At 64.2% G+C, this 110523-nt stretch carries 114 protein-coding genes, 2 tRNA genes and 2 pseudogenes (2 of these 118 cut by a window edge); 57 read left to right on the top strand and 61 right to left on the bottom strand.

The window, feature by feature from the left end; translation table 11 throughout:
• From JQ587_RS27300 to JQ587_RS27285, 4 genes are all read right to left on the bottom strand, one after another.
• On the bottom strand, window positions 1-667 hold the 5' portion of the coding sequence (locus JQ587_RS27300) for a DUF3592 domain-containing protein (RefSeq protein ID WP_212427359.1). The gene continues 317 nt to the left of window position 1, outside the view; 667 of the gene's 984 nt are visible here — the first part of the coding sequence; its start codon is at window positions 665-667; its stop codon lies off the left edge, out of view.
• Window positions 668-741: 74 nt separating this feature from the next.
• Complete coding sequence (locus tag JQ587_RS27295; protein ID WP_212427374.1) at window positions 742-1359, bottom strand: LysE family translocator; 618 nt, start codon at window positions 1357-1359, stop codon at window positions 742-744.
• Window positions 1360-1409: 50 nt separating this feature from the next.
• Window positions 1410-1955: a hypothetical protein gene (locus tag JQ587_RS27290; RefSeq protein WP_212296959.1), complete on the bottom strand. Its 546-nt coding sequence runs from the start codon at window positions 1953-1955 to the stop codon at window positions 1410-1412.
• 2 nt (window positions 1956-1957) lie between these two features.
• On the bottom strand, window positions 1958-3403 hold the full coding sequence (locus tag JQ587_RS27285) for an LVIVD repeat-containing protein (RefSeq protein WP_212296960.1): 1446 nt from the start codon (window positions 3401-3403) through the stop codon (window positions 1958-1960).
• A 200-nt stretch (window positions 3404-3603) separates the two neighbouring features.
• On the opposite strand from JQ587_RS27285, the gene JQ587_RS27280 reads away from it, so the two are divergent.
• The 3 genes from JQ587_RS27280 to JQ587_RS27270 are packed head-to-tail and all read left to right on the top strand — an operon-like array spanning window position 3604 to window position 4890.
• Window positions 3604-3918, top strand: coding sequence for an ArsR/SmtB family transcription factor (locus tag JQ587_RS27280; RefSeq protein WP_212427373.1), 315 nt, complete (start codon window positions 3604-3606; stop codon window positions 3916-3918).
• On the top strand, window positions 3911-4381 hold the full coding sequence (locus JQ587_RS27275; RefSeq protein WP_212296962.1) for an SRPBCC family protein: 471 nt from the start codon (window positions 3911-3913) through the stop codon (window positions 4379-4381). Before JQ587_RS27280 ends, JQ587_RS27275 begins: the two co-directional genes overlap by 8 nt.
• On the top strand, window positions 4378-4890 hold the full coding sequence (locus JQ587_RS27270) for an SRPBCC family protein (protein WP_212427358.1): 513 nt from the start codon (window positions 4378-4380) through the stop codon (window positions 4888-4890). Before JQ587_RS27275 ends, JQ587_RS27270 begins: the two co-directional genes overlap by 4 nt.
• A gap of 148 nt (window positions 4891-5038) precedes the next feature.
• Here the strand turns inward: JQ587_RS27270 and JQ587_RS27265 are convergent, their stop codons facing one another.
• Window positions 5039-5812 carry a DUF2189 domain-containing protein gene (locus tag JQ587_RS27265; protein WP_212427357.1) on the bottom strand — a complete coding sequence of 258 codons (774 nt, stop codon included), beginning with the start codon at window positions 5810-5812 and terminating at the stop codon, window positions 5039-5041.
• Window positions 5813-6052: 240 nt separating this feature from the next.
• Here JQ587_RS27265 and JQ587_RS27260 point away from each other — a divergent pair, with 240 nt between their 5' ends.
• Window positions 6053-8281 carry an ATP-binding protein gene (locus tag JQ587_RS27260; RefSeq protein ID WP_212427356.1) on the top strand — a complete coding sequence of 743 codons (2229 nt, stop codon included), beginning with the start codon at window positions 6053-6055 and terminating at the stop codon, window positions 8279-8281.
• On the opposite strand, the gene JQ587_RS27255 is transcribed toward JQ587_RS27260, so the two are convergent.
• The 7 genes and pseudogenes from JQ587_RS27255 to JQ587_RS27225 all read right to left on the bottom strand — a co-directional run bounded on the left by JQ587_RS27255 (window position 8278) and on the right by JQ587_RS27225 (window position 13689).
• A complete protein-coding gene (locus JQ587_RS27255) occupies window positions 8278-8718 on the bottom strand; it encodes a hypothetical protein (RefSeq protein ID WP_212427355.1) in 441 nt (146 codons plus the stop codon). The genes JQ587_RS27260 and JQ587_RS27255 overlap by 4 nt on opposite strands.
• A gap of 2 nt (window positions 8719-8720) precedes the next feature.
• Complete coding sequence (locus tag JQ587_RS27250; RefSeq protein ID WP_212427354.1) at window positions 8721-9089, bottom strand: nuclear transport factor 2 family protein; 369 nt, start codon at window positions 9087-9089, stop codon at window positions 8721-8723.
• A 79-nt stretch (window positions 9090-9168) separates the two neighbouring features.
• Window positions 9169-9636: a MarR family transcriptional regulator gene (locus JQ587_RS27245; RefSeq protein ID WP_212427353.1), complete on the bottom strand. Its 468-nt coding sequence runs from the start codon at window positions 9634-9636 to the stop codon at window positions 9169-9171.
• A gap of 9 nt (window positions 9637-9645) precedes the next feature.
• A complete protein-coding gene (locus tag JQ587_RS27240) occupies window positions 9646-11256 on the bottom strand; it encodes an acyl-CoA synthetase (RefSeq protein ID WP_212427352.1) in 1611 nt (536 codons plus the stop codon).
• A gap of 3 nt (window positions 11257-11259) precedes the next feature.
• Window positions 11260-12395: pseudogene (locus JQ587_RS27235) on the bottom strand (epoxide hydrolase family protein).
• A gap of 76 nt (window positions 12396-12471) precedes the next feature.
• The gene (locus JQ587_RS27230) at window positions 12472-12927 is read right to left on the bottom strand and encodes a GatB/YqeY domain-containing protein (protein WP_212296971.1); all 456 of its coding nucleotides are present in this window, start codon (window positions 12925-12927) and stop codon (window positions 12472-12474) included.
• A 33-nt stretch (window positions 12928-12960) separates the two neighbouring features.
• Window positions 12961-13689: an alpha/beta fold hydrolase gene (locus JQ587_RS27225; protein WP_212427351.1), complete on the bottom strand. Its 729-nt coding sequence runs from the start codon at window positions 13687-13689 to the stop codon at window positions 12961-12963.
• A gap of 146 nt (window positions 13690-13835) precedes the next feature.
• On the opposite strand from JQ587_RS27225, the gene carA reads away from it, so the two are divergent.
• Window positions 13836-15026 carry a glutamine-hydrolyzing carbamoyl-phosphate synthase small subunit gene (gene carA, locus JQ587_RS27220; protein ID WP_212296973.1) on the top strand — a complete coding sequence of 397 codons (1191 nt, stop codon included), beginning with the start codon at window positions 13836-13838 and terminating at the stop codon, window positions 15024-15026.
• A 40-nt stretch (window positions 15027-15066) separates the two neighbouring features.
• Here the strand turns inward: carA and JQ587_RS27215 are convergent, their stop codons facing one another.
• Window positions 15067-15282 carry a hypothetical protein gene (locus tag JQ587_RS27215; protein WP_212296974.1) on the bottom strand — a complete coding sequence of 72 codons (216 nt, stop codon included), beginning with the start codon at window positions 15280-15282 and terminating at the stop codon, window positions 15067-15069.
• A gap of 141 nt (window positions 15283-15423) precedes the next feature.
• On the opposite strand from JQ587_RS27215, the gene JQ587_RS27210 reads away from it, so the two are divergent.
• Window positions 15424-15945, top strand: a complete 522-nt coding sequence (locus JQ587_RS27210) for a cupin domain-containing protein (RefSeq protein WP_212296975.1) — start codon at window positions 15424-15426, stop codon at window positions 15943-15945.
• 117 nt (window positions 15946-16062) lie between these two features.
• Here JQ587_RS27210 and JQ587_RS27205 read toward each other — a convergent pair whose 3' ends face one another.
• Window positions 16063-16587 (bottom strand): Dps family protein, encoded by a 525-nt coding sequence (locus tag JQ587_RS27205; RefSeq protein ID WP_212427350.1) that lies wholly within the window; start codon window positions 16585-16587, stop codon window positions 16063-16065.
• 105 nt (window positions 16588-16692) lie between these two features.
• On the opposite strand from JQ587_RS27205, the gene JQ587_RS27200 reads away from it, so the two are divergent.
• Together JQ587_RS27200 and JQ587_RS27195 are read left to right on the top strand one after the other, a co-directional pair.
• On the top strand, window positions 16693-17394 hold the full coding sequence (locus JQ587_RS27200) for a class I SAM-dependent methyltransferase (protein ID WP_212427349.1): 702 nt from the start codon (window positions 16693-16695) through the stop codon (window positions 17392-17394).
• 54 nt (window positions 17395-17448) lie between these two features.
• Window positions 17449-17524, top strand: a tRNA-Ala gene (locus tag JQ587_RS27195).
• A gap of 113 nt (window positions 17525-17637) precedes the next feature.
• Here the strand turns inward: JQ587_RS27195 and JQ587_RS27190 are convergent.
• Window positions 17638-18009 carry an ArsR/SmtB family transcription factor gene (locus tag JQ587_RS27190; protein WP_212427348.1) on the bottom strand — a complete coding sequence of 124 codons (372 nt, stop codon included), beginning with the start codon at window positions 18007-18009 and terminating at the stop codon, window positions 17638-17640.
• 114 nt (window positions 18010-18123) lie between these two features.
• On the opposite strand from JQ587_RS27190, the gene JQ587_RS27185 reads away from it, so the two are divergent.
• From JQ587_RS27185 to JQ587_RS27170, 4 genes are all read left to right on the top strand, one after another.
• Window positions 18124-19293, top strand: a complete 1170-nt coding sequence (locus JQ587_RS27185) for an MFS transporter (RefSeq protein WP_212427347.1) — start codon at window positions 18124-18126, stop codon at window positions 19291-19293.
• 142 nt (window positions 19294-19435) lie between these two features.
• On the top strand, window positions 19436-22900 hold the full coding sequence (carB, locus tag JQ587_RS27180) for a carbamoyl-phosphate synthase large subunit (RefSeq protein ID WP_212427346.1): 3465 nt from the start codon (window positions 19436-19438) through the stop codon (window positions 22898-22900).
• 207 nt (window positions 22901-23107) lie between these two features.
• Entirely contained in the window at window positions 23108-23581 is a 474-nt protein-coding gene (gene greA, locus JQ587_RS27175; RefSeq protein ID WP_212236205.1) for a transcription elongation factor GreA, read from the top strand.
• Window positions 23582-23718: 137 nt separating this feature from the next.
• Window positions 23719-24114, top strand: coding sequence for a DoxX family protein (locus JQ587_RS27170; protein WP_249149310.1), 396 nt, complete (start codon window positions 23719-23721; stop codon window positions 24112-24114).
• A 10-nt stretch (window positions 24115-24124) separates the two neighbouring features.
• Here JQ587_RS27170 and JQ587_RS27165 read toward each other — a convergent pair whose 3' ends face one another.
• A complete protein-coding gene (locus JQ587_RS27165) occupies window positions 24125-24604 on the bottom strand; it encodes an Lrp/AsnC family transcriptional regulator (RefSeq protein ID WP_027534298.1) in 480 nt (159 codons plus the stop codon).
• 267 nt (window positions 24605-24871) lie between these two features.
• On the opposite strand from JQ587_RS27165, the gene trxB reads away from it, so the two are divergent.
• From trxB to JQ587_RS27140, 5 genes are all read left to right on the top strand, one after another.
• On the top strand, window positions 24872-25837 hold the full coding sequence (gene trxB / locus JQ587_RS27160) for a thioredoxin-disulfide reductase (RefSeq protein ID WP_212427345.1): 966 nt from the start codon (window positions 24872-24874) through the stop codon (window positions 25835-25837).
• Between the two features lie 5 nt (window positions 25838-25842).
• The gene (locus JQ587_RS27155; protein ID WP_164938875.1) at window positions 25843-26766 is read left to right on the top strand and encodes a LysR family transcriptional regulator; all 924 of its coding nucleotides are present in this window, start codon (window positions 25843-25845) and stop codon (window positions 26764-26766) included.
• 446 nt (window positions 26767-27212) lie between these two features.
• A complete protein-coding gene (locus JQ587_RS27150; protein ID WP_212427344.1) occupies window positions 27213-28121 on the top strand; it encodes a 4-hydroxy-tetrahydrodipicolinate synthase family protein in 909 nt (302 codons plus the stop codon).
• A 167-nt stretch (window positions 28122-28288) separates the two neighbouring features.
• Window positions 28289-28438 (top strand): hypothetical protein, encoded by a 150-nt coding sequence (locus JQ587_RS27145; protein ID WP_212296983.1) that lies wholly within the window; start codon window positions 28289-28291, stop codon window positions 28436-28438.
• Between the two features lie 118 nt (window positions 28439-28556).
• The gene (locus tag JQ587_RS27140) at window positions 28557-28700 is read left to right on the top strand and encodes a hypothetical protein (RefSeq protein WP_212296984.1); all 144 of its coding nucleotides are present in this window, start codon (window positions 28557-28559) and stop codon (window positions 28698-28700) included.
• 78 nt (window positions 28701-28778) lie between these two features.
• Here JQ587_RS27140 and JQ587_RS27135 read toward each other — a convergent pair whose 3' ends face one another.
• Both JQ587_RS27135 and JQ587_RS27130 read right to left on the bottom strand, forming a co-directional pair.
• Window positions 28779-29456 carry a ParA family protein gene (locus tag JQ587_RS27135; RefSeq protein WP_025032179.1) on the bottom strand — a complete coding sequence of 226 codons (678 nt, stop codon included), beginning with the start codon at window positions 29454-29456 and terminating at the stop codon, window positions 28779-28781.
• 404 nt (window positions 29457-29860) lie between these two features.
• Entirely contained in the window at window positions 29861-30211 is a 351-nt protein-coding gene (locus JQ587_RS27130) for a hypothetical protein (protein WP_212427343.1), read from the bottom strand.
• A gap of 374 nt (window positions 30212-30585) precedes the next feature.
• Here JQ587_RS27130 and JQ587_RS27125 point away from each other — a divergent pair, with 374 nt between their 5' ends.
• Window positions 30586-31533, top strand: coding sequence for an AEC family transporter (locus tag JQ587_RS27125; RefSeq protein ID WP_212427342.1), 948 nt, complete (start codon window positions 30586-30588; stop codon window positions 31531-31533).
• A gap of 133 nt (window positions 31534-31666) precedes the next feature.
• A complete protein-coding gene (locus tag JQ587_RS27120; RefSeq protein ID WP_212427341.1) occupies window positions 31667-32002 on the top strand; it encodes a hypothetical protein in 336 nt (111 codons plus the stop codon).
• 102 nt (window positions 32003-32104) lie between these two features.
• On the opposite strand, the gene JQ587_RS27115 is transcribed toward JQ587_RS27120, so the two are convergent.
• Window positions 32105-33223 (bottom strand): helix-turn-helix transcriptional regulator, encoded by a 1119-nt coding sequence (locus JQ587_RS27115; RefSeq protein WP_212427340.1) that lies wholly within the window; start codon window positions 33221-33223, stop codon window positions 32105-32107.
• 453 nt (window positions 33224-33676) lie between these two features.
• Between JQ587_RS27115 and JQ587_RS27110 the strand changes: the two genes are divergently transcribed.
• On the top strand, window positions 33677-34180 hold the full coding sequence (locus tag JQ587_RS27110) for a hypothetical protein (protein WP_212427339.1): 504 nt from the start codon (window positions 33677-33679) through the stop codon (window positions 34178-34180).
• Between the two features lie 367 nt (window positions 34181-34547).
• Here JQ587_RS27110 and JQ587_RS27105 read toward each other — a convergent pair whose 3' ends face one another.
• From JQ587_RS27105 to JQ587_RS27095, 3 genes are all read right to left on the bottom strand, one after another.
• Window positions 34548-36314, bottom strand: a complete 1767-nt coding sequence (locus JQ587_RS27105) for an adenylate/guanylate cyclase domain-containing protein (RefSeq protein WP_212427338.1) — start codon at window positions 36312-36314, stop codon at window positions 34548-34550.
• A 296-nt stretch (window positions 36315-36610) separates the two neighbouring features.
• Window positions 36611-36687 (bottom strand) — tRNA-His (locus tag JQ587_RS27100).
• Window positions 36688-37004: 317 nt separating this feature from the next.
• Window positions 37005-37436: a phasin gene (locus JQ587_RS27095; protein ID WP_212427337.1), complete on the bottom strand. Its 432-nt coding sequence runs from the start codon at window positions 37434-37436 to the stop codon at window positions 37005-37007.
• Between the two features lie 642 nt (window positions 37437-38078).
• Here JQ587_RS27095 and JQ587_RS27090 point away from each other — a divergent pair.
• Window positions 38079-41555, top strand: a complete 3477-nt coding sequence (locus JQ587_RS27090; RefSeq protein WP_212427336.1) for a PAS domain-containing sensor histidine kinase — start codon at window positions 38079-38081, stop codon at window positions 41553-41555.
• A gap of 3 nt (window positions 41556-41558) precedes the next feature.
• On the opposite strand, the gene JQ587_RS27085 is transcribed toward JQ587_RS27090, so the two are convergent.
• From JQ587_RS27085 to JQ587_RS27070, 4 genes are all read right to left on the bottom strand, one after another.
• Window positions 41559-43532 carry a methyl-accepting chemotaxis protein gene (locus JQ587_RS27085; RefSeq protein WP_212427335.1) on the bottom strand — a complete coding sequence of 658 codons (1974 nt, stop codon included), beginning with the start codon at window positions 43530-43532 and terminating at the stop codon, window positions 41559-41561.
• A 135-nt stretch (window positions 43533-43667) separates the two neighbouring features.
• A complete protein-coding gene (locus JQ587_RS27080) occupies window positions 43668-45218 on the bottom strand; it encodes an FAD-dependent oxidoreductase (RefSeq protein ID WP_212427334.1) in 1551 nt (516 codons plus the stop codon).
• Window positions 45219-45496: 278 nt separating this feature from the next.
• Complete coding sequence (locus tag JQ587_RS27075; protein WP_212427333.1) at window positions 45497-46669, bottom strand: thiolase family protein; 1173 nt, start codon at window positions 46667-46669, stop codon at window positions 45497-45499.
• A gap of 118 nt (window positions 46670-46787) precedes the next feature.
• Complete coding sequence (locus JQ587_RS27070) at window positions 46788-47687, bottom strand: LysR family transcriptional regulator (RefSeq protein ID WP_212427332.1); 900 nt, start codon at window positions 47685-47687, stop codon at window positions 46788-46790.
• Between the two features lie 120 nt (window positions 47688-47807).
• On the opposite strand from JQ587_RS27070, the gene JQ587_RS27065 reads away from it, so the two are divergent.
• Genes JQ587_RS27065 through JQ587_RS27050 form a run of 4 tightly spaced genes read left to right on the top strand, consistent with a single transcriptional unit; the run spans window position 47808 to window position 52269 of the window.
• Window positions 47808-49181, top strand: coding sequence for a 2-hydroxycarboxylate transporter family protein (locus tag JQ587_RS27065; RefSeq protein ID WP_249154539.1), 1374 nt, complete (start codon window positions 47808-47810; stop codon window positions 49179-49181).
• Between the two features lie 14 nt (window positions 49182-49195).
• The gene (locus JQ587_RS27060; protein WP_249154538.1) at window positions 49196-50059 is read left to right on the top strand and encodes an HpcH/HpaI aldolase/citrate lyase family protein; all 864 of its coding nucleotides are present in this window, start codon (window positions 49196-49198) and stop codon (window positions 50057-50059) included.
• A complete protein-coding gene (locus JQ587_RS27055) occupies window positions 50056-51321 on the top strand; it encodes a CaiB/BaiF CoA transferase family protein (protein WP_212427331.1) in 1266 nt (421 codons plus the stop codon). Before JQ587_RS27060 ends, JQ587_RS27055 begins: the two co-directional genes overlap by 4 nt.
• A 12-nt stretch (window positions 51322-51333) precedes the next feature.
• Window positions 51334-52269: an amidohydrolase family protein gene (locus JQ587_RS27050; RefSeq protein ID WP_212427330.1), complete on the top strand. Its 936-nt coding sequence runs from the start codon at window positions 51334-51336 to the stop codon at window positions 52267-52269.
• 39 nt (window positions 52270-52308) lie between these two features.
• Here JQ587_RS27050 and serA read toward each other — a convergent pair whose 3' ends face one another.
• From serA to JQ587_RS27000, 10 genes are all read right to left on the bottom strand, one after another.
• Window positions 52309-53898, bottom strand: coding sequence for a phosphoglycerate dehydrogenase (gene serA, locus JQ587_RS27045; protein WP_212296998.1), 1590 nt, complete (start codon window positions 53896-53898; stop codon window positions 52309-52311).
• 222 nt (window positions 53899-54120) lie between these two features.
• Entirely contained in the window at window positions 54121-55293 is a 1173-nt protein-coding gene (locus tag JQ587_RS27040) for a phosphoserine transaminase (protein ID WP_212296999.1), read from the bottom strand.
• A gap of 79 nt (window positions 55294-55372) precedes the next feature.
• The gene (locus JQ587_RS27035) at window positions 55373-55579 is read right to left on the bottom strand and encodes a hypothetical protein (RefSeq protein WP_212297000.1); all 207 of its coding nucleotides are present in this window, start codon (window positions 55577-55579) and stop codon (window positions 55373-55375) included.
• A gap of 158 nt (window positions 55580-55737) precedes the next feature.
• Complete coding sequence (locus tag JQ587_RS27030; protein WP_212427329.1) at window positions 55738-56202, bottom strand: GNAT family N-acetyltransferase; 465 nt, start codon at window positions 56200-56202, stop codon at window positions 55738-55740.
• Between the two features lie 61 nt (window positions 56203-56263).
• The gene (locus tag JQ587_RS27025; RefSeq protein WP_212427328.1) at window positions 56264-56854 is read right to left on the bottom strand and encodes a glutathione S-transferase family protein; all 591 of its coding nucleotides are present in this window, start codon (window positions 56852-56854) and stop codon (window positions 56264-56266) included.
• Window positions 56855-56928: 74 nt separating this feature from the next.
• A complete protein-coding gene (locus JQ587_RS27020; protein ID WP_212427327.1) occupies window positions 56929-57750 on the bottom strand; it encodes an outer membrane protein in 822 nt (273 codons plus the stop codon).
• A gap of 169 nt (window positions 57751-57919) precedes the next feature.
• Entirely contained in the window at window positions 57920-58768 is an 849-nt protein-coding gene (locus tag JQ587_RS27015) for an outer membrane protein (protein ID WP_212297004.1), read from the bottom strand.
• Between the two features lie 229 nt (window positions 58769-58997).
• Window positions 58998-60248 carry an MFS transporter gene (locus JQ587_RS27010; protein ID WP_212427326.1) on the bottom strand — a complete coding sequence of 417 codons (1251 nt, stop codon included), beginning with the start codon at window positions 60246-60248 and terminating at the stop codon, window positions 58998-59000.
• Between the two features lie 261 nt (window positions 60249-60509).
• The gene (gene glmM / locus JQ587_RS27005; RefSeq protein ID WP_212297006.1) at window positions 60510-61853 is read right to left on the bottom strand and encodes a phosphoglucosamine mutase; all 1344 of its coding nucleotides are present in this window, start codon (window positions 61851-61853) and stop codon (window positions 60510-60512) included.
• Between the two features lie 219 nt (window positions 61854-62072).
• Window positions 62073-62240, bottom strand: a complete 168-nt coding sequence (locus JQ587_RS27000; RefSeq protein WP_212297007.1) for a hypothetical protein — start codon at window positions 62238-62240, stop codon at window positions 62073-62075.
• A 104-nt stretch (window positions 62241-62344) separates the two neighbouring features.
• On the opposite strand from JQ587_RS27000, the gene JQ587_RS26995 reads away from it, so the two are divergent.
• Complete coding sequence (locus tag JQ587_RS26995; protein WP_212297008.1) at window positions 62345-63487, top strand: alpha-hydroxy acid oxidase; 1143 nt, start codon at window positions 62345-62347, stop codon at window positions 63485-63487.
• Between the two features lie 219 nt (window positions 63488-63706).
• On the opposite strand, the gene JQ587_RS26990 is transcribed toward JQ587_RS26995, so the two are convergent.
• The 8 genes from JQ587_RS26990 to JQ587_RS26955 form a co-directional block, all read right to left on the bottom strand.
• Entirely contained in the window at window positions 63707-64312 is a 606-nt protein-coding gene (locus tag JQ587_RS26990) for a hypothetical protein (protein WP_212427370.1), read from the bottom strand.
• Between the two features lie 96 nt (window positions 64313-64408).
• Window positions 64409-65035 carry a hypothetical protein gene (locus JQ587_RS26985; protein ID WP_212297009.1) on the bottom strand — a complete coding sequence of 209 codons (627 nt, stop codon included), beginning with the start codon at window positions 65033-65035 and terminating at the stop codon, window positions 64409-64411.
• A gap of 56 nt (window positions 65036-65091) precedes the next feature.
• Window positions 65092-65931 (bottom strand): shikimate dehydrogenase, encoded by an 840-nt coding sequence (locus JQ587_RS26980; protein ID WP_212427325.1) that lies wholly within the window; start codon window positions 65929-65931, stop codon window positions 65092-65094.
• A gap of 68 nt (window positions 65932-65999) precedes the next feature.
• A complete protein-coding gene (locus JQ587_RS26975; RefSeq protein WP_212297011.1) occupies window positions 66000-67742 on the bottom strand; it encodes a SulP family inorganic anion transporter in 1743 nt (580 codons plus the stop codon).
• Window positions 67743-67855: 113 nt separating this feature from the next.
• The gene (locus JQ587_RS26970) at window positions 67856-68128 is read right to left on the bottom strand and encodes a helix-turn-helix domain-containing protein (RefSeq protein WP_026201995.1); all 273 of its coding nucleotides are present in this window, start codon (window positions 68126-68128) and stop codon (window positions 67856-67858) included.
• Window positions 68129-68537: 409 nt separating this feature from the next.
• Complete coding sequence (locus JQ587_RS26965) at window positions 68538-70586, bottom strand: elongation factor G (RefSeq protein ID WP_212427324.1); 2049 nt, start codon at window positions 70584-70586, stop codon at window positions 68538-68540.
• Window positions 70587-70753: 167 nt separating this feature from the next.
• Window positions 70754-71233 (bottom strand): DUF992 domain-containing protein, encoded by a 480-nt coding sequence (locus JQ587_RS26960; protein WP_212427323.1) that lies wholly within the window; start codon window positions 71231-71233, stop codon window positions 70754-70756.
• Window positions 71234-71668: 435 nt separating this feature from the next.
• Window positions 71669-72871 carry a pyridoxal phosphate-dependent aminotransferase gene (locus JQ587_RS26955; protein WP_212297014.1) on the bottom strand — a complete coding sequence of 401 codons (1203 nt, stop codon included), beginning with the start codon at window positions 72869-72871 and terminating at the stop codon, window positions 71669-71671.
• A gap of 646 nt (window positions 72872-73517) precedes the next feature.
• Between JQ587_RS26955 and JQ587_RS26950 the strand changes: the two genes are divergently transcribed.
• From JQ587_RS26950 to JQ587_RS26925, 6 genes are all read left to right on the top strand, one after another.
• Window positions 73518-74168: a glutathione S-transferase family protein gene (locus JQ587_RS26950; protein WP_212297015.1), complete on the top strand. Its 651-nt coding sequence runs from the start codon at window positions 73518-73520 to the stop codon at window positions 74166-74168.
• A gap of 154 nt (window positions 74169-74322) precedes the next feature.
• On the top strand, window positions 74323-74499 hold the full coding sequence (locus JQ587_RS26945) for a hypothetical protein (RefSeq protein WP_212427322.1): 177 nt from the start codon (window positions 74323-74325) through the stop codon (window positions 74497-74499).
• 70 nt (window positions 74500-74569) lie between these two features.
• Window positions 74570-74731 (top strand): hypothetical protein, encoded by a 162-nt coding sequence (locus tag JQ587_RS26940; RefSeq protein ID WP_212297441.1) that lies wholly within the window; start codon window positions 74570-74572, stop codon window positions 74729-74731.
• A 130-nt stretch (window positions 74732-74861) separates the two neighbouring features.
• Window positions 74862-75674, top strand: coding sequence for a PAS-domain containing protein (locus JQ587_RS26935; RefSeq protein WP_212297017.1), 813 nt, complete (start codon window positions 74862-74864; stop codon window positions 75672-75674).
• 75 nt (window positions 75675-75749) lie between these two features.
• Complete coding sequence (locus JQ587_RS26930) at window positions 75750-76205, top strand: GNAT family N-acetyltransferase (RefSeq protein WP_212297018.1); 456 nt, start codon at window positions 75750-75752, stop codon at window positions 76203-76205.
• Between the two features lie 258 nt (window positions 76206-76463).
• Window positions 76464-77405 (top strand): aldo/keto reductase, encoded by a 942-nt coding sequence (locus JQ587_RS26925; RefSeq protein WP_212427321.1) that lies wholly within the window; start codon window positions 76464-76466, stop codon window positions 77403-77405.
• 16 nt (window positions 77406-77421) lie between these two features.
• On the opposite strand, the gene hmuQ is transcribed toward JQ587_RS26925, so the two are convergent.
• From hmuQ to JQ587_RS26910, 3 genes are all read right to left on the bottom strand, one after another.
• Entirely contained in the window at window positions 77422-77745 is a 324-nt protein-coding gene (gene hmuQ, locus JQ587_RS26920) for a heme-degrading protein HmuQ (RefSeq protein ID WP_212427320.1), read from the bottom strand.
• Between the two features lie 242 nt (window positions 77746-77987).
• The gene (locus JQ587_RS26915; protein ID WP_212427369.1) at window positions 77988-79205 is read right to left on the bottom strand and encodes a DUF1501 domain-containing protein; all 1218 of its coding nucleotides are present in this window, start codon (window positions 79203-79205) and stop codon (window positions 77988-77990) included.
• Window positions 79206-79207: 2 nt separating this feature from the next.
• A complete protein-coding gene (locus JQ587_RS26910; protein WP_212427319.1) occupies window positions 79208-80785 on the bottom strand; it encodes a DUF1800 domain-containing protein in 1578 nt (525 codons plus the stop codon).
• Between the two features lie 114 nt (window positions 80786-80899).
• Here JQ587_RS26910 and JQ587_RS36775 point away from each other — a divergent pair, with 114 nt between their 5' ends.
• The 3 genes from JQ587_RS36775 to JQ587_RS26900 all read left to right on the top strand — a co-directional run bounded on the left by JQ587_RS36775 (window position 80900) and on the right by JQ587_RS26900 (window position 82355).
• Window positions 80900-81103 carry a hypothetical protein gene (locus JQ587_RS36775; protein WP_249154536.1) on the top strand — a complete coding sequence of 68 codons (204 nt, stop codon included), beginning with the start codon at window positions 80900-80902 and terminating at the stop codon, window positions 81101-81103.
• A 206-nt stretch (window positions 81104-81309) separates the two neighbouring features.
• A complete protein-coding gene (locus tag JQ587_RS26905) occupies window positions 81310-81879 on the top strand; it encodes a hypothetical protein (protein ID WP_249154535.1) in 570 nt (189 codons plus the stop codon).
• Complete coding sequence (locus JQ587_RS26900; RefSeq protein ID WP_212297022.1) at window positions 81876-82355, top strand: hypothetical protein; 480 nt, start codon at window positions 81876-81878, stop codon at window positions 82353-82355. The genes JQ587_RS26905 and JQ587_RS26900 overlap by 4 nt, the downstream gene beginning before the upstream one ends.
• A gap of 16 nt (window positions 82356-82371) precedes the next feature.
• Here the strand turns inward: JQ587_RS26900 and JQ587_RS26895 are convergent, their stop codons facing one another.
• The 3 genes from JQ587_RS26895 to JQ587_RS26885 form a co-directional block, all read right to left on the bottom strand.
• The gene (locus JQ587_RS26895) at window positions 82372-83070 is read right to left on the bottom strand and encodes a glutathione S-transferase family protein (protein ID WP_212427318.1); all 699 of its coding nucleotides are present in this window, start codon (window positions 83068-83070) and stop codon (window positions 82372-82374) included.
• 121 nt (window positions 83071-83191) lie between these two features.
• Window positions 83192-83422 carry a hypothetical protein gene (locus tag JQ587_RS26890; protein WP_212427317.1) on the bottom strand — a complete coding sequence of 77 codons (231 nt, stop codon included), beginning with the start codon at window positions 83420-83422 and terminating at the stop codon, window positions 83192-83194.
• Window positions 83419-84198 (bottom strand): TSUP family transporter, encoded by a 780-nt coding sequence (locus tag JQ587_RS26885; RefSeq protein WP_212297025.1) that lies wholly within the window; start codon window positions 84196-84198, stop codon window positions 83419-83421. Before JQ587_RS26885 ends, JQ587_RS26890 begins: the two co-directional genes overlap by 4 nt.
• A gap of 310 nt (window positions 84199-84508) precedes the next feature.
• On the opposite strand from JQ587_RS26885, the gene JQ587_RS26880 reads away from it, so the two are divergent.
• The 6 genes and pseudogenes from JQ587_RS26880 (at window position 84509) to JQ587_RS26855 (ending at window position 90277) form a co-directional block, all read left to right on the top strand.
• Window positions 84509-85423 (top strand): LysR substrate-binding domain-containing protein, encoded by a 915-nt coding sequence (locus JQ587_RS26880; protein ID WP_212297026.1) that lies wholly within the window; start codon window positions 84509-84511, stop codon window positions 85421-85423.
• Window positions 85424-85596: 173 nt separating this feature from the next.
• Entirely contained in the window at window positions 85597-85824 is a 228-nt protein-coding gene (locus tag JQ587_RS26875) for a hypothetical protein (protein WP_212297027.1), read from the top strand.
• Window positions 85825-85914: 90 nt separating this feature from the next.
• Window positions 85915-86145, top strand: coding sequence for a hypothetical protein (locus JQ587_RS26870; protein WP_212427316.1), 231 nt, complete (start codon window positions 85915-85917; stop codon window positions 86143-86145).
• 92 nt (window positions 86146-86237) lie between these two features.
• Window positions 86238-89177: an excinuclease ABC subunit UvrB gene (uvrB, locus tag JQ587_RS26865; RefSeq protein ID WP_212427315.1), complete on the top strand. Its 2940-nt coding sequence runs from the start codon at window positions 86238-86240 to the stop codon at window positions 89175-89177.
• Between the two features lie 42 nt (window positions 89178-89219).
• Window positions 89220-89987: pseudogene (locus JQ587_RS26860) on the top strand (DpnI domain-containing protein).
• 8 nt (window positions 89988-89995) lie between these two features.
• On the top strand, window positions 89996-90277 hold the full coding sequence (locus JQ587_RS26855) for a hypothetical protein (protein ID WP_212297031.1): 282 nt from the start codon (window positions 89996-89998) through the stop codon (window positions 90275-90277).
• 107 nt (window positions 90278-90384) lie between these two features.
• On the opposite strand, the gene JQ587_RS26850 is transcribed toward JQ587_RS26855, so the two are convergent.
• From JQ587_RS26850 to JQ587_RS26840, 3 genes are all read right to left on the bottom strand, one after another.
• Window positions 90385-90747 carry a hypothetical protein gene (locus tag JQ587_RS26850; RefSeq protein ID WP_212427314.1) on the bottom strand — a complete coding sequence of 121 codons (363 nt, stop codon included), beginning with the start codon at window positions 90745-90747 and terminating at the stop codon, window positions 90385-90387.
• Window positions 90748-90752: 5 nt separating this feature from the next.
• The gene (locus tag JQ587_RS26845; protein WP_212427313.1) at window positions 90753-91139 is read right to left on the bottom strand and encodes a hypothetical protein; all 387 of its coding nucleotides are present in this window, start codon (window positions 91137-91139) and stop codon (window positions 90753-90755) included.
• Window positions 91140-91417: 278 nt separating this feature from the next.
• Window positions 91418-91660, bottom strand: coding sequence for a hypothetical protein (locus JQ587_RS26840; RefSeq protein WP_212427312.1), 243 nt, complete (start codon window positions 91658-91660; stop codon window positions 91418-91420).
• A 184-nt stretch (window positions 91661-91844) separates the two neighbouring features.
• Here JQ587_RS26840 and JQ587_RS26835 point away from each other — a divergent pair, with 184 nt between their 5' ends.
• From JQ587_RS26835 to JQ587_RS26810, 6 genes are all read left to right on the top strand, one after another.
• On the top strand, window positions 91845-92294 hold the full coding sequence (locus JQ587_RS26835) for a nuclear transport factor 2 family protein (RefSeq protein WP_212427311.1): 450 nt from the start codon (window positions 91845-91847) through the stop codon (window positions 92292-92294).
• Window positions 92295-92429: 135 nt separating this feature from the next.
• The gene (locus JQ587_RS26830) at window positions 92430-92708 is read left to right on the top strand and encodes a hypothetical protein (RefSeq protein WP_212427310.1); all 279 of its coding nucleotides are present in this window, start codon (window positions 92430-92432) and stop codon (window positions 92706-92708) included.
• Window positions 92709-92895: 187 nt separating this feature from the next.
• Window positions 92896-93336 carry a nuclear transport factor 2 family protein gene (locus JQ587_RS26825; protein WP_212297037.1) on the top strand — a complete coding sequence of 147 codons (441 nt, stop codon included), beginning with the start codon at window positions 92896-92898 and terminating at the stop codon, window positions 93334-93336.
• A 223-nt stretch (window positions 93337-93559) separates the two neighbouring features.
• Window positions 93560-94486, top strand: coding sequence for a hypothetical protein (locus JQ587_RS26820; protein ID WP_212297038.1), 927 nt, complete (start codon window positions 93560-93562; stop codon window positions 94484-94486).
• A gap of 172 nt (window positions 94487-94658) precedes the next feature.
• Complete coding sequence (locus tag JQ587_RS26815) at window positions 94659-95087, top strand: hypothetical protein (RefSeq protein WP_212297039.1); 429 nt, start codon at window positions 94659-94661, stop codon at window positions 95085-95087.
• A 277-nt stretch (window positions 95088-95364) separates the two neighbouring features.
• Window positions 95365-95502, top strand: coding sequence for a hypothetical protein (locus tag JQ587_RS26810; RefSeq protein WP_212297040.1), 138 nt, complete (start codon window positions 95365-95367; stop codon window positions 95500-95502).
• Window positions 95503-95545: 43 nt separating this feature from the next.
• Here JQ587_RS26810 and JQ587_RS26805 read toward each other — a convergent pair whose 3' ends face one another.
• From JQ587_RS26805 to JQ587_RS26795, 3 genes are all read right to left on the bottom strand, one after another.
• On the bottom strand, window positions 95546-95692 hold the full coding sequence (locus JQ587_RS26805) for a hypothetical protein (RefSeq protein ID WP_167561217.1): 147 nt from the start codon (window positions 95690-95692) through the stop codon (window positions 95546-95548).
• Between the two features lie 200 nt (window positions 95693-95892).
• On the bottom strand, window positions 95893-96372 hold the full coding sequence (locus tag JQ587_RS26800; RefSeq protein WP_212427309.1) for a MaoC family dehydratase: 480 nt from the start codon (window positions 96370-96372) through the stop codon (window positions 95893-95895).
• On the bottom strand, window positions 96372-96824 hold the full coding sequence (locus JQ587_RS26795) for a MaoC family dehydratase (RefSeq protein WP_212297420.1): 453 nt from the start codon (window positions 96822-96824) through the stop codon (window positions 96372-96374). Before JQ587_RS26795 ends, JQ587_RS26800 begins: the two co-directional genes overlap by 1 nt.
• 159 nt (window positions 96825-96983) lie before the next feature.
• Between JQ587_RS26795 and JQ587_RS26790 the strand changes: the two genes are divergently transcribed.
• Together JQ587_RS26790 and JQ587_RS26785 are read left to right on the top strand one after the other, a co-directional pair.
• Complete coding sequence (locus JQ587_RS26790; RefSeq protein ID WP_092230128.1) at window positions 96984-97280, top strand: DUF4282 domain-containing protein; 297 nt, start codon at window positions 96984-96986, stop codon at window positions 97278-97280.
• Window positions 97281-97400: 120 nt separating this feature from the next.
• A complete protein-coding gene (locus tag JQ587_RS26785) occupies window positions 97401-97961 on the top strand; it encodes an acyltransferase (protein WP_349629535.1) in 561 nt (186 codons plus the stop codon).
• 31 nt (window positions 97962-97992) lie between these two features.
• Here the strand turns inward: JQ587_RS26785 and ychF are convergent, their stop codons facing one another.
• From ychF to JQ587_RS26765, 4 genes are all read right to left on the bottom strand, one after another.
• A complete protein-coding gene (gene ychF / locus JQ587_RS26780) occupies window positions 97993-99090 on the bottom strand; it encodes a redox-regulated ATPase YchF (protein WP_212297044.1) in 1098 nt (365 codons plus the stop codon).
• 5 nt (window positions 99091-99095) lie between these two features.
• Window positions 99096-99701, bottom strand: coding sequence for an aminoacyl-tRNA hydrolase (gene pth, locus JQ587_RS26775; RefSeq protein ID WP_212427307.1), 606 nt, complete (start codon window positions 99699-99701; stop codon window positions 99096-99098).
• Window positions 99702-99759: 58 nt separating this feature from the next.
• Complete coding sequence (locus JQ587_RS26770) at window positions 99760-100485, bottom strand: 50S ribosomal protein L25/general stress protein Ctc (protein WP_212297046.1); 726 nt, start codon at window positions 100483-100485, stop codon at window positions 99760-99762.
• A gap of 258 nt (window positions 100486-100743) precedes the next feature.
• Window positions 100744-100995 carry an accessory factor UbiK family protein gene (locus JQ587_RS26765; RefSeq protein WP_027534243.1) on the bottom strand — a complete coding sequence of 84 codons (252 nt, stop codon included), beginning with the start codon at window positions 100993-100995 and terminating at the stop codon, window positions 100744-100746.
• Window positions 100996-101190: 195 nt separating this feature from the next.
• On the opposite strand from JQ587_RS26765, the gene JQ587_RS26760 reads away from it, so the two are divergent.
• The 8 genes from JQ587_RS26760 (at window position 101191) to JQ587_RS26725 (ending at window position 109164) form a co-directional block, all read left to right on the top strand.
• The gene (locus tag JQ587_RS26760) at window positions 101191-101922 is read left to right on the top strand and encodes a dienelactone hydrolase family protein (protein ID WP_212427306.1); all 732 of its coding nucleotides are present in this window, start codon (window positions 101191-101193) and stop codon (window positions 101920-101922) included.
• Window positions 101923-102128: 206 nt separating this feature from the next.
• Entirely contained in the window at window positions 102129-102971 is an 843-nt protein-coding gene (gene lgt / locus JQ587_RS26755; protein ID WP_212297049.1) for a prolipoprotein diacylglyceryl transferase, read from the top strand.
• Between the two features lie 21 nt (window positions 102972-102992).
• On the top strand, window positions 102993-104111 hold the full coding sequence (locus JQ587_RS26750; RefSeq protein ID WP_212427305.1) for a class I SAM-dependent methyltransferase: 1119 nt from the start codon (window positions 102993-102995) through the stop codon (window positions 104109-104111).
• Window positions 104111-104878, top strand: a complete 768-nt coding sequence (gene pgeF / locus JQ587_RS26745) for a peptidoglycan editing factor PgeF (protein WP_212427304.1) — start codon at window positions 104111-104113, stop codon at window positions 104876-104878. Before JQ587_RS26750 ends, pgeF begins: the two co-directional genes overlap by 1 nt.
• 183 nt (window positions 104879-105061) lie before the next feature.
• Complete coding sequence (locus JQ587_RS26740; protein WP_212427303.1) at window positions 105062-105682, top strand: hypothetical protein; 621 nt, start codon at window positions 105062-105064, stop codon at window positions 105680-105682.
• A gap of 194 nt (window positions 105683-105876) precedes the next feature.
• Window positions 105877-106830 carry a ribose-phosphate pyrophosphokinase gene (locus JQ587_RS26735; RefSeq protein WP_212297053.1) on the top strand — a complete coding sequence of 318 codons (954 nt, stop codon included), beginning with the start codon at window positions 105877-105879 and terminating at the stop codon, window positions 106828-106830.
• A gap of 274 nt (window positions 106831-107104) precedes the next feature.
• Complete coding sequence (locus JQ587_RS26730) at window positions 107105-108133, top strand: putative zinc-binding metallopeptidase (protein ID WP_212297054.1); 1029 nt, start codon at window positions 107105-107107, stop codon at window positions 108131-108133.
• On the top strand, window positions 108130-109164 hold the full coding sequence (locus tag JQ587_RS26725; protein WP_212297055.1) for a D-alanine--D-alanine ligase family protein: 1035 nt from the start codon (window positions 108130-108132) through the stop codon (window positions 109162-109164). Before JQ587_RS26730 ends, JQ587_RS26725 begins: the two co-directional genes overlap by 4 nt.
• A gap of 49 nt (window positions 109165-109213) precedes the next feature.
• Here the strand turns inward: JQ587_RS26725 and JQ587_RS26720 are convergent, their stop codons facing one another.
• A protein-coding gene (locus tag JQ587_RS26720; protein ID WP_212297056.1) for a methyl-accepting chemotaxis protein crosses the window boundary here: on the bottom strand, window positions 109214-110523 show its 3' portion. The gene runs 160 nt beyond the window's last position; the window shows 1310 of its 1470 coding nt (coding positions 161-1470); the start codon falls outside the window, past its right edge; its stop codon occupies window positions 109214-109216.

Genomic DNA, 110523 nt, shown 5'->3' with positions numbered 1-110523 from the left:
CCTGATGATATTCCTCCATCTCCGACAGCTTGATCGTGCCCGGCACGACCGGCCAGCGCGTCGCCATCGAAGCCTGCCGCCGCACCGCCCATCCCATCAGTCCGATGACGAGACCGAACGCGCCGAAGGCGACGACCAGACCTGCGAGATCGGGCCGGCTGATGTGATGCGCGAGCCAGGCATAGCTCTGGTTGAGGCCGAACGCCGAACCGAAGATGATGGCGACCACAATGGCCGAGCCGATGCCGAGACAGCCCCACAGGCCCTTCGGCAGCTCGCGCTCCAGCACCGCCTGATCAGGATGGCGCGGATTGTAGTAGACCGTGACGATGCTGCCGGCAGGGTATTTCGCCAGCTTCTCGGCGACCTGGAAATTGCCGAGGTCCTCGCCGATCGAAATGCGGTTGCAGCTCAGTTTCCTGCCGCCGACGGAATATTCGTAAGTGACGTTGGCGAAGTTGCGGCTCTCCATGCGATAGCCGTCCTCGCGCTCGTCGTCGGACACCCTGACCTCGCGCAGCTCCGCAACGGATGCCACGACCTTGCCCGGCGCCTGCGGCCAGCTCCGTGCCTCGCGCGCCTGCCAGGTCTTCACGATGGCGGCAATCAGGATCAGCGCGAGCGGCGCAAGCAGCATCGCATAAACCAGCGGGGGCAAATGGGGCACAGCAAAATCCTTCGTCAGCGGCAATGCTTCCTTGGACGCACCGCCCGTGACGAAGGTTCAACTGGATTGTCGGCTCATTTGGCCCGGATCAACGCGAGCCAGATGCCGCCACCGATCATGAAGCCGCCTGATACGCGCGACACCATGCGCGTGCGGCGCGCCGAGAAAAAGCCGCGGACCTGACCGGCGAGCAGTGCGTAGATTCCGTCCGTCAGGCCGGCGAGCACCATGAAGGTGATTCCGAGCACCAGGACCTGCGACAGGTGATCCTTGCTCATGTCCATGAATTGGGGAATGAACGCGCCGAAGAACACCAATAGCTTCGGGTTCGACAACGCGACGACAAAGCCCTGTAGAAGGAAGCCACCACGAGGGGGAGGCGGTGGCGCGTCCGCGTCTACGCCCTCAACCGGAGAGCGGATCAGTTTGATGCCGAGCCAGACCAGATAGGCCGCGCCCGCAAAGCGCACCCAGTTGAACCAATAGCCCATCGTCGCCATCAGCGTGGTGAGGCCGACCGCAAGGATGCCGATCACGATCAACAGCCCCATCTGCACGCCGAGAATGTTGGTCAGCGCCGCGCGCGTGCCGTGGCGCAGGCCGTTGGCGATCACGAGCGTGACGATCGGCCCCGGCAGCAGCGCGAGCGCAATGCAGGCGGCGACGAAGGCGAGGTAAGCTTGCATGGACATCATGATGAGGACTCAGGCTCGGGGCGTCTGCGGGTATTAATGCATGGCACTTACGTCCCGTCCAGCGCCGCCGTCACCCACGTCTTCATCTCCCGCGTCTCCAGGAACACAAGCGCCGCACGCTGCATTGCGTTGGGGTCGCCCTGTCCGTGCGCCGCCGCAACGAAGAGGTCGCAGCGCCGTGAGAGCGCAACGCCGACCGCGGCGTGGCGCGCACCGTCATATAACGCGAGATCGTAGCGCCGCGCCCGCCCCTGCAGCTCGCCCACTTGCACCACCTCACCCGGCGCAGCCGCCACAAAGCGCGGCGTGATCAGATCGAGATCGGCGACGCGATCGACCTCGTCGTCATCGGCGACGCCGCTGTCGCAATTGCAAAAACCGCGCTTGGCGCGGACGTAGAGTTCGGCACCATCACAGGCATCGCCCTCGCAGCGAAACGCACGGCCCGCCGGCCAGCCGTCACGCGGGAACGGCCACGCGATCTCGCGCCAATGCGCTGACGTTGGCGCAGACTGCGGCGCGAGCTGATAGGCCCCGACGCCGGACGCGCCGAGCGCGATCACCGCCACCGCTATCGTCACCGTGCGCCGCATCGTCAGTTCTTCGGCAGGCCGGCGACGGCGCGTGCGGGCCCGGTCAGTTCGAGAATGTGCAGGCCGGTGTTGGCGCGATCGACGATGTAGATGTAGCCGCGGTCGTCGGTCTCGACGTTGTTGGTCTGGATCGCGACCTTGCAGCGCTCGCCGCCCTCGACCGGAATGCAGCGCTTGTCAGTCGCCTGCGTGATCGCCGGAATGAAATAGCCGACCTCCTTGGGATGATAGGGATCGCGGATATCGAGCGCGCGCACGCCGGCATTGAAGAAGGCGATGAAGGCCATCTTCTTGTAATAGACCGGCGCCATGCTCTCGTTCGAGGAATGCGAGCCGAACCGGCCGCCGCGCTGGCAGAACTGCCCGCTCGCCTCCGGCACGGTGTAGCTCGATATCATCATCGGCCGTGTCTCGGTGGTGACGTCGGCGAACCAGACCATTTGCCGCGCCTCGCCGCATTCGTTCAGGATCGCCTCGTCGACGATCATGACGATGTCGCGCGTCTTGCCGTCCTTGTCCTCGGCGAATTCGGCGACAGGCATGTCGAGCATCGGGAAGGTGGTGTGCGCGCCGTTGAACGCGGACATCGGCATCCGCGAGATCTCGGGAAAGCGCAGATTGTCCGGCGTCGGCTCCTTCGGACCATTCAGCAGCTTCTCGCGATCGACGATCTGCAAAATGCCGCCCTTGTTGGTGCCGTAGCCGAAATAGACGCGGTTGCCATTAGGCCCGGTCGAGATCGGGCCATGAAGCTCGGTCGGCACCGCGCCGGTCGAGCCCGGCTCCTGGCCGGGAAGGCCGAAGTCGCGGATTTTTTGCGGATGCGCGGGATCGGAGAGATCATAGATTTGCGTCATGCGCCGCGTGCGCCAGTCCGGCGCGCCCGAGACGAGATAGGCGATACCGGTGTCGCATTCCCACCAGCTCTTGTGCGTGTCCTTCAACCCGCCGATGCGCGTGATCAGCGCGGGATTGGCAGGATCAGCCACGTTCCAGATCTCATGCGCCTCGCTGCCGAAGGTGCGCAGCATGTAGACCGCATTGGGATCGCCCTTGGGCAGGGACTTGCCGTCGCAGACCCGCACCATCTGCGCGCCGCCCGATTCATATTTGCCCTCCTGCCCGGGCAGATGCCTGAGATATTTGGGATGCGCGGGATCGGTGACGTCGACGATCGAGGTCCCGTTCGCCTCCGCGTTGCCCGTCATCGGATTGACAGGCGCCGGCACGTCGTCGGTACCGCCGTGATGGCCGATATAGGCGATCCAGCGGTCGCCCTGATGATGAATGGTGGGCTGATAAGCGCTGCGCGCCTGGAGATCGTTGCTGCCGACCAGCTTCATGTTGGACGCCTCGGGCGGCGCACCGATGGTCTGCTTCTGGGCATGAACGAAGGTGCTGCCGGCGAAAAGGACGAGGGCGGCAGCAGTCAAGACGCAACGGAACATCAAAGTCCTCCCGGAACCAATCTGCGTTGGCTGAGCTTCAACGCTAGCACAGCCCCTCGCACGGGCCAAAGACACGATCGCTTGCGCGTCATTCCGGAAGCCGCGCAGCGGTTGTCCGGAATCTCGAGATTCCGGGTCGACGCAAATGCGTCGTCCCGGCTGCTTGACATGCAACCATTTGGTTGCCTATTATCATCGCCATGGATGAGGTCTTCAAAGCGCTCGCCGATGCGTCACGACGGTCGCTGCTGGACAGGCTTCACGCCAAGAACGGCCAGTCGCTGAACGAGCTCTGCGAAGGCCTGGAGATGACGCGCCAGGCGGTCACCAAGCACCTTGTCATTCTCGAAGAGGCCAATCTGGTCACGACCATCAGGCATCGCCGCGAGAAGCTGCACTATCTCAACCCGGTGCCGATCCATCAGATCGGCGAACGCTGGATCAGGAAATTCGAGCGCGGCAAGCTCGCCGCGCTCAGCGAGTTGAAACGCCAGCTGGAGAAGCGTGATGAGTAAGCCGCAATTCGTCTATGTCACCTATATCGAGACCACGCCGGAAAAGCTGTGGGAAGCGCTGACGTCGAGCGCGTTCACCAGGCAATATTGGTTCGGCGCCGAGGTCCGCTCCGACTGGAAGGTCGGCTCGCCCTTTGCGCTCACGCTCGACGGCGAGGTCACCGATTCCGGCGAAATCCTGGAGGCTGATCCGCCGCGGCGCCTGTCCTACAGTTTCAAGCACCTGAAATACGAGGAACTGCGCGGCGAACCGATCTCGCGCGTGGTCTTCACCATCGAACCCTTCGGCTCCCTCGTGCGTTTGACAGTGCTGCATGACGGCTTCGTCGAGGGCGGCAAGTATCTCGGCGCCGTCTCCAATGGCTGGCCGGCGATCCTGTCCGGGCTGAAGAGCCTCTTGGAACGAGGTCAGGTGCTCGCCATCCCGCGCACGGCGCTCAACAAGGGGTTCGACGCGAAATGAAGCTCGATCAGTTCAAACCGCTGACCGTCTACACCATCTACATAGCCTCGACGCCGGAGAAGGTGTGGGAGGCGCTGACCTCGGCGGAGTTCAGCAAGCAATATTTCTTCGGCAATGCCGTCGAGGTCGAGCCGCGACTGGGTGGCGCCTTCATCGTGCGCACGCCTGATGGCGCCGTGCATATCAGCGGCGAGGTGCTCGCCTACGATCCGCCGCGCAAGCTCGCGGTGACGTTCAACGTCAACTGGCCCGAGCTGATCGAGAAACTTGGGCCGACCCTCGTCACCTACGACATCGAGCAGATCGGTGACGCGGTCCGGCTCACCATGAGCGAAGGCCACGACCGCGCGCTCAGCGACGATATCCTGGCCGGTGGCCGCTCGGGCTGGCCTGCGATCCTGTCGAGCCTCAAGAGCTTGCTCGAAACCGGCAAGCCACTGGTGGTCAAGATGGATCCGCCCCAGCGGATGCTGGATGCACTGAAGGCGATGGGAATCGAGACTCCGTAGGCTTCCGCCGTCGTCCTGGACAAGCGTAGCGAAGTGGAGCGCTGATCCAGGACCCATGACCACCGAACCCGGCTTGGCGAAGGCTGGTCATGACCAGCCTGCCCCAAACTCCTCCTGGGGTAATGGGTCCTGGCTTTCGCCAGGACGACTACGGAAGCGGCACCACCAGCCGCCGATAAAGGTGCCACGTTGCATGCCCCAGCACCGGCAGTGTCACCACCAGTCCCAGGAAGTACGGCAGCGCTGACACGACCAACAGCATCACGATCACCGCTGCCCAGCAGATCATCGGCAGCGGACTCGTCACCACCGCGCGCACGCTCGTCACCATGGCGGTGACGAAATCGACCTCGCGGTCGAGCAGCAGCGGGAACGACACCACGGTCAGCGAGAACAGGATCAGCGACAACACGGCGCCAACCGCGTTGCCGATGGCGAGGAACATCAGGCCCTCATTGGTCGTCAGCACCACCGTCATGAATTCCTGCAGGCTCGAGAACGAGGCGTGCAGGCCGAGCAGCAGCGCGATCAGAAGCCGCACCTGGTACATCCAGATCACGAACACGAACAGCGTGACGAAGGCCATCCAGCCGATCTCGCCGCGTGAACGTATCGCCGACCAAATCTCGCCAAAGGACACCGGCTCGCCGCGCTCGCGGCGGCGGCTCACCTCATAAAGGCCGATGGCAACGAATGGCCCGATCAGCGCGAAGCCCGCGGCCAACGGATAGACGAGATAGACCATGCCAAAAGCGGTGAGACAAAGCATGATGGTGATACCGCCGGCGGCATAGAGCCCACCGAAGGCGACGCCATAGAGCGGCAGCGCCTGGAAATCGCGCAGGCCCTCGACCACCGCCTCGGCGATGTCTGTCGCCGCAACGGGACGCACCACAGGATCGACCTTGCCCGAAATGGACATCGCTTTCCTCCACCCATCGGCGCGATCTTTCGTCGCGCACAGCTCAATATTAGCGCCGCTGCGCGCACGCGCAACTTCACAGGGAAGACGGCGCAGATTGTAACGCCTCCGCAATGCACGTGTCGCAAATCTTGCGCTTTCGCTGCGGCTTTCCGGCCTATAGCTATGGACTGAGTGGACGATCGTGCGGCAAATAGTACCTCCGAACAAACTCGTGCGAAGAGCGGACCCACCCTCCCGATGAGCCTGCGTACCCGGTTACTGATTCTCGTCATCGCCGCCATGCTGGTGCCGGCGAGCCTCGTCGGCTTGCGTTTCGTGCAGAACCGCACCAGCGAGATCAACGCCGCCCTGGCCAATCTGGCCGCATCGGCAGACGACATCGCGAGCGATCTCGACGAGAAGATTCAGGGCACCGCGCAGCTTCACTACGGCTTGGCCCGTGCCCGCGACCTCGACACGCGCGACAAGGCGGCATGCTCGGCGTTTCTGTCCGACGTGCGCGAGGAATACCCGCAATTCACGGGAATCCTGACCATCAATCCCGATGGCAGCCTGTTCTGCGACTCGCTTCGAACCAATCGCGCGCTTGACCTGAATGATCGCGCCTATTTCAAGCAGGCAAAAGTCTCGCAGGGCATCGTCGCCGTCGAGCCGGTGTTCGGCCGCCTGACCGGAATGTCGGTGCTGCAGATCGCCTATCCCGTGCGGTCGGATGCCGGCGCGCTGAAATTCGTGCTGCTCGCCTCGTTCAACCTGAACAAATTCGCGGAATTTCACGACAAGCGCCTGCTCGCCGAGAAGGAGATCCTGCTCGTCGACGGCAAGGGCACGGTGCTGGTCGCCCCCAAGACTGGAAGCTGGAGCGACCCCGTTGGCGCATCGATCGCGGGCTCCGACCTGTTCCGCTTCGCTGTCGCACCCGATGGCGAGGCATCTCGCGAAGTGGCCGATCACGATGGCCGCATGCAGGTCTGGGCCGTCGCCCGCTCTCCCTCGATCCGCAAGGCCGGTCTCTATATCCTGGTCGGACGATCCAAGGACGGACTGGTCGCGGCGGCGAACCGCCGGCTCTACGAGGACATGGCCATCCTCGCGGTGGCTTCGCTGCTGCTGCTTGCCGGCATCTGGATCCTTGCAACCGTCAGCGTCGGGCGCCAGGTCGGACGGCTCGCCGCAATGGCAAAGCGTCTGGGGCTCGGCGATCTCAGCGCACGCATTCCTCCGCCGCATCCGAGCGGCGAGCTGGGCGGGCTGATGGCCCTGCTCAACGGTACCGCGGAGTCGCTCGAGCAGCAGCGCGCCGCGATCGCGGACCTCAGCCACAAGCTCAGCCAGTCCCAGAAGATGGAAGCCATGGGCCAGCTCACCGGCGGCGTGGCACACGATTTCAACAATCTCTTGACCGTCATTCTCGGCAACTCCGAACATCTTGCCGACCGGCTGGCGGGCAACAAGGAATTGCACCGGATCGCCGGCGACATTGCGACCGCGGCCGAGCGCGGCTCCGACCTGACGCGGAGCCTGCTTGCCTTCGCACGCAAGCAGCCGCTTCGTCCAAGAGAGATCGACATCGCCGAGAAGGTCGTCGGCATGGAGCAGCTATTGCGCCGGTCGCTCGGCGAGCACATCGAGTGCAGCTTCGCGTTCGGCCCGGATCTGTGGCTCGCCAGCGTCGATCCCGGTCAGCTCGCAACCGCCCTGCTCAACCTGGTCCTCAACGCGCGCGACGCGATGCCGGACGGCGGCCGACTGACGGTCGAGGTGCGCAACAACTCGCTTGGCGACTCCGATCTCGACGTCAACGGCGAGCCGCGGCCCGGCGACTACGTCATGGTGGCGGTCACGGATACGGGCTGCGGCATGGCGACGGACGTCGCAAGCCGTGCGTTCGAACCATTCTTCACCACCAAGGAAGTCGGCAAGGGGACTGGACTCGGCCTGAGCATGGTCTACGGGTTCGCGCAACAGTCCGGCGGACTCGTGCAGCTGCAGTCCGAACCGGGCCAAGGCAGCGTCGTCAGGCTGTTCTTCCCCCGTATTGCAGCGACGCTGAACGAGGAGCCTGCTGCCGCGGAACAGATCGTCGCTCCCGATGGAAGCGAGACCATTCTCGTCGTCGAGGATGACGACATGGTGCGAGCCTATGTCGAGAGCGAGCTCAGGACTCTCGGCTACCGCGTCGTCGCGACGTCGAACGGCCCTGCCGCGCTGGAAGTCTTGCGCAAGCCCGGGGACATCCATTTGCTGTTCACCGACGTCGTCATGCCCGGCGGCATGTTCGGGCCGGAGCTCGCGCGGCAAGCAACTGCCTTACGGCCCGGTCTCAAGGTGCTCTTCACCTCCGGTTACAGCCAAAATCCCGTCAAGACGCCTGACGGGGTCGACGCCCGCATTCTGACAAAACCGTTCAAGCGACAGGATCTCGCCGCGATGCTGCGGTCCGCGCTGTCGGCGCCGCCGCGCTAACGAGACACCAGGAGAAGCGCCACACCGAGATTGGCCGCGAACAGCACTGCATCGATGACGAAGATCCTGAGCATCGGGCCTTTCAGCACCGGCCAGTACGCCACGCCGACACGTCCGCCGCGCATCAGCACGGGAAGATTATAGGCGAATTGGCTGAAGTGGCAGGCGGAGAAGAACAGGAACAGCGCGAGCTGCGCCTCGACCGGCGCGAAGAACGACGGACGCGCGACCAAGAGATAGAATGACAACAGCCCGATCGGCAGATTCATGCCGCCCAGGAACGCTACGCTGGCTGCGAGCGTCGGCGCGATCGGATTGCTGCGCTCTTCCCGCGGCAGCAAGATCTTCAGCGTGTTGGCTTGCGCGAGGCTGAACTGGATGAAAGCGCCGCCGAACCAGAGCGCGTTGAGGAGCAGGACGAAATCCGAAAGGTGCATGATCATTTTCCGTAGAAGGCTTCGCTGCGCACCACACGGCCCGCATCGTCAAAATCCATGAACTCGCTGGCCCTGACGTCGCCGAGTTGCCACCACACGGTCAGGCGCGCGATTGCCTCGTCCCAGCTCCAGCCCACGATCTTCAGGTCGGCGCTTTCGATGTGACCATAGGCCTCGCGCCAATAGGCGCGAATGTTTTCCGCGCCGGTCACGATCGGAGACCCCGTCAGCGACAGCGCCAGAGGACTACGCATCTGCGCATCCTCGGCAAAATGCGCGACGACCGCGTCGATGTCGACCTTGCACCAGCTCGCGCACCACGCCGCAACAAAGCGCCCGGCGGCCACGCGATCCATTGTCTGCACGCCCATGACGCGGCTCTCCCCGGCTCCTTGCCGGGAAAGTGGCAAAGCCTGCGCCTCATGTCAACTATATTGACTTGAGGGCTGGTCAGTTATTGTCCGCGATCGTCTCCATCACGGCCATCCATGCCGCCGCACCGCGCGCTCCGACGCGATCGAACGCCTCGCGCATGACTTTACGCTCCTGGTCCGATGCCCTTTGCTCGATGCGCTTCCCTGCCTCGGTCAGGCGCAGGAGCTTGGAGCGATGTTGCTCCGGCGATCGCTGCGACGTCAGCAGCTTTCGCCCCAGCAACAGATTGAGCGGGCGGTTGAGGGCCTGCTTGGAAATGCCGAGGATCTCGATCAGCGACCCGATCGCGATATCGGGCTGGCGCGCCACCACGTAGAGGATGCGATGGTGCGAGCGCGAAAGACCCTGCTTGGCGAGATATTCGTCGGCCTCCAGCGTCATGCCCCGCCAGCCGTAGTACATGAGCTCCAGTGCTGCATCGAGATCATGCAGCTTCGCAAGTGAAGCGCGGTGGAGTCCTGCCGCTTGAGACGTCTTTGGCATTGTCAGAAGCTACCCCCGCGCCCGCAGTTCGCGCCGCAGCACTTTTCCCGTTGCCGTCATCGGCAAAGTCTCCGCGAACTCCACAAAGCGCGGATATTCGTGCGCGGCGAGTTGTATCTTCACGAACTCCTGGATCTCGCGCGCGAGCGCATCGCCCGCGACGAAACCCGGACGTAGCACGATCCAGGCCTTGATCGATTCCGTGCGGATCGGGTCGGGGATGCCAACCACGGCCGCCATCGCCACCGAGGGATGCTTCATCAGCGTGTGCTCGATCTCGGACGGGCCGACGCGATAACCGGCGGTGGTGATGACGTCGTCCTCGCGGCTGACATACCAGAAATAGCCGTCCTCATCCTGTACGCCGAGATCGCCGGTCAGCAGGAACTCACCGGCATATTTCTTCGCCGTCGCCTCGGGATTGCGCCAATATTCGATCATGGTGACGGGGCACGGCTGCCGCACGCCGATGATGCCGCGCTGGCCGCGTGGCAGTTCCTCGCCTTCGTCGTTGACGATGCGGACATCGAAGCCGGGCGTCGCCTTGCCCATCGAACCCGGCCGGATCGGAAACAGATTGGAGTTGCTGCCGATCACGAGATTGCACTCGGTCTGGCCGAACACTTCATGGGCGTCGATGCCAAAGGTCTCGCGCACCCAGCCGAGCAGTTCGCCACCGAGCGATTCACCGCCGGTAAAAATGCTGCGCAACTTCACGCCTTCATGCTTCACCCCCGCCTGCCGCATCAGCTTCAGCGCCGTCGGCGGCAGAAAGACGTTGCGGACACCGAGGTCGGCCATCATCCGCATCGCCGCCTGCGGCTCGAACTTTCGGGCGCGATGACCGACCAGCGGAATGCCGTGATACCAGAACGCAAGCAGGCCGTTGACGAGGCCGCCGATCCAGGCCCAGTCCGCCGGCGTCCACATGAGATCGCCGGGCTTGGGTAAGAAGTTGTGGCACATCTCGACATTCGGCATATGCCCGAGCACGACACGATGCGCATGCAACGCGCCCTTCGGATTGCCCGTGGTGCCCGAGGTGTAGATGATCAGCGCGGGATCGTCGGCGGAGGTGTCGACGCGGATGAAATCGGGCGAAGCGGACTTCACCGCGTCCCAGAAAGATGTCGTGCCAGCGTGCGCACGCTCGCCGACGACGTAAACGCTCTCCAAATCCGGCAAACGATCGCGGATCTTCGCGAGCTTCTCCCAGCCGCCCTCGTCGGTGACGACAGTCTTGGCCTGCGAATTCGACAGGCGGAATTCCAGCGCATCCTCGCCGAACAGCGCAAACAGCGGGATCGAGATCATGCCAGAACGAAACGCCGCCATATGCGCGATCGGCAACTCCAGCGACTGCGACAGGAACACCGCAATGCGGTCGCCGCGTACAAGCCCGTCCGCCTTCAGCACATTGGCGAAACGGCGCGACGCTTCGGCGATCTCGTCGAAAACGGTGCGCGTGGTGGCGCCGTTCTCGTCGACATAGATCAGCGCGAGCCGCCCGGTGCCGTCGGCATGGCGATCACAGCACGCCTCCGCCATGTTGAAGCGCGCCGGGATGTCCCAGCGGAAGTTGCGAGTGAGTTCGCCGTAGGTTGCGGCTTCGGTCAGCATGGCTCAACGCACCGTCGCGAAGAACTTCCTGACATCGCGGACGAACAGCTCCGGCTGCTCGAATGCGGCGAAATGGCCGCCCTTCTCCATCTCGCTCCAATGGGTGATGTCTGGAAAGTTCGGCTCCATCCAGCGCCGCACCGGCGCGATGATCTCCTTGGGAAACACCGCAACACCCGTTGGCACCTTCACGGCCGGCGTCGTCCGGCGCTTGCCAAAGCTCTCCCAGTAGAGCCGTGCGGACGAGGTCGCCGTCGCCGTGGTCCAGTAGAGCATGACGTTGTCGAGCAGCTCGTCCTTGTCAAAAATGTTTCGGGGTGGCCGTTGCAATCGGTCCAGGCCCAGAATTTCTCCAGGATCCATGCGGCCTGCCCGCTCGGGGAATCCGTTAGCCCATAGCCGAGCGTCTGCGGCCGGGTCGATTGCTGTTTTGAGTAACCGGAGTCGAGATCGACATAATGCTTGAGGCCGGCGAGCGCACGCTGCTCTTCCGCGGTCGGCTCACCCTCCACCTTCGGCGCCGTATTGAAGGCGAGCGTGATGTGGATGCCGGCGCAGTGTTCGGCATCCTGCGCGCCGAGCGAGGTCGTTACCGCCGAGCCCCAGTCGCCGCCTTGCGCGCCATAACGCACGTAGCCAAGCCGGTCCATCAGCTTCGCCCAGGTCGCCGCGATGCGGTCGACGCCCCAGCCGGTGCTTGTCGGCTTGGCCGAGAAGCCAAAGCCCGGCAGCGAGGGGCAGATCACATGAAACGCGTCCGCGGGATTGCCACCATGCGCAGCGGGATCGGTTAGCGGTGCGATCACCTTCTGGAATTCGACGATCGAGCCGGGCCAGCCATGGGTGATGATGAGCGGCAGCGCCGACGGTTCTTTCGAACGCACATGCAGAAAGTGGATATCGAGCCCATCGATCTCGGTGATGAACTGGTCGAAGCGGTTGAGCCTTGCTTCACGCGCGCGCCAGTCGTAGCCATCAGCCCAATAGGCGCAGACCTCCTTGATCCATTTCAGCGGTGCGCCCTGGCTCCAGTCATCGACCAGCTCCGCCTCCGGCCAGCGCGTGCGGGCGAGGCGGGACTTGAGGTCGGCGAGAATGTCGTCGCTGATAGCGATGCGGAACGGTTTGATGGCTGTCATTGGCGGCCTCCCGAGTTTCTTCTTGCCGAAGAGAGTAGACCGGATCGCAGCCGTGACAAAGGCGCACCTTCGGCGGCTAGCCCGACAACGCCGCCTTCACCAACCCGCTGGCCTTACCAAAGTCCATCTGTCCCGCGTACTTCGCGCGCAGCACCGCAATCACCTTGCCCATGTCTTTCATGCCGGCGGCGCCGGTCTCGGTGATGGCGTCCGCGATCGCCTTCTTGACCTCGTCGTCCGACATCTGCTTCGGCAGGTACGCCGAGATCACCGCGATCTCCTCACGCTCCTGCGCGGCAAGCTCGGCGCGGCCGCCCTTGTCGTAGAGCTCGACCGACTCCTGGCGCTGCTTGATCATCTTCTGAAAGACGCCGAGCAGGTCGGCATCCGAAAGCGGCGGCTTGCCCTGGCCGCGGGCATCGATGTCGGCGTTCTTGATCGTCGAGTTGACCATGCGCAGCGTGGAGAGCTTGCGCTCGTCCTTGGCCTTCATGGCCTCCTTGACCGCATTATTGATGTCGTCGCGCAGCATGATGGTGATCCCTTCGAATATCCGACGCCTGATCTAGGCCGTTCGCGGCCCGGAGACAACCTTGGTTCCCAGCCATTCGACCAGCGCCCGTGTCGTCGCCTCGGGCTGCTCCGGCTGCGACAGGTGCCCGCAATTGGACAGCACGACCAGCTTCGCACCGGTGATACCTTCCGCCATCTCCTTCGAGAAGGCGTTGGGAATTGTGTTGTCCTGATCGCCCGTCAGCACCAGTGTCGGGCATCTGATGGTCGCCAGCGTTGGCCGTGAATCAACCCGCGCGATGATCGCGGTCTGCTGGCGCAGATAGCCTTCGACGCCGACATCCTCGTCCTGCGCGTGCACGAGCTTCAGAAGGTCGGCGTCATCGCGCCGCGACGGATGCACGAGCTCCGGAAAGCTCTCCTCGCGAACGGCGCGAAGTTCGCCCCGCTTCGCCCGCTCCATCAGGCCCAGGCGCCGCGCGGTCGCTTCAGGGCTGTCGGGCCTCGCCTGGGTGTTGATCAAGGCAAGCTTCGCCACCCGCTCGGGAGCCTGGCGCATGATCTCGAGCGCGATATAGCCGCCCATGGAATGGCCAGCGAGCGCGAAGCGCGGCGGCGCCTCGCTCAGCACGCGAGCGGCGATCGCCGCCATGCTGTCGTCGCGAATATGGTTGGCAACCATCACCGGGCCGAAGCGCCAGAGCGCCGGGATCACCGGGGCATAGATCCGGGCCGAGGAGGCGAGCCCCGGAACCAGCACGATCGGGGTCGTCCGGTCCATTATTGCCTCGTAAGCCCCTGGAATTGGCGGAAATTATTCAGCCAAGCTTAAGTGCCTGAGGGGGCCTGTCAAATATGCAAAAACGCATGTGAATCCGCCGTTTCCTGCTTTGACGGGCGCACGTCGGGGCCTTATGAAGCGGGCTCATGACACAACATGAAAACGATACCGCCTGGCCGGACCATAAACCGACCGCGCTCCTCGTGCTTGCCGATGGCACGGTGCTCGAAGGCTTTGGTCTTGGCGCCGAAGGCCAAGCCGTCGGTGAAGTCTGCTTCAACACCGCGATGACCGGCTATGAAGAGATCCTCACCGATCCCTCCTATGCCGGCCAGCTCATCACCTTCACCTTCCCGCATATCGGCAACGTCGGTACCAACGAGGAAGACATCGAGACGGTGAACATGGCCGCGACGCCCGGTGCGCGCGGCGTGATCCTGCGCACCGCGATCACCAATCCCTCGAACTACCGCGCCACCAAGCACCTCGACGCCTGGCTCAAAGCCCGCGGCATCATCGGCCTCTCCGGCATCGACACCCGCGCGCTGACTGCGCTGATCCGCTCCAAGGGCATGCCCAACGCAGTGATCGCGCACGCCAAGGACGGCGAGTTCGACCTGCATGGCCTGAAGGAAGAGGCCCGCGAATGGCCGGGCCTCGAAGGCATGGACCTCGTGCCGATGGTCACCTCCGGCCAGCGCTTCGCCTGGGACGAGACGCCCTGGCTATGGGACAAGGGATTTGGCCGGCAGGAGAAGCCGGAGTTCAACGTCGTCGCGATCGACTACGGTATCAAGCGCAACATCTTGCGCCTGCTCGCCGGCGTCGGCTGCAAGGTGACGGTGGTGCCCGCGACGACCTCATCCGAAGACATCCTGGCGATGAAGCCGGACGGCGTGTTCCTGTCGAACGGCCCGGGAGATCCGGCCGCGACCGGCAAATACGCGGTGCCTGTGATCCAGGACGTCATCAAGTCGGGCACGCCGACGTTTGGAATTTGCCTCGGCCACCAGATGCTCGGCCTCGCTGTCGGCGCGAAGACGAAGAAGATGCACCAGGGCCATCACGGCGCCAATCATCCCGTGAAGGACGAGACCACCGGCAAGGTCGAGATCACCTCGATGAACCATGGCTTTGCCGTGGACGAGACGACGTTGCCGAAGGGCGCAACGCAGACCCACATCTCGCTGTTCGACGGATCCAATTGCGGCATCCAGCTCGACGGCAAGCCGGTGTTCTCGGTGCAATACCACCCCGAGGCTTCGCCGGGACCGCGCGACTCGCACTATCTGTTCCAGCGTTTCGCCGATCTGATGCGGCAGAAGAAGAGCGCGTAAGCTCAAGACGCCGGCGGACGTCCCCGCCGGCCATGCACCGTCACGGACGCATGAACATGAAGTCCGTGTCGGGATCGCAGTTCTCGGCGATGAAGCGCAGCTCCGCCTGAATGTCGGCGACGGACCTCGTTTCCAGATATTTCGAGATCACGAGGCTGAGCAAGGCGCGGCAGACGGCTTCGTGCCCAAGGCCGGTCGCCTCGGCCTCGTCGATGGCCGCTGAAAAATGGCGCTGCGCAACATCCGAAGCGTACATGGCGTTCCATCCCTCTTTCCTTTGAGATCCGTGCCCTCGGATCGCCGCGTGTGCCTTGATCTTCGTCAAGCCGGCATGTGAGCTCAGGAACAACGGCGCTCGCACCATCTTGATTTCCTGGATTGCTGCTGGAGCCCTGCCATGTCCGTCGTCCGCGACTATGCCGAACCGCTCGCCATCGCCTTCGAGGATGACGGGCTCGTGCCGAACAACATTCTGCCCTTCCTGATCTACCAGGGTGCGTTGACGCTCGATCCGAAGCAGCCGGAGGAAACGATCGAAAACCTGTTCGAAACCAACAATTGGGGCGGCACGTGGCGCAACGGCGTCTACGACTACCTGCACTACCACGCGACCGTCCATGAAGTGCTCGGCGTCGCGCGCGGCCATGCCCGCGTTCGCTTCGGCGGCAATCACGGTCAGGAGTTGGAGATCAAGGCCGGTGATGTCGCGATCCTGCCGGCCGGCACCGGGCATCAGTGCTTGGAGGCAAGCGATGATTTCTGCGTGATCGGCGCTTATCCGCCGGGCGCGAAGATGGAGATCACGCGCGCGACGGCGGAGAACCATGCCAAGGCGCTGAAGACGATTCCGAAAGTTGCACCGCCGCCGGCCGATCCGGTGACGGGTAAGCACGGCGCGTTGATGCGGCTATGGCGGTAGCAACAACGCCGGCGCCGTAGGGTGAGCAAAGGCGCGCGTTTGCGCCGTGCCCACCAAATCTATCGGCACGATACTCTTGGTGGGCACGCTTCGCTCTGCGCACCTGCGACAGTGTGCCTACGCCTCGTTGCCGCCTTCCTGGCGGGTGGCTTCGAACAGGAACCAAGTGCGGCGCTCGGTCTCGTCGATGAAGACCTCGAGGACGCTCGCGCTGGCGACGTCGCCGGCATCGTCGCAGATTTCGTGCGCCTTGCGCATCGCGCCGGCGACATGCTTGTTGTCCTGCATGAGCTCGCGGAGCATCTCGCGCGGCGGAACGTAATCCTCGTTGTTGTCCTTGATGGTCTGGAGCTTGGCGACCTGCCCGATCGACTTCAGCGTGGTGCCGCCGATCTTGCGGACGCGCTCGGCGAGCTGATCGGTCGTGGCAAAGATCTGATCAGACTGCTCGTCGAGCAGGAGATGATAGTCCCGGAAATGGCGTCCGCTGATATGCCAGTGGAAATTCTTGGTCTTGAGGTACAGCGCGAACGCGTCGGCCAGAAGCACGTTGAGCGCCTCGGAAACCTTGTTGACCGCCTGGGGCTGCAGGTCGGTGGGGGTGTCGAGATCGGGCGAGACCTTGCTGGGGGCTTTGCTCACGGGAAACCTTCCTGTTAGGACGCGGACATTGACGGCGCGCCGTCGCACCCCTAACGCAAGGCGGGCAGTGCGGTTCCTAGAGAGGAACCGCCGGGCGGGAATACCATGGACGATTGGATCGATTATTACGACTCGACGCATACGATCTATGTCAGCAAGCTGCATCGCGATTTGCACTTCCAGATCATTGCGCGGGACATCATCGGCTACATCGCCTCGCCCGAGGCAACGGTGCTCGACTATGCCTGCGGCGAGGCGCTGTCGGCGAGCCAGGTGGCAGCTGCCTGCGGCCAGCTGATCCTGGCCGAGCCCGCGCCCGGCGTGCGCGGCCGGCTGATCGCGCGCTTTGCACCCAACACCAAGATCCGCGTCCGCTCGCTCGACGACGTCCGCAAGATGCAGGATCAGTCCATCGACCTGGTCGTGATGAACTCGGTCGCGCAGTACATGACATCCGAGGAGCTCGATGCTGCGCTCATCAATGTCAGGCGCATCCTGAAGCCGTCCGGCAAGCTGGTGCTCGGCGATATCCTTCAGCCTCACGTCGGCATGGGGCGCGACGTGGCGGCGCTGCTGGCATTCGGCCTGCGTCACGGCTTCCTGAAGGACGCGCTGATTGGGCTCGTCAGCACCGCACTGTCGGACTACCGTCATCTGCGCACGCGCATCGGCCTCCAACGCTACAGCGAGGACGAGATCACAACCAAGCTGAAGACAGCAGGGTTCGCGGCCCAGCGTGCCAACACCAATATCGGCCACAACCGCTGGCGCATGACTTTGATCGCGCGGCCGCCTCTGGTGCGTTAAGCATAACGACTACCTGAGGTGGCTTGTCGCAGCGCGATCGGACATGATCGCTGTGGCCCGGTGGCGGAAGCGTCTACGCGAGAGCAGTGCATTGCTCTTCATCCTGGTTCAAATCCAGGCCGGGTCTCCACGCTTCGCCCCTTCGGGGCTACGCGTGGCGCAGCCACGCGAGGACTCGCAGGGGCGCAGCGTGCCCGGCGTAGCTGAAGCGCCGCGCAAGCGAAGACGGATTGTATCCGCTGCTCACCCCGCCTCCACCACATCACACTCCGCGATAAGCTGAAGCCGGCTGGCATCCTTCGCCGCAGAGCCGATCACAGCATCAAGCAGGCCGGGAAAGCGCGCCTCGAGATCCTCGCGGCGGAGCCGCATGAAGCGGTTGGTGCCCGCGACGCGCGTCAGCATCAGGCCGCATTCGCGCAGCTTGCCGAAGTGATAGGCGAGGTTCGACTTGCCGGCGAGGCCGCTGAAGTCGCCGCAGCAAAGCTCGTTGCTGACACGTTCCTGCTGCGCGAGCTGATACACGATCGCCAACCGGATCGGATCGCTCAGACAATCCAGAACCAGCGGCAGCTCGATCTGCTCTCGCGTGGGGTGGGGAGGCGTGCGGCTCATGATGCGGGAATCATAACGGCGCAGTCGAAATGTTCAATAGTTCTTGAACCAATTGACTCCCAAATCACCGCGTTCGATAGTTCAATAAACATTGAACATAAGGATCATCGTCGCATGAGCGTATTCTGGTTGGCCCTGGGGGCCTTCGCGATCGGTACCGAAGGCTTTGTCATTGCTGGGCTTTTGCCCTCGATCGCCAACGACCTCTCGATTTCAGTCTCTGCCGCTGGCCAGTTGGTCACCGCCTACGCCCTCACCTATGCCGTTGGCTCGCCGATCCTGGCGGTGGCGCTGAACAATATCGACCGCCGCACCGTGCTCGCGCTCGCCCTGGTGACGTTCATCACCGGGAATCTCGCGGCGATGGTGGCATCGAACTACGCCCTGCTGCTCGCCTCGCGCATGTTGATGGCGCTGGGCTCCGGCCTGTGCATGCCGACAGCGCTCGCCGTATCCGTGGCGGTCGCCTCGCCGGAACGGCGCGGCCGTGCCGTGGCACTCGTGACCTCAGGCCTCACGGTCGCCACCGTCATCGGCGTCCCCCTCGGCAACCTCGTCGGTAGTTGGCTGGGCTGGCGTGCGACCTTCGCCATGGTGGCCATGATCGGCACCGTTGCACTCGCCGGCCTCCTGCTCGGCCTGCCCCGCGGCCTGCCGCGCAACACAGCCTGGCTCAGCGATCGGCTGGCAGTGGCGCGCCACGGAAATGTCGTGATCGCGCTTGTCATCACAATTCTATGGGCGCTCGGCGGCTTCACCGTGTTCACCTATTTCGCGGTCCCGCTGCGCGGCCTGGGCTTCGATGCCTCTCAGATCAGCCTGGCACTGCTGGTGTTTGGCGGCGCGGCCGCGATCGGGAACATGCTGGGCGGCATTCTGGCGGACCGGCTTGGAACACTCACGACCGCGACTCTCGGGCTTGCCGGCATGGCGAGCGCCCTCATCCTGCATTCGCTGGTCCTGAAACTGATGCCCGGAGAGGCCCATTATGCGGTGCTGGGCGCGATCTTCCTCTGGGGCCTCTCGGGCTGGGCGTTCTATCCGGCCCAGATCGCCAGCATCATCCGGATCGAGCCTCAGGCCTCCATGATCGCGCTCTCGCTCAACGCCTCCGCCATGTATCTCGGCTTCGCCATTGGCGGCGCCTTAGGCGGAGCGGTGCTGGCCACCCTCTCGCCGAACGACCTCGGCTGGATCGGCGGATCGAGCGTTGCGGCCTCGCTTCTGGTGCATCTCGCCCGGGGCCGGCAGGCGCGGCCAAAACCCGTCAAAATTGCCGGTTGATGGGCATTTTTCGGGGTTTCGCCGCCCCGAAAACTGGTCTAAGACCCACCCGCGCGCGAGGGAGACCACCGCGCTCTCGGCCAAAGGGACGCGCAGCAGCGCGCCCTTTTTTTGTGCCCAAATCCGACTTCGGCGAGAGTTGATGCCCAAACGTACAGACATCACCACCATCCTCATCATCGGCGCCGGTCCCATCGTGATCGGCCAGGCCTGCGAGTTCGACTATTCGGGCACGCAGGCGGTGAAGACGCTGAAGGAAGAGGGCTACCGCATCGTCCTCGTCAATTCCAATCCGGCCACGATTATGACCGATCCGGAATTGGCCGATGCGACCTATATCGAGCCGATCACGCCCGAGATCGTCGCAAAGATCATCGAGAAGGAACGTCACGTCATTCCCGGCGGCTTCGCGCTGCTGCCGACCATGGGCGGACAGACCGCGCTGAACTGCGCGCTATCGCTGCGCCGGCAGGGCACGCTGGAGAAGTTCGACGTCGAGATGATCGGCGCGACCGCCGATGCGATCGACAAGGCCGAGGATCGGCAGCTGTTCCGCGAGGCCATGACCAAGATCGGGCTTGAGACGCCGAAGTCGCGTCTCGCCAACGCCTCCGAGCTGAAGAAGTCTTTCCGCGACAAATACCACGCCGAGCGCGAAAAGCTGTCGGGTGCTGCGCTCGAAGAGCTCGACCGGCAATGGACCCTCGGCGAGAGCGACCGCCGCAAGCGTTACCAGGAATACGCCTTCGGCCAGGCCATGATGGCGCTGTCCGAGATCGGCCTGCCCGCGATCATCCGCCCGTCCTTCACCATGGGCGGCACCGGCGGCGGCATCGCCTACAACAAGGAAGAGTTCCTCGACATCATCGAGCGCGGCCTTGACGCCTCGCCCACCAATGAAGTCCTGATCGAGGAATCCGTCCTCGGCTGGAAAGAGTTCGAGATGGAGGTGGTGCGCGACAAGAAGGACAATTGCATCATCGTCTGCTCGATCGAGAACTTCGATCCGATGGGCGTGCACACCGGCGACTCCATCACCGTCGCTCCGGCACTGACCCTGACGGACAAGGAATACCAGATCATGCGCGACGCCTCGCTGGCGGTGCTGCGCGAGATCGGTGTCGAGACCGGCGGCTCCAACGTGCAGTTCGGCGTCAATCCGGAAGACGGCCGCATGGTCGTCATCGAGATGAATCCGCGCGTGTCGCGTTCGTCAGCGCTGGCCTCGAAGGCCACGGGCTTCCCGATCGCCAAGGTCGCGGCAAAGCTCGCGATCGGCTACACGCTCGATGAAATCGCCAACGACATCACCGGCGGTGCGACGCCGGCCTCGTTCGAGCCGACGATCGACTACGTGGTGACCAAGATCCCGCGTTTCGCCTTCGAGAAATTCCCCGGCGCATCCTCCACGCTGACGACGTCGATGAAGTCGGTCGGCGAGGTCATGGCGATCGGCCGCACCTTCCAGGAGAGCCTGCAGAAGGCACTGCGCGGGCTCGAGACCGGGCTGACCGGCCTCGACGAGATCGAGATCGAGGGCCTGGGTCGAGACGACGACAAGAACGCGATCCGCGCCGCGCTCGGCACGCCGACGCCGAACCGCATTCTCCAGGTCGCGCAGGCGATGCGGCTCGGCTGGTCGAACGTGGACATCTTCAACTCCTGCAAGATCGATCCGTGGTTCCTCGGCGAGATGCGCGGCATCGTCGACATGGAAGAGAAGGTCAGGAAGCACGGCCTGCCCAGCAATGCTTTCGGCATGCGCACGCTCAAGACCATGGGTTTCTCCGACGCGCGCCTGGCAGTGCTTGCCGAGACGACGGAGGCGGAGGTCACCGCGAAGCGTCACGCGCTCGGCGTCCGTCCGGTCTACAAGCGCATCGATACGTGTGCGGCCGAATTCGCCTCGCCCACCGCCTACATGTACTCGACCTATGAGTCGCCGTTTGCAGGCAGCACGGCCGACGAGAGCACTCCGTCGGACAAGAAGAAGGTCATCATCCTCGGCGGCGGCCCGAACCGCATCGGCCAGGGTATCGAGTTCGACTATTGTTGCTGCCATGCCTGCTTCGCGCTGCATGATGCCGGCTATGAATCCATCATGGTCAACTGCAACCCGGAGACGGTGTCGACCGACTACGACACCGCCGATCGGCTCTATTTCGAGCCGCTCACCGCCGAGGACGTGCTGGAGATCATTGCCAAGGAGCGCAGCAACGGCACGCTGCATGGCGTGATCGTCCAATTCGGCGGCCAGACTCCGCTGAAACTCGCGCGCGCGCTCGAAGCCGCTGAAGTTCCGATCCTCGGTACCTCGCCCGACGCGATCGACCTTGCGGAAGACCGCGATCGCTTCAAGCGCGTGCTCGACAAGCTGCGGCTGAAGCAGCCGAAGAACGGCATCGCCTATTCGGTCGAGCAGGCCCGCCTGGTCTCTGCCGATCTCGGCCTGCCGCTGGTGGTGCGCCCGTCCTACGTGCTCGGTGGCCGCGCGATGCAGATCATCCGCGAGGAGAACCAGCTCAACGACTATCTGCTCGGCACGCTGCCGGAACTGGTGCCGGCCGACGTCAAGGCGCGCTACCCGAACGACAAGACCGGCCAGATCAATACCGTGCTCGGCAAGAACCCGCTGCTGTTCGACCGCTATCTGTCCGACGCCACTGAGATCGACGTCGACTGCCTCTGCGACGGCAAGGACACCTTCATCGTGGGCATCATGGAGCACATCGAGGAAGCGGGCATCCATTCCGGCGACTCCGCCTGCTCGCTGCCGCCGCACTCGCTCGACGCCAAGATGATCGAGGAGCTGGAGCGGCAGACGCGCGAACTCGCGCTCGGCCTCGACGTGGTCGGCCTGATGAACGTGCAATACGCCATCAAGGACGGCGATATCTACGTGCTCGAGGTCAATCCGCGCGCATCACGCACGGTGCCGTTCGTCGCCAAGGTGATCGGCACGCCGGTCGCCAAGATCGCCGCGCGCGTCATGGCCGGCGAGAAGCTCGCCGACTTCAAGCTGAAGAAGGCGGACCTCAAGCATGTCGGCGTGAAGGAATCGGTCTTTCCGTTCGCCCGCTTCCCAGGCGTCGACACCGTGCTGGGTCCGGAGATGCGCTCGACCGGCGAGGTCATGGGCATCGATCGCTCCTTCGCGGTGGCATTCGCCAAGAGCCAGCTCGGCGGCGGCACGCGGGTACCGCGCAAGGGCACGGTGTTCGTCTCGGTCCGTGAGAGCGACAAGGTTCGTATTGCCGAGGCCGTGCGCCAGCTGCATTCGCTTGGCTTCAAGGTGCTGGCGACCTCGGGTACGGCGCGCTTCCTGACCGATCAGGGCATCCCGGCGGAGAAGGTAAACAAGGTGCTGGAAGGACGGCCGCATATCGTCGACGCCATCACCAATGGCGACGTCCAGCTCGTTCTCAACACGACCGAAGGCCCGCAGGCGCTGGCCGACAGCCGATCGCTGCGGCGCGCGGCCCTCTTGCATAAAGTGCCGTATTACACCACTCTTTCCGGGGCCGTGGCGGCCGCGCAGGGCATCCGCGCCTATCTGGGCGGGGACCTTGAGGTTCGGACCCTGCAGAGCTACTTTTCGGAAACCTGATCACGAGCGGCGGCTCCGCTGCCGCTAAGTGATTGGCAATGAAGCCACAATGGCCGGAGGAACTGTCCGGCCATGCGGTTGTTCTGTTCCGGCGCCAGACCCACATAACGCTCCGGGGCGGCGTTTTCAGCCCCGGACATACTGACGAATCAAGGTTGCCGCGCCCTCTGTTTTTGGCGGGCGCGCGGCCGAAGGACGAGAGAAGAGATGGAAAAGGTTCCGATGACTGCGAGCGGCTTTGCCGCACTCGGGGAAGAATTGAAGAAGCGCCAGTCCGAGGACCGTCCGCGCATCATCGAGCATATCGCGGAGGCGCGCTCGCACGGCGACCTGTCCGAGAACGCGGAATACCACGCCGCGAAGGAAGAGCAGTCCCACAATGAGGGCCGTATCGCCGAGCTCGAGGACAAGCTCGCGCGCGCCGACATCATCGACATTTCCAAGCTCTCCGGCGACACCATCAAGTTCGGCGCCACCGTGACGTTGGTCGACGAGGACACCGAGAAGAAGGCGGTGTGGCAGATCGTCGGCGAGGTCGAGGCCGACGCCAAGAAGGGCCGTATCTCCATCACCTCGCCGCTGGCGCGTGCGCTGATCGGCAAGAAGAAAGGCTCGACCGTCGAGGTCAACGCTCCCGGCGGCGCCAAGGCGTACGAGATCACCAAGGTGGAGTGGCGGTAATCCACCCCGCAAGAGCTGCCCTGAAAAGCCGCGCAGCTTGCGCGGCTTTTCTGTTTCGCGATGTCTCCAGCGCGCGATTGTGAACTGCAGCGTCCTCCGTCATGCTCGGCGCCGCCGTCCGAGCAAGGGAGGACACGATGGACATCGATCGCATCGCCGCGCAAAGCCAGCCTTATCTGCTCAGCCTCTTCCGCTTCATCACCGGGCTAATGTTCTTTCACTATGGCGTCGCCAAGCTGTTCAAGTTTCCGCCGGTGGAGATGTTTTCCGAGGTCACGCCGTTGTCGCTCTGGGGCGTTGCCGGCATGTTCGAGTTCGTGCTCGGCGGTCTCTTGATGATCGGCCTCTTCACCCGATTGGCGGCTTTCATCCTTTCCGGTGAGATGGCCTTCGCCTATTTCATCGAGCACCTGCCGCACAGCTTCTTTCCCGTCGTCAACGACGGCGCGCTGGCGATCGTCCTGTGCTTCGCCTGTCTCTTCCTCGCCGCGGCGGGCAGCGGTCCGATCAGTGTGGACGCGATGCGGCGGTGACCCTTCGCTTCTACCGCCGTCCTTTCACGTCGAGCGGCACCGCCGCCTCATACTTCGAATTGTGCAGCACCAGCGACGTCCGGACGTTGCGCACGTGCGGCGCGGCAGTCAGGTGGGTGACGAAATCCTGGAAGGTCGCCATGTCAGGAGCGACGCATTTCAGGATGAAATCGACCTCGCCCGACAGCATCCAGCATTCCCGCACCAGCGGCTCGGCGCGGACGAATTCTTCGAAGGCGCGCAAATCGGCCTCCGCCTGACTGGAAAGGTGCACCGCCGCGAACACCGTGACATCGAAGCCGAGCTTTCGCGCATCCAGCAGCCCGCGATAGCCGTGAATGTAGCCCTCCTCCTCGAGCGCGCGGACCCGACGCAGGCATGGCGGCGGCGAAATACCGACCCTCTTGGCGAGTTCGACATTGGTGATTCGACCGTCCGCCTGGATCTCAGCGAGAATTTTCAGGTCGATCTCGTCTAGGTTCCGCGACACGTGATTGGAACTCCTGGCCTTAATGGCGGTATTGGGTGGGTCTGTCGCAATCCTCATAGCCCAGTCTGTGCCAAATCAGCAATTTTATTGCGCGTGCAGCGCAATCGACTTTTGTTCCTTGTTGGAAAAATCCGCCGACAGGGAATGCAATTCTTGCATAGCTCACCAGAAGGCTTAGATTAGCTCTGATATTTCAGCGCCTCCGCGAGGCCTCCCGGCACGTTCCGCGCCCGCGCTGCAAATCCCCCGTGAAAGGCGTCCATCGAAATGTCCGCTCCTGTTCATGCAAAAGTCGTCATCATTGGCTCCGGCCCCGCCGGTTACACCGCGGCGATCTACGCCGCGCGCGCGATGCTTGAGCCAATTCTGATCCAGGGCATGCAGGCCGGCGGCCAGCTCACCATCACCACCGACGTCGAAAACTATCCGGGCTTCGCCGACGTGATCCAGGGTCCCTGGCTGATGGAACAGATGGAGAAGCAGGCGGTCCATGTCGGCACCAGGATCGTCACCGATCTCGTCACCAAGCTCGAGACCGCGCAGCGCCCGTTCCGCCTCACCTGCGACTCCGGCGACGTCTATTTCGCCGACACCGTGATCCTCGCCACCGGCGCGCAGGCGCGCTGGCTCGGGTTGCCCTCAGAGGCGAAATTCCAGGGCGGCGGCGTATCGGCCTGCGCCACCTGCGACGGCTTCTTCTACCGCAACAAGGACGTCGTGGTGGTCGGGGGCGGCAATACCGCGGTCGAGGAAGCCCTGTACCTTACCAACCACGCCTCGCAGGTCACCATCGTGCATCGTCGCGATCACTTCCGCGCCGAGCGCATCCTGCAGGAACGTCTGTTCAATCATCCGAAGATCAAGGTGGTCTGGGACTCGGCCGTCGACGAGATCTGCGGCACCGAGAACCCGAGCAAGGTCACCCATGTGCGCCTGAAGAACGTCAAGACTGGCGCGCTGACGGACCTGAAGACCGACGGCGTCTTCATCGCCATCGGCCACGCGCCGGCGACGGAGCTCGTGAAGGACCAGATCAAGCTGAAACCGTCGGGCTATGTCGAGGTCGCCCCGAACTCGACCGCGACCTCCGTCCCCGGCCTGTTCGCCGCCGGTGACGTCGCTGACGAAACCTACCGCCAGGCCGTGACGGCCGCAGGCCTCGGCTGCATGGCAGCGCTCGAAGCCGAACGATTCTTGGCCCTGCGCGCCAGCGAGCGCGCAGCAGCGGAATAACGATCATGCCCCGAACACGCGACGGATTTACGGATATGGACTGGGACAAGCTGAAGGTGTTTCACGCGGCGGCGGAAGCGGGCAGCTTCACGCATGCGGGCGAGCAGCTCGGCCTGTCGCAATCGGCGGTGTCGCGCCAAGTCTCGGCACTGGAGCAGGAGCTTTCGGTCTCGCTGTTCCACCGCCATGCCCGCGGCCTGATCCTCACCGAGCAGGGCGACCTCTTGTTCCGCACCGCGCATGACGTGTTCATGCAGCTGCAGGCGGCGCGCGCGAAACTGACCGACAGCCGCGAGCGGCCGAGCGGCGATCTCAAGATCACCACCACGCCCGGCGTCGGCATCAACTGGCTGATCCCGCGGCTCGGCGAGTTCACTGCGCTCTATCCCGAGATCCGGATCTCGCTGATCGTCACCGACGAGGAGTTGGACCTCTCGATGCGCGAGGCCGACGTTGCGATCCGCACCCGCAAGCCGACGCAACCGGATCTCATCCAGCGCAAGCTCTTCGCGATGGGCTTCCACGCCTATTGCTCGCCGGAATACATCAAGCGCTTCGGCACGCCCCGCACGCTGGAAGAGCTCGATGCCCACCGCATCATCTCGCTCTCCGACGGCAACTTCGCGCCGCATTTGCAGAACCGTAACTGGCTGGTCGAAGCCGGTCGCAACGGCTCGGGTCCGCGCGAGGCCTATTTCAAGGTCAACAACATCCTCGGCTTGGTGCGCGCCTGTCAGCAAGGCCTCGGCATCGCCGCGCTGCCCGACTATCTCGTCGAGGAACAGAGCAAGCTCGTGCAACTGTTCGGCGAATCGGATTCGATCCAGCTCGATACGTATTTCGTCTATCCGGAGGAGCTGAAGACGGTCGCGCGCGTGCAGGTGTTCCGCGACTTCGTGGTGAGCAAGGCGCAGCGCTGGCCGTCCTGATTTCCGCATGACTGACATGCGGCCTCGGCTGTTGCTGCATGCCGCTCGTCAAGCTCATACTGCTTGTACGCTGAGCCTTCGCGTTGCGCATTTGTCCCCCTCCTCCAGTGGCGCGGGAGTTCAGTAATCCCTCTTGGAAGGTGATTGTGTCGGCCTCACGTGGCCAATACCTAAGCCGGGCCCTTCGGGTCCGGCTTTTTTTCTGTCTAAATCGGCTTTCGCCTTCCGCGTGTATTGACAGCTTTGGGCATACCCCGCATCATTTACGAATGATCACGAAGTCGTGCGCAATCGTCTCGAAAAAAGGCCCCCATCAGGGGACCTCGGATTTTTGCGCGCACTAGGCCGACTTCGTCATCGCGAGCCAATCCGGAAAACCCCGCCACCTGGACGGGGTTTTTTCATGTGCCCTCCGTCTCAGGTTCATTTGAGAAGGAGATAAGACCATGACCGATCTGCGAACCCATATGCATGGACTCTGGCTGCCGCTGGTGACGCCGTTTCGCGACAGCCGCCTCGACGAGGTGTCGCTGCGGCGGCTGACGCGGCACTACTGCACCCAAGCCATCGACGGCTTTATTCTCGGGGCGACCTCGGGCGAAGGCATGACGCTGCGCGACGCCGAGCTCGAGCGCCTCGTCGCCATCGTCCGCGATGAGATGGCGGCCGGCCGCCGCACGCTGCCGATCGGGCTTGGGCTATCAGGCGCGGACAGCTCGCGGATGAAGGAGCGGCTCGACGAGACCGCGGACTGGCCGATCGACTTCTATCTGATCGCGAGCCCCTATTACGTGCGACCGTCGCAGCGCGGCATCCTCGCCCATTTCGAGACACTGGCGGATCACGCGGCCTGGCCGCTCGCGCTCTACAACATTCCCTATCGCTGTGCCGTCGGCATCACCAACCAGACCCTGCTGCGGCTCGCCGAGCATCCCAACATCATCGGGCTGAAGGATTGCGGCGCGAGCCGCGAACAGTCGATCGCGCTGCTGCGCGACCGGCCGAAGGGCTTTCATGTGCTGACCGGCGAGGACGCGAACTATTTCGAGGCGCTCAGCGACGGCGCCGACGGTGGCATCTTGCTGTCCGCCCATCTCGAGACCGCGACGTTTGCCGCCGTCCATGCCGAGCTGAAGCGCGGCAATCCCGATGCGGCAGAGGCGCGCTGGCGGGAGGTCGCGGAGCTGACGCGGCTGTTGTTCGCAGAGCCGAGCCCGGCACCGGCGAAGTACTGGCTGTGGCGGACCGGCTTGATCGACAGCCCCGAGGTGCGCCTGCCCATGGTGGAAGTGAGCAGCGAGCTCGCCGCCACGCTCGACCGCGAGATCGAGCGGCGGATGAAAGTCGCAGCGTAACGTTCTCCCTCGCCTCTCCCCGCAACAGCGGGGGGAGTTGCGAGAACGCCGGCCTTGGTTAACCGGAGGCGAATGGCCTTCGCTGTCGCCGCATGGCGCATCCACGTCTCGTTTACGCAATGGCGCCTATCGTTCTCCCTCAACGACTTTCAAAAGGGGGAATGACCATGGGGCAACGCGTTCGCCCGACTGCGGCGGAAACCTTCGCGCCTGCCGATCTTTTGCAGGGAATTCTGGTGGTGTCCTCGTTCGGCTTCTGGGCCGTGGTGCTCGGCCTGATGCCGGTGCTGCTGTTTCGCGTCTGGCTGGCAGGCTGACGGGATAGTTAAGCGAAGGTCGCAAATGCGCTCAAAATGCGAGCGGAGCTGCAACCTGGAATTTTAAAACATCGTGCGTATCGTTCACCCCATAAGCGAAGAAATCGCGGGGGCGAATTTGAATAATCAGAATGATGCGGCGTCACATTACGACGCCGAGCAGGGCTTTTCCACCGAAGACATCATCTGGGCCGTCGGCATCTGGTCGGTGATCCTGACGCTGTCGCCGGTCATCGTCTTTTACATGCTGATGGTGGCGTAACTCACTTCCACCGGATTCCAGAAACGCAAAACGCGCGGACTTCCGCGCGTTTGTCGTCCGGGGAAATGATTGATGAAATTATGCCGCCTGCTTGTGCATTGCGCCGGATGCCGACGCCGTGCCGCGAATAGCTTTGACTGAACGCTCGATCGCCGCCCACAGCCTTGCAATTTCCTGGGCAGCACGGCTCTCGGCCTGATACTCACGCGCGCCTTCGCCGTGGCTGAGTGCCATCAACAAATCCGAACGATTGGTGATCTGACCGCCCCACACCGGCGCGCGGAACTTGGCAAGCGCCTCGCGGGCGATGGTGACGATCGGGCTCTCGGCTTCGTCGCGCTTGGCCGGCGCACCGTTGAGCACGACCGCGTAGGGCTTGCGCGCCGCGCGGCACATCTGGATGGTTTCCTGCACCGCGTTGACGTCGAACACGCCGGGCCGTGCGGGGATCACCACCATGGTGGCATTCTTGATCGCGTCGTCGACGACGGCCGACAGGTTCGGCGGCGTGTCGATCAACACCCATTCGTAACCGTCGCGCTTGGCCGCGGAGACGATGCCGCTGACCGAGTTCACGGCTGCCTTGATCGGCGGCTCGTTGGTGCCGCGCAGCTTGTGCCACAGCGTGAGCGAGCCCTGCGGATCCGCATCCACGAGCATCACCTGCTTGCTCGCCTTGATCTGCGCAGCGAGATGTGCAGCCAGGGTACTCTTGCCCGAGCCGCCTTTACGCGATGCAAAAACAATAACGTTCATACCTCTGGCCTCCAGATTGACCCCAGGCCGCGAAAATGAATCACCGCGCTGATTCGTGAAAGAAAAATTTATCGGCAGTTGCGTTACCGCCACGAAATAACAAGAGGTGTTGGCTTTTGAGTCACACTGCCGCGCGCGACGACAGACATGAACTGTCATGAATCGCCATTCGCACGGGCAATCGCGTGTTTTCCAGGCCATCACGCCGGAAAAACCCGACTGCAACCAGGCCGCGCAAACTCCCGCGGCGAGCTTTTCCATCGCATGCGAAGCGCAATCGCTGCAGGCGTGCGCGCAGGCTCCGCGAACAAAACGAGTCCGGTGGCTGTCGCGTGGCTGACGCCGCCCCGTCATCCCTGACGCAGGGGCATCACGCGTTTCGAGAAGCGAACGTGACGGGGTGCCTAGCCGTCCTCGGTCTTTTTCTTCTTGGTCGTCTTCGGCTTGCTCGTCTTCTTCGCCACGACGGGCGTGATGCTGGTCGGCTTGCCGGCGCGGCGCGCCTCGCCCGGCTCCGGTCCGCGGCGGAAGAACACCGCGCATTGCGGCGTCAGCTGCGCCTTCCTCTGGATCATGCAGGCGGTGATGGCATCGACGTTCGGAATGAACTCGCTGCAGAGCCGCATCGCATCCGGCGTGCAGGCCTGCTCCTCCTCGGGCGTGTAGGCAAAGCCCCTGCCCGGCAGCACCAGAACGGCGAGCGCCAGCGAGAGGCCAGCAGCAGCCATGGATGTCTTGAAGCGAGATGCCGGCATCGATCCCCCCAGAATGTCGAGTCGGACCGGAGTGTGGGTGAACGGACGTTCGTTGGCAACGAGGGGTAAGGCAAAAACGGCGCGTGTGCGGTCTCGGCAACAGGGACGACGTCGAATAGGCTTGAGGGCGGCGCTCCGGGCTCGCGCCACCTCTCCCGCGCGGCCACAGCAGGCCCAGCTAACTCCTGCCCTCCGACCCAAACCGCGAAAACAACCCCATGCACCGTAGCCAGATCACCGGCGCCCCTTGCGAATTTCGTCCACCTTGCGGATTTTACGAATTTCCTTTGACACGTCGGGCAAAACACCGGCATGATGGCAGCATCGAGACGCGCGTGGGGTGGGCCTGATCTCCCCGTGAGGGGGAGGACCGCATGGCCACCGTATTGATCGTCGCACCGGTGTTTGCGCTGATCGCGGCCGGCTATGCGTCGGTGCTGTTTCGCTTCGTCTCCGAGGGCGCGCACAAGGGCATCTCCGAATTCGCCTTCAGCATCGCGATCCCCGCGCTGCTGTTTCGCACCATCGTCGTGTCGGAATTCCCCGACGTCAGCCCCTGGCGAATGTGGGGCGCCTATTACGGCGCGCTCGCGCTGACCTGGATTGCGGCGCTGGTAATCTCGGCGCTCATGCGCGAACGGCGCGAGGACCGCGAGGACGGCGTCGTGTTCGCAATCGGCTCGGTCTACGGCAACATCGTGATGCTCGGCATTCCGCTGGTGCTCTCGGCGCTCGGCAACGAGGCCGCCGGGCCGATGTCGCTGATCCTGTCGGTGAACACGCCGCTGCTGTGGCTGTGCGGTATTTTGCAGATGGAGCTCGTCAACCGCAAGCGGACGGGCTCGCCGCTCGCGGTCATCCGTCCGGTGCTCGCAGATCTCGCGCGCAATCCCTTGATGCTCGGCATCGGTTTCGGCGTCATCTGGCGCTTCACCGGCCTCGGCCTCAACCCCGTCGTCGACAAGACCGTCGAGCTGCTCGCGCAAGCGGGATCGCCGGCCGCGCTGATCGCGCTCGGCATCAATCTGTTTCGCTTCGAGGTGAAGGGCGAGATGGGAAGCGTCGTCGTGATGAGCGCGCTCAAGCTGCTGGCGATGCCGGCGATCGCGTATCTGCTGGCGAAGCTGCTCGGCCTGCCGCCGGTCGCCGCCGGCGTCATCGTGCTGTTCGCGGCGATGCCGACCGGCGCGAACGCGTACATCTTTGCGGTTCAGTATCAGCGGCTGGTCAACCCGGTCTCGGGCGCGGTGGCGCTGGGGACGCTGCTGGCGGCGGTGACGTTGCCGGTAGTGGTGCTGGTGGTGGCGGCAGGGGTGAGGTAGCTAGGAGATAACGCGCCGCGGAGGTCCGTCTGGCCCGAGGTTGCAGACGCCGCGGAACACGCGCCCGCCACGCGATAGCCATTTTGATCTGGCTCAACTCGGCCCTGATACCGGTCGATAAGGGTGGGCCTCAGTGATCACCCCGGGCAAATATTCCGTGTGGTTCAAGACGCCGGTCGGTGAAGGCGCCGGCGTGGTCGAGTTCGGCCCTGACGGAAAACTGACAGGCGGCGATTCCACGTTTGCCTATGCGGGAAACTGGACACAGCAGGGCGAGCTCTTCAAAGCCAGTCTTTCCGCCCGGCGCGTGACGCCGGGGCCGCCCGGTGTCTTCGGATTGGATGAGATCGACATCGTCGTGTCAGGCCGCTCGGTCGACGGCGCGTCCACGTCGTGTACGGGGTTCGCGAAGCAATCGCCGGGGTTGAAGCTTGAGGTGGAGCTTGTTCGGATCCTTGGGGATCAGTGACGATGCCCGTTACCGAGCGGAGTTCTGCTATTGGATTCACGGCAACGGTGCACAAGCTCGATTTTGATCGGCATTGGATAGCGTGCACCCTGCGGGCCACGATTACGACATTCGCGAGACCAACAGCACAAGCTCGGCTTGGCGGTTAACGCCGGTCTTGGTGAAAATGCTCTTCAGTTGGGTGCGGCCCGTTTCCTTGGCGATCTCGAGTCGATCGCAGACCAGATCGAGCCTGTCGCCCATCGCCAATTGCGACGCCAGCCGCGCTTCCGCTTCGGTCAGCTTGAATATGCTTTGAAGCACGGCTGTTTTGGTGAGGTGCGGCGATGCCGGATCGCGGAAGGTCAACAGGACCCGCGCTCCCAGGAACGGGGTTCTGGCGGCAACAGGGACCGAGAGCACGTTGAAGGCCCAGCTGCGCTTCCCGGGACGCTCCACGACGATGGGCTCGTGCGCAAGCGGGGCCGTTTCCGGCAGAAGCCTGAGCAGGGCATAGAAATCCTCGAGTTTCCGGCGCGCCTTACCGTCCGAGACCTCCAACCGTCGGTGCGACACGTGAACGCTGTCATCGAATATTTTATCCGCGGCAGCGTTCGTCGCGAGGACACAGCCGCTACGATGGAGCGCAAGCGCGGGCCACTGAACGAGGCTGAGAGCGTCCAGTGCGCCGGTCAGAACAGCATGCCCGACCGCCGATGATAAATTGGCGACCTCCGAAAGTGCTGCCGAGAAAGACTGGAGGCGGTCTCTCTCCCCGGCGTCGAAAGCGCCCTGGGCTTGCGTTCTCTGAAGCGCGACCATCCATGGCTCGCCTTGAGCGACAAACTGTATCCAGCCGCCCCACCGAAAACTGTTCGCGCCGAGAAAATCATTGTAGTAGGGGTCGCATTGGAGAAGCGACTTGAATTCTTCAGTCGTGAACAGATCGCCATCAACAAAGGCGCCGGATCTTTTCGCGTGCTTTTTCGCAAACGCCGAGACGCGCGGGTCCCGCAGGTGCCAGCCCTCCCGAAAATAGATATTTGTCAGGTGCTCTACCGAGGGCGTATAGGGCACGTCGGGCGTCCGCACGCCTGACTGCCGGAGGCTTGCGCCCTCGGCGCCGGCCAGGCGGCACAATTGCTCCAGCGAAGATCGCCACCTGCTACCATCGACGGCCGCTTCCCCAAGTTGGACCCGAAGCTTTGTCAGCTCGGTGTCATCAAACAATCGTCTGGTCATCGAAGAAACCTACCTGGCGGCGTTCACGATCACGATGATCCCGCTCACTAGGTATGAGCTGTCTAATTATCAAAAGACTAGCGAGCTCAACCATCCAGTCAAGACAACGCAAGACGACTGTTTGTAGATCCGCGGCCCAGCTTCACCGGCTTGGGGTTTCGGCCGCTGCCGACCTGTTGCGCAAGGGCGGCGGTTACCAGGGTTACGGTGACGATGCACAAAACCAGCCCCGGCTAGCGTTTTGACAGCGCACTATGAGCAGGATTGAGAGTTTAGTGCACTGGCACCGTAATCAACCAAATGATATTTGCTGCGATGCATGAGTCTGCTTGTGGCCCATCGCGACATATTGCCCTGCCGCATAAACTTGGTCGCCATTGAAGAGCAGCGGACGTAGTCACCAGCCAGGTGACGCCGCTGGGTTTATAGGCACACGGCCTAGGAGAAGACAGCATGAGCCATTTTCTGTGTGGTGAAATTGTATTCAGGGAAACCGGCGAGCCGGGATATTCTGAGGCCCTCTTTCTAATGATTGAAGCGAGCGCGAAGTTACGCCTTTGCGTTCAATTTGGTGTCAACGTTATTCAGAAGATCACTTTCGACATACTGGGATCGAAACCAAATAGGATTGAGCTCGATCGTCTGCCATTCTTCGTCGTAGGTTCGCCGATAGCAAATACCTCTGACGAAATATTCTATCCTCCTACCGAGCAATTTTCTCCCAACGAGCGCGCAAGCTATCTGACGAGTAAGATCGATGACCTTATTGCATGGGTCAGGATTGTATCAGAGGCCGAAAATACGATCGGGATGACTATCTATTTTTCAGAGGGGTATGACACGAACTACAAGCACGAAAGCTGCACGCTTGAGGAATTTCCGCGTACGATGTATCGGACTCTCTTGCCGCCGGCCGATGTCCCGAGCACGAAGATTTCAATAGAATGGGCTGAATAGGCGGCAATAGAAAATACGGCGACGCACCGTGGCAACCCGCCTGGACTGCACCTCGTAAGTAAGTCTTGGCTCGCGCGGCATCATCGGCCTGATTGAGGCCCGCGCCCTGGCGACATAGCCGCCCCAGAAGAACGTTGGTACCGTCCCGTATCCAAAAGAGTTTCACAGAACCGTGGTTGCCGGCAGGCCGGCGCCAATCTCCGGATGGCTTACGGTGCGGGCGATCCGCTGTCACCGCGGCTGGTGACGGCGATCCGGCGTCCAACTCCGGTTACGGTGACAGTGCTGGACTGCCCCCCTGACGTGAGACACGATAATTTCAGTGACAGGCCCGCGTCGCCGACAGAGAACGAGCAGATACACCCTCTCACTCCGGCAACTGGGTCTTCCTCAGGCCCTCGATGATCCGTTTCGATGATTGCGCGCTCCCAGCGATCCGCCCGGCTATTGTAAAGGCGGGGTCGGCCTGAAGAAGACGGGCCGCTGCCTCGCGCGCTTCTGCTTCACGTCCGAGATGCGCGAGAGCGGAGGTGAGACAGTAATACGCTGGGGGAAAGGAGGGATTCAGACGGAGAGCCCGCTTCGCAGCAACGACGGCCTCGTCGAAGCGACCAAGCTCGATCAGGCCCAGCCCCATGACGTTGAAAGACTGGAATAGCAGCGGGTCTACCGGACTCAAGCGCATCGCGATTTTCTGGCTTCGGATGGCTTCCTCAGGCAAGCCCGCAATCCTGTAGACCGTCCCCCTGCCATGCCATGCATGAAACGAATTCGAGTTGAGCGCGACCGACCTGTCCGCGATTTCGATGCTGCTCTCATAATCGCCCGTGAACGCCAGGGTCGCGGCGACAAATGCCAGCTTCTCCGCATCGTCATCGTCGACACCCATCGCCACTCTCAGCAGTCGAACCGCTTCCGCGCGGTCGGATTGCGGATCTCTCGAGTGGCCGCACAAGATATTGAGCATGTGGCAGGCCCCCACGATCGCGGCCACAAACCCGTAACGCGGATCCAACTCCAACGCGCGATCGCCCAGACGTATCGCCTCTGCCATTCCCTCGCGCGTGGCCAGGTAATATTGCGGCATCATGCGGAGGAAAAAGTCGTAAGCCGTGAGGTTCTCCGGTCGTCGCCGTGTTGCAATTTCTGTCTGGAGCAATTTTGGATGAATTGCCGAGACGACGGCGGTCGTTATTTCGTCCTGCAGAGCAAAAATGTCCGCCAAGTCGCGCTCGAACCTGTCCGCCCACAGGTGCGCCCCCGTCATCGCATCAATCAACTGTCCCGTGATACGAACTTTGCCCGATGCCTTGCGCACGGACCCCTCAAGGACGTAGCGGACGCCAAGCGCGCGTCCAACGTCCTTGATGTCGACAGCCCGATCCTTGAAGGTGAAACTGGAATTGCGTGCGATCACGAACAGCGATTTGAAGCGCGAGAGGGCGGTGATGATTTCCTCAACCATCCCATCGGCGAAATACGCCTGTTCGGGATCACCGGACATGTTCTGGAACGGGAGCACCGCAACGGAAGGCTTGTCGGGGATCGGAGGCGGGCTCTCGACCTCGGCGAAATGCGTGAAAGCAGCCTCTTGTGTTTCCGTTGGTGTCGCCGCGACGTGATAGGCCCTGACCGGCTCTTGGATGTTCTTCACCGTCTGAACACCAAGGTCCACGAAGGCCATCGGCAGAACCTTGTGCACCTGATCGTAGGTGGCACGGGAAATACACACGCCACCCGCTTTCGCAATCGACTGCAGTCGCGCGGCAATGTTCACACCGTCGCCGAAGAGATCCCCAGCGCGGATCATGACGTCACCAATGTGGATACCGATCCGGAAGCTTATGCGGCGATCGGATTTGAGACTGGCGTTGGCTTCGGCCAACGCGGTTTGCGCGTCCACCGCGCACTGCACGGCTTCCACTGCGCTGCCAAACTCGGCCAAAACACTATCGCCCGCCGTGTTCGCTATGCGGCCCCGATGCTGCCCGATGAGCTTATCCAGAATGGCACGGCGCTCGGTGAGACCCTTCAGGGTGCCAACCTCATCGTCGCCCATAAGCCGACTGTAGCCCTCGACGTCTGCCGCGAAGACTGCGACGAGCTTCCTGCTGACCTCGTTAAGGTCTGACATTGGTGCGCCAACGGCTGCCTAATCGCAACTTTGGGCCGCTCGGCTCCGAGCGTCAATCGGGCAAGGTTGGGCGTTTCAGGCCGATCTGGGCGTAGACCCACAGGGGGTCAAACGAAATAGCCCATTGGCTGGCGCTCATGCGCTGAAGTGGGGGTTTGGCACGGTGGATGGCCTTTCGCCGTTGGTGGTGAGCCAAGGCGATGACGACGCACCCCGTGGGCATGCCTTGAGGCTGGACGGGCCGAAGCTTGGTGATCGGGACGTTGCAGCATCGCGGGCCAGGTCTCTGCCGGCGCTGGTACAGTTGGGTGGGCTCGAACCACCGACCTCCTGTTCCACAGACAGGCGCTCTAACCAACTGAGCTACAACTGCATCCTTGCGAGCCGCCCTTGGGGGCGCCCTGAGAGGGCCGACAACCGAGGGGGCTGAACGGGGCGGAAACTAGGTGCAACGGCCGCCTTTGGCAAGGCCGCAAAATCCGATATTTGCCCCTCTCCAGCGCGATAAATCCTTGGATTCGATCGGCTGTCCACGATTTACCTCGTGAGACCTGATCCCCTCACCCGGCTCGCGCCGGACGATGCTTCGCATCGGCCGGGGCGATCCGACCTCTCCCTCCGGGAGAGGTGACAAAAAACCCGGGCCCTTAAGGCCCGGGTTTCCCTAATTGGATCGATCCGCCTTTTTGATCAGGCGGCCGGGTAGAACTTCGAGGCGGAGGCCTTGATCGGCTCGGCGGTCGCGCTGGCGGCGCGCTGGGCGATCTCGACCAGCTCCTTGGCCTGGGCCTGGAAGGTCTCGAGCTGGCTCTTGGCGTGGCCGGTCCAGAGCTGGAAGGCATCGGTCGGCGACTTGGTGCCGAGCAGCTCCTGGGTGAAATCCAGATGGGCCGTGGTGTTGGCCTTGGCGAATTCCATCAGCTTGGCGGTGTACTCGCTCGCGCCCTTGCTGGCCGAGGCGAACACGGCCTCGACGGTGCCGTTGTGGGTTTCGGCGGCGTCCTTGAACTTGGCGTAGTTCTCGCGGGCCTGCGAAACGCCCTTCTCGGCGAACGCACGCACCTGCTCGGGAACCTCGAACGGGATGATCGAGGCAGAAAACGGATCAGTCGCACCTGTCATGGTTGGTCCCTCGCGATAATGAAAAATGGAGTGAGCCTTCTGGCGCGCCCGCCGACCCAACCGGGGCCATTTCTTGTTACGACTGGCGGGTACGAAAGACTGGAACGCAAAACAAACGAGATGGCTCGTCCAGCGCCCAGTAGTATGGCTGCCTAACATGTCAACATTGTGCAACGCAAACGTGATCTCGCGTGCGTTGCAAGAATTTAATCCTGAAGGCGAGGTTCCCGGAATGGGGAACCGGTGGTTGAGGTATTTCCGTGCCCGTCATTCCGGGGCGCGCGCAGCGCGAGCCCGGAATCCTTCCATCGACCATCTCTGCGGCCCGATGGATTCCGGGCTCGCGACTTCGTCGCGCCCCGGAATGACGGCGAGGACTGATGCCTCGCCTGGGTCGCCCATCGCGGCGCGGCTGACGGTATTGGCGGTATCACGCCCCTTCCCCCCGCTTGAATCCTGCGGATGCAGCAAGGCGGCTGCTTGCGGGGGCGGCCGGATTAAGGTTATCGCGGCATTAGGACACCCCTCATAGGCTGGGGCCGTGGACCTGCCCGCGCCCGCGCGCGATACTAACCCTTTCTTAAGGCTGTCATTCCCGGCAGTCCCGACGTGAAGCGTGACAGCGAGACCTAAAGCCCGCCGATGACCAATTCGGATTTCCAGTTGCGAGGCGTCGGCGATCCCAGGCTGTCCGTGCACGCCACCTCTCCGCTGCCGGCGTGGCTGTGGTCGCTCGATGGCAGCCGCGTGCTGTGGGCCAACGCGGTCGGCGCAAAATTCTTCGCGGCGGCCAATGCGGCGGCCCTCGCACAAAAAACATTCGGCCCCGCCGATGGCCATCGCCGCCAGGTCGTGCAGCTGGCGCGCCGGCTGTCCGGAAACGGCGCGATCAGGCTGGAGCGGCTGCGCGGCTTCGGCGCCGGGCTCGGCGCGCTGATGACCTGCGCCTGTGCGCGGCTCACCTTTGCCGATGGCGGCGAAGGCGTGCTCGTCACCGCGATGGATGCGGGCGCGCGCAGCATGTCGCTGGTCGAGCGTCTGCATCGCCTGGTCGACGGCGCAACCACGCCGATGGCGGCGTTCGCGCCGGACGGAATGTTCGCCGGCGCCAGCGAGGCGGCGCGCCCCCTGCTCGGCTTTCGCGATCTCGGCGAGGCCGGGCTCGACCAGGCCCGCAGCGATGCGCTGAGACAAGGCCGCGTCGAGATGCCGATCGGCATCGGCAAGATGGTGCTGCAGCGGGTCGGCGTCGGCAGCGATGTCGGTCTGGTCGCGCTGATCGAGCCGGCGCCGCCACAAGCGGCGCCTGTTGCGGAGAGCTTGCCGGACCCTGCGCCTGAAGCGGAGCCTGCATCGACGCTGGAGGCGGCGGTTGAGCCTGTGCCGCCAGCCGCGGAGACACCGAGCGAGCCCGTCGCGGGAATCGACCTGTTCGATGCCTTTGCCGAGCTGGACGAGACGCCAGAGCCGGACGAGACGATCGCGCCCGCGCCGCCTGCGAGCGTGGTGACGACAGAGGAAACGGCGAGCGAGATCGTCGCGATCCAGGACACCGCGACGGAAGCGGCCGCAGAGCCTGTCTCGGAGACGATCACGGATGCGGCGGATGCCGCGCCGGAAACACCGGTTGAAAACCCGCCCGCAGCCATCGTGCCGCCGCAAGCCGCGCCGATCACGGCAGCCATGGTCGAGCCGCCCGGACATGCGCAGCCGCAGTCTGCCAATGCGGAGACACCGCGCCAGCATCCGCTGCGCTTCCTCTGGCAGATGGATGCGGAGGGGCGCTTTGTGCTGGCGTCAGCCGAATTCATTCGCCTGATGGGCACGCACACCGCCGCCGGCTTCGGCCGGCCCTGGCGCGAGATCGCCGACGAATTTTCGCTCGATCCCGAGGGCCGCGTCGCGCAGGCGCTGGCGAGCCACGACACCTGGGCAGGCATCACCGTGAACTGGCCGGCCGATGGCGGCGAGCATCTGCCGGTCGAGCTTGCCGGCCTGCCGGTCTACGACCACGCGCGCAACTTCGCCGGCTTCAAGGGCTTTGGCGTCTGCCGCGATCTCGACGGCCTCAACCGGCTCGATGCGCTGCGCCGCTACGAGCTGTTCGCCGCGCCGGTCGCGCAGCATGGCCTTTCCGCCGATGTGGTCGAGCCTGAGCCGGAGCCCACGCCCGCGGCAGAGGCGCCGCCTCTGCAGGTCGAGACTCCGCCATCTGAGCCCGAACCGATACCTGAGCCTGTCGCCGAACTGCCCGAACCCACAACCGAAGCGAATTCACACCCAACCGATCCGGAAACGCCAGTGGAAACGCCTCCGAATGTCGTGCCGTTCCGCGCACCCGGTGATCTCAGATCGCCCGGCGATCAGAGATCACCGACGCTGACACCGGTCGAGAACAGCGCGTTCAACGAGCTGGCGCGGCAATTGTCCGAACGGCTCGAACGCGAGCGCGAGCAGATTGCGTCCGCCGCAAACGAGCCGCCGGCCGCGGAGATCACGCCCGAACCGACGGAGCCCGAAGCGCCGCCCGCTGCGGCCGAATGGCTGACCGAGCCCGCGCCGCCCGCGCGCGGCGACAGCGCGCGCGACCGCACGCTGCTCGACCTGCTGCCGACGGGCATCCTGATCTACCGGCTCGATCGCCTGCTCTACGCCAACCCCGCCTTTCTCGCGCGCATGGGCTATGCCAGCATCAATGCGCTGGAAGATGCCGGCGGGCTGGACGCGCTCTATGTCGAGCCGGGCGTCTCCGCCGCCAGCAGCACGTCGCAAGCAGGCACGCCGGTGACGATCAGCGCCGCCATCGCCAATGGCGAGCAGCCGCTGGCGACGACGGAAGCGCATCTGCACACGATCGACTGGAACGGCGAGAGCGCGCATGCGCTGATCTGCGCGCTGCCGCAAGCCGCACCCATGATCGTCGCCCCGGTTGTCGCGCCGCCGGTGGCCGCCGAGACCGAGATCGACGAGCCGCTGGTCTACGCGCCCGAGCTCGAACCCGAAGCCGGAGACGCTGACGCCGAAGACCTCGCCGCGATCCTCGACACCACGGCCGAGGGCATCGTGATGTTCGATGCCGAGGGCAACATCCACGCCTGCAACCGCAGCGCCGAAGCGCTGTTCGGCTATGACGGCGAGGCGCTGCTGCAGCAGAACCTGGCGACGCTGTTCGCACCCGAGAGCCAGCAGGTCGTGCTCGACTATCTCGACAGCCTCAAGAGCCAGGACATTGCGAGCCTGCTCGACCATGGCCGCGAAGTGCTCGGCCGCGAGAAGAAAGGCGGCGTGCTGCCGCTCGCCATGATCATGGGCCGGACGCGGCCGGACGGCCCGAACTTCTTCGCCGTGTTCCGCGACCTCTCCCATGCGAAGAAAGGCGAGAGCGAGCTGACGCAGGCGCGTCGTCTGGTCGACGGCGCCGCCAATGCCAAGGCCGACATGCTGGCGCGGATCAGCCACGAGATCCGCACGCCGCTCAACGCCATCATCGGCTTTGCCGAGGTGATGATCTCCGAGCGCTTCGGCGCGCTCGGCAACGAGCGCTACGGCGAATACATGAAGGACATCCGCGCCTCCGGCGAGCGGGTGATCACCATCATCGACGATTTGCTGGAGCTGTCGCGGATCGAGACCGGCAAGCTCGATCTCGTCTTCGCCAACCTCAACCTCAACGACCTGGTCGAAGCCTGTGTCACCGTGATGCAGCCGCAGGCCAACCGCGAGCGCATCATCATCCGCACCTCGCTCGCGCATGCGCTGCCGCAGGTGACGGCGGACGCGCGCGCGCTGCGCCAGGTGACCATGAATCTGATCTCGAACTCGATCCGGCTTGCGAGTGCCGGCGGCCAGGTGATCGTCTCGACCGCACTGTCCGACCGCGGCGAGATCGCGCTTCGCATCCGCGACACCGGCCATGGCCTCAGCGAGCAGGAAGTCGCCGCCGCCATGGAGCCGTTCCGCACGCCGCCGCCCGGAGACGCCTCGGACAGCTCCGCACTGAGCCTGTCGCTGACCAAGGCCCTGGTCGAAGCCAACCGCGCCCAGTTCACCATCAGGAGCGCGGGGACGTCGGGGACGCTGATCGAAGTGACGTTCGCGCCGGTGGCGGCGCGGGCGTGAGGCCTATGCGGCGCGCACCGTCTCCAGGAATTTGCCGACCTCGAATTTGAGGCGGTTGCTGTCGCCCGACAGCGATCTGGCCGCTGACAATACCTGGGTCGAGGCCGAACCGGTCTCGACCGCGCCCTGCCGCACATTGCTGATATTGGCGCTGACCTGCGTGGTGCCGATCGCCGCACTCTGGACGTTGCGCGAGATTTCGCCGGTCGCGGCGCCCTGCTCCTCGACGGCGGCCGCGATGGTGGACGAGATCTCGGACAGGCGCTCGATGGTGCCGCCGATGGTCCTGATCGCGCCGACGGACTCGTTGGTCGCGCCCTGGATGCTGGCGATCTGCTGACCGATCTCGCCGGTCGCCTTCGCGGTCTGCTCGGCCAGCGCCTTCACCTCGGACGCGACGACGGCAAAGCCGCGGCCCGCCTCACCCGCACGTGCCGCCTCGATCGTGGCGTTGAGCGCCAGCAGATTGGTCTGGCCCGCGATGGCATTGATGAGCTCGACCACGTCGCCGATGCGCGCGGCCGCCTTCGACAATTCGCCGACGCGATCGTTGGTGTGGCCCGCCTGGCTGACGGCCTCGCCGGCGATGCGCGCGGAGGCCTGCACCTGGCGGCTGATCTCGTTGACGGAGGCGGTCAGCTGCTCGGCGGCGGAGGCCACCGACTGCACGTTGGTGGCGGCCTCTTCCGAGGCGGCCTCGACCAGCGTGGCAAGCTCGGTCGACCGCCCCGCGGTCGAGGTCAGCGAGGTCGCGGATGCCTCGAGCTCGGTGGCCGCCGAGGACACCGTCTCGACGATCTCGCCGATCGCGCCCTCGAAATCGTCGGCCATCCTGATCATGTCGGCGCGGCGGCGCTCGGCCGCGAGCTTGTCCTGCCTGATCTTCTCGTCCGCCTCCTCGCGCGCCTTCTGCTCGGCGTTGATCTTGAACGTCTCGACCGCCTGCGCGATCTCGCCGATCTCGTCGGGACGGCCGAGGCCGGGCAGCACGATGGCGAAATTGCCCTTGGCGAGCTCGATCATCGCCGCCCGCATCGCCGCGAGCGGTTTCGAGACCGAACGGCCGATGAAGATGCCGAGGCCGAGCACGCCGGTCGCGACCAGCGCGATCGCAATGGCGATCCAGAACTGGATGCCGTCCCGCTCGGCCTCGTTCAGCCGGTCAGCCTCGAGGCGGAGAGTATCGACCGATTTCGACACCTGCTCGATCACGGGCTCGACCGCCGCGAACGCTTCCGACATCGCCTTCAATTCCGTCGCCAGCCGCAAGGCGGTCTCCATCCAGGCGGAGAAATCGCGTTGGTAGTCGGCAAGCTTCTGCCGCAGCTCGGCCTTTGCCGCCTCGGGAATGGCGGCGGCATCGATGCCGCCCAGGAATTCCGAGGCGCGCTTCTTCATCTCGCCGCCGTATTTGGCGTCGCGACGCAGCATGAAATCCTTCTCGTGCCGGCGCATCATCAGCATGATCACCTTGAGCGAGGCATCATGCAGCTGATCGACCTTGCTCTCGATCTCGTGGACGGAGGCGCGCAGGCGGCCTTCGAGACCTGAATTCTCATCCAGCCCGAGACGCAGTCTCTCCTCGACCACCGCAGCAAAACGCGTCTGATAGGCCTTCAGCGACGCGTTCATCGCGTCGATCCTTTGCACCAGCTCGGGCTTGCCGAGAGCCGCAATTCTGCCGCGGAGCTTATCGATGTCGAGGGCAACCTCCTTGCCGATCTCGATCTGGCGCTGGACCTTGCTCGCATCGTTGCGCAGCAGGAAATCCTTCTCGGCGCGGCGGCCTTCGAGCAGCTCGACCGCGATCCGGCCGTTCAGCTCGAAGATCGTGCGCGCGTTCTCGGCGGCGTCGCGATAGACACCCATCGCGCGCTCGCCATAGAGGTGAATGCCGCCGATGAGGACGACACCGGCGACGCCGGTGACGCCGATCGCGGTGATCTTGTGAGTGAGGCGAAGAGAGAGAAAACGCATCGTTGAAAACCGGTTGTGATCAATGCGGTTGATGAGGCGCCAACGGATGAAAACTTCCGTTAATTTGCGGGCACGTAAGATTACGTGCATTGTGACACAATGCACGCAAAGGTGCACAGCCGGCTTTTGTGGCGCTCACGGAGTTCTGCGTGCCGTCGGTTCGCCGAACCATCGAAACGCGGCCTCAGCCGCTTCCTCATGATCGGAGGCGCCGTCGCCGGCCCAGGCAACGAAACCATCGGGGCGCACCAGCACGGCGCTCAGGCCCAACCGGTCCCTCGGCTCGCACGCAACATACGCGATCCGATCACCCCAGCCGCTTGCAAGCGCGCCAAGCGGCGCACGCGTGTCGAAGTCGAGCAACAGGCCTTTCGCTGCCCTGAGACGGTCTCCGGTCGTCGTGCCGTCAGCGAGTTCGAAATCGGGAACGCCGCGGCCGACAAGCGGATGGCGGCCGCCAAGATCGTAGCGCAGCGAAACGCCGCGCACGCGCTCGGCGAAATAGGTCGCGCCGTCGCGGGTCGCGATGAGATCGCGGACGATGGCCTGGAGCGCGCGGGCGCTCGGCGTCGGCCGCATGATCGCGACCTGCGCGCGCGACCAGTCAAGGATTTGCGCGCCGACGGGATGCCGCTCGCGCGAATAGGTGTCGAGGAGACGATCCGGCGCGTGGCCACGGACGGTCGCAGCCAGCTTCCAGCCGAGGTTCATCGCATCGCCAAGACCGAGATTGAGGCCCTGGCCACCCAACGGCGAATGGGTGTGCGCGGCATCGCCCGCGAGCAACACGCGGCCTTTGCGATAGCTGGATGCCTGACGGGCCCGATCCGTCCATGTGGCGGCAAGTCGAAGCCCAGTGATGGTGGCATCCGCGCAGGAGACGCGGCGCAAGACGCCCTGCAAATGTTCGATCCTGATCGGCGCGGTGCGGTGAAACGCACCGCCGTCGAAATCGACCATCGCGATCGTGCCTGATGGCGCGTAGGTGTACATGCCCGTCGGCGTGTAGTTGCGGCCGGGGCTGAGTTTCTCCGCATCGGCCAGCTCGACCTCGATGGAATAGCCGGTGAATTCGGGGTCGGTGCCGACGAAGTCGAATCCGCAAGATTTGCGCACCGTGCTGCGGCCGCCGTCGCAACCGACGAGCCAGCGTCCACAAAAGGTTTCCCCGGCCGCCTGCACGGTCACGTCATCCTCCGAGGCCGCAATCGCATTCACGCCAGACCCGCGCCTGATGTCGGCGCCCAGGCTGCATGCGCGCACCGCCAAAGCGGTTTCGAGCGTGTCCATGTCGACGGCAACGCCGGCATCGGCCGGGGTCGGCAGGCGCCAGGACCATTGCGCGGCATCGATATCATCCTGAAAGAACTGGATGCCGGCGAAATGGCCGGCGGGCCGTCGCGCCTGCTGCATCCAGTGCGCAGCGCTCCTGATCGCGCCTGACTTCGCGCGTTGGGCGGCGACGATCTCGTCGAGCAAGCCGCGCCGGTGAAAGGCCTCGGTTGTCGGGATCGACAGGCCGCGCAGGCCGAACGGGAGCTGCTTCAGCGCAGCGTGCGGGTCCTGCGCCTGCTCCAGCACCAGCACCGAGAGGCCGGCGAGCCGCAGCTCGCAGGCGAGGAACAGGCCGACCGGGCCGGCACCGGCGATGACGACATCGTAGAGATTTTTGGATTGAGTTTGCATGAGACGCTCCTCGGGTCGATGTTCGACCGGAGCGTTCCCAGAGCTTCGAGGATCACACGGACGAACAATTGAGCGCCTGCGTGGCGCCCGCTGTTCGTCGTGGGGATCTCGTGCACAAGGCCAAGGACCAGAGCTTTCGTTACCGAAAGGATTTGGGCTGACCAGACCAAATCTGCCTTTTCCGACACGAGGCTTATAGTTTCGCGGCGCCGGATGCGCAACGAAAAAGGCACGGCGCGCCGCAAGCGCCGTGCCTTTCACATCTCTGCGCGTTCAGATCAGCTGTAGATCTCGAACAGGCCGGCGCCGCCCTGGCCGCCGCCGATGCACATGGTGACGACGCCCCACTTGGCCTTGCGGCGCGCGCCTTCCTGCAGCAAATGGCCGGTCAGACGGGCGCCGGTCATGCCGAAGGGATGGCCGATCGCAATCGAGCCGCCATTGACGTTGTACTTCTCGGGATCGATGCCGAGCCTGTCGCGCGAGTAGAGGCACTGGCTGGCGAAGGCCTCGTTGAGCTCCCAAAGATCGATGTCGTCGATCTTCAGGCCGTGACGCTTGAGCAGCTTCGGAACGGCGAAGATCGGGCCAATGCCCATCTCGTCCGGCTCGCAGCCGGCCGCAGCCCACGCGACGAAACGGCCGAGCGGCTTGAGGCCGCGCTTCTCGGCGTCCTTGGCTTCCATCAGCACCACGGCGGCAGCGCCGTCGGAGAGCTGGCTGGCATTGCCGGCGGTGACGTACTTGCCCGGGCCCTTCACCGGCTCCAGCTTGGCGAGGCCTTCGAGCGTGGTCTCGGGACGGTTGCACTCGTCGCGGTCGACGACGTAGTCGACGATGCTCTCGGCCTTGGTGGCCTTGTCGACCACCTTCATCTTGGTCTTCATCGGGACGATCTCGTCCTTGAACTTGCCGGCCTGCTGGGCTGCCGCCATGCGGCGCTGCGATTCCAGCGAATACTCGTCCTGGTATTCACGGCTGAGCTTGTAACGCTCGGCGACGATGTCGGCGGTGTCGATCATCGCCATGAAGATGTCGGGAGCGGTCTTCAAGAGCTCCGGATCGATCGATTCCTTCGGCGTGCCGCCACCGGGGATCGAGATGCTCTCGACACCGCCGGCGACGATGCAGTCGGCGCCGTCCGAGCGAATCGAGTTGGCGGCCATCGCGATGGTCTGCAGGCCCGAGGAGCAGAAGCGGTTCACCGAGACGCCGCCGGTCGACTTCGGCAGGCCAGCGAGCAGCGCAGCCTGGCGGCCGATGTTCGGCGCGCCATGGGCGCAATTGCCGAGATAGCAGTCCTCGACATAGTCCTTGTCGACCCCGGCGCGGTCGACCGCGTGGTGAATGGCGTGGGCCGCGAGCGACATCGGCGGCGTGATGTTGAACCCACCGCGGCCGGATTTGGCGAGGCCCGTGCGCGCGTAGGAAACGATGACGGCTTCACGCATTGTTTTCTCCCTTGTCGGATCGTCAATTGTGGCTCTTCAGACGCTCTTCGTACAGATATCCGACCAAGGCAACAGAAATCGTTTCGCCCGATTTTCCGGCCAGCGGAACTGCCCGATATCATCGCCTGCCGCTCGACAGCCGTGTCTTGATAATTCCGTAGAGTGCGCTGGCGGCAGGTGACAGCGTCTCGTTGCGCCGCCGCACCAGAGCGATCGTGCGGTACAGGACCGGATCGACCAGTGGCACCTCGACCAAGCCGGTCGCGACCGCGGTCGCGTTCATTGCCGCGGGAAGGATTGCCGCGCCGACATTCTCCCGCGCCAGCGCGATCGCACTCGGCGTGCTCTCGACCGCGAAGCGGCCTCGCGTCTCCAGCCCTGCCTTGACGAGCTGCGTCTCGACGATGCGGCGGTTGCCGCTGGCGCCGCCGAGCGTGATGAGGTCGATGCCCGCCAGGCTCGACCACGTCACCCGTTTCAGCTTCGAGGTCGGATGCGCGCGGCTACAGACCAGAACAAAGGGATCGCGCACCAGCATCTCCTCGGAGAGATCGGGATTGGCCTCCTGCTGGATGTGGATACCGAAGTCGGCCCGGCCCTCGCGCACCGCATCGGTGACGAGCGCGCCGGACCGCTCGAGCAGCTGAACGCGATTGTGAGGATACTTCCTGGCGTACATGCGCAGCGCCAACGGCAACTGCCGGAACGCGACCGATTGGAGCGTCGCCAGCGTGACGTCGCCGACTCCGAGGCGCGACGTCGTGCGCAGCCGGTCGAGACCATGGACGAGGTCATCGACGATGCGGCGCGCCAGCGGCAGAAAATCCTTCCCCATCGGGCTCAACGCCGTCGAGCGCGTGGTGCGATCGATCAGACGCAGCCCGACAAAAGCCTCAAGCCGCTGGATGCGGCGCGTCAATGCGGTCTGGGTGATGAAGAGATGATCCGCCGCCCGATTGAAGCTGCCGAGCTCAGCGACATGGACGAAGGCCTGGACGCCGTCGATCGGGATCTTCATGCATATTTCTCATGAAAAATTGCAATTAATGCATTTTACGCAAGCTGTAGCCTCCCGCAAGGTCGCCCCGACGGCCGGACACGCAACCGGCCGCGCCTATCGGAACTTCAGGAGGGAACGATGACGACCAATGCGGTGGCAGGTCCCATGCATCCGGTCACGGAGCGCGCGCCGACGGCCGAGACATCCACCTCCAATGTCCTGCAGCGATTGATGCAGATCAGGGTCGGCATCATCCCGCTGCCGGTCTATCTGCTCCTGCTCGGCCTGATCGCGGCCTTCTCTTTCAAGGGCAAGATTTCCGGCGAGGTCACGGTGATGATCGCCGTGCTCGTCGCCGGCGGCTTCACCTGCGCCGAGATCGGGCGGCGGATCCCGATCCTGAACGTGATCGGCGGCTCCTCGCTGGTGACGATCTTCCTGCCGTCGTTCCTGGTCGCGCATCAGCTGCTGCCGGCGCCGCTGGTGCAGCAGGTGACGAATTTCACCAAGTTCACCAACTTCATCTATCTCTTCATCACCGCCGTCGTCGTCGGCTCGATCCTGAGCATGGACCGGCGCGTGCTGATCCAGGGATTCATCAAGATCTTCATTCCGCTGGTGAGCGGCTCGATCCTCGCGCTCGGCGTCGGTGGTGCGGTCGGCTGGCTGTGCGGGATCGGCTTCTGGCGCTCGATCCTCTATGTCGTCGTCCCCGTGATGGCGGGCGGCGTCGGCGAAGGCGCGATCCCGCTTTCGGTCGGTTATGCGGAGGCGCTGGGGCTCGACCAGGGCGCCATGCTCGGCCAGATCCTGCCGCTGGTGTTCTTCGGCAACCTCGTCGCCATCATCTGCTGCGGCGCCCTGAATTCGCTGGGCAAGCGGCGACCGGATCTCACCGGCGACGGCCAGCTCCAGCCGGGCGCCGACGTTGCGACGGATACCGTCCGCGACCACGCGCATGCTGGCGTCACCAGCGTCGACGTCGCGACCGTCGCGGCCGGCGGCATCACCGGCATCGCCATCTACGTCTTCGGCACGCTGATTCACAGCCTGATCGGCCTGCCGGCCCCGGTCGCCATGCTGTTCCTGGTCGTGCTCGTCAAGCTGCTCAAGGCGGTGCCGGCCTCGCTGGAGGAAGGCGCGCGCGTCGTGTTTCGCTTCTTCGTCACCGCGGTTACCTATCCGCTGCTGTTCTCCACCGCGGTGGCGCTGACGCCATGGCATGAACTGGTCGAAGCGTTCCACCCCGCCAATCTGATCACCATCATCGCGACCATCGTGACGCTGACGGCGAGCGGATTCTATGTCGGCCGCCTGCTGAGGATGTATCCGATCGAGACGGCGATCGTGAACGCCTGCCACAGCGGCCTCGGCGGCACCGGCGACGTCATGATCCTGACCGCTGCCGAACGAATGGAACTGATGCCGTTCGCGCAGGTCGCGACCCGAATCGGTGGCGCCATCACGGTGACGCTCGCGATCATCGCGATGGCCCACTTCAGGGTCATCTGAGCGGAGGGACAGGCATGCTGATGCGAAGCAAGCTGTTCGTTCCGGCCTCGCGGCCCGAACTGTTCGACAAGGCGTTGAACTCCGCCGCCGACGCGCTGTCGTTCGATCTCGAGGACGCGGTCGCCCAAAGCCAGAAATCGCAGGCGCGTGCGCTGCTGGCCAGATTCCTGCGCGAGCTGCCGCCTACCCGCAAATCCATCGTGGTCCGGGTGAACGCGTTCGACACCGCCGAATTCGACGCCGACATCGAAGCGCTGGCCGGAGCCGTGGTCGATATCATCAACCTGCCGATGGCCGAGGACGCGGATGCGGTGAGCCAGGCTATCGCGCGGATCGAATGGCTGGAGACTTCGTCGCGACAGGTTGGCGTGCTGCTCAACGTCGAGACACCCAAGGGCCTACGGAACGCCGCCGCACTCGCCACCTCGCATCCGCGCGTGATGGGGCTGCAGATCGGCTATGCCGATCTGCTCGAGCCCTGCCGCATCAGCAGGTCCGACCGCGACGCGCTCGCCCATATCCGGCTTGCGGTCCGCTTCGCTGCCGCCGAAGGCGCGATCGCCGCCTATGACGGCGCCTTTGCCGCGGTCAAGGATATCGACGGCTACCGCGCCGAATGCCTGGCGGCACGAAAGCACGGCTTTGCCGGCAAGAGCTGCATCCATCCGAGCCAGATCGCGATCGCCAACGAGACATTCATGCCCGACGCGACCGAGATCGCATGGGCACGCAAGGTCGTGACCGCCGCTGCGGACGCCGACGCCCGCGGCATCGGCGCCTATCTGGTCGACGGCCACATGATCGACAAGCCGTTCGTCGAGCGCGCCCGCGCCGTCGCTGCACTGACCGACACAATCGCAACCGAGGTCAAGCCATGAGCCAATTGCACGCCCGCGATTATGAGCCCGGTCGCAGCGGCACGCTGGATGGTGTCCGTATCCTCGACCTGTCGCGGCTGTTCGCCGGCAACGTGCTGACCCAGATCCTCGGCGACTTCGGCGCCGAGGTGATCAAGGTCGAGCCGCCCGAAGGGGACACGCTGCGCGCCTGGAAAACCGAGGGCGTCGAGACCCACTGGAAAGTCTATTCGCGCAACAAGAAGAGCCTGTGCCTGTCGCTGCGCGATCCGCGCGCGATCGACATCATCCGGAAGCTGGTGCCATCGACCCGGATCTTCATCGAGAGCTTCCGCCCCGGCGTTCTGGAAAAGATGGGACTGTCGCCGGAGACGCTGCTGGCGCTCAATCCGTCGCTGGTCATCATCCGGATTTCCGGCTGGGGGCAGGACGGTCCCTACGCGCAGCGCCCCGGCTTCGGCACCGTGATCGAGGGCGTGTCGGGATTCGCCGCCATCAACGGTTTTGCCGACCGCGAACCGGTGTTACCCCCGATGTATCTTGCCGACGGCGTCGCCGGCCTCTATGGCGCCTCCGCCGCCATGATCGCGCTGCGCGAGGTCGAGATGAAGGGTGGCCGCGGCCAGGTCGTCGACCTGCCGCTGCTCGATCCGCTGTTCGCGATCCTCAGCCCGCAGGCCGCGAACTACCGGCTCACCGGCAAGGTCAAGCCGCGCACCGGCAGCCGCTCCACCAATTCGGCTCCGCGCAACGCCTATAAATGCAGCGACGGACACTATGTCAGCCTGTCCGGCTCGATCCAGAAGATGGCCGAGCGGCTGCTCCGCGCTATCGGCCGCCCGGAGCTGGTCGACGACCCGCGCTTCCGCACCAATGCCGACCGCCTGCTTCATGCCGACGAGCTGGACGCCATCATCGGCGAGTTCATCGGAGCACGGACGCAGGCCGAGAACGTCGCTTTCTTCGAGCAAGCCGAGGTCACGATCGGCCCGATCTACGACACCCCGCAGATCATGGCAGATCCGCACGTCATCGCCCGCGAGCTGATCGCCGACTATCCGGACCCGGACATGGGGCAGCTCCCGATGCACCATGTGGTGCCGCGGCTGTCGCAGACGCCAGGCACGATCCGGACGCCGGCGCCGGCGCTCGGCCAGCACAATCGGGAGCTGCTCCGCGAAATCGGCATTGGCGACGACGGCTACGCGGCACTGCGCGAGGCCAATGTGGTCTGCGAAGACACGACCGAGGCCGCGACGGCCAAACGCCATTCCAGTCCGTAACGGAGAATTTCGATGCCGCACCAGATGACACGAAGGACATTCGTCACGGCAGCCGCCGCAACCACCGCGGGGCTCGCTCAGTCGCGTCATGCGGCAGCCGACACGATCCCCAATTCATCCGGCGCCGAGGCGCCGAAGACAAAGGCACCGGCGAACGCCTGCGACGCGCATTTCCACATCATCGATCCCCGCTTTCCGACACCGGAAAGCGCCAAGCCGGCAGGCTCGACCTTCGATGACTATGTGCTGCATCAGCGCCGCATCGGCACGGCGCGCGCGGTTCCGGTGCAGCCGAAATATCACCGCACCGACCATGCCTGCATCCTCGATGCCCTCAGCCGGCTCGGCAAGAACGGACGGGGCGTCGGGGTCTGTCATCCCGGCGTGACGGATGCGGAGCTGAAGCGGCTCGATGCCGGCGGCATCCGCGGACTTCGCTTCAGCGTCTGGAATCCGAGCGACACGGTGACCACAATCGACATGATCGAACCGCTGGCCAGGCGCATCGCCGATCTAGGCTGGCACGTCCAGCTTCACATGTCCGGCGACCAGATCGTCGAGACGTCGGCTATGCTCGGCCGCCTGCCCTGCGGAATCGTATTCGATCATATGGGGCGGCTTCCGCCGAAACAGGGGCCGGACCATCCGGCCTTCGGCGTCATCGCCGATCTCGCGAGCAAGGGCCGCGCCTGGGTGAAGCTCGCCGGCGCCTATCTCAACACCGAGCAGGGCCCGCCCTATGCCGACGCGACGCGAACCGCGCAGGCCTTCGTCAAGATCGCGCCCGATCGCCTGGTCTGGGGCAGCGACTGGCCCCATGTCACCGAGAAGCACAAGCCCGATGACGCAGAGCTGTTCGACCTGCTCGCAGCGTGGGCCGGCAATGAAAAGACGCGCGATGCAATCCTGGTCGACAATCCGGCGCGGCTTTACGGCTTCGATCGCTGACGCTGCCGGAGCAGCGTCAGCGCGTTCTGCTGATACGCCTCAGAACCTCAGTGCCTTGGCCTGCTTGACCTGCGGCAGGGCCTGCACCTTGGCGAGCAGGTCCGCCGGCACCGCACCGTCGACCTCGACCAGCGCGATCGCATCGCTGCCGGGCGCAACGCGGCCGAGATGGAAGGTGGCAATGTTGATCTTGGCATCGCCCAGCAGGCTCGCGAACTGGCCGATAAAGCCCGGCTTGTCCTCGTTGGTGATGTAGATCATCGACTTGCCGAACTCGGCGTCGACGCGGATGCCCTTGACGTCAACCAATCGTGGCTTGCCGTCATGGTACACGGTGCCGGAGACCGAGCGCTCCTGGCGCTCCGTCGCCACCGTGACGGTGATCAGGCTCTCGTAATCGCTCTGCGCGGCGCGCACGATCTCGTCCACCACCATGCCGCGCTCCTTGGCGACGACCGGCGCGGACACCACATTGACCTCGCCCAGCATCGGCCGCAGCAGGCCCGACAGCACCGCCGAGGTGATCGCCTTGATCTTCATCTCGGCGACATGGCCCTCATAGGTGATCTCGACCTTGAGGATGCCGCTTTCGGTGAGCTGGCCGGCGAACGAGCCGAGCTTCTCGGCAAGCGCGATGAACGGCTTCAGCTTCGGCGCTTCTTCCGCGGTGATCGACGGGAAGTTGACGGCGTTCGAGATCGCGCCGGTGAGCAGATAATCCGACATCTGCTCGGCGACCTGGAGCGCGACGTTCTCCTGCGCTTCCGTGGTGGAGGCGCCGAGATGCGGCGTGCAGATCACGTTGGGATGGCCGAACAGCACGTTGGTGTTCGCGGGCTCCTCGACGAACACGTCGAAGGCGGCGCCGGCGATGTGCTTGGAATTGAGCGCATCGACCACGGCCTGCTCGTCGACGAGGCCGCCGCGGGCGCAGTTGATCAGGCGCACGCCCTTCTTCATCTTGGCGATCGCGGCCGCGTCGATGATGTTCTTGGTCTTCTCGGTCAGCGGTGTGTGCAGCGTGATGAAGTCGGCGCGCTTGAGCAGGTCGTCGAGATCGACCTTCTCGACACCGATGTCCTTGGCACGCTCCGGCGACAGGAACGGATCGAATGCGATCACCTTCATGCGCAGGCCGAGTGCACGGTCGGCAACGATCGATCCGATGTTGCCGCAGCCGACCACGCCGAGCACCTTGCCGGTGATCTCGACGCCCATGAAGCGGTTCTTCTCCCACTTGCCGGCCTGGGTCGAGGCGTCGGCCTGCGGGATCTCGCGGGCGAGCGCCAGCATCAGGGTGATGGCGTGCTCGGCGGTCGTGATCGAATTGCCGAACGGCGTGTTCATCACGATGATGCCCTTGGCCGTGGCGGCGGGGATCTCGACATTGTCGACGCCGATGCCGGCGCGGCCGATCACCTTGAGGTTGGTCGCCTTCTCTAGGATCTTGGCGGTCGCCTTGGTCGCGGAGCGGATCGCGAGACCGTCGTAATTGCCGATGATCTCGGCGAGCTTGTCCTTGTCCTTGCCGAGATTGGGCTGGAAGTCGACCTCGACGCCGCGATCCTTGAAGATCTGCACGGCAGCGGGCGAGAGCGCGTCGGAAATGAGAACTTTGGGTTTGGTCATGGGAATGTGTCCTTCACCGTCCCTGAGGGAGGATCGGCCCGAGGGCCGGAAATGCGTGAGTGACTCGGAAGCTTGTTGCTCTCCCTTTCCCCGTTCTTACGGGGCGAGGGTTGGGGTGAGGGGCAGCCGCAGGCGAAGTGCTCGTGGAGAGAGCCCCTCACCCGGATCGCTGCGCGACCCGGCCTCTCCCCGTAAGAACGGAGAGAGGCGAAGAACGAAAACTTACGCCGCCTTCGCGAGCTGCGCCTTGGTCTCGGCAAAAGCCCAGTCGATCCACTGCGTCAGCAGCTCGACATCCTTGGCCTCGACGGTGGCGCCGCACCAGATGCGCAACCCCGCCGGTGCATCGCGGTAATACGCGAAGTCGTAACCGGCGCCTTCCTTCTCGATCAGCGCAACCAGCTTCTTGGAGAAGTCGGCCTGCGCGTCATCCGAGAGGGAGGTGATCGCGGGATCGGTGAACTTCAGGCACACCGAGGTGTTGGAGCGGATCGAAGCGTCCTTGGCCAGGAAGTCGATCCAGGGCGTCTTCGCCTTCCAGTCGGCCAGCACCTTGGTGTTGGCGTCGGCGCGCGCGATCAGCGCCTTGAGGCCGCCGATCGACTTGGCCCAGTTCAGTGCATCGAGATAGTCCTCGACGCACAGCATCGACGGCGTGTTGATGGTTTCGCCGACGAAAATGCCTTCGTTGATCTTGCCGCCCTTGGTCATGCGGAAGATCTTCGGCAGCGGCCAAGCCGGCTTGTAGGTCTCGAGCCGCTCCACCGCACGCGGCGACAGGATCAGCATGCCGTGCGCGGCTTCGCCGCCGAGCGCCTTCTGCCATGAGAAGGTGACGACGTCGAGCTTGGCCCAGTCGAGGGCTTGCGCGAACGCGGCCGAGGTGGCGTCGCAAATGGTCAGGCCTTCGCGGGTCGCGCTGATCCAGTCGGCGTTCGGCACGCGGACGCCGGAGGTGGTGCCGTTCCAGGTGAAGACGACGTCGCTCTTGGGATCGACCTTGGAGAGGTCGGGAATCTCACCGTAAGCTGCATTCAGCTTGGTGACGTCCTTGAGCTTCAATTCCTTGACGATGTCGCTGACCCAGCCCTCACCGAAGGATTCCCAGGCGAGCGTGGTGACGGGCCGTGCACCGAGCAGCGACCACAGCGCCATCTCGACCGCGCCGGTATCGGAAGCCGGAACGATGCCGATGCGATAATCGGCCGGCACTTCAAGCACTTCGCGCGTCAGATCGATCGCGAGCTTGAGCTTGGTCTTGCCGACCTTCGCGCGATGCGAACGGCCGAGCGCTGCGTCCTTGAGATTTTGGGCGTTCCAGCCGGGGCGCTTGGCGCAGGGGCCGGAGGAGAAATGCGGCACGTTGGGCCGCGAAGCGGGCTTCGCTACAGTCATAATCTACCCTTCCAGATAGTAAGCCTCCCGTTGGGGGGAGGTGTCCCGCCGCGGCTGATACGGGAATCGGGAAGGGCAGTCAAGGAAGTTCAGGCGTCTCACGGGCCAGTGATGGCGCCTCCGGCGCGATACCGGGGGCCTCGACGGACGCGAGCGCGTTCAGCAAGTCCGTGGCCTCGCTGATCAATTGCGCGGCACGGCGGCGGCTGCCGACCTTCAAGATGCATTGGTCGTCGGCCAGCACAACGTAGTCGTTGCCGACCTTGATCATGGAATACTTTGTCATCGAAATCCCCGAACCGACCGAGCCCGGTGTCTGACGTTCCCGTAGCACCCTTCGTTCCCCGATCAACGTGAACGACGAACGGGTAGTTTATCAGCTGTTAAGATGAACGAACGCGCGATCCGATTTCGTTGATCGCGCAACGCGCACGGCGCACTGCGTCAAAAGCGGACAGTCATGCCGGCGTGACTCGACGCAAATCCAAGACGCTTGTAAAAGCGCTGCGCATCGACCCGGCTCGAATGCGTCAGCAATTCGACCAGATTGCAGCCGCGCGCTTTCGCTTCCGCGATCGCCCATTGCACCAATTGCTCACCGATGCCGCGATTGCGACAATCGGCGGCAACGCGCACGTCCTCGAGCAGACCACGAATGCCGCCTTGCGAGCTGATGCCAGCAAGCACCGCGAGTTGCAGGCAGCCAACCACCCTGCCCTCGCTCTCGGCGACGACCAGGGAGAGATTGGAATCGCGCTCGACCCGTTCGAAGGCCTGATAGTAGACGGCCGGCAACGGATCCTCGATGCGCTCGCGGGCGCGGCCGAGATGATCGTCGGCAAGCATCGCCACGATCGCAGGCAGGTCCGCGCGGCGCGCCGGACGGATGGAAACAGACCTATCGTTCATACCGGAAGCTCCAGACTCAACGCGAAGGACTCAACGACGCGAGACGCTCCGCGCGCGGTGCTCAGCGGGCCGGCGGCAGGCCAAGACAAGCCTCAGCCTCGCTGATCCAGCGGCCAATGGCCGCATAACGCCCGAGATCGAAACCACCTTCATGCGCCAGGCGGGTATAGGCGAGCAGCGAGACGTCGGCGAGCGAAACCTCGTCGCCGGCGAAAAAGCGGCTCGCGGCAAGATGCTGCTCCATGCGATCGAGCGCCGCATAGCCGCGCTTGACCTTGTCAGGATCGAGCTCGGAGGCATCCTTGCCGAGATAGACCATCTGGAAGCGGCATACCGCGATATAGGGCTCGTGGCTGTATTGCTCCCAGAAAAGCCATTCGTCCATCTTGGCGGCGGCAAAGGCGTCGCGCGGGACGAGCGCGCTGTCGCGGGCGAGATAGCGGATGATGGCGTTGGACTGCGCCAGCGTGCGGCCGTCGTCCAAGGCGATGGTCGGCACCTGGCCGGCGCCGTTCATCTCGAGAAATTGCGGCGTACGCGTCTCACCCTTGCGCGTATCGGTCTCGATCCAGCGATAGGGCAGCGCGAGCTTGTCGCAGACCCACTTCACCTTCAGGCAATTGCCGGAATTGCTGTCGCCGTAAATCCGCATCGCTGTCGCCCCATGTCGGGCGACAGAGCATCAGGGCGGAGATAACCTGTCAACCGCGACGAAGCGCAGCGGAGTCAGAACTTGTAGCCGAGGCCGGCGCGAACGGTGTTGATGCTGGTATCGACCTGCGAGGTGAAGCGAATGTATTCCCACTCGGCTCGCATGAAGAGACCGCCAACCAGGTTGACGTCCATACCAAGGCCGGCCGTGTAGCCGTAGATCAGGTGATTATGCTGCGTATCGTTCGCCGACAGCGGCTGCAGCGCCGTCCATGTCGTTCCGTTGGTGCTGACGGAATCGGTGACCAGGACCGAACGCGAGATATCGGCCTTACCGAGCGCGAGTCCGCCGAACATGTAGGGCAGGAAACAACCCCAGGCATAAGCCGCCCGTCCACGGAACGTCGCCAGGTCCGAGATCGCTATCGAGGCTGACGACGTGACCGCAACATCATGGAAGGCGCCGTCGGAAAGCGTGGTGCCGCTGACAAGCTCCTTGAACGCGTTGGATGAGCCGCCGTACGAGCCGTGCAGATAGCTCATTTCAAGACCGTAGACGACGTCTTCCCACTGCTCGTTATATCCGACGAAGACCCCATAGCCGCTGGCGCGGCTCGATTGCTTGCCGAGCCCGAGATTCCATTGCGAGACCTGCATCTGCTCGATGACGTTATGGTCGAGCAAAGCAGAGAGCATGTTGGTGTTTGTGCCACTGAAGCTTTCGTCCGAAGATCCGTAACCGGCCTGGCCGCCGACATAGAAGCCCTGCCAGTTGACGTTGGACTTGCTCAGACCGTCGGTGAGACTGCCGCGCAGGATCGGCAGATCCGGCATGTCGGCCGCGTGCGCGGCAGACACCGTCCCCAACATCACCGCCGCCAACAAAAGCCCACGCATTGCAACGCTCCATCGAACTCGAACTCTTGCTCGTGATCATGGCTCGTTAACCTTAACCAATGGTTGCGCCGGAGGCTTCCGTCGCCGCCAAGCGATGAAAAATACGCAAAGCAAAACGGCGCGGGATGATCCCGCGCCGTTAAGAGACGTTAAGCGATGGGGCTGAAGATCAGCCCTTGGTGACCAGCGGCGCCGGCGCGTAGGCGGGCGGGCTGTTGAGCTCCCAGCGCACGCCGAGCTTCAAGTCATGCGAGGTGATGTCCTTGAACTTGAAGACGTTGTTGGTGGTCGCGCCGGTGAAGTCCGACAGGATACCGGTCTGGCCCTCGCCAAGATTGACGTAGCTGTAGGCCAGTTCGAGGATCAGGTTCGGATTGACCTTGTAGGCGAGACCCGCGTGGGCAGCCCAGGCGAAATTCCACTTCGAACCCGTCGGAGCGGTGGCAAAGCTCGCGGTCGAGAACGGAAGATTGTTGATGCCCGTATCGGAGAAGTTCGCGATCGAAACCCGCGCTGTACCAACGCCGGCACCGACGAACGGGGTAATGCACCACCAGGTCCCGAGGTCGACATAGGCGTTCGCCAGGAACAGCCATTCGGACTTGCTGGCGCTGTAATTGTCGATGCCGTTGTAAGGCACGCCGCCTGCCGTACCGGTGAAACGATCGGTCGCCTTGAAGTTGGCGTTGCCCCGATACTGTCCGGTCACGTCGGCGCGGAACCAGTTGTTGAAGCGGTAGCCGGCGCCGAGGCCGTAGACGCCGCCGGTGTCGAAGGACGACTGCTGGTTGAACGAGGTGAGCTGCGAGTAAGCCGACTCGCGGGTGTAGTGGAGATCACTGGTCTTCTGGTTGCTGAAGCCGATGTCGCCGCGGAGATACCAGCCGCCGAAGTCCGCGGGCGGAGCCGGCGGCGCGTACATCGGAGGGGGCGCCGCGATCGGCATATCGGCGGCAAACGCCATCGACGAGATCAGGGATGCCGCACCCGCGGCAAGGAGAGACTTAACGCTACGCATTGGCTTCGTCCTTATGGCCGGTGAGGCTGAATACGGGCGCCCCACGTTCTGGAAACTCACGAGCCGGACGATGGCAGCAAATGCTTAAGCGCCACTTAACCCTAATTTTTAAGGTTGATTTTTTCTCACCGCACACGCGGATGCGGCGCAAGCGTTGCAGAAATGCGGCAGCTGGCGGACCGCAATTGCTAACGATGTATGAAGCCGCAGTGCAGCGAAGGAGGATTTGTTAACGCGCGTGCCGCGGCAGCTTCGGCAGGAACACCGCGAGCAGCCCGATCGCCGGCAGATAGGCGCAGACCTGGTAGACGAACTCGATCGAGGTGTGGTCGGCGAGCTTGCCGAGCACCGCAGCGCCAAGGCCGCCGATGCCGAAGGCGACACCGAAGAAGACGCCGGAGATCATGCCGAAGCGGTGCGGCACCAGCTCCTGCGCAAACACGATGATCGACGACGTCGTCGAGGAGATGATCAGGCCGATGATCACCGAGAGCGCCGCGCTCGCATAGAGCCCAGCAAAGGGCAGCGCCAGCGTGAACGGCAGCGCGCCGAGGATCGAGATCCAGATCACGATCTTGCGGCCGAAGCGATCCCCGAGCGGCCCGCCGAAGAATGCGCCGACCGCGTTCGCCGCAAGGAAGATGAAGAGATAGATCTGGGCCGTCTGGGTCGACACGCCGAAACGGTCGATCAGGTAGAAGATGTAATAGCTCGACAGGCTGGAGACGTAGAGCTGCTTCGAGAACAGCAGCGCCACCAGCACCAGCAGCGCGACCGCGACACGGCGCGAGCTCGGCGCATCGGGATGAGCCTGAACCGCCACCGTCTTCTTCGCCTTGATCTGCGGTTCGTACCAGCGGCCGATGCGCCAGAGGATGACGATCGCGAGGAACGCGATCGAGGAAAACCAGGCGATGCTGCCCTGCCCGAACGGCACGACGATGAGCGCGGCAAGCACCGGCCCCATCGAGGTGCCGAAGCTGCCGCCGAGCTGGAACACCGATTGCGCAAAGCCGTAACGGCCGCCGGAGGCGAGCCGCGCGATGCGCGCCGACTCCGGATGAAACACCGCCGAGCCGAGACCGACCAGCGCCGCGGCAATCAGGATGACGAGATATTGCTGCGCGATGCTGAGCAGCAGCAGGCCGAAGAAGGTCGAGGCCATGCCGATCGACAGCGAATAGGGCTGCGCCTTCTTGTCGGTGTAGTGCCCGACCACCGGCTGCAGCAGCGAGGCCGTGAACTGGAAGGCCAGCGTGATCATGCCGATCTGCGCGAAATCGAGCGCATAGGTATCCTTCAGGATCGGATACACCGAGGCGATCAGCGACTGCATGGTGTCGTTGAGGAAATGCGAGAAGCTGATGCCGGCGAGCACGACGTAGGCCGGCCCAGCGGCCGCCTTTGCAGCGGGCGCGACGCCGCTGATGACGACGGGCTCGGTCAGCGTTTCCTCTGAGACGACGACAGGCTTGTTCACTGGAGCATCCCGGCGCGGCAGATTGCCGCGACCGCTAGTTACGATGCACGGGGCGGCGGAACCACCGCCAATCACAAATGGCTGGGATGCGTGTGTGCTCTTATCTTACCCTCTCCCCTTGTGGGAGAGGGTGGCTCGCCGCGTTGGCGGCGAGACGGGTGAGGGGTATCCATCCGCGCATCATTCTCTTTCGAGTATGCGGAAATAACCCCTCATCCGGCGCTTCGCACCACCTTCTCCCACAAGGGGAGAAGGAAGAGATCAGGCCGCGGCCTGGCCCAGCGCGGAGACGATGGTGTCGACGACGTCCTCGACCAGGACGCGATCCTCGCCTTCGCCCATGACGCGGATCACGGGCTCGGTGCCGGAGGAGCGGATCAGGAGGCGGCCGCATCCGTTGAGCCGCTTCTCGCCGTCCGAGATCGCCGACTGCACATCGGAATTGTCGAGCGGCTTGCCGCCCTTGTGGCGGACGTTCTTGAGAATCTGCGGCAGCGGATCGAAGCGGTGGCAGACCTCCGACACCGGACGGCGCAGCTTCTGCACCACGGCCAGCACCTGCAGGGCGGCCACGAAGCCGTCGCCGGTGGTGGCGTAGTCGGACAGGATGATATGGCCGGACTGCTCGCCGCCGAGATTGTAGCCGCCGTTCAGCATCTGCTCGAGCACGTAGCGGTCGCCGACCGGGGTGCGCACGAGATCGATCCCGTGCTCTTTCAGGAAGCGCTCCAGCCCGAGGTTCGACATCACGGTCGCGACGATGCCCGGACGCGACAGCCGCCCATCTTCCTTCCAGCTCTGCGCGATCACCGCCAGCAGCTGGTCGCCGTCGACGACATGGCCGCGCTCGTCGACCAGGATGACGCGGTCGGCATCGCCGTCGAGCGCAATACCGATGTCGGCGCGCATCTCGCGCACCTTCCGCGACAGCGCTTCCGGCGAGGTCGAGCCGCAATCCTTGTTGATGTTGAAGCCGTCGGGCTCGACGCCGATCGGCACCACGTCGGCGCCCAATTCCCACAGCGCTTCCGGCACCACCTTGTAGGCGGCACCGTTGGCGCAATCGATCACGACGCGCAGGCCGTCGAGCGAAAGGTCGCGCGGCAGCGTGCGCTTGGCGAATTCGATGTAGCGGTCATGCACGCCGTCGATACGGCGGGCGCGGCCGAGGCTCGCGCTCTGGGCAAGACGCTTGTCGATGGGCTCGTCGAGCAGCTGCTCGATCTGCTTCTCGACGTCGTCGGAAAGCTTGAAGCCCTGCGGGCCGAACAGCTTGATGCCGTTGTCCTCGAACAGATTATGCGAGGCCGAGATCATGACGCCGAGATCGGCGCGCATCGACTTGGTCAGCATCGCCACCGCCGGCGTCGGCATCGGGCCGACCAGCAGCACGTCCATACCGACCGAGGTGAAGCCCGCGACCATCGCGTATTCGATCATGTAGCCGGACAGGCGGGTGTCCTTGCCGATCACGACCCGGTGGCGGTGGTCACCACGCTGAAACGCAAGGCCCGCGGCCTGGCCGACCTTGAGCGCGAGCTCCGGCGTGATCAGTCCGTTGGCGCGGCCCCGAATCCCGTCCGTCCCGAAATATTTGCGGCTCATATCGTCCCCCAAGCAACAACCAGGGATCCCCACAACAACCTCCGGGTGCCCGAACCGGCCCCGCATCCCTGATTTGCTGGGGTCTTATAATGCCTGCGCGCCTAAATTGGCTTCAAAAAATATGATAAATCGTTACGGAACCGGGAGCACCGCCGCCCTGCTAACCTATTGTTAACATTATATTTCCCAATGGATCACCTGGAACAGGGGGAATTTGGGCTAATCCGAACGCTTCACGTGGCCATCGCCGCGGCTCGGCGCCGGCTGGGTGACGTTGACGGGATCGGAACCCGGAAAGGTCTCTTCCAGGCCCTCCTCCAGCGCGTCGTCGAGGGCCTGCTTCTCCTTGATCTCTTCCGGCGAAGGTGCGGCGTGCGGCTTGGTCATGGCGTCCCTCCCGCAAACGATTTGGCTGCGCATCCAACCATGCTAGATGACCCCTCAATCTTCCAATGCAAGACTTCCGATGCAAGACGGGCCGGGGAACGTTCATGAAGCACATCACCTGTATCGACGATCTTCGCGCGCTGCATAAGCGCCGCGTGCCGAAGGCGTTTTTCGACTATTGCGACCGCGGCTCCTATGCCGAGGAAACGCTGCGCGCCAACCGCGAGGACATGCAGGCGATCAAGTTCCGCCAGCGCATCCTGGTCGACGTTTCCAAGCGCGACACCTCGACCACGATCCTCGGCGAGCCCTCGACCATGCCGCTGATCCTGGCGCCGGTCGGCCTGCTCGGCATGCAGCATGGCGACGGCGAAATTCACGCCTGCCGCGCGGCGCAGGCTGCCGGCATTCCGTTCACGCAGTCGACCATGTCGATCTGCTCGATCGAGGACATCGCGGCCAACGTCGAGAAGCCGTTCTGGTTCCAGCTCTACGTGATGAAGGACCGCGGCTTCATCAAGGATCTGGTCCAGCGCGCGATCGCGGCGAAGTGCAGCGCGCTGGTTCTCACCGTCGACCTCCAGGTGATCGGCCAGCGCCACGCCGACATCAAGAACGGCATGACGATCCCGCCGGAATGGACGCTGTCGAAGTTCATCGATTTCGCGACCAAGCCCGCCTGGGTCTCCGGCGTGCTGCAGGGCAAGCGCCGCACCTTCGGCAACATCGCCGGGCACGTGAAGAACACCGAGGACCTCAATCGCCTCGCCGAATGGACCGCCTCGCAGTTCGACACCTCGTTGAACTGGAAGGACGTCGAATGGATCCGCAGCATCTGGCCGGGCAAGCTCGTCATCAAGGGCATTCTCGACGTCGAGGACGCCGAGGAAGCCGCCAAGACCGGCGCGCAGGCGCTGGTCGTCTCCAACCATGGCGGCCGTCAGCTCGACGGCGCGCCGTCCTCGATCGAGGTGCTGCCCGAGATCGTCGATGCCGTCGGTGAGAAGATGGAGATCATGTTCGACGGCGGCATCCGCTCCGGCCAGGACGTGATGCGCGCGCTCGCGCTCGGCGCAAAGTCCTGCATGATCGGCCGCGCTTATGCTTACGGGCTGGGCGCCGGCGGCCAGGCCGGCGTCGCCAAGGCGATCGATATCATCCAGAAGGAGCTGCTCACGACCATGGGCCTGTGCGGCGTCAACAGGATCGACGAGATCGACGATCATATCATTGCGGTGGCGCCGTAACGGCATGCCGTAGGGTGGTGGAAAGCAGCCACGACATACTCAGCAGTCGTCCCGGCGCAGGCCGGGCCCCATAACCACAGGGAGTGGATTGGCGATGACTGTTAGTTATTCGGCCTTCGCGCGGGACTGATACCTGCGCCCATCGATGGATCACGCGGTATGGTCCCGGCCTTCGCCGGGACGACGCCGAGGGTGTAGCGGCAGCTACTTTCCTTCACTTCACATCGGCGGCGTCACGCCATCGCGGCCGACATTGACCCGGTTCGCCTCCAGCGTGCCGTCGTCCTTCTTCGCCGCGCCGAAAATGATCAGCTTGGCGCCGGGCTTCACTTCCGACTTGTCGCTGGCGACGAAGGTGACGATCGGGGTGTCCGGCGGCACCACGACTTTCTTCTCGCCGTCCTTGTATTTGACCGTGATGTTCTGGCCGTCGCTACCCTTCACCGTCTGCGCCACGGTCGCGTTGGTCATGGTCGAGTTGACGCGGGCGTCCCAGGGACGGAAGCCTTCGGCGGCGCCCCGCTGGTTCTCCGGGAAGATATGGACCGCAATGGCTTTCTGCGTGCCGTCGGGCTCGGGCATGGCGGTGACGCCGATATAGGAGCCTTCCTTGATCTCGGAGAGTTCGGTCTTTACCACGGCGAAGACGGCGACGTTGTCGGTCATCTTCACCTTCACCTCAGTGCCCTCGCGCGTCTTGATGCCGAGCGTGCTGCCGTCGACGCTTTCGATGATGCCTCGAATGCGAACGGTCGGCGCCTGCTGCGCCGAAACGGTTGAAATTAAGATGCAGGTGGCAAACGCGGCCATGACAGCGCGCGGCATCCAGTTGTTCGGCTTCGGCATGATTGTCCCTTCAGGGTTCGCGGCGATCAATCACGGCAAACCCCATGCGATCGCCGCTATTCCCTGAATCCCCGATCACATCGGCGGTGTCAGGCCATCACGGCCGACGCTGACGCGATTGGTCTCGAACGAGCCGTCGGGCAATTGCTTCATGAATGCAATGACCTTGGCGCCGGCCTTCAGCTCAGCCTTGTCGCCGGGAACGAAGGTCACGACCGGTGTCATATCGGAGACGAAGACCTTCTTCTCGCCGTCCTTGTACTTCACGAGCAGCGTATGGCCGTCATTGCCGACCACGCTCTCCGACACGGTGGCGTTGGTCATGCTGGAATTCGGCTTGAGATCATAGGGCCGCGAGCCCTCCCCGGTGCCGCGCATGCTCTCCGGAAACACGTGGACCTCGACGGCGTTCTGGGCACCGTCAGGTCCCGGCACGGTGGTGGCGCCGACGAAAGAGCCGACCTTGATGTCGGTGAGCGAAATCTTGGTGACGCCGGCCACGCGAACGTCGGAGGCGATGTGGAGCTTGATGTCCTCACCGCTGCGCGATTTGACCTGCATCGTGTCGCCATCGACGCTCTCGATCGTGCCGCGCACGCGAGTAGGCACCGGCGCCTTTTGAGCGACGGCTGCGAGAGTGGACGCCGCCACCATCGCGACGGCGATGAGCGGGCGCGTGAAACTGGCACGTTGGATCGTCATGAATGTCTCCGATTATCCCCACGGGGTTAGAACGCCGGAGACGGCGCACTATTCTCTCAAGTCTTTGTGAGATCGGCCTCGACCAGCGCGCGCAGCTCGGCAGTCACCTTGGGGCGTTGGCCGAACCACAGCTCGAAGCCGCGCACCGCCTGGTGCAACAGCATGCCGAGCCCGTCGGCGGTCTTCAGCCCACGGGCCCTGGCGGCCGCAAGCAGCGGCGTCACCAGGGGGACATAGACGAGGTCGGCGACGACGGCGCGTTGCTGCAGCCGCGTCACATCGACCTCGAGCGCGGGCTGGCCGTGCATGCCGAGCGAGGTCGTGTTCACGAGAAGCTTTGCCCGCGGCAGGATCTCGTTGATCCCGTCCCAGGCAAGCGGATGCACGTTCGGCCCGAACTGCGCCGCCAGCGCCTCGGCCCGCGCCGGAGTGCGGTTGGCGAGATGGACGCGGCCAAAGCCGCGTTCGAGCAGGCCGAACACGACCGCGCGCGAGGAGCCGCCGGCCCCCAGCACCAGCGCCTCGTCGGCCTTGTCCCAGCCGGGTGCGCTGGCGTCGAGATTGCCAAGAAAGCCCTCGACATCCGTGTTGGTCGAGCGCAGTTCGCCACCTTCGAACCACAGCGTATTGGCGGCGCCCACGGCCCTGGCGCGCGCATCGGGCGTCGAGAGCGCCAGCACGCCTTCCTTGTGCGGGATGGTGACGTTGGCGCCGACAAAGCCGCGCAGCGACAGCCGCAGCACGAAATCGCGCAGATCCTCGGGCGGAACGGCCTCGATGACATAGCCGCCTTCGATGCCGAGCGTGCGCAGCCAGTAGTGATGGATCAGCGGCGAGCGCGAATGCGCTGCCGGCCATCCGATCAAGCAGGCTGCTGGAGCCTTGGTCACGGTCATCCTTCCCTCGGGTCGTGTTCGAGGGCGATCCATTTCGCGTCCGGCCGGTCCTGTCAAGCAGGCGGAGGCTACACCGTGGCTTCGGCCGCGCCGGGGGCTGCCTTGATATCCGCGACCGCGCGCTCGATGGTCTGACGATAACGCGCGCGTCGCGGGCCCACACCGTGCGTCAGCAAGGCACGGCGGACCGCGGGCGAAGCCCCCGTGATGAACAGCCGGATGCCCTGGCGCTGGGCTTTGGCCGCGACGCGCCCCAACACATTCGCCGCCGTCGAGTCCAGGAACGGCACCGCCGCGAAATCGACGACGAGCGCCTTGCGCTTGTCGGCGATGCCGTCGAGCACGCCGCCGATGGCCGAGGCCGCACCGAAGAAGAACGCACCAGTGATGCGGTAGACCAGCACGTCGCGATCGACCGCAAGCGCGGGATCATAAGGCACGCGTTCGCCATTGCCGTCATCGGGCCGATCCGCCGCGACCAGCGGCGAGCGCTCCTCGATGCCGGTCATCTCGGCCATGCGATGGATGAACAGCACCGCGCCGAGCGCGAAGCCGACCAGGATGCCTTCGGTCAGATCGCGGAAGATCGTGAGCAGGAAGGTCGCGAGCAGAACGACGGCATCGCCCCAGGAGGAGCGCAAAAGCGTGGCGAATTCGTGCTTCTCCGCCATGGTCCAGGCCACCACCACGAGCACGGCGGCGAGCGCGGCAAGCGGGATGTAGCTTGCAAGCGGCGCCGCGATCAGCATGAACAGCAGCAGAAACACCGAATGCAGCATGCCTGCCAGCGGCCCGCGGGCGCCGGCGCGGATGTTGGTCGCAGTGCGCGCGATCAGGCCGGTGACGCAGATGCCGCCGAACAGCGCCGAACCGATATTGGCGGCGCCTTGCGCGACGAGCTCGCAATTGGAGCGGTGACGGCGGCCGGTCATGCCGTCGGCGACCACTGCCGACAGCAGCGATTCGATGGCCGCGAGCAGCGCAAAGGAGATCGCATCCGGCAGCACCGCTTTCGCCTTCTCGAACGAAAACGCCGGCAGCGCCGGCGACGGCAATTCGCGCGGGATGCCGCCGAAGCGCGATCCGATCGTCTCAATCGGCAGCGACAGCACGGCGGTCGCGACCGCCGCGAGCACGACCGCGATCAGGATGCCGGGCCAGGACGGCCGCCAGCGACGCAGGCCGGCAATCACGACGATGCTGCCGATCGCGACCGCGACAGCGGACGGATTGACGGTGTGCAGGCCTCCGGCGAGCGCCATGAGCTTCGGAAGGAACTCGCTCGGCTCCTTCGAGACAAGCGTGATCCCGCCGAGATCGCGGAGCTGGCTCGCAAAGATGATCACGGCGATGCCGGCGGTGAAGCCGACCGTCACCGGATAGGGAATGAACTTGATGTAGGTGCCGATCCGCAGGAAACCCGCGGCAATCAGAAAGAGACCCGCCATCAGAGTGGCGAGGATCACGCCGTCGGCGCCGTGACGCTCGGCGGTCGCCGCAACCAGCACGATGAAGGCGCCGGCCGGTCCGCCGATCTGGAACCGGCTGCCGCCGAGCAGCGAGGCGATGAAGCCGCCGGCCACGGCGGTGTAGAGGCCGCGATCCGGCGTCACGCCCGAGGCGATCGCGATCGCCATCGACAGCGGCAGCGCGACGATCGCAACCGTGAGGCCTGCGAACACATCGGCGCGGAAGTCCGCGAGCCCATACCCCTCGCGCCAGACGGTGACGAGTTTTGGCATGTACAGTTCGGCAAAGGTCGGCTGACGCAGCCGAGATAGCCCGCTTGCGTGATCGCTTGTGATGCTCATTTCAGCAAAGTGCTCCGCTGGCCCCACAATGCTCCGATGCATCGTGCGTCCCGTGTTGCCGAGGTGCGACGATGCGCTAGCCCATCTTGATCTCGAGCACGATCAACGCGCGATCATGCCCCAACGCGACGCGGTGGCCCCGGCTCCTTGAGGCGAACGCCGCGTCCGCCGCTGTCGCTGCGGACCTGTTCGCCGATCAGCTCGACGCCGGCCCGATCGAACGCCTCGACCACCTTGATCAAAGTCTCGACCACGCCGCGCACATTGCCGGTCGAGGCCTCCATCCGCTGGATGGTCGGCAACGATACGCCGGCGAGCTCGGCCAGGGTTTTCTGGTCGATGCCAAGCAACGCGCGGGCTGCCCGCATCTGGAATGACGTGATCACCTTGGCCTCACGTATCAGAACTTATAAGTGATATCTAGTACATATACAATGATGTATAATACATCATATGGAGGCGAACGCAAGTGCCTCCTCCGTCATTGCGAGCGCAGTGGACGGTATCAAGGGCGACGGCCCGGCTGCAGCAGCGGGCCGTGCATCCTTCGAAGCTCCCACGGGACGCGTTGCGTCCCATGGCTCGCACCTCCAGCGACAACGGCTTCGCCGTTGCGCGGGGATGACGGAGCTAGGGCTCCGCTGCGTTCGCGATGCCGTCCGGAGAGGGTGCGGCCTGCACGAAAACGCCGCGCGCACGGAGACAGCTCCTCACCCCCCTCTCCCCGTGAAGAAGAACGGGGAGAGGGAGTGAGAGAGTGGCGCCTGCCTGACCGCGCTTACCGCGCGGAGCCGATCACGCCGCGTGCTGATGCGCAGCGATGATCTGATCGGCGGCTCGTCCCGTGACTTCGGCCATGTGGTCGAACTGACGAGTGAAACTGCCGGCACCGGCCGTGGCCGAACGGAGCTCGACGATCAGCTCGCCGATCTCGGCTTCGGGCATCATGGCGCGCACGCAGTCCCAGCCGCTCCAGCCGTCGCGGGTGTCGAAGCCGAGGATCTGGCCGCGTCGCGCCGACAGGATCGCGTTGATCTTGGCGGTGGCGTCGGTCGGACAGACGATCTCGACCACATGGATCGGCTCCAGCAACACCGATTGGCATTGCGGCAGGCCTTCGTTCAATCCGACCCGCGCCGCCGTGCGGAAGGCGAGGTCGGAGGAATCGACGCTGTGATAGGAGCCGTCGGTCAGCGTCACCTGCAGATCGGTCACGGGGAAGCCGAGCGGACCGCGCGCGAGCCCGTCGACAACGCCCTCCTCCACCGCGCCGATATAGTTGCGCGGCACCGCGCCGCCGACGACCTTCTCGGCGAACTTGAAACCCTCGCCGCGGGGCAGCGGCTTGATGTCGAGCACGACATCGCCGAACTGGCCGTGACCGCCGGACTGCTTCTTGTGGCGGCCGCGCTGGGTGATCGGCTTGCGGATGGTCTCTTGGTAGCCGATCGCCGGCGGATGCGAGGCAATCTTGACGCCGAAGCGGTCGCTCAACCGCTCGTTTGCGACGCGCAGGTGCATCTCGCCCTGCCCCCACAGCACGGTGTCGTGGGTCTGGGCGTTCTGCACGACGACCAGCGACGGATCCTCTTCGTGCAGCCGCATTAAGGCCTGGCCGAGCTTGACGTCGTCCTTGCGATCGGTGGCCGCAACCGACATGGCGAGCACCGGTGGCGTCGGCTCCGAGGCTGCAAGCGCAGCCGGCGCGGTCTTGCCGCTCGAGACGGTGTCGCCGGTCTTGACCGCATCAAGCTTGGCGAGCGCCACGGTGTCACCGGCTTCGGCCGAGGCGCGCTTGCTGTCGTAAGCACCGCTCACGGCAAGAATACCGGAGATGCGGCTCACACCGCCGGAGGAGGATTGCAGCGTGGCACCGTCGTCGAGATGGCCGGCGAGCAGCCGCGTCAGCGACAGCTTTCCGCCGTGCTGCGAGTGCAGAGTCTTGAAGACGAAGCCAAGAGCGTCCTTCGCGGCGGGCGCGCCGAGACGTTTTGCGGTCTCGGCAATGCCGGGCGCCTCATGGCGCAGCGCCTTCATCAGACGCAGCACGCCGTTCTCTCGCGCGGCCGCGCCGAGGAGGACGGGGCAAATCAGCCCCTCACGCAATTCGCGGGCGAGGTCGTCGAACACGGCATCGCGCGGCGGCTGGATATCTTCCAGCAATTGCTCCATCAGCGCGTCGTCGTGATCGGCGAGCTTCTCCAACATCGAGAAGCGGGCTTCCTTCTCGCGATCGAGATTGCCGCCGTCGAGCGCGACCACCTCGGAGGCCTTGTGCTCGCGATAGATGAACGCACGTTCCAGCGCGAGATCGACAAAGCCTTCGATCAGCTCGCCCTTCCAGATCGGGATCTGGCGCAGCACCAGCGGCACGCGCGAAGCGGGCTGCAGCATCGCGAGCGTCTCGCGGATGCGCTCGTTGGCGCGGTCGATCTTGTTGAGGAACAGGAAGCGCGGGATCTTCAGCTCTTCCAGCTCGCGCAGGATGATCTGAAGCTGCGGCAGCTTCTTCTCGTCGGCCTCGCAGACCACGACGGCGGCATCGACGGCAGGAAGCGCGGCGCGCATGTCGTGGGCAAACTCGACGGAACCGGGACAATCGAGGAAGGTGTAGCTGTCGCCCATGAAACTCGTGGTGGCGGCAGTGAGCCCGACAGTCATCTTGTGATGACGGGCCTCCGGGGTGGCGTCGCCGACGGAAGTTCCGGCGTCGACGCTGCCGGCGCGGGGGATTGCACCCGTGCGCGCCAGGATTGCTTCGAGAAGTGTGGTTTTACCGCTTTGGAAAGGGCCCACCAGCGCAATGCACCGTGGACCTCGGGGACTTCTGACGTCTTGTCCCATTCGCCGCCTCCTTGGTGTGGAGCTCGGCCCATGATTGGGTCGGCAAACGCAGATGCTCTGCCCGTCCCCGAGATTTGGCAAGCGTCAAACGTCGCTGCGGTGCGTCGTCAGTGTTCCACCTCTCCCCGCTGGGGAGAGGTCAAGAGAAAGCCTCGTCTGCAAATATCTCAACGGCCCGGACGAAGTTCCAGGCTTTCGAGTCCGGCCGCAACGTTGAGCCCGACCTGCCCCTGCACGCTGAGCGGCTGAAGCGCGATCGAGTTGTTGGAGCCGCCGACCAGCACATTGCCGCCGAGGCCGACGCCCACCGAGGCGCTGCCTTGCGCGCCGGCATAATCGCCGGAGAGATCGCCGGGGCCGAGCCGATTGACCGGCGCGAACACGCCCCAGGCGAGCGCCGTCTCCTGGGTGATGCCGATGTCAAGGCCGACTTTGCGGATCGTCGCGACGTAGCGATCTTCGGGCAGACCGTCGGCGCGCAGCACGCAGCCGAGATGGGTCACCGATCCCACCACAAAACCGATGCTCGCGCCGCCGCGGCATTCCAGCACGCCGACCTTCACCAACCGCGACTGTGCGCTGGCGACCGCGACGGAGACGACGAGGCTCGCGGCAGTGAGCCCGGCGAGGAGGAGTGAGCGGCGCATGAAAATCTCCGGCGATGAATGTGATGCGGGCAGAGAGGGCGCGCTGCAAGCGACGCGCGATGGTCTATGCCACAAGAGTGTTGTGGGTGCCAGATCGGAGGGCATCTAAAATCGAAGGCGCGGATAGAGCCCCTCACCCCACCCTCACCCCACCCTCTCCCCGTAAGAACGGGGCGAGGGAGTGCACGAGTGTGCGCCCCTTACCGTGGCAATCAATAGAACGCGCTAGCGGACGCGAGCCAACCTCTCCCCGCCCTTCTGCGGGGAGAGGTTGGATTGCCCCGGCGATGCGAAGCATCGTCCGGCAGCAATCCGGGTGAGGGGGTCGAGCACGATGCCGGCCAGAGCAACAGCCCATCCGACTCCACCCAATCGAAACACGCATAAAAAAGGCCCGCCGAAGCGGGCCTTTCCAATTTGCATGTCGCGACAGGCCTAGCGCAGATTACCGCAGAAGCGCTGGATGCGCTTGCAGGCGTCTTCGAGATCCGAGGTCTTGGTCGCGTAGGAGATTCGGAACGCCGGGCCGAGGCCGAAGGCCGAGCCCTGCACCACGGCGACGCCTTCGGTCTCCAGGAGCTCGGTGACGAACTGCTCGTCGTTGGAGATCACGTTACCGGACGGCGCCTTCTTGCCGATCGTGCCGGCGCAGGACGGATAGACGTAGAACGCGCCCTCGGGGCGCGGGCACTCGATGCCGTTCGCCTGGTTGAGCATGGAGACGACGAGGTCGCGGCGCTCCTTGAACACCTTGTTGTTGGCAGGGATGAAGTCTTGCGGACCGTTCAGCGCTTCCACCGATGCCCACTGCGCGATCGAGCAGGGGTTCGAGGTCGACTGCGACTGGATGGTCGACATCGCCTTGATGAGCTGAGCCGGACCGCCGGCATAACCGATACGCCAGCCGGTCATGCAATACGCCTTCGAGACACCGTTCACGGTGAGCGTGCGGTCGTAGAGGCTGGGCTCGACCTGCGCGACGGTGGTGAACTGGAAGTCGTCATAGACGAGGTGCTCGTACATGTCGTCGGTCATCACCCACACATGCGGATGCCTGACCAGCACGTCGGTGAGCGCCTTGAGCTCGGCCTTGGTGTAGGCCGCGCCGGTCGGGTTCGACGGCGAGCACAGGATCACCCATTTGGTCTTGGGTGTGATCGCGCGCTCGAGCGCCTCGGCCCCGAGCTTAAAGCCGGTCGCGGCGGTGCAGACCACCGGCACCGGCTCGCCGCCGGCGAGCGCCACCATCTCGGGATAGCTGACCCAATAGGGCGCGGGGATGATCACCTCGTCGCCCGGATTGATGGTCGCCATCAGCGCGTTGTAGAGCACCTGCTTGCCGCCGGTGCCGACGATGATCTGGTTCGGCTTGTAGGCCACGCCGTTCTCGCGCTGAAACTTCGCGATGATGGCTTCCTTCAGCTCAGGGATACCGTCGACCGCGGTGTACTTGGTCTTGCCGGCTTCAATGGCGCGGATCGCCGCCAGCTTGATGTTCGCGGGCGTATCGAAGTCGGGCTCGCCGGCGCCGAGGCCGATGACGTTGCGGCCCGCCGCTTTCAGCGCGCGTGCTTTATCCGTGACCGCGATGGTCGCGGACGGCTTCACACGGTCGAGCGCAGCGGCAAGGAAGGACATCGTCATCTCCTGACAAGCGTCGTGAACCCTTTGGCCTCACGACTCCAATTGTGGGAATGCAGACACCCTAAAACGTGTGCCGCTGCACCGCAAGAAACTTCGGCCCGATCTCGCAAAAGTTTACCGATTTCCTGCGGCCGGAGGCTCGATTTCCCGCAATTTTCCGTAACTTTGCCGGGCAAACCGCTCATATCCGGCAAGCCTTGTCCTCGGAGCAATTTTGCGTGTTGCGTGCCGCTACGAAACCAGCACACCGTCATGCCCGGGCTTGTCCCGCCTGCCCGCCCGAAGCCGCTTCGGCGAGGCGAAGGCCCGGGCATCCGCGTTCTTCGTTCCGCGGGGCAAGGCGTGGATGGCCGGGACAAGCCCGACCATGACGATGTGGAAGCATCAACGGCCCAAATCCAACAGCTCCCGCTCTCTCGCACACGATCGCGCGAAGCGATGAGTCGCGCATGCTGACGCAAGCGTGATCTGATTTGCAAATCGCTGCGAACATGATCTTCTCTGGCGTTGCAGTGCGGTAGGCGTTTCGAGTTTTTCTATGGACCAGCCCTTGCGGCGGATTCGCATCGGCATCATTGTTTAGCCGCGGTCCGGGGCAACACGCACCGCACCTTCCCGTCCTTGGAATCGAACTCCCAGAATGTACAAGCTCTATTCGATGCAACGCTCGGGCAACAGCTACAAGGTCCGCCTTGCGCTGGCGCTGTTGAACGTACCCTACGAAGCGGTCGAGGTGGACATTCTGCGCGGCGAGAGCCGCACGCCGGACTTTCTGACCAAAAACCCGTCCGGCCAGGTGCCGCTGCTCGAGGTCGGCGACAGCCGCTTCCTCGCCGAGTCCAACGCCATCCTCTGGTACGTCGCGGTCGGTACGCCGCTCGCGCCGGAGAACCGGATCGATCGCGCCGAGGCGCTGCAATGGATGTTCTTCGAGCAGCACGCGCTCGAACCCAACATCGGCGCCGCCTATTTCTGGCTGTCGCTGGTCAAGGGCGGCCGCGACCTGCAGACCCACGCGCTCGAGGACTGGATGGAGCGCGGCTATGGCGCGCTCCAGGTGATGGAAAACCACCTCAGGACCAACGCCTACTTCGCCGCGCGCCAGCTCACGGTCGCCGACATCGCGCTGTACGGCTACACCCACCTCGCCGACCGCTGCGATTTTGACCTGGAGCCTTTTCCGGCGATCCGGGACTGGCTGAAGCGCGTCGAGGCTGCGCCCGGCTTCGTGACGATGGACTGGCGCCCCGCCGACATCGACGACCCCGCCAGCATCGCCGCCGGCGCCTGAAACCGGTGAAGCGTTAAGAAATAGCGGGCATGGCGTTAACCTTTGCCGCAATCCCGCCGTTTTCGGAGCGATCACCGCCGCAATATTGCCAGTTGAAATTGTGAAATTGTCCGGCGTCGCGGGTGATTCGCTCGCACGTTGAAGGATTTAGACCATGATTCGGGCGTCCGGCACGGTCGGCTTTCAGAGGCAAACCGATACGGTCTCGTCTTCCCGGCTAACCAACGCGGTGGCGGCCTCGCTCGCCGTTGCGGCGCTGTCGCTGTGTCTGATCGTTACCCTCACGGTACTGTCGACCAAGGCGACCATGGCGATGGGCCTGCCGGTCTGATCCCCGTTTCATCCTCAACAGCCTTCAAGGTGCCGCGCAGCCTCGCGCCGACCGGCATCGCGACAGGACAATGATGAAATCGCCTGTGGTCATCGTCGCAATCACCCTGACCGCGGCCATCCTGGTCGCGGCATCGCTGCTGATTTTCGTCGGCACCCGCAAGGGTCCGGGAATATCGACGCTGAATGCGCCCGCGCCGCAACAGCGCGTCATGCACGCGCATTTGGCCTAAAATGATCTGAAAGCTTTGGACGTGCCTGCAAGCGCCCCTTAAGTGCGCCGCGCGAAACCGGCTTGCGTTCGCGCAACCATGGGTCAGTCTGACCGCCTTATCTCGTTCAGGGAGGAACGAGCGAGGGTCCATGCGGTTCGGATGGCGAGCCATTTCCGGTCCCGTGCTGACGGCAGCGATCGCACTGCTGGCGATTCTGCTCGACCGTCATGCGCCCGCGCTCTCGTTGGCACCGCTGTTCGTCTGTATCGTGGCGTTGGCCGGTTCGCTCTCGGGCTTTGCGTCAGCGCTCGGCAGCGCCGCCATCGCCGTGATCGGCGCGGCGCTGCTCGCGCTCAGCCATCGCACCGCGCCCGGCTTTGCCGCGGCCGATCTCGCGCAACTCGGGCTGCTGGCGCTGACCACCGCCGGCACAGCAGGCATCACCGGGTTGATGCGCGAGCGCCTGCTCGATGCCTTTGCCGCCGAGCGGCACAACCATGCCACCGCCGCGCGCCTGTCGGCCGCGCTCGACCGGGTCGATATCGGCATCGTGCTGCTCGATGCCGAGACCCGCGCCGAATTCATCAACCGCGCCTTCCGCGATTATTTCGCACTGCCGGACGAGAAGGCCGACGACAAGCCGCCCTTCATCGCGCTGATGTATCACGGCCGCGACACCGGCGCATTCGAGCTGCCGGAGGATGAGCTCGGCGTCTTCATCGCACAGCGCATGGAGATGGTGCGGATCGGCGACGCCACGCCGATCAACATCAATTTGCGCAACGGCGAGGTGTTGCGTTTCGTCTGCACCGCGCTGCCCGACGGCGGCCGCATGCTGAGCTATACGCCGGTGACCGACCTCGTGCGCCACACCGATGCGCCCGGGCGCGCCGACTACTACCGCTCGCTGCGCGATCCCACCGGGCGGAAGCTGATCCGATACCTGCGCGTGGCGGAGTGATGTGCGACGTCACAATTGATCGATGCGCCCCTCATCACGTATGAAGGACGCTTCATCGACCCGCGGATTTCCCAGATGTCGCTCACCATTCGCTCCGTCACCCGGCAGGACTACGATCAATGGCTGCCGTTGTGGGACGGCTATAACGCCTTCTATGGCCGCTCGGGCCCGACTGCACTCGCACCCGAGATCACGCGCATGACCTGGCAGCGCTTCTTCGATGCCTATGAGCCGGTGCATGCGCTGGTTGCCGAAAGCGATGGCCGCCTGCTCGGGCTCACGCATTATCTGTTCCATCGCAGCACCACCGCGATCGAGCCGTCCTGCTATTTGCAGGACCTGTTCACGCTGGAAGCGTCCCGCGGCAAGGGCGTCGCCTCGGCGCTGATCTATGGCGTCTATGAGCGGGCCAAGCTCGCGGGCGCGCCGCGCGTCTACTGGCAGACGCACGAGACCAACACCACCGCGCAGAGCCTGTACGACAAGGTCGCGGAGCGCTCCGGCTTCATCGTCTATCGCAAGCTGTTCTAATCCCCCGCCACACCCTGTGGATAACTCCCTTTGTCACCGGGGCGTTACACACCGGGGCTAGGCTGCAGTCGCGTCTGATCAGGCCCCCCGTCACCGATCAAGCGCCCCAAGCGGTCCCCGTCAGTCGCCGCGTCTGACAGGGGCCGCGTTTTTTTGTCCGTCTCTCTTTGCCAGCATGGCAGCAACGCGGCCAGCCGCTTGCCGGTGCAGCGCACCGCGGTCACAATGGGCGCTTGCTTCGTTCTGACAGGATCTCCCATGGAAATTCGTAATCTCGGCGGCTCCGGCCTGCGCGTGTCTGCGGTCGGGCTCGGCTGCAACAATTTCGGCCAGCGCACCGACCTGGAAACCTCGCGCAAGGTGATCCATCGCGCGATCGATCTCGGCATCACGCTGTTCGACACCGCCGACATCTATGCCGGCCAGGGCGGTTCGGAGACGGTGCTCGGCACCGTGCTCGGCGACCGCCGCAAGGACATCGTGCTCGCCACCAAATATTCCAAGCCGATGGCGGCCGACGGCACCAAGCAGGGCGCCTCGCGCCGCTACATCATGAACGCGGTCGAGGCCAGCCTGACGCGGCTCAAGACCGACTACATCGACCTCTATCAGCAGCATGATTACGATCCGCTGACGCCGATGGAAGAGACGCTGCGCGCGCTCGACGATCTCGTCCGCCAGGGCAAGGTGCGCTACATCGGCCACTCCAACTTTCCGGCGTGGCGCATCGCGGAAGCCGAGTTCACCGCGCGCGCGATGAATGTCAGCCGCTTCGTCTCGGCCCAGGACGAGTACAGCCTCGTCGTCCGCGACATCGAGAAGGATTTGCTGCCCGCAGCCAAGGAGTACAAGCTCGGCCTGTTGCCGTTCTTCCCGCTGGCGAGCGGTCTTCTGACCGGCAAATACCAGCGCGGCGCGACAGCTCCGGCCGACACGCGCTTTGGCAAGGCGCCGGCGCTGCGCGACCGCTACGTGACCCCACGCAACGAGGACATCGTCGAGAAGCTCCAGGCCTTTGCCAAGGCGCGCGGCCACTCGATGCTCGAGCTCGCCTTCTCCTGGCTCGCCGCCCGTCCGCAGGTGTCGAGCGTGATCGCAGGCGCCACCCGCGTCGAGCAGATCGAGCAGAACGTCAAGGCGATCGCCTGGCAGCTCAGCGCGGATGATCTCGCCGAGATCGACAAGATCACGAAGGGCTGATCCTTACGGCGCGGCGCTACTTCGTGCCGCGCCCCACCGTCTGCATCACTTCAAAACCTTCAAACTGGGGATGGCCGAGATAGAGCGGCTTGTTGTCGCCGGCACGGGCGTGCGCCGCGCGAAACGCCTCCGACCTGGTCCAGGCCTCGAACGCCGCGTGGTTCGCCCACACGGTGTGCGAGGCATAGAGCGTGTGGTCCTCGAGCTCGGGCCCTCTGAGCAGATGGAATTCGACGAAGCCCGGCACCTTGTCCAGATGCGTGTCGCGCGACGCCCAGACCTGTTCGAAGGCTGATTCCGAACCCTTGGCGACACGGAAGCGGTTCATGGCGATGTACATGCGGGTGGCCTCCTGATGTGAGCGAAGCACCGCTATCTCACTCCCTCGCTCCGTTCTTACGGGGAGCAGGTGGGGTGAGGGGCCGCCTCCGCGAGTTTGGTCCAGATTGTAGGCGATATGCATGACCTTCGCACGATCGTTGTGCGAGTCGGATGGACCGCTGCTTTGGCAAACGATGTGCACTGCCCCTCACCCGGATCGCTACGCGATCCGACCTCTCCCCGCAAAAGAGCGGGGAGAGGTTAAATTACCAATCCCTTCATCGGCCTTGCGCCCGCGCTGTCGGGGAACACCGTCTCGGACAGCACGCGATCCGACAGGCTGAACTGTCCCTGCAGCACGCCCTTGATCACGCAGCGCAGGTCGGTGGTGGGCTTGAGGTCGCGGGCCTCGAAGAGGTTGGCGGGCTTGAGGCCGGGCCAGTCGGAGATGACGCGACCACCCTTCACGGCGCCGCCGGCGAGCAGCGCGATGGTGCCGGTGCCATGGTCGGTACCGTCGGTGCCGTTGATGCGCGCGGTGCGGCCGAACTCGGTGGCGACGATGACGACGGTGTCGCGCCAGCGATCCCCCAAGCCGCTTTCGAATTCAGCGAGCGCGCCATCGAGCCCACCGAGCAGGAAGGCGAGCCGCCCCACCGGGCCGCCTTCATTGGCATGCGTATCCCAGCCGTCGAAAGCGAGTGCGGCGATACGCGGACCGTCGTCGGCGGCCATCAGCTTGGCCGCGCCGCGCGCGACCTGCCGCATCTGCGCGACCTGGTTGCCGGGCTTCGGCTTCATGTCGTCGCCGCTCGCGGCCTTCTCCAGCTGAAGCCCTTGCGACAGCGCCGAGGCCAGCGCGGGATCGCGATGGCGATAGAGATCGACCAGCCGCATCGCGGTGTCGTCGTCGGCCTGCGGCAGCGCGACGGGCGCCCAGCCGACCGTCGGCGCACTGCCGCGCAGCACCAGCGGCGTGGTCGGACCGATCGCCAGCCCGCTCGACACACGCTCGCCGCGCGGCAGCGCTTCGAGCGCGCGGTTGAGCCAGCCGGACTGCACGCGGCCCGGCCCGGCATAGCCGCTCTCGAGCACGTCCTGGCCGTCGAAATGCGAGCGATCGCGATACGGCGTCGCCACCGCATGGATCACCGCGGCATGCTGGTCGCGGTACATGCGTGCAAATTCCGGCATCGCCGGATGCAGCGCGAAGAAGCCGTCGAGCCCGGTCGCGGGATGCGCGCCGTCCACCGCGAGCGCGATCGAGCCGTGCAGGCCGGCATAGTCGGGGTCGCCGACCGGCGCGACGGTCGCGAGCCCGTCGAGAGCGCCGCGCAGGATCACGACGACCAACCTGGGATCGCGGCCGTCGGCGGCGCTCGCAAATTTCGGCAAATAGGCCCAGGCCGCGAAGGAGGCGCCGCCGAGCAGAAGGCCGCGGCGCGAGGTGAGGAGCCGATTTTCGACGCAGTCGACCATCATCATCTCCTCTGCAATTCCGGCGACATCAAGAGCAGCGCCAGCGCTTGCTGACGCGATTCCGCGCGCTCGATAGTCTTGCGCGTTTCGGTTGACGCCGCGTCGCCTGCGGCAAACTCCAGCAAATCGAGCGGATCGATATTGGGCCCGAGCCGTGCGCCCATTTGCGACGCGATGTCGAGCCGGAGCTTCATGCCTTCGGGCGCGGCCCATGCCGCTGTGGTGTCGGGAAACCCGTTGGGTCCGGCCGGCGTCCACAAGGGTTGGCCGAGCAGGTTCAGGCTGTTGAGGTAGAAACCGGGATCCTCCGGCACGCGCGCAAGCAGCCGCCCACTCGCGATCAGGAAATCGTAGGGACTGCGCATCTTGGTCAGCGGCGCCTTCCAGGCTTCGTCGGAATCGACCAGCGCTGTTGCGAGCGCCTTGAGATCGCCGTCGGTCTTGACGAAGACATCGCGCAATCGCGCCACCAGCGCCGGCGGCGGGTCGTCCGCAACGAAGTGCCGAACGAATTTTGTCGCGATGAAATTCGCCGTCGACGGATGGCGCGCGATGTCGGCAAGCGCAGCCTCGCCCTGCGCAAGGCCGGTCGCGTCATAGGTCTTGCCGAGCAGCACCTGCGGACCCGGCTGGTGCGCATTGGCATTGAAGGCAAAGGAGCCCGGCGCCCCGATCTGCCCTTTGCGGCCTGCAAAAGTCCAACCGGTGATGATACGCGCGAGCGACGTGACGTCCTCCTGGATGTAGCCGCCGCCGACGCCGAGCGTATGCAGCTCCATGATCTCGCGCGCCAGATTCTCGTTCAGCCCACGCTTGCGGTTTTGGCCTGCGCGCGAATCCGGCCCCAGCGATTGCTGGTTATCGAGGAAGAACAGCATCGCCGGATGCTGCTCGACCGCCTTCAGCATGTCGGCGAAGCGGCCCAGCACATGCGGGCGGATCGCCTCGCGCTCGAACGCCCCGGCCCACATCCGCGCCAGTTCACCCTTGCTCGCCGAGATGCAGAAATGGTTGGACCAGAACACGACCAGGCGCTCGGTGAAGCCGCAATCGACCATCACCGCGCGCTGCAATCGCGCCAGCGCCTCGGCACGAAAGGTTTTCTGGATCACGTTGAGCGGCTGCGCCGGCTTTGCAGCAGTCGGCGGCGCGGCTGCATTGGGCTGCATGCCGTCGGCTTTCATCGCCGTGTCGGCGGGCTTGCTGTCGGCGGCAGGCTTGGCCTCGGCCCTTTGCCCTGCGATCTCGGTCATCACCGTGTTGAGCGAGAGATTGCGCCGCAGTTGATTGTCGGGCTTCGGATCGGCGGGCGGCGCCGGCGCCTCGGTCGGCGCAGCCGTCTTCGCCGCCTCGCGCGCCTGCTTGACCTGGTCCTGATAGGCGAAGGCGGCCTGCCCGAGCTGCGGCGTCGATTGCAGGCCCGGCGCCTCCAGCAACACGCCAACGGGACGCGCCAGTTCCGCCTTCACGAAGCCTCGGGGATCGGAGGCCGCATTGACGAGATCACCGGATGCGCCGCCGCGGGCACCGAAGCCGAAGCGGTTCAACGCGACGAGAGCGGCTTGCGAATCGCGGGCCATGGATTTGTTCTCCGCGCCATGCCGACCGCTTCCCTGGTCCGTGCGCGGCGCTTACTATACAAGGGGCGGAGATGAACCCGACATGAAAATGACGGCGAAGCTTTTGCGTAAATCATGACAAATCCGAAAGAAATCACGCATCCGCAACCAGCCCCGCGTCGCCTCGCCTGTTCCCGCTGCGGCATCGAGTTCGGCTGCGATCTCTCGGGTAATTGCTGGTGCGCGGAGGAGACGGCCAAGCTGCCGATGCCGGTGAAAGGCGAGGATTGCTTGTGCCGGGACTGTTTGCGGAAGGCAGCAGGGAAGTCCGCGAAATAGTCGGCAGCAACTATTACGCGTTTGGCATCTGACGAAGACCGGAATCGCGCAAGAGCGCAAAAGTAGAATCCGGCGATCTTCTTAGGGCTCCATTTACCTTCGCGCGGCGGAACCCGTAAAATACCACGTCTCTTAACCAGACACGGCTAAGTTGCAAATCGTTAATTCGAGTACGCCGCATGAGCCGCTTCATTCTCCTGACCTGCATGGCCTTCGTCTCCGCCTTCGTCGGCATCTCTTGGGCACTGCGCGGATTCCCCACCACTTCCTTTTCCTCGATCGCCGAACTGAGGCCGACGCTCACGACAACGTTCGGCGACGAAAGCTCCAAGGCCTATGACCGCAAGATGTGGGAGGCCGAGCACACCGCGATGAGCGACAAGAATCCGAAGCTCGACGCGCTGCGCATGGACGCGTTGCAGGCCGGCACTGCCTACGCCATGTCGCCTTGCGATGACACGATGAAAGCCAATCTCATCGCGGCCACGTCGGCCTATGCGCGCGGCTACGCCAAGATCTACGACTGCCCGAACCCAGCCATGGGAATGCTCTGCAGCGAGAAGAAGCGCGACCAGGCCAACGCGGCATATTCGACGCCGCTCGACGTGCGCGTCAAGGCCGCGCTCGCGGAGGCCTTCGAACAGAAGGGGGTGGTCAAAGAGGATTTCCCCGAGGACATCCGTCTTACGGTTCTGGCATTCGCGGGTCCGGGCCTGTGGTCCGATCCATCACCGGTGTGCTTGCCGCGGCAACGCGCGACGGCGAGCCGCAAATGAACCGCATCTGGTTTTTCGTCTGGGCAATCGTCATCTGGCAGATCGCGGCCTGGGCGTTCGCGCCCGAGCCAAAGACCCGGTCAGCGGCTCCGATCGACGGCCCGGGATACGGCACCAACGAAAAATATTCGGTGGACGGGAGAGTGAGACAGCGTGAGAGCGCCATCGCCACGCTGGAACGGCCTTATGGCGCCCGCTGCACGGGCGAGAGCCGAAAGCAGTTCATAAACGGCATCGATGAATACTACTATCAGCGCCAGAACCAGATGGAGCGCTATCCCGAAACGTTCGGCAAGCCCGGTGCCGACTACATCGCAAAACAATGGTCGACGGGCGAGGACAAGCGCATCGAGCGCCTGACTCAGGAAGCGTACGCGCAAGGCTATTTCGCGCTCGCTGACTTGAACAACGTCGCGCGTAAGATGGTCGAAACCGTCGTGAGGAATGAGCGCGTCACGGTAAGAGCCTGCGGGTGATAAAAGTCGCACAGCCTCACACGGGATACCCCGGCGACTTCCGCGCCATGCCGTCGAATGCGTCGAGCAGCTTTTCGCGCCAGGCATAGACCGGATCATCCACCTCGAGCAGCTTGAACGGGCTCACCACGCGCGCCCATTGGAAGCCACCGAACACGATGTAGTCGGCATAGTTCGGCGCAGCGCCGCCGAGATAGGGCTGCGTCTTGAACGTCTGCCGCATGATTTCCAGCGATTTGCGGAATCCGATGATGCCGCTGTCACGGCTCGCCATGATCTCTTCCAGCTTCTTGCCGCCGAAGCGTGCTTCGCGCGATTGACGGAAATAGGCGGCATCGACCTCGGCCAGATTCCTCGGGATGTCGGCGATGATCAGCGGAAAGATACCGCCGACGATGGCAATGTCGCCCCACGCATTGATCATGCGCGCCATGGCGCGGCCGCCCTCGCCGCCGAACAGCGGCGGGCTGTCCGGGAAATTGTCTTCGAGATAATTCGCGATGGTCCAGGAATCGACCACCGGCCTGTCGTGATGCAGCAGCACCGGAACCCGCTCCGAGCCGTGCGGCGCGATTCTGCTCTTCTCGGTGAAACGCCAGGGCAGCGATTCCGCCGTCAGCCCCTTATGCGCCAGTGCCATCCGCGTGCGCCAGCAATAGGGGCTGAAGGGACGCGAGGCATCGGTGCCGACGAGTTCGTAGAGCTTGAGCGACATGAAGGGTCTCCACAGGCTCCGTCATTGCGAGGAGCTCTTGCGACGGAGCAATCCAGGACTGTCGCCGCAGATGCATTCTGGATTGCTTCGCTTGCGCTCGCAATGACTCTGTGGAGAGATGCTAGCGTCCGTTCGCTCGCAGCAGCCGCTCGCCGTCTTCCGTCACCGCGATGATCAGGCCGATGCCGGGCAGTGCCTCGCGTGCGACGAAGCCGCGATCGGCGGCGTCCTCCCAGATGGTGAGGCGCGGGCACGAGGTTTTCCAGGTCGAGATCACTTCGGCATAGGCGCGCGGCTCGCGCGCGATCCATTCGACGAAGTCCAGCACCAGCGGGTCGGCCGTCTCGCTCATTGCAAACCTCCCTTGTCGAAGGCAGCCAGCACCGGCGTCCGAACCATGAGCCAGCCGCCATAGGCGATGTAGTAACAGGCGATGGTGGTGATCAGCTTGTTCGACCAGGCGATGAATTGCTGGTCGGTCATGGCTTCGAGGATGCGCCGCGCCAGCGTGGTGCCGAGCATCGAGGCGAGAATTGCGACGCCGGCGAGCACGGGATCGAGGCTCGCCGCCTGGTCGATGATGCCGCCGAAATAGATCAGCTTGGTGAAATGACTGACGAGCTGGCACATCGCCTTCGTCGCGACCTTCTCGCGCCGGCCGAAATCGCCGCCGAGGAAGAAGGTATCGAGCAGCGGACCGGAGACGCCGGTCATCAGCATCAAGCCCATGCAGATCGTGCCATAGACGGTGCCCTGCCAGAGTCTATCAGGGTCGGGCTTGATGTTCGTCGGCAGCAGCCGCGCCATGAAGGGCGTCGCACCGAGCAGCAGCAGCGCCATCGGCTTGTCCGGCACGTAGCGAGTGAGCGACCAGGCTCCGAGCGCAACGGCAGCGCCGACCATATAGTTCGCGACCGGCCGCCAGCGGATATGCTTGCGCCACAGCAGAGCACGCCAGCCATTCGAGGCCATCTGCGTGATCGCATGCAGCACCATCGCGGTCGGCAGCGGCATCAGGGCCAGCAGCACGCCGATCAGGATCAGCCCGCCCGCCATGCCGAACAGCCCCGACAGGAACGCGGTGGCGACCATCAGCAATCCAAGGGCAGCGATCATGATGGGCGTCACGAAGGGTCTCCTGTAGACAGGTAAGGGACGCAAGCTGCTTATTCTCCCTCGCCCCGCTTGCGGGGAGAGGGTGGGGTGAGGGGGAGTCTCCGCGAGGGAGGTGATAGTTGGACTCGCGGAGAGACCCCCTCACCCGGAATTTGCTTGCGCAAATTCCGGCCTCTCCCCGCAAGCGGGGGAGAGGCGAAGAGGCACCGCCGCCGGCTCAACAAATCAGCATGAATTGCGCTGATGTTTGTGCCTCGCTTGCCGCCTGCGCGCAAACTGAGTTATCTTGGCCTGGCATCAGCTTTCCTGAGGGTCGGTTCATTTGCGGCGGCTGCTCTTTCTCAACGGCATCAAGGCATTCGAGGCGGCGGCGCGGACCGGCAGCTTTGCTGCGGCCGGCGTCGAGCTGAGCGTGTCGGCGGCCGCCGTCAGCCGCATGGTGCACCTGCTGGAAGAGCGGCTCGGCGTCGCGCTGTTCGAGCGCAAGGCCAACAGGCTGGTGCTGACCCAGGCGGGGCGCGCCTATCAGAGCGGCCTGACGCCGATTTTCGACGCGCTCGCCAGCCTCACCGCGCAGGTGACGGCGCCCTCCGGCGTGCGCGTGCTCACCATCGGCGTCGGCCATACCTTTGCGATGCGCTGGCTGATCCCGCGCCTGTCGGAATTTCGCAGCGAGGAGCCCGACATCGAGGTGCGCTTCACGACCGGCGGCGCGTCGGTGCCGTTCGGCGAGGACTGGAGCTGCGGCATCAAGCTCGGCACCGGTGACTGGCCGGGGCTGGTGGCCGAGCCGTTGTTCGCCGGCGATCTGACGCCGGTCTGCGTACCCCGGCTCGCCACCTCATTGAAGCGTCCGGCCGACCTCAAGGGCCCCAGCCTGATCCGCGTCGAGCACTCGCCGGAGGACTGGCCGATCTGGCTGAAAGCCGCGAACCTCACCCGCATCAATCCGCGCGGGCCGGAGTTCCAGTTCTACGGCCAGGCGCTGCAGGCCGCCGCCGACGGGCTCGGCATCGCCATGGGCATCCGGCCCTATATCGACGACGACCTCGCCGCCGGCCGGCTGGTCGCGCCGTTCGACCTCTCGGTGCCCAAGGGCATGCGCTGGTACCTGCTCTACCGCAGCTTCCAGACCGAACAGCGCGATTTTGCCGCGTTCCGCCGCTGGATCATGCGGGCGGCAGCGGAACCTGCGGCCCGTCCGCGACGGTTCGGACGTACCGCCGGACGGAACTAGATTCTTGTTTTGACGCGTTTTCTTAACGCGAACCGGTCGCCACTTCGCTCGAAAGCGCTCTGGCCCTCAACCGTTCGGTTGAAAAAGCCGGACGCTTGTGAACCGCTTCACATTTCGAAATCCGCAAACGTGGTCCTCTAACCCTCCGACACGAGAGTATTTGGGGACTACCAATGACGACCCTTTACGACGGCTTTGACATCGAATCCTTCGAAGCTGGCAAGGGCCTGTGGCACGCCCGTATCCGGCGCGCCGATTTCAGCCCGGTTGCCATCGACGGCGTGCTGTTTCCGACCATGGAAGTCGGCTTCGCCTGGCCCGATCCGGACGCTGCGATCGCCGACGCCAAGCACCACATCGACCGCTTCCGCCGGCACGCCGACGACAGCGACGACGAATAGGCCCGGCATGATCCGGAACAGTGTGAAGCGGTTTTCCGGACATGCTCAAACAACAGCGACAGCGCGGCATAGCAGGGGGGACACCGGTTCATGTCAATCATCGACTACGACGACGCTGCGCGACCAAAAATCTATTCACGCAAGGTGCTGGCGATCTGCCCGGAATGCGAGGGTGATCTCACGGTGCTCCGGGTGATCGGCGGCCGTGCCGGCTGCGAATACTGGACCATGCGCTGCACCGATTGCGGCGGGATCCATCTCGACATCCTCGAGCCGCGCCTGACGGTCGTGGACGGCGACGGACCGCTGCCGGCGGCGTAGCCCCGAGCCTACTGCCAACCTGCTGTCAGCAGCCTGCACAGGGACGTAGCTTCGCCCTTTTCTGAGGGGCGGACTCGTCCCATATTCGGGGCATGGCGAAGAAACCTGCTCCCCCAAAATCCCCAAAATCCAAGGCTGCTAACAAGGCACCGAACTCGAAGGCGCACCGTCCTGACGTGCAGCCGATCGGGCCGGCGCTGGCCGAACTTTTGAACCCCGCGATCAATCGCGGTGATGCTGGCCTTGGATCGGGCACCGGGTTGCAGCCGCCACCGGACAATTCGCGCGACCGCCGTGCGGGAGGTGAGGCCGCCGCGCATCGGGCGCGCGCGTCGACGCCGAGGGATTTCCCCAACCCTCCCCCGCGTGCGGGGGAGGGAAAGGGTGGGGGCGGGCTGGAAGAAGCGCCGCAGGCCAATTACGGAACTGCGGCCACGATCCCGACGCTCGATCCGGAACTGGCGCGGCAGCTCGGCCTTCCCACCGAGGAGGACGATGCCGAGGCGCTGGCCCGCCCGCCGCGCAGCAAGATGGAGGCGCTCGGCGTCAAGGCCACGGCCGACGCGCTGGAATCGCTGATCCGCGAGGGCCGGCCCGAGTTCCGCAAGGACGACGGCTCCCTGAAGGTGTGGACGCCGCACCGGCCACCGCGCCCGGAAAAGTCCGAAGGCGGCGTGCGCTTCGAGATCAAGTCGGAATACGAGCCGCGCGGCGACCAGCCGACCGCGATCAAGGAGCTGGTCGAGGGCATCGAGCGCAACGACCGCTCGCAGGTGCTGCTCGGCGTCACCGGCTCGGGCAAGACCTACACCATGGCCAAGGTGATCGAGGCGACGCAGCGGCCCGCCATCATCCTGGCGCCGAACAAGACGCTCGCCGCCCAGCTCTATGGCGAGTTCAAGAGCTTCTTCCCGGACAACGCAGTCGAGTACTTCGTCTCGTACTACGACTATTACCAGCCGGAAGCGTATGTGCCGCGCACGGACACCTACATCGAAAAGGACTCGTCGATCAACGAGCAGATCGACCGCATGCGCCACTCGGCGACGCGCGCGCTGCTCGAACGCGACGACGTCATCATCGTTGCGTCCGTGTCCTGCATCTACGGTATCGGCTCGGTCGAGACCTACACCGCGATGACGTTTGCGCTGAAGAAGGGCGAGCGCATCGACCAGCGCCAGTTGATCGCCGACCTCGTTGCGCTCCAGTACAAGCGGACGCAAGCCGATTTCACCCGCGGCACCTTCCGGGTCAGGGGCGACGTCATCGACATCTTCCCGGCGCACTATGAAGACCGCGCCTGGCGCGTGAACCTATTCGGCGACACCATCGAGAATATCGAGGAGTTCGATCCGCTCACCGGCCACAAGCAGGATGAGCTCGAATTCATCAAGATGTACGCCAATTCGCACTATGTGACGCCGCGCCCGACGTTGGTGCAGGCGATCAAGTCGATCAAATCGGAGCTGAAGCAGCGGCTCGACCAGCTTCACGACCAGGGCCGCCTGCTGGAAGCGCAGCGGCTGGAGCAGCGCACCACCTTCGACCTCGAGATGATGGAGGCGACGGGAAGCTGCGCCGGCATCGAGAACTATTCGCGCTATCTCACCGGCCGCCTGCCCGGCGAGCCGCCGCCGACGCTGTTCGAATATGTTCCCGACAATGCGCTGGTGTTCGCCGACGAAAGCCACGTCACCGTACCGCAGATCGGCGGCATGTTCCGCGGCGACTTCCGCCGCAAGGCGACGCTGGCCGAATACGGTTTTCGTCTGCCCTCCTGCATGGACAACCGCCCGCTCCGCTTCGAGGAGTGGGACATGATGCGGCCGCAGACGGTCGCGGTGTCGGCGACACCGAGCGGCTGGGAGCTGAACGAAAGCGGCGGCGTGTTCGTCGAGCAGGTCATCCGCCCCACAGGTCTGATCGATCCGCCCGTCGACATTCGCCCGGCCCGGACGCAGGTCGACGATCTCGTCGGCGAGGTGCGCGCGACAGCCCAGGCCGGCTATCGCTCGCTGATCACGGTTCTCACAAAGCGCATGGCGGAGGACCTCACCGAATATCTGCATGAGCAGGGCATTCGCGTCCGCTACATGCATTCCGATATCGACACCATCGAGCGCATCGAGATCATCCGTGACTTGCGCCTCGGCGCCTTCGACGCGCTGGTCGGCATCAACCTCTTGCGCGAAGGTCTCGACATTCCCGAATGCGCGCTGGTCGCCATTCTCGATGCCGACAAGGAAGGCTTTCTGCGCAGCGAGACTTCGCTGATCCAGACCATCGGCCGCGCCGCGCGCAACGTCGACGGCAAGGTGATCCTCTATGCCGACCAGATGACGGGCTCGATGGAGCGCGCCATCGCCGAGACCAACCGCCGCCGCGAGAAGCAGGTCGAGTACAACACCGCCAACGGCATCACGCCGGCGAGCGTGAAGAAGAACATCGGCGACATCCTCAACTCCGTCTATGAGCGCGACCACGTGCTGGTCGAGGTCGGCGGCCACGACATGACCGACGACGTCATCTCGATCGGCCACAATTTCGAAGCCGTGCTCGCCGATCTCGAAACGCGCATGCGCGAGGCCGCCGCCGATTTGAACTTCGAGGAAGCCGCCCGCCTCCGCGACGAAGTCAAGCGCCTGCGCGCCACCGAGCTCGCGGTGGTCGACGATCCCACCGCGAAGCAGCGCACCGTCGCGGGCAAGGCCGGCGCCTATGCCGGCACCAGGAAATACGGCGATGCCGCCAATCTGCCGGTCAGCGCGATGAAGAAAAAGACCGTGAGCTCCGCGCTGAAAGCGAGCGGCGGCGGCAGCGGCTCGAAGGTGCACAAACCGCATCTCGACGAGATGCACGGGCCGGAATCGCTGCCCTACCGCGCCAACCAGGCGCTGCCATCAAAGCCGTTCGGCAGCACCAGCCGGATCATCCAGCCGACGGACTCGCGGCAATCGGGGCCGGAGTTCGGGCCGGCGCCGAAGTCGACGGGCGGCGCGCCGGGGCGGCGGGGCGGGTGGAAGAAGAGGTAGGGCTAACCTGGCAATTTGGACGAGTTTCGTTACGTTGGCGTAATGAAACTCGGCTTCGAAGAATCTCAGCTCCCCTACACTAGCGGCTCGCAAAGCGCCCGCGCTTGGACCGAGGCTTGGGTCGGCGCATGGGCCTACTGCCCCCATTGCGGCAACGCGAAAATGTCGCAGTTTCCGAACAACAGCCCGGTTGCCGATTTCCTTTGTACCATCTGCAAGGAGGAGTTCGAGCTTAAGAGCCAGAAAGGAAAGTTCGGACCGAAAGTGTCGGATGGCGCTTACAAGACAAAGTGCGAGCGGCTCGCTGCGAGCAACAATCCGAATCTCCTGCTGATGAACTACGACCGCACGTCGCTTGCGGTTGTGAACCTTTTCATTGTGCCGAAGCACTTCTTCGTTCCTGAGATCATCCAGGAACGGAAGCCTCTCGCGGCGACGGCTCGGCGGGCGGGTTGGATCGGGTCGAACATCCTGCTCAGCAAGGTACCAGAGTCCGGCAAGATTCACATCGTCCGGAACGGCGTGATCCGGCCGAAGGAACTGGTTCTAGGGGAATGGCAGAAGACGCTCTTCCTGCGAAGCAAGTCTCTGGAAGCGCGGGGCTGGTTGCTGGATGTGCTGAAATGCGTGGAGTCGCTAGGCAAGCGTGAGTTCACGTTGGAGGAAGCCTATGCCTTCGACCGGCATCTCGGCGATCTTTATCCGGGCAACTAGAATGTCAGACCAAAGATACGCCAACAGCTTCAATATCTGCGCGACCGTGGATTTATCGAGTTCGTTTCTCGCGGCAGCTACCGTTTGAAAACGTGAGGTCCGAGATGGTCTGGTTCCTGAACTTCTACCGCTGCGACCGTTGCAGGAAGGTATGGACCGATGAATGGTCGTGCACCTGCGACGACGAGTGCCCGCACTGCGGCTTCCGCGACATGACGCCGTTCAAGAGTGAGGATTTGACGGAGCTTATCGTGGAAGAGGGTGACGGGTTCGTTGTGCTCCGCTCGTCCGAAGAAGCCGAGGATGATCCGGACTACGAGGAACTGGGTCGCTTTCCGACGCGAGATGCGGCGAAGGCATTCTTAGGCGCCCACCACCCGGAATGACGTTTGTGTTTCGCGGGCTGTCTTGCGGAGCTTTCCAAGCCACTGACGTCCGTGGCTATGGAATCCGGGCTCGCCGCTTCGCGGCGCCCCGGAATGACGAAGCTCTCTCACCCCGCGATCGTCGCCAGCAGCGACAGCAGCAGCACGGATGCCATGAGCTGCAACGATGTCGCCGGCTTCACGCGCCAGCGGGCGATCTTTTCGGAGAAGGACAGGCTCGCGTCGAAGAATTGCGCTTCGTAGCCGCTCTTGGCCCTCGGGAAGGCCGAGCCGACCGAGACGACGAAGATGCTGTAGAAGATCGACGCCAGCGCGATGGTGAGCACGGGACTGCTGCCGTGGTGATCTCCCAGCAGCTTCACTATCAGTGACGCCGCGGCGAACATCGGGAAACCCTGAAGGATTGTCGTGAGCGTAAAGCCTTCGAGCCAATTGAGCGGGCCGGATTTCGATGCGGTGATGAAGGGCATGGCGCTCACCCCACGCTCGCCGTCACCACCGCCATCACCGACAGCAGCAGCACGATCGCGACCAGTTGCAGCGAGGCGACGGGGTGGGTGCGCCATTCCGCAATCTTGTCGGAGAGCGACAGTCTGCCATCGAAGAAGGCCGGTTCGTAGAGCGTCCTGAACAGCGCCGGGAAGGCCGGGCCGATGGTCGCCGCAAGCAACGCGTGAACCAGCGAGGCAACAGCGACGAAGATGGCGACGCCGGGGTCGCCGACGAGGTCGTGGTTGCCGCATAGCTTGAGCAGCAGCGCGGCGGCGGCGAAAGTCGGGAAGCTCTGGAGGATCGTGGTCAGCGCAAAGCCTTCGAGCGCGTTGCGCAGGCGGGACTTTCTCGCGGCGGCGATGACGGCCATGGCACGTCTCCCTCATGACATGCCGATGACATTAGCGGGACCGGGAGATGCGCGATGTGAGATGAGTCACGCGGCGCTGTTAACCTCGCCCCGCTTGCGGGGAGAGGTCGGAATTCGCGCGAAGCGCGGATTCCGGGTGAGGGGGTACAGGCCTATCGACGATCCCATCCACGGAGAGAGGCCCCTCACCCCAACCCTCTCAGCGCGAGCGAAGCTCGCCGCGGCCCCGCGAAGAGCGGAGCGAGGGGGCGGACCGTCAACGCGGGCCGAGGAATGCCTTACAGCTTGCCCTGCCCGTTCACCTGGCTCTGCTGCTGCCTTTCCCGCTGCTCTTGCTGTTCCTTGGCATGGTGGCGGCCGTAGAGGCAGCCGGCGGCGGCGCCGAGAACGCCGTGATGGCCGGCGTAGTGGCCGGCAACACCGCCGACGACGGCGCCCTTGATGCAGCCCTTGGCGTTGGCGGCGGAGGTCGCGCCCAGCATGAGCAGCGCGACGGCGACGGCGGTGAGCGGGGATTTCATGGACGATGTCTCCTGCGGTGTCGGCGTCTCAACGAACCAGGAGCGGGCTGGGTTCCCCCACTCGTGAACCACCGTACGGTCAAGCACGACCAATCGCCGAGGGTCCCATATTTTTTGCGGATTGATGGATCAGCACACCGCGCGATAGCGTTTGCAATCCACGGCCAACGCGGGCGGGAGCCGCATGACGGTTGAATCGTTGAACAAGCAACGCGTGCTGCATCTGCTCGATATGTTCGCACGCGGCGATATCGAGGCCGCGCTGTCGTGCTGCACCGACGACGTCGACTTCCTCACCCATGCCCCGATCGACGTGCTGCCGCATATGACCCCGCGCCACGGCAAGGCCGAGCTGCGCGAGCTGTGGCAGACGGTCTGGTCGCGCTATTCCGAGATTCGTTACAAGGCACCGCACGTCGTCGCCGACGGCGACCAGGTCGCGACCTACCTGCACGGCTATTTCACCAAGCGCAGCAACGGCCGCATCGTGCAGTTCGACATGGCGGTGTTCTACACCTTCCGGAACGGGCAGATCGCAGAGATCCGCGAGATCATCGATTCCTACGATCTGGTGCAGCAGGTGCTGGAGCGGGAGATCGGGCCGCTGATCGTGGGGACGAAGGCCGGGGAGTAAGGCTCTCCCAGCGTCGTCCCGGCGAAAGCCAGGACGACATCGAGGATTTGGCGCGACCTCGGACTTGAACCTCCCTCGCCCCTCTCCAGACCCATCCACGGGGCGTTATGCACGCCGGCGGGGTGATGTGTGCCGATGAAAGTCGCGTTGCTTGCAATCTTGGGGCTGTTCCTGGGGGCGTTGGGCGGAGCCGCGCTCGGCATCGGCGCAGGGCTCGCCTGGGTCGAGATCGCGCAAACCACGAGTTTCGAGGGCTATAACGGCATGCTGGTGTTCTTCACCTTCATGCCGCTCGGCGCTGCCATTGGCGGGATCGGGGGCGCAGTGCTGTTCGGCCTGCTTGCCATACGCGACGACGCCATTGCGATCGAACGGACCCAAGCTGCGGAACCGGCGCGCGGCCGGGACCGGTAAAATTACGGGGTTCTATTGTAAATCTCACACTTTGCGCTCACTTGTGCATTGCGAAAACGTGAATTGCGTTTTGGCCGAAATCCCGTACTTTGTTCGCATACAAATGAGTTGAGCGGCCCCGGGGCACATTACGGTGCATGGGGTTGTTTTCCGTTTTTTCCGCTAGCCAGCTTCAGGACTGCCCAAAATGACAGAGCACAGCCTCTGGCGTTTCTCGCGCGCGTTGCACCGCGCGATCAACGACCGGCATTTCGAGGATATCGAGGCCCTGATCGACGAGGACGTCGACTGGGCAGTCTACGGCCCGATCGACATGTTTCCGTTCCTGGGCGCGCGCCAGGGCAAGGCGGCGGTGCTCCAGGTCATCCGCCAGCTCGCCGACAATTTCCACGTCCGCCGTTTCGACCGCGAGAGCATCATGCTGGGTATCGATTCCGCCTCGTCGATGCTGCGCTATTCGCTCACGGCGCTGGATTCCGACAAGCCGATCAGCTTGCGCGTGGCGCAGTTCGCCCAGTTCAGAGCGGACCGGCTCATCAACATGCGTGTGCTGATCGACACTTTCGATCTGGTCGAACAGGCACTCGGCCGCGCCATTCATCTGCCAAAGATGACCAGCGTCGGCTGAGGGGGACACCAACGGGCTCCGAGAGTTCGGGGCCGATCGATCGATGCTCCCGCGACTTTGTCCTGGCCTCCAGCCCCGCCGGATGCCGTCGCGGAGATGCTCGTCATCGGGCGCGCGCTTTCCCGCGCGGCCCGTTGGTTCGTTATCTGGAGTGGTGCCGGCGCCACAATTTTGCAACGATAGCGCCGCATCCTGTGCGCGAACTGGGCTTGCGGGCAAGGCAATGGAATTCACGACAGGTTTTGGCTGGAGCAGGCTGCTGCTGGCGGCCGCGTTCATTTTCGGCTCGGTGCTGACGGCCCAGGCGCAGATCATTCCGCCCTTCTCCCCCGCCCCCACCCCCGCTGCGGCCACGCCGGACGATGAGGAGGCCGAAGTCGCCGAGGCCCCCGACGTCAACGACGCCGACGTGCTCAAAGGTATCGACGTCGACAAGCTCGACTGGAGCCAGCTTGCCATCGACGCCGGCACGCTGAACGACATCATCGCCGCCAAGAAGCGCGCGCAGGCCGCCGCCAATAACGGCATGAACTGGTCGTCCAATGCCAACGCCAACGGCTCCTCGGCCGTGACGGTGAAGCAGTCGGTCTCCTCGTTCTGGGACACCCGCGTCGGCGCTGACATGACGGTGGCGAAGGAGCCGACCACGATGTCGGAGCTGCTGGCGCAGAAAGCCGAAAATGGCGGCAACCTGCCGCAATCCTCCGGCAGCGCCTGGGCCGCGGCGACCGCGCCGGGTGCGGGCGCGATCTGGGACAAGACGGCGGTCGAAGCCCGCGTCGATCCCGGCTCTGAACAGAGCAAGCTCGGAGCATCGCTGACCAAATCGGTGCCGCTGTCGAGCGATTATTCGCTGACGCTCCAGAACGGTTACAGCGTCAATCAGCAGGGCACCACGGCGCTGCCCGGCGTTGGCGGGCACGTCACCCGCAATTACGGGACCGACCAATCCGCCAAGGTCGAGATCACCGACACCGGCACCAGCATCAGCGCCGGCCAGACCATGTCGACCAGCGACGACAAATGGCTGCGCAAGGTCGGCGCCGAGCAAAAGCTGTTCGACAACGTCACCGTCTCCGGCTCGGTCGGCGAAACCTCGCAAGGCGCGATCAACAAGAGCCTGACGGCGGGCTTCAAGAAGAGCTGGTGAGCTTTCTTTAGACTCCCGTAACCATACGCCACGGCAAAACCCCCGAATGGTCCGCCCTTGCCGCATCTCGGCCCCGTTGCGGTCAAAATCCGACGCACAGATGCACCGAGCTGACACACATCGTCGTGCGGGGGACACTCGCGCTGCGCTCAACGCGAACAGGGGAACAACGATGAACGCCATGCGTCCGGAAAAGACCGAAGCCGCCACCGAGACCGAGACGGTCGACAGCAACCTCGCCGCCGTGACTGAAGTCGAGGCCGGCATCCGCGATTTCGTCCGCAACGACATCGCCTATCTGCGCCGGCCGGCAACGGCGACCACTACCGACGCGCCGCCGCTCGATCCGAGCGCGGAAGCCACCGTCACCAACGTCAACTCGCTGATCCAGCGCGTCGCCGGCACCTCGCTCGCCGAGATCGAGAATCTGATCTCCGAGCTCGAGAGCCTGCGCGACCTGCTCCATGCCGAAGGCCAGCGCGTCCAGCGCGAGATCTCGGGCTACGCACAGCTCAGCCAGGCCGCGATGAAGTCGACTCGCATGATCGCCGACAACGTCGCGCAGTGGAAGCGCGCCGCCGACGGCCTGCGCAACAGCTGATCATACGCACCAAGCACCACCCGGCCGCCGCGTTCCGCAAGGGGCGCGGCGGTTTTGATTCTGGGGGCGTGATGGGTGCTCACTGTCTCGCCAACACAGGTGTCATCACCCGCGAAAGCGGGTGATCCAGTATTCCAGATACGATTGTGGTTGAGCCGAGGCGCAGCAGCGTATTTGCGGCCGCGAGGAGAGTGCGGGTTGAACCCTCCACCCCGCCCCGGCGACCAATGCCAAGCGCCCGCAGCTTCCTTCAGCCGGGCCTCGGGGACATTTTCAAATGGAAAGCATTCGGCCCGATAACGCGGACCCGATACCGCTGCGGTCCGCACCGAACCAGTTCGGGACCATCATGCTGCGCTTTGTCGGGCTGCTGGCTGTTGCGGTGGCGATCTTGGCGTTCGTCTACAGCCGCTGAGGGCGGAGGCCGCGCTGCGGCCTCTTAAGGAATTAACGAGCCCTTAACGGCTCGCATCGACCACTGAGGCTTCCAGGGTGTAGGCGCCGTCGGCATAGCCCTTCACCACCATGCCGGCCACCAGCATCACGGCCAGCGTCGCGGTAGCGAAGATAAATCCGACCAGCTTGAGTGCGCCGCGATCTGCCATTGTCCTCGTCCCCTGTCCTCTGCCCAGTTCGTTCAAATAGACAGCGACAGGTTCATAATTGGTTAGCAACTCGATGGTTCCGGCAGCTGCTTCGTGAGCGCCAGCCATCTCGGGGAGGCTTATGGCAGCCGTCCTGAATCGCGTCCATAGCGCGCGAGCAACACTCGCGCCCGTTTTCGTCCGTTCATTCTGGAACTGGTCTAAGCGCCCTTCCGCATCGGCACGAAGGCGCTGGCGGTAATGGAATAGACGTCCTCGCCGCGCTGGTTGGTGCCGGTGGTGCGGGCGGTCAGAATGCCCCAGCCTGGGCGCGAGGCGGAACTGCGCTTGTCGATGATGACGCTGACATAGCTGATCGTGTCATCGGCCAGCACGGGCTTGATCCAGCGCAGGTTGCGAAAGCCCGGTGACGGACCCCACACCGCGACCTCCTCGCCGCGCGCAGCGGCTTCGCGCGCCAGACGCTGGCCGTCGGCGACAAGGAGGCTCATGCAGGCCGAGCCGACATGCCAGCCGGAGGCCGCAAGCCCCCCGAACAGCGAGTTCTTGCCTTCCTCCTCGTCGAGGTGAAAACGTTGCGGATCGAACTTGGCGGCGAAAGTCTTGATGGAGTCCGCCGTGAAATGATAGGCGCCGATCTCGCGGCGATGGCCGATCTCGATATCCTCGAAGAACCGCATCAGACCGCTCCCGCGCGCCGCTCGATCAGGATCGGCGAGGTCATCTCGCACAGCGCTTCGCCCTTGGCGTTGCGCACCGTGCATCTGAACTTGACGATGCCGAGGTTGGGTCTGCTCTTCGACGTGCGCGCCTCGAGCACGTCGACATCGAGCGTCAGGTCGTCACCAGGCCTCAGCGGCGAGAGCCAACGCACCTCGTCGACCCCGGGAGATCCGAGCGAAGCGGCGCGGGTAATGAAACCATCGGCCATCATCCGCATCATCAGCGAGCAGAGGTGCCAGCCCGAGCCGGACAGGCCGCGCAGCATGCTCTTGCTGGCGGCCTCCTCGTCCAGATGCATCGGTTGCGGATCGAACTCGGCGGCAAAGGCCAGGATCTCGTCGCGGGTGACGTGGCGCGGGCCGAACGTTCCATACCGGCCGGTCGGGAAATCTTCGAATGTCAGGGTCATCTTGGAAAAGCTTTGCGGGAAGGACAGATTGTGGCCGCACTTTGCGGCAATCTCAACCCGCCGGCCCGCATGGCTCATGCTACATTCGGCGAGTCGGGCCGGACCTGCCTCATTGTCGGATGGACGCGGCCGGGGGCGCGATTTGCCCGGGGGAGAGAGATGTTTTCATTCAGCGATCTGTTTCAGTGGGACCGCTTCATCACGCCGACGATCATCAAGACCTTCTACTGGCTGGTGATCGGCGTGATCTGCCTGTTCGGACTCTCCGGAATTTTTGCCGGTCTCACCGCGATGGCGATCAGCCCGTTCGCCGGCTTCCTGGTGGTGCTGGAATCGATCGCGGGCGTCGTCGTTGGCGTGGTGTTCTCACGCATCGCCGCCGAATTGATCCTGATCGTATTCCGCATCAACGAGCATCTCGGCGCGATCCGGGATCAGGGCGGCGGGATGCGATAGGACGCAGGTGCCGTCGACGCACGCTTCCTTCGTCGTTGTTCACCGCGTATTTACGCGCAGGTGACAGGCTCGGCCCGACATGAGAGGCGCGGTGCGCCACAAGGGGCAGGAGCGAATGTCGTGCGCAAGATCGAGAACCCGGTGCTGCGGGCCGGTGCGCTCTTGTTCTTCGCCTGTCGGCGCGCCTGGCTGACGGTAAGGTACGGGCGCCGACTCCAGCTCGGACCCGGGATCGTGCTCAAAGGTCGGCTGGTGCTCGGTCGCGGGGTCCGAGTGTCGATCGGCGCGAACTGCCGGATCGGCAAGCGCGTGCTCATCACCGGGCGTGGCCAGGTGACGGTCGGCAATGACACCTTGCTCAACGGCTGCTGGATCGGCTGCGAGCAGAAGGTCGACATCGGGTCGTTCTGCTTGATCAGCGACTGCGACATCGTCGACACGGACTTTCACAACCTTCCCCCGCGGCTTCGGCACGAGCCTGCGGTTGCTCGGGCCATCGCGCCGGTGCACATCGGGGACAACGTGTGGGTGGGCGCGCGTTCAATCGTGCTCAAGGGAGTGACGATCGGCGACCACTCGGTCGTGGGTGCCGGAACGGTGGTGCGTGAGGACATCGCCCCGCGCCTGGTCGTCGCCGGAAACCCGGCGGCTGTCGTCAAGCAGTTCCGCGACGACGAATAGGCAGGCACGAATAGGCGCTGCCGTCGACGCGCTAGTTATTGAACCGGAAATGCATCACGTCGCCGTCCGCGACGACGTATTCCTTGCCTTCGAGCCGCAGCTTGCCGGCATCGCGGGCGCCGGCTTCGCCATTGAACGCGACGTAATCCTCATAGGCGATGGTCTCGGCGCGGATGAAGCCCTTCTCGAAGTCGGTGTGGATCACACCGGCCGCACCCGGCGCCTTGGTGCCGCGATAGATGGTCCAGGCGCGCGCTTCCTTCGGACCCACCGTGAAATAGGTGATGAGGTCGAGCAGCGTGTAGCCGGCGCGAATCAAGCGGTCGAGGCCGGCCTCTTCCAGACCCAGGGTCTCCAGGAAGTCGGCGCGCTCCTCGCGCGAGATGGTGGCGATCTCGGATTCGATCTTGGCGGAGATGACGACGGCCACCGCGCCTTCCTTGGCGGCCTGCTCCTGCACCGCCTTCGAGAACGAGTTGCCGGTCGCGGCCGAACCTTCCTCGACGTTGCAGACATAGAGCACGGGCTTCGACGACAACAGGCCGAGCATGCCGAACGCGCGCTCCTCTTCCACCTTGCGCTCGACGAGGCGCGCGGGCTTGCCTTCGCGCAGGAGCACCAGCGTGCGGTTGACGAGGTCGAGCTGCTCCTTGGCGTCCTTGTCGTTGCCCTTGGCCTTCTTGGTCAGGTTGTCGACGCGCTTCTCGAGGCTGTCGAGGTCGGCGAGCATCAACTCGGTCTCGATGGTCTCGATGTCCGCGAGCGGAGCGATCTTGCCTTCGACATGGGTGATGTCGGAATCTTCAAAGCAGCGCACGACATGCGCGATGGCGTCGACCTCGCGGATGTTGGCCAGGAATTGGTTGCCGAGGCCTTCACCCTTGGAAGCGCCGCGCACGAGGCCGGCGATATCGACGAAGGTCAGCCGGGTCGGAATGATCTGGCCCGATTTGGCGATCGCCGCGAGCTTGTCGAGCCGCGGATCTGGCACGGCGACCTCGCCGACATTCGGCTCGATGGTGCAGAACGGATAGTTCGCGGCCTGCGCCGCGGCCGTCTCGGTCAGCGCATTGAACAAGGTCGACTTGCCGACATTGGGCAGTCCGACGATTCCGCATTTGAATCCCACGAGCGTTATTCCTTGCCGTTCTCGTCCTTGGTCAAAAATCCCGTCGCCTGCATCGCAAGATGCACCCTGTTGGCGAAGGTCGCGTCCGTGCCCTTGGCGACCAGTGCGGCGTGCTCAGCCACCGCATCGCAGAGCGTCGTCACCCACTCATTGTCGGCCTTGGCGAAGTCCGACAGGACATGGCCGTGCACCATCTCCTTGACGCCGGGATGACCAATGCCGAGCCGTACCCGGCGATAGTCGTTGCCGATATGCGCCGAGATCGAGCGCAGGCCGTTGTGGCCGGCGATGCCGCCACCGATCTTCACCCGTACCTTGCCCGGCGGCAGCTCGAGCTCGTCGTGAAACACCGTGGTGTCGCCCGGCGCGATCTTGAAGAAGCTCGCAGCCTCCTGAACGCTGCGGCCGGAATCGTTCATGTAGGTCGTGGGCTTGAGCAGGATCACGCGCTCAGTGCCCAGCGTGCCCTCCGAGGTCTCGCCCTGAAACCGGCGACGCCACGGCGCAAACCCATGACGCCGCGCAATCTCGTCGACGGCCATGAAGCCGATATTGTGCCGGTTACGTGCGTATTTCGCGCCGGGATTGCCGAGCCCAACAAAGAGTCGCATGACGCGGCGCGCCCCTCGCTCGGCGCGCGATCAGAGACCGCGCGCCAGCTTTGAGAGATTACTTCTTCTTGTCGCCGCCGGCGGGAGCCTTGGCGGCAGCAGCCGGAGCAGCAGCACCCGCGGCCGGAGCCGCAGCGCCAGCCGCCGGAGCAGCCGCAGCACCCGGAGCCGCACCACCAGCAGCAGCCGCAGCCGCGGCCTTCTGCTCTTCGGCGTAGCCGGACGGCGGCACGATGGTGACGAGGGTCGCGTCCTCGCGGGTCAGCGCCTTGACGCCGGTCGGAAGCTTGACGTCCGACAGATGCAAGGAGTGGCCGATTTCCAGCGAGCCGACATCGGCCTCGATGTATTGCGGGATGTTTTCGACGCCGCATTCGAGCTCGATGGCGTGGGCGACGATGTTGACGGTGCCGCCGCGCTTCACGCCGGGCGAACCTTCGGCCTTCACAACATGCAGCGGAACGCTGATGCGGATGGTGGCGCCTTCGCCGAGACGCATGAAGTCGACGTGGATCGGGAAGTCCTTGACCGGATCGAGGTGGTAATCGCGCGGAATCACGCGGTGCTTCTTGCCCTCGAGGTCGATGTCGACCAGCGTGGTCAGGAACCGGCCGGCAAGGATGCGCTGGCGCAGCTCGCGATCTTCGATCGAGATCGTGACGGGGGGCTGGTTGTTACCATAGATCACTCCGGGCACTCGCCCGGCGCGACGCTCAGCCCGGGCGGCCCCCTTGCCGCTCTTCGGACGTGCGGTCGCCTTCAATTCCTTGACGGTCGTCGCCATGTCGTTAAGTCCTTGTTTTTGCAAAAGTTAATGGGCCGCAGCGCGGCCCATGGCATCGTTCGCAGCAAGCCTCCAGGGGTGCGGGGGCCACGAACTGGCGGGCTTTTACCCGGAAGATGCGGAAATGACAAGGAGATTGGGCTACCGGGTGGACCGGGTTTGCCGTCATTCCGGGGCGGTCGCGATAGCGGCCGAACCCGGAATCTCCGGATTCCGCGTTCGATGCTGCGCATCGATCCGGAATGACACCAAAGAAACCTACCCCCCGAGCTTGGCCTCCAGCGCTGCGATGCGCGCCTTGAGGGCCTCGTTCTCCTCGCGTGCCAGGCGGGCCATGTCCTTGACCGCCTCGAACTCCTCGCGCTTGACCAGATCCATGTCGCGCAGGAACTTCTCCGCCTGCGTCCGCATCACCGTGTCGAACTCGCGCTTGACGCCCTGGGCCGCACCGGCGGCATCGTTCATCATGCGGCCGATCTCGTCGAAAAACCGGTTGGTGGTCTGGGTCATGTCGGTCTCCTGATCGGTCTCTTTATCGGTCCCTTGGCGGCCTCGATAAACTTTGCGCGAACGCGCGAAAAGACAATGGCAATCCGCGGAGGCCGGTTCAAGGGCCACGCGGCGGTATCCTTGTCATGCCCCGGTTTCCTTGCAATCGTATTCAACGTCCCTGCATAACAAGAATCACAAGGCGGAACGCAAGACATGATCGAGCAGCAGATCGCAATTCCCACCAAGGACGGCCACACCGCGACTTTCATCGTCCATCCGGAGCGCGGCGGACCGTTTCCGGTCATCCTGTTCTACATGGACGCGCCGGCGATCCGTGAAGAGCTGCGCGACATGGCGCGCAGGCTCGCGACGTCGGGCTATTACGTGATGCTGCCGAACCTCTATTATCGCTCCGGCGTGATGGAGCTCGGCGCACTGCCGGCCGACCCGAACGCGCCCGAGCGCAAGCGCATGTTCGCGCTGATGAGCTCGCTCACTATTCCCCTGATCATGGACGACACGCGCGCGCTGCTCACCTATGCCGAGGGCCAGACGGCCGCGAACACAAAAATCGTCGGCGCCGTCGGCTATTGCATGAGCGGCCGCTACGCCGTCAACGCTGCCACGCATTTCCCCGATCGCGTCAAGGCCGCCGCCTCGATCTACGGTGTGCAGCTCGCGACCGATCAGGACGACAGCCCGCATCTCGCGGCGGGCAAGACCAAGGCCGAGCTCTATTTCGCCTGCGCCGAGACCGATATCTACGCGCCGCCGGAGATCATCGAGAAGGTCAAGGAAGGCATGAAAGGCGCCAAGGCCGAGGTCGAGATCTATCCCGGCACCCATCACGGCTTCGCCTTCCCCAAGCGTCCGGTCTATGACCGCGACGCCGCCGAACGGCATTGGGAGCGCCTGCTGGCGCTCTATCGCCGCAATCTTGTGTGAGCAGTATGGATCAACGCATCCGCGAACTCGGTGCACCTCTCCCGCTTGCGGGGGAGGTCGGCGCGAAGCGCCGGGTGGGGGCTCTCGCCACGCTGGGAATCTTTCGGCGGAAGCACCCTCTCTCCTACCCTCCCCCGCAAGCGGGGGAGAGAGCGCACCTTCGTCCTGGTCACACACCAAACTTCACTTCTTGAAACCAAGGCGCGATGCCCTTTCTGCTCATCGACTTTCCATCCTTCAGTCCGATCGCGCTCGAGATCGGCCCGTTCGCGATCCGCTGGTACGCGCTCGGCTATATCTGTGGGATCACCTTCGGCTGGCTCTATGCGCGCTCGCTGTTGAAGAACCAGCGCCTGTGGGGCGGGCCGGCGCCGATCTCGCTGGTGCAGATCGACGACTTCATTCTATGGGTGACGCTCGGCATCATCCTCGGCGGCCGCACCGGCTATGTGCTGTTCTACAATCTGCCCTTCTTCGTCGAGCATCCGGCCGCCATCTTCAAATTGTGGGAAGGCGGCATGTCGTTCCACGGCGGCTTTCTCGGCTGCGTCGTGGCGGTGATGTGGTTCGCCCGAAAGAACGGCATCTCGATCCTGTCGCTCGGCGACATCACCTGCGGCGTCGCGCCGATCGGAATTTTCCTGGTGCGGCTGACCAACTTCATCAACGGCGAATTATGGGGCCGCCCCGCCGACCCTAGCCTGCCCTGGGCCATGATCTTCCCGACCGGCGGCGACGTGCCGCGCCATCCGAGCCAGCTCTATGAAGCGGGCATGGAGGGCCTCCTGCTCTTCGCCGTGCTCGCGGTGTTGATCCGCCTCGGCGCCTTGAAGCGGCCGGGCCTCATCCTCGGCAGCTTCATCCTGATCTACGGCCTGACCCGGATCATCGGCGAACATTTCCGCGAGCCGGACGTCCAGCTCGGCTACCTCTGGGGCGGATTAACCATGGGGATGCTGCTGTCGATCCCGATGCTTATCGTCGGCGGCGTACTTATTGTATTGGCAGTCAGGCGCGGTGCGCCGAAGCCCCTCGAGGCCATTCGTTAATTCATTTCGAGAAGACAGATCGTGACCGAACAGCCACTGCTCGACGAGATCAAGGCGCTGATCAAATCCTCAGGCCCCATGCCGGTCTGGCGGTACATGGAATTGTGCCTGATGCATCCGCGCTATGGCTATTACGTCTCGCGCGATCCGCTCGGGCGAGAAGGCGACTTCACCACTTCGCCCGAAGTCAGCCAGATGTTCGGCGAGCTCTTGGGCCTGTGGACCGCCTCGGTCTGGAAGCAGATGGGCTCACCGCAATTCCTGCGGCTCATCGAGCTCGGCCCCGGCCGCGGCACCATGATGGCGGATGCGCTGCGCGCGCTTCGCGTGTTGCCGCCGCTCTATCAGGCGCTTCACATCCACATGGTCGAGGTCAATCCCGTCCTGCGCGAACGGCAGAACGCAACGCTATCGGGCGTACGCAACAACATCGCCTGGCACGACAGCATCGACGACGTGCCCGACGGACCTAGCATCATCCTCGCCAACGAATATTTCGACGTGCTGCCGATCCACCAGATGGTGAAGCGCGAAGGCGGCTGGCACGAACGCGTGATCGAGATCGATCCCAACGGTAACCTCCAGTTCGGCGCGGCATCCGAGCCGACGCCACGCTTCGACGTGCTGCTGCCGTCTCTCGTGCGGGCGGCACCAGTCGGCGCCGTGTTCGAATGGCGGCCCGATACCGAGATCATGAAGCTCGCCACGCGCGTGCGCGACCAGGACGGCGCGGCACTGATCATCGACTACGGCCATATGCGCAGCGATGCCGGCGATACTTTTCAGGCTATCGCCCGCCACTCCTTCACCGATCCCCTGAAGGCGCCGGGCCAGGCCGACGTCACCGCCCATGTCGACTTCCAGGCGCTGGCGCGTGCCGCCGAGGACGTAGGCGCCCGCGTGCACGGACCGGTCACACAGGGTGACTTTCTCAAGCGCGTCGGCATCGACACGCGCGCGGCGGCACTGATGCAGAAGGCGACACCGGAGGTCGCCACCGACATTTCCGTGGCGTTGAAGCGGCTCACCGATACGGGGCGCAGCGGCATGGGCGCGATGTTCAAGGTGCTCTGCATCTCCGAGCCGCGGCTGTCAGGCATTGCCGGCCTCAGCGATCTCGAACAGGCCGGAGGGAATTGATGACGCTCACCTCGTCACTGCTGTCGGCGGTGCCCGGCCTGCGCCATGCTTTCTTCACGCGTGAGGGCGGCGTCTCCAACGGAATCTATTCCGCGCTGAACGGCGGGCTCGGCTCGAACGACGATCAGGCTCTCGTCGCGGAGAACCGCCGCCGCATGGCCGAGCATGTCGGCGTCGCAGCCGACCGCTTCGTCAGCCTGCATCAGATCCATTCGCCCGACGTCCTCGTCGCCGCTACGCCCTGGCCGAGCGGCCCGCGGCCGAAGGGGGATGCGCTGGTGACCAGGACGCCCGGCATCGCACTTGGCGTTTCCACCGCCGATTGCGGTCCGGTGCTGTTCGTCGATCCCCAAGCGCGCGTCATCGGCGGTGCGCATGCCGGCTGGAAGGGAGCGCTGACCGGCGTACTGGAGTCCACGATTCTGGCGATGGAGAAACTCGGCGCCACGCGCAGCGGCATCATCGCCGCGATCGGCCCCTTGATCCGGCAGGACAGCTACGAGGTCGGCAACGAGTTCGTCGCGCGTTTCATCGAGGCCGATGCGGATAACAAGATGTTCTTCATCCCGTCGGTGCGCGAGGGCCACGCAATGTTCGATCTCGCCGGCTTCATCCGCAAGCGGCTGGAAGCCGCCGGCATTCTGATGATCGACGACCTCGGCCTGGATACATATGCGGACGAACGCTTCTTCAGCTATCGCCGTTCAGTGCATCGCAAGGAGCCGGACTACGGCCGTCATGTTCACGCGATCGCGCTCGAAGGGTGAACACACAGGCAACATTAAGGACGGTCATTCCGGGGCGGCTCGAAGAGCCCAACCCGGAATCTCGAGATTCCGGGTTCGATGCTTTGCATCGCCCCTGCCACGATGATGCCCTGCCACGATGACAGTGGCCTGTGTCGCCTCTGCCCTAGACCTTAATCGATTTTAACGATATCGCTGCCCTCAATGAGGGAAGCGTCATCTTTTCTGCGCCGTGCGGGCTCGCGCGTGCTGGCGGTCATGCTGCTGGCGGCAGCGACTGCGCTCGCCGGCTGCGCCGGCGGCAACGCCCCTGCCAATTCCTACGCGATGGCGGCGCCGAGCGCCGGCTCCGGCGCGACGGTCGCCTTCGAGTCGATCGACGGACCGCCGCCGCAGGTGTTCGATCGCATGGTCGGCGTGCTCGACAGCGAATCCAAGCTGCGCAGCCTCTCGGTCGTCTCCCGCGAGGGGACGGCTGCCTACCGCGTGCGCAGCTACCTCTCCGCCCAAGTCGTGCGCGGCAAGACCATGATCGCCTGGGTCTGGGACGTCTACGACGCCAACCAGCAGCGGGCACTGCGCCTTTCCGGCGAGGAACCGACCGCGGCCAAGGGCGGAAAGGATCCGTGGCAAGCCGCCGACGACCTCGTGCTGCGGAAGATCGCCCAGGCCGGATTCAGCGGACTTTCCAATATGATCAACGGTGGGCCGGCCGATGCGCCGGGCTCGGTTCCCGGCCTGCGCGGCCCCGCCGTGGCAAGCGTGACGCCGGACGCTCCGGTGCCGGAGATGCCGGCCACGGCGCTCGGCTATGCCCAGCAATAACCCCCGCTAAACCACGGGCTCAGTTGCCAGCCAAGCCGTTGGCCCGACTCAGGATTTTCGGAGGGAAAACGTAGCATCCCGGGTTGCCATTGCGGCCTCTCGCCTGATATTTCCTCGCCCGTCGTAACCGTGCTGCCAGCGGGTATTTTTAGATGTTGAACGTCGTATCCAGCAAAGCGCGGGAGGAAGCGTCCATGTCGGCCAAGAACGGCTCCATCAAGCTCGTCTCCGGCAACTCCAATCCGGCTCTCGCCCAGGCCATCGCGCAGGGCCTGGACATGCCGCTGACCAAAGCGGTGGTCCGGCGCTTCGCCGACATGGAGATCTTCGTCGAGGTTCAGGAGAACATCCGCGGCTCGGACGCCTTCATCATCCAGTCGACCTCGTTTCCGGCGAACGACAATCTGATGGAGTTGCTGATCATCACCGACGCGCTGCGCCGCTCCTCGGCGCGCCGCATCACCGCAGTGATCCCCTATTTCGGCTATGCCAGGCAGGACCGCCGGTCCGGTTCGCGCACACCCATCTCGGCCAAGCTCGTCGCCAATCTGATCACCCATGCCGGCGTCGACCGCGTCATGACGCTCGACCTGCATGCCGGCCAGATCCAGGGCTTCTTCGACATCCCGACCGACAATCTGTTTGCGGCCCCCCTGATGGTGCGCGACATCCGCGAACGTTTCGACCTCAGCAAGGTGATGGTGGTCTCGCCCGACGTCGGCGGCGTGGCCCGCGCCCGCGGCCTCGCCAAGCGCATCAACACCCCGCTCGCGATCGTCGACAAGCGCCGCGAACGTCCGGGTGAATCCGAAGTCATGAACGTGATCGGCGACGTCTCCGGCTACAGTTGTATCCTGGTCGACGACATCGTCGATTCCGGCGGCACGCTGGTGAACGCAGCCGACGCGCTGATCGCCAAGGGCGCCAAGGACGTCTACGCCTACATCACCCACGGCGTGCTCTCCGGCGGCGCCGCGGCCCGCATCGCCGGCTCGAGGCTGAAAGAGCTGGTCATCACCGACTCGATCCTGCCGACGGAAGCCGTGACCAAGGCGCCAAACATCCGTACGCTGCCGATCGCCAGCCTGATCTCGGATGCGATCGCGCGCACCGCCGCTGAAGAGTCGGTGTCGAGCCTGTTCGACTGATTTCTTCGCCTCTCCCCGCTTGCGGGGAGAGGCCGGAATTCGAGCGAAGCTTGAATTCCGGGTGAGGGGGACTCTCCGCGAGTCCAACTGTCACCGTCCCCGTAGAGACTCCCCCTCACCCCACCCTGTCCCCGCAAGCGGGGCGAGGGAGCGCGCGCGTCTCCCATCCCTCACTCCGAGGCACCGCAGCACGTCCCAACCCCCACGGGTTGTTGCCCGCTCCCGCCCATGACATCATCCAGGTTTCGAGTCATCTCTGCCCTCTGGATGCCTGATGCCACGCCGGAAATTTGCTTGGGAAAAGCTGTCGGATGACGAGCTGCTCAAGCAGCGCCTGTCCAGCCTGAAGGTTACGGTCGAAGGCACCTGGCTCGAGGATTGCGTCGCCACGCTCCATGAGGAGATGGAAGAGCAAGGGATCCGGCTGCGGCCGCACACATGGATCTCAAGCGAATGGTTCAGTCCGGGAGATGTGCCCGGGATCGCGATCCCCTTCTATCTCGCCCATCCCCGCCTGATGAAGCTCGAGAAGAAGATGATGTTCGACGTCGAGGGCGGAACCTGGCGCGAGTGCATGGCCATCCTCCGTCACGAGGCAGGCCATGCCATACAGCACGGCTTCCAGTTGCAGCGGCGACGGCGCTGGCAGCAATTGTTCGGGCCGTCGTCGAAACACTATCCCCGCTACTACCGTCCCAATCCGGCGAGCCGGCGATACGTCCAGCACCTCCGGCTCTGGTACGCACAGAGCCACCCCGACGAAGACTTTGCCGAGACCTTTGCGGTATGGCTGCGGCCGCGCTCGAACTGGCGGACGCGATACGCCGGCTGGCCGGCGCTGAAGAAGCTCGAATATGTCGACGAGCTGATGGGCGAGATCGCGGGAGAGCGACCGCTAATCACGACGCGGGAACGCGTCGATCCACTGAACAGGCTCAGCCAGACGCTCGAAGATCATTACAAGAAGAAGCAGGCGTTCTACGCCTTCACGCCACCGAAGACCTACGACCGCGACCTCTCCCGGCTATTTTCCGCCGATCCACGGCATCACCGGTCCAAGCCCGCTTCGAGCCTGATCCGGCGGCACCGCGCCCAGATCAGACAGCTGGTCGCGCGATGGACGGGCGAGAATCAGCTCACGCTCGATGCCGTGCTTGACGACATGATCTCCCGCTGCCGCGAGCTCGACCTGCGCGCCGTGGGCCCCGAACAGAAGCTCGTTCTCGATTTCACTGTCCTCGTGACCGCCAAGACGATGCACGCGCTGTTTGGCCCGTCTCGGCGCAAATGGATCGCGCTATGAGACGACTCCGAATTCTCGTGCTGATGCATCCGGACTTCATGCCGCCCGACTCTTCGGACGGATACACTCCGCAGGAGATCAACAATTGGAAAACGGAATACGACGTCGTCAGCACCTTGCGCGCGTCCGGCCATGAGGTCCGCGCACTCGGCGCGCAGGAAGAAATCAGGCCGGTCCGCGAAGCGATCGAAGAGTTCAAGCCGCACGTTGTTTTCACGCTGCTGGAGGAATTCCACAACAACGTCGCCTACGACCAGCACATCGCCAGCTATCTCGAGCTGATGAAGGTGCCTTATACCGGGTGCAATCCGCGCGGCCTGATCCTGGCGCGCGGCAAGGACCTGTCCAAGACGCTGGTGCATCACCGCCGCATCGCCGCGCCGGCCTTTGCCGTCTTCCCGATGCGGCGCAAGGTGAAACGACCAACGCGTCTTGCGCTGCCGCTGATCGTCAAGGCCCTCAACATGGATGGGTCCTTCGGCATCTCGCAGGCCTCCATCGTCGACACGGACGAGAAGCTCGCCGAACGGGTCGCCTTCATCCATGAGCGAGTCGAGACCGCCGCCATCGCCGAGCAATTCATCGAGGGGCGGGAGCTCTATGTCGGCGTGCTCGGCAACAACCGGCTGCGCGTGCTGCCGGTCTGGGAATTGAAATTCGGCAACATGGGCGGGCGCAGGTCACGCCACATCGCGACCGAAAGGGCCAAGCACGACACCGATTATCAGGAGCGCGTCGGCATTGTCGACGGGCCGGCGAAAGACCTTGCGCCCGAAGTCACCGCGCGCATTCAGCGAGCCGCGAAGCGCATCTACCGGGCGCTCGGCCTCGACGGCTACGCGCGCATCGATTTCCGTCTCGCCGCCGACGGCACGCCGTATTTCATCGAAGCCAACCCGAACCCGGAAATCGCCAAGAGCCAGGAGTTCGCCACGGCGGCTGAACATGATGGGCTCAAATACAGGGAGCTCCTGCATCGCATCCTGACGCTTGGGATCAGCCGTGCCAAGGCGGGCGTGTCTCTGGGCTGACGGCAGAGGCCGCCGCGAGTTCCTGGGCGGCGGGCACACGCCCGCCAAATCAAGCCACATTCATGGACTCGAGGAACTCCTTGACCTCCGCCCTCATCCGTTGTGATTGGAATGACAGGCTGTTTGCAGCATCATGCAGCCTTGTCGCCAATCGGCTCGCTTCTTCAGATGCCTGATTGACGCTGAGAATATTGTTGTTGACTTCGCGCGTTCCGTTAGCAGCTTGCTGGACGCTACCCGCGATCTCACGGGTTGCGACGCTCTGCTGGTCGATGGCCGCCGAGATTTCGTTGGATATTTGGTCTATTTCCACAATAGTGCCGTTGATTGCCTGAATGGCATTGACAGCTTCGCCGGTGGCGCTCTGGATGTCCTGGACCTGTGCGGAGATCTCTTCTGTTGCCTTTGCGGTCTGGTTGGCCAGGGCCTTAACTTCGCTGGCTACGACGGCGAATCCCTTGCCGTGCTCGCCCGCCCGCGCGGCCTCGATCGTCGCGTTGAGCGCCAACAAGTCGGTCTGATTCGCAATGCCCTGGATCAATGTCACGACCTCGCCGATCTTCTGCGTTCCTGCAGCGAGACTCTCGACGATCCGGCTCGTCCGCCGCGCTTCTTTGGCCGCCTTGGCCGCGATCTCCGCCGACCGCGTGACCTGATGCGAGATGCTGCCGATCGAGGCCGAGAGTTCTTCTGTCGCCGACGCAACCGTTGCCACGTTTGCTGACGCGTGAATGGACGCCTCCGCGGCCGCTGCGGCCTTTTGCATGGTCTCGACATTGCTGACGCTCATCGAGGAAGACACGCCCTGCATCTCGCTCGCTCCCGCCGCGACCCCTTCGACGATGACCCCGACCTTGCGTTCAAACCCGGCTGCGAGCTCGCACCTGGTCGCGTCACGATCCTGCTTAGCTTTGCGCTCGGCTTCGGCACGCTCTTGATTGGCACGCGCTTCGGCTGCATTCGCGTGTTCAGCTTCGGCCGTCTTCTGCGCAGCAGTCTCGAACAGGCGCGAGAGCATGAACGCGAGCCAGCTGAGCACACCCGCCTCAATCAGAAGAATGACCGCGTGTAGGACCACGCGTCCGAAATCGGCGCCGCCGGGATAGATCGCCGACGGCAGAAGGAAATTGAGCACCAAGTGATGCAGCGCGACCGCCACCGTGGCTGCGATGATCGGCCGATAGTCGCAATAGGCGACAAGACAGGCCAACGCAGCAAAAAAATACATGTGCATGTCGATCTGCCAAGTATGACCAGCCAGCTGGAATGCAAACACCGACACGCCACCCATCAAAGCTACTGCGAAGATCAGCCGGGTCGAAAGGTCGCTGCCCGATGCGCGCCAAGACGCTGTCGCAG

This window comes from Bradyrhizobium manausense (assembly GCF_018130615.1).
Lineage (GTDB): Bacteria > Pseudomonadota > Alphaproteobacteria > Rhizobiales > Xanthobacteraceae > Bradyrhizobium > Bradyrhizobium manausense_A.
This window is presented reverse-complemented; position numbering and strand designations above follow the sequence as displayed.

Bases quoted from the DNA above. Each gene is read 5' to 3' on its own strand.
- JQ587_RS27030 (WP_212427329.1), bottom strand. From the start codon at position 56,202: ATGAACGATAGGTCTGTTTCCATCCGTCCGGCGCGCCGCGCGGACCTG.
- trxB (WP_212427345.1), top strand. From the start codon at position 24,872: ATGTCCGCTCCTGTTCATGCAAAAGTCGTCATCATTGGCTCCGGCCCC.
- pgeF (WP_212427304.1), top strand. From the start codon at position 104,111: ATGACGCTCACCTCGTCACTGCTGTCGGCGGTGCCCGGCCTGCGCCAT.
- JQ587_RS27055 (WP_212427331.1), top strand. From the start codon at position 50,056: ATGAGCCAATTGCACGCCCGCGATTATGAGCCCGGTCGCAGCGGCACG.
- JQ587_RS27280 (WP_212427373.1), top strand. From the start codon at position 3,604: ATGGATGAGGTCTTCAAAGCGCTCGCCGATGCGTCACGACGGTCGCTG.
- JQ587_RS26990 (WP_212427370.1), bottom strand. From the start codon at position 64,312: ATGCCGCGCGCTGTCATGGCCGCGTTTGCCACCTGCATCTTAATTTCA.
- JQ587_RS26900 (WP_212297022.1), top strand. From the start codon at position 81,876: ATGAACCGCATCTGGTTTTTCGTCTGGGCAATCGTCATCTGGCAGATC.
- JQ587_RS27130 (WP_212427343.1), bottom strand. From the start codon at position 30,211: ATGCCGGCATCTCGCTTCAAGACATCCATGGCTGCTGCTGGCCTCTCG.
- JQ587_RS27245 (WP_212427353.1), bottom strand. From the start codon at position 9,636: ATGCCAAAGACGTCTCAAGCGGCAGGACTCCACCGCGCTTCACTTGCG.
- JQ587_RS27225 (WP_212427351.1), bottom strand. From the start codon at position 13,689: ATGGACCGGACGACCCCGATCGTGCTGGTTCCGGGGCTCGCCTCCTCG.
- JQ587_RS26925 (WP_212427321.1), top strand. From the start codon at position 76,464: ATGGAAATTCGTAATCTCGGCGGCTCCGGCCTGCGCGTGTCTGCGGTC.
- JQ587_RS26935 (WP_212297017.1), top strand. From the start codon at position 74,862: ATGCGGTTCGGATGGCGAGCCATTTCCGGTCCCGTGCTGACGGCAGCG.
- JQ587_RS27200 (WP_212427349.1), top strand. From the start codon at position 16,693: ATGGACGATTGGATCGATTATTACGACTCGACGCATACGATCTATGTC.
- JQ587_RS27240 (WP_212427352.1), bottom strand. From the start codon at position 11,256: ATGCTGACCGAAGCCGCAACCTACGGCGAACTCACTCGCAACTTCCGC.
- pth (WP_212427307.1), bottom strand. From the start codon at position 99,701: ATGCGACTCTTTGTTGGGCTCGGCAATCCCGGCGCGAAATACGCACGT.
- JQ587_RS26820 (WP_212297038.1), top strand. From the start codon at position 93,560: ATGGAATTCACGACAGGTTTTGGCTGGAGCAGGCTGCTGCTGGCGGCC.
- JQ587_RS27255 (WP_212427355.1), bottom strand. From the start codon at position 8,718: ATGCACCTTTCGGATTTCGTCCTGCTCCTCAACGCGCTCTGGTTCGGC.
- JQ587_RS27210 (WP_212296975.1), top strand. From the start codon at position 15,424: ATGTCCGTCGTCCGCGACTATGCCGAACCGCTCGCCATCGCCTTCGAG.
- lgt (WP_212297049.1), top strand. From the start codon at position 102,129: ATGCCCTTTCTGCTCATCGACTTTCCATCCTTCAGTCCGATCGCGCTC.
- JQ587_RS26995 (WP_212297008.1), top strand. From the start codon at position 62,345: ATGAAGCACATCACCTGTATCGACGATCTTCGCGCGCTGCATAAGCGC.
- JQ587_RS26870 (WP_212427316.1), top strand. From the start codon at position 85,915: ATGTCAATCATCGACTACGACGACGCTGCGCGACCAAAAATCTATTCA.
- JQ587_RS26895 (WP_212427318.1), bottom strand. From the start codon at position 83,070: ATGTCGCTCAAGCTCTACGAACTCGTCGGCACCGATGCCTCGCGTCCC.
- JQ587_RS26905 (WP_249154535.1), top strand. From the start codon at position 81,310: ATGGCCTTCGTCTCCGCCTTCGTCGGCATCTCTTGGGCACTGCGCGGA.
- JQ587_RS27190 (WP_212427348.1), bottom strand. From the start codon at position 18,009: ATGAGCCGCACGCCTCCCCACCCCACGCGAGAGCAGATCGAGCTGCCG.
- JQ587_RS26735 (WP_212297053.1), top strand. From the start codon at position 105,877: ATGTCGGCCAAGAACGGCTCCATCAAGCTCGTCTCCGGCAACTCCAAT.
- JQ587_RS26945 (WP_212427322.1), top strand. From the start codon at position 74,323: ATGATTCGGGCGTCCGGCACGGTCGGCTTTCAGAGGCAAACCGATACG.
- JQ587_RS26810 (WP_212297040.1), top strand. From the start codon at position 95,365: ATGGAAAGCATTCGGCCCGATAACGCGGACCCGATACCGCTGCGGTCC.
- carA (WP_212296973.1), top strand. From the start codon at position 13,836: ATGACACAACATGAAAACGATACCGCCTGGCCGGACCATAAACCGACC.
- JQ587_RS26825 (WP_212297037.1), top strand. From the start codon at position 92,896: ATGACAGAGCACAGCCTCTGGCGTTTCTCGCGCGCGTTGCACCGCGCG.
- JQ587_RS36775 (WP_249154536.1), top strand. From the start codon at position 80,900: ATGACAAATCCGAAAGAAATCACGCATCCGCAACCAGCCCCGCGTCGC.
- JQ587_RS27155 (WP_164938875.1), top strand. From the start codon at position 25,843: ATGCCCCGAACACGCGACGGATTTACGGATATGGACTGGGACAAGCTG.
- JQ587_RS27070 (WP_212427332.1), bottom strand. From the start codon at position 47,687: ATGAAGATCCCGATCGACGGCGTCCAGGCCTTCGTCCATGTCGCTGAG.
- JQ587_RS27250 (WP_212427354.1), bottom strand. From the start codon at position 9,089: ATGGGCGTGCAGACAATGGATCGCGTGGCCGCCGGGCGCTTTGTTGCG.
- JQ587_RS26815 (WP_212297039.1), top strand. From the start codon at position 94,659: ATGAACGCCATGCGTCCGGAAAAGACCGAAGCCGCCACCGAGACCGAG.
- JQ587_RS27230 (WP_212296971.1), bottom strand. From the start codon at position 12,927: ATGCTGCGCGACGACATCAATAATGCGGTCAAGGAGGCCATGAAGGCC.
- JQ587_RS27185 (WP_212427347.1), top strand. From the start codon at position 18,124: ATGAGCGTATTCTGGTTGGCCCTGGGGGCCTTCGCGATCGGTACCGAA.
- JQ587_RS26955 (WP_212297014.1), bottom strand. From the start codon at position 72,871: ATGTCCTTCCTTGCCGCTGCGCTCGACCGTGTGAAGCCGTCCGCGACC.
- greA (WP_212236205.1), top strand. From the start codon at position 23,108: ATGGAAAAGGTTCCGATGACTGCGAGCGGCTTTGCCGCACTCGGGGAA.
- JQ587_RS27105 (WP_212427338.1), bottom strand. From the start codon at position 36,314: ATGTCAGACCTTAACGAGGTCAGCAGGAAGCTCGTCGCAGTCTTCGCG.
- JQ587_RS26910 (WP_212427319.1), bottom strand. From the start codon at position 80,785: ATGGCCCGCGATTCGCAAGCCGCTCTCGTCGCGTTGAACCGCTTCGGC.
- JQ587_RS26805 (WP_167561217.1), bottom strand. From the start codon at position 95,692: ATGGCAGATCGCGGCGCACTCAAGCTGGTCGGATTTATCTTCGCTACC.
- JQ587_RS26960 (WP_212427323.1), bottom strand. From the start codon at position 71,233: ATGCGCCGCTCACTCCTCCTCGCCGGGCTCACTGCCGCGAGCCTCGTC.
- JQ587_RS27085 (WP_212427335.1), bottom strand. From the start codon at position 43,532: ATGCGTTTTCTCTCTCTTCGCCTCACTCACAAGATCACCGCGATCGGC.
- JQ587_RS27095 (WP_212427337.1), bottom strand. From the start codon at position 37,436: ATGACAGGTGCGACTGATCCGTTTTCTGCCTCGATCATCCCGTTCGAG.
- JQ587_RS27075 (WP_212427333.1), bottom strand. From the start codon at position 46,669: ATGCGTGAAGCCGTCATCGTTTCCTACGCGCGCACGGGCCTCGCCAAA.
- JQ587_RS26965 (WP_212427324.1), bottom strand. From the start codon at position 70,586: ATGGGACAAGACGTCAGAAGTCCCCGAGGTCCACGGTGCATTGCGCTG.
- JQ587_RS27035 (WP_212297000.1), bottom strand. From the start codon at position 55,579: ATGACAAAGTATTCCATGATCAAGGTCGGCAACGACTACGTTGTGCTG.
- JQ587_RS27135 (WP_025032179.1), bottom strand. From the start codon at position 29,456: ATGAACGTTATTGTTTTTGCATCGCGTAAAGGCGGCTCGGGCAAGAGT.
- JQ587_RS26840 (WP_212427312.1), bottom strand. From the start codon at position 91,660: ATGAAATCCCCGCTCACCGCCGTCGCCGTCGCGCTGCTCATGCTGGGC.
- JQ587_RS26855 (WP_212297031.1), top strand. From the start codon at position 89,996: ATGGTCTGGTTCCTGAACTTCTACCGCTGCGACCGTTGCAGGAAGGTA.
- glmM (WP_212297006.1), bottom strand. From the start codon at position 61,853: ATGAGCCGCAAATATTTCGGGACGGACGGGATTCGGGGCCGCGCCAAC.
- JQ587_RS27145 (WP_212296983.1), top strand. From the start codon at position 28,289: ATGGGGCAACGCGTTCGCCCGACTGCGGCGGAAACCTTCGCGCCTGCC.
- JQ587_RS27115 (WP_212427340.1), bottom strand. From the start codon at position 33,223: ATGACCAGACGATTGTTTGATGACACCGAGCTGACAAAGCTTCGGGTC.
- JQ587_RS27090 (WP_212427336.1), top strand. From the start codon at position 38,079: ATGACCAATTCGGATTTCCAGTTGCGAGGCGTCGGCGATCCCAGGCTG.
- JQ587_RS26950 (WP_212297015.1), top strand. From the start codon at position 73,518: ATGTACAAGCTCTATTCGATGCAACGCTCGGGCAACAGCTACAAGGTC.
- JQ587_RS27040 (WP_212296999.1), bottom strand. From the start codon at position 55,293: ATGACTGTAGCGAAGCCCGCTTCGCGGCCCAACGTGCCGCATTTCTCC.
- JQ587_RS26765 (WP_027534243.1), bottom strand. From the start codon at position 100,995: ATGACCCAGACCACCAACCGGTTTTTCGACGAGATCGGCCGCATGATG.
- JQ587_RS26795 (WP_212297420.1), bottom strand. From the start codon at position 96,824: ATGACCCTGACATTCGAAGATTTCCCGACCGGCCGGTATGGAACGTTC.
- JQ587_RS27275 (WP_212296962.1), top strand. From the start codon at position 3,911: ATGAGTAAGCCGCAATTCGTCTATGTCACCTATATCGAGACCACGCCG.
- JQ587_RS27295 (WP_212427374.1), bottom strand. From the start codon at position 1,359: ATGTCCATGCAAGCTTACCTCGCCTTCGTCGCCGCCTGCATTGCGCTC.
- JQ587_RS26850 (WP_212427314.1), bottom strand. From the start codon at position 90,747: ATGCCCTTCATCACCGCATCGAAATCCGGCCCGCTCAATTGGCTCGAA.
- JQ587_RS26770 (WP_212297046.1), bottom strand. From the start codon at position 100,485: ATGGCGACGACCGTCAAGGAATTGAAGGCGACCGCACGTCCGAAGAGC.
- JQ587_RS27025 (WP_212427328.1), bottom strand. From the start codon at position 56,854: ATGCGGATTTACGGCGACAGCAATTCCGGCAATTGCCTGAAGGTGAAG.
- hmuQ (WP_212427320.1), bottom strand. From the start codon at position 77,745: ATGTACATCGCCATGAACCGCTTCCGTGTCGCCAAGGGTTCGGAATCA.
- JQ587_RS27060 (WP_249154538.1), top strand. From the start codon at position 49,196: ATGCTGATGCGAAGCAAGCTGTTCGTTCCGGCCTCGCGGCCCGAACTG.
- JQ587_RS27265 (WP_212427357.1), bottom strand. From the start codon at position 5,812: ATGTCCATTTCGGGCAAGGTCGATCCTGTGGTGCGTCCCGTTGCGGCG.
- JQ587_RS26830 (WP_212427310.1), top strand. From the start codon at position 92,430: ATGAAAGTCGCGTTGCTTGCAATCTTGGGGCTGTTCCTGGGGGCGTTG.
- JQ587_RS27080 (WP_212427334.1), bottom strand. From the start codon at position 45,218: ATGCAAACTCAATCCAAAAATCTCTACGATGTCGTCATCGCCGGTGCC.
- JQ587_RS26725 (WP_212297055.1), top strand. From the start codon at position 108,130: ATGAGACGACTCCGAATTCTCGTGCTGATGCATCCGGACTTCATGCCG.
- JQ587_RS27260 (WP_212427356.1), top strand. From the start codon at position 6,053: ATGAGCCTGCGTACCCGGTTACTGATTCTCGTCATCGCCGCCATGCTG.
- JQ587_RS27065 (WP_249154539.1), top strand. From the start codon at position 47,808: ATGACGACCAATGCGGTGGCAGGTCCCATGCATCCGGTCACGGAGCGC.
- JQ587_RS27150 (WP_212427344.1), top strand. From the start codon at position 27,213: ATGACCGATCTGCGAACCCATATGCATGGACTCTGGCTGCCGCTGGTG.
- JQ587_RS26760 (WP_212427306.1), top strand. From the start codon at position 101,191: ATGATCGAGCAGCAGATCGCAATTCCCACCAAGGACGGCCACACCGCG.
- JQ587_RS26730 (WP_212297054.1), top strand. From the start codon at position 107,105: ATGCCACGCCGGAAATTTGCTTGGGAAAAGCTGTCGGATGACGAGCTG.
- JQ587_RS26915 (WP_212427369.1), bottom strand. From the start codon at position 79,205: ATGGTCGACTGCGTCGAAAATCGGCTCCTCACCTCGCGCCGCGGCCTT.
- JQ587_RS27215 (WP_212296974.1), bottom strand. From the start codon at position 15,282: ATGTACGCTTCGGATGTTGCGCAGCGCCATTTTTCAGCGGCCATCGAC.
- JQ587_RS27285 (WP_212296960.1), bottom strand. From the start codon at position 3,403: ATGTTCCGTTGCGTCTTGACTGCTGCCGCCCTCGTCCTTTTCGCCGGC.
- JQ587_RS27270 (WP_212427358.1), top strand. From the start codon at position 4,378: ATGAAGCTCGATCAGTTCAAACCGCTGACCGTCTACACCATCTACATA.
- JQ587_RS26835 (WP_212427311.1), top strand. From the start codon at position 91,845: ATGACGGTTGAATCGTTGAACAAGCAACGCGTGCTGCATCTGCTCGAT.
- JQ587_RS26845 (WP_212427313.1), bottom strand. From the start codon at position 91,139: ATGGCCGTCATCGCCGCCGCGAGAAAGTCCCGCCTGCGCAACGCGCTC.
- JQ587_RS26790 (WP_092230128.1), top strand. From the start codon at position 96,984: ATGTTTTCATTCAGCGATCTGTTTCAGTGGGACCGCTTCATCACGCCG.
- JQ587_RS26740 (WP_212427303.1), top strand. From the start codon at position 105,062: ATGAGGGAAGCGTCATCTTTTCTGCGCCGTGCGGGCTCGCGCGTGCTG.
- JQ587_RS27015 (WP_212297004.1), bottom strand. From the start codon at position 58,768: ATGCGTAGCGTTAAGTCTCTCCTTGCCGCGGGTGCGGCATCCCTGATC.
- JQ587_RS26800 (WP_212427309.1), bottom strand. From the start codon at position 96,372: ATGCGGTTCTTCGAGGATATCGAGATCGGCCATCGCCGCGAGATCGGC.
- JQ587_RS26985 (WP_212297009.1), bottom strand. From the start codon at position 65,035: ATGACGATCCAACGTGCCAGTTTCACGCGCCCGCTCATCGCCGTCGCG.
- JQ587_RS26890 (WP_212427317.1), bottom strand. From the start codon at position 83,422: ATGAGCGAGACGGCCGACCCGCTGGTGCTGGACTTCGTCGAATGGATC.
- JQ587_RS27000 (WP_212297007.1), bottom strand. From the start codon at position 62,240: ATGACCAAGCCGCACGCCGCACCTTCGCCGGAAGAGATCAAGGAGAAG.
- JQ587_RS26930 (WP_212297018.1), top strand. From the start codon at position 75,750: ATGTCGCTCACCATTCGCTCCGTCACCCGGCAGGACTACGATCAATGG.
- JQ587_RS27170 (WP_249149310.1), top strand. From the start codon at position 23,719: ATGGACATCGATCGCATCGCCGCGCAAAGCCAGCCTTATCTGCTCAGC.
- JQ587_RS27125 (WP_212427342.1), top strand. From the start codon at position 30,586: ATGGCCACCGTATTGATCGTCGCACCGGTGTTTGCGCTGATCGCGGCC.
- JQ587_RS26980 (WP_212427325.1), bottom strand. From the start codon at position 65,931: ATGACCGTGACCAAGGCTCCAGCAGCCTGCTTGATCGGATGGCCGGCA.
- carB (WP_212427346.1), top strand. From the start codon at position 19,436: ATGCCCAAACGTACAGACATCACCACCATCCTCATCATCGGCGCCGGT.
- JQ587_RS26940 (WP_212297441.1), top strand. From the start codon at position 74,570: ATGATGAAATCGCCTGTGGTCATCGTCGCAATCACCCTGACCGCGGCC.
- JQ587_RS26975 (WP_212297011.1), bottom strand. From the start codon at position 67,742: ATGAGCATCACAAGCGATCACGCAAGCGGGCTATCTCGGCTGCGTCAG.
- JQ587_RS27050 (WP_212427330.1), top strand. From the start codon at position 51,334: ATGCCGCACCAGATGACACGAAGGACATTCGTCACGGCAGCCGCCGCA.
- JQ587_RS27020 (WP_212427327.1), bottom strand. From the start codon at position 57,750: ATGCGTGGGCTTTTGTTGGCGGCGGTGATGTTGGGGACGGTGTCTGCC.
- JQ587_RS27110 (WP_212427339.1), top strand. From the start codon at position 33,677: ATGAGCCATTTTCTGTGTGGTGAAATTGTATTCAGGGAAACCGGCGAG.
- JQ587_RS27290 (WP_212296959.1), bottom strand. From the start codon at position 1,955: ATGCGGCGCACGGTGACGATAGCGGTGGCGGTGATCGCGCTCGGCGCG.
- serA (WP_212296998.1), bottom strand. From the start codon at position 53,898: ATGACCAAACCCAAAGTTCTCATTTCCGACGCGCTCTCGCCCGCTGCC.
- uvrB (WP_212427315.1), top strand. From the start codon at position 86,238: ATGGCGAAGAAACCTGCTCCCCCAAAATCCCCAAAATCCAAGGCTGCT.
- JQ587_RS26875 (WP_212297027.1), top strand. From the start codon at position 85,597: ATGACGACCCTTTACGACGGCTTTGACATCGAATCCTTCGAAGCTGGC.